Below are 112,402 nucleotides of genomic sequence, written 5' to 3' on the forward strand. Positions count from 1 at the left end.
ACCCATTTGGTCTTGCGGAGCGGGGCGAGGCAGGCGGCGAAGGCCGCGGGATCGGCCAGTCTTTTCAGATCACCGAAGAACTGAAGCTGCCCTGCCTTGTGCAGCGCCGACGGCCCTTCCAGGGGTTTTGTCAGAAGAACTTGGCTTGAGGCGGGCAGGGCGGTTGCGCAGCTTTTGCCCATGACCAATCCTGCCTCTTTCAAGTGTTTCAAATCCAGTCCCGAGATTATCCGCCTCGCAGTGATGCTGTACATCCGTTTCCCGCTCTCGCTTCGGAATGTCGAAGACATGTTGCACGAGCGAGGCATCGACGTGAGCCACGAAACTGTCCGGTATTGGTGGAACAGGTTTGGCCCAGTGTTTGCTGCTGAAATTCGAAGAATGCGTGTTCAGCAATTGAGAGCATACTGCAAATGGAAGTGGCGCGTAGACGAAGTTTTCGTGAAGGTGAATGGCAAGCGGCATTACCTTTGGCGGGCTGTGGATCATGACGGCGAGGTGCAGGAGGCCGTTGTTGCCAAACGCAGAAACAAAGCTGCGGCGCTGAAATTCCTCAAGAAATTGATGAAGCGACATGGTAAGGCGGAAACCGTCGCCACGGGTCGCTTCGCATCGTACCGGGCCGCTCTCAGAAAGCTTGGCTCTACCGAAAAACAAAGGACGGGTAGGTGGCTCAACAACCGCGTCGAGAACTCGCACCTGCCTTTCCGACGAAGAGAACGCGCGATGCAGCGTTTCAGGCGCATGCAAAGTTTGCAGAAGTTCGCCGCCGTCCACGCGTCCGTCTACAACCACTTCAACCAGGAAAGATCGCTAGCCAGCCGAGACAACTTCAAGTTGACACGCACCGCCGCTCTCGCCGAGTGGCGTCAGCTTTGTTCTGGATAGGTTCGTGGTTTCTGCGGCAAACTGAGACTGGTTCGAATTCGTCTGACAGCACCGCCACTCATACCGTCTTTGCTCTGAGTTTTTTGCAGTGAATTGTGCTGCCGTTCCGGTCGGATGCCGACAGCATCCCGACCAGAGATGACGCGATGTACGCTGCGTCCCAGTCATCCACCCAGTCCATGTGAAGTTCAGTTAGGCTGGCCTGATTTCACATTCAGCGAAACACCCGGTCAGTGAAAAAACACTGAAATTGAAAGTAAGTTATATTGTGCCTAGAGCTTTTGCCGGAGGTACGCATGAAACTGACATCCTATTCCAACTATGCGCTGCGGTCTTTGCAGTTGGCAGCGCTCAAAGCTCCGGATCGCATTCGCGTTGATGATGTCGTGAGGGTGCACGGCCTTGCCCGGCCGCATATCGTAAAAATCGTGCATGAGTTGGGTCGGGCCGGTTATCTGGAAACAGCACGCGGCAGAGGCGGCGGTTTCCGGTTGGCCAAACCGGCGGAACAGATCAAAATCGGCGATGTAATTCGCCTGACCGAAGGCCCCCTGGATGTGGTCGAATGCTTTAACCCTGAAAAAAACACCTGCCCTTTGATCGGGATATGTAAATTGTCCCAAGCGATCCAAAAGGCAACAGGGGCTTTCATGGCTGTGCTTGATGATCTGACGCTGGCTGACATCGCCTCGAACAGAAACGAGTTGTTGAACCGTATCGCGCCGATTGAGGAGGGCATTGTGGCACCCATGCGGAACGCAAGATGACAATTTTGGACTGGACTGAGCGATTTCACGGGACAAGCCGCCTTCCGAAGGCTGTGCGTGAAAGGTTACGTACGGCGGCCCGTATTGTGCGGTGCCCAAAAGGCGCTCAGGTATTCGGCCCTGACAACGTCCCCGACAGCCTGTTGTTCTTGTATGACGGACGGATCCGCGTTTCTCAAAGTTCGGATTCGGGCCGCGAGATCGTGCTCTATCGGGTCGAGGCGGGGGAAAGCTGTGTGCTGACGACGGCCTGCATGCTGGCAGAAGAAGCATATAACGCTGAAGGTATTGCCGAAACCGACGTAACGGCGGTGACCTTGCCGAAACATGCCTTCGATCGTCTGGTCTCGGAGGAAGACGCATTTCGCGAGTTTGTATTCGAGGCCTACTCGCGCCGGCTGATTGATCTGTTGCGGGTGGTCGATGACGTGGCATTCGGGCACCTGGATATTCGCCTGGCTGAACGTCTTCTGGTTCTGGCCGGGGGGCGGGAAGACATTCAGGCAACGCATCAGCAACTTGCCAGCGAACTGGGCACCGCGCGTGAAGTCGTATCGCGGATTTTGCAGGACTTTCAAAAGCGCGAGATGATTACCCAATCGCGGGGGCGCATTACGATAACCGACAGGGCGGCTTTGGAACAGTTGGCTCAAAGCACCTGACCATTTCGGGAAATTTTCCGGTTTCGTGACTTTGTCACTGAAGTCGGGGTTTCAAAGTTATATTTACTCCTCAACTTTTCATGCCGCCATAGCGATTGCAGGTCTCACGCGAAGGCCGGATGAGGGTTGGCAGAAACGGAGGAGACAAAGATGGATGACCGCAATCCCGCCCGGACATTCGGCGGCATCGCCATTGCGTTGCTTGTTGCTGCTTTGGTCGGCGCGGCTGGCAGTTACATCTTTCTGATGTCCGGGCACGGGCATCGCCAGGGAATGACCGGTGAGCGGGCAGAGCATCGTCATGGTGCAGACGGGCAAGGCCACGACGAGGTCAACATGCCGGGGCTGAGGGGCGAGAACGCGACGCCCGAGGAAAGCGCCGAGCTGGCTGTGATGTTCCGCAATTTCGATACGATCACACGCGAGGTTGAAAACCTTCCCAACGGTATTCGCACTGTCACAAGATCTTCCGACCCGGATGTCATGGATGCTCTGGTCTCCCATGTTGCCGGGATGATCGATCGGGTGGGCCGCAAGGATGATCCAATGATCATTATTCAGAGCCCGACCCTCGACATATTTTTCGACCATGGCGACAAGATCACCTCAGACATCGAAGTGACATCCGAAGGGATCGTAGTGATGCAAACATCCGACGATCCGGAAATAGCCAAAGCCATGCATATCCATGCGGCCGAAGTGAGCGCGATGGCGGATCGCGGCATGGACGCCGTCCACGAAATGATGATGACACGCGGCGGAAACGGGTAACGGATCCGCGCCAGTTAGGAGGCAAGATCATGAATGATCAGAAGTCTATCGAGATACACAACCAAAAGATGGCCGACGCGATAGCGACGCCGATTGACAGCTACCCGGTGGATCTGAGCGTGAAGCCCGATGTTCAGGGTTTTTACGACGAGGCGACCGCGACAATCAGTTATATTGTTGCGGACCCGACCTCGAATGCCTGTGCGATTATCGACAGTGTCATGGATATCGATTATGCCGCTGGCCGCATTACGTTTGGCCATGCCGACATGCTGATTGCCGAGGTTGAGAAGAGGGGCCTCAAGCTGGAATGGATCATTGAGACCCACGCCCATGCCGACCACCTGTCAGCCGCGCCTTACATCCAGAAAAAGCTGGGCGGCAAGATCGGCATCGGTGAAAACATCAAGATCGTGCAAGACGTGTTTGGCAAGATCTTCAATGAAGGCACCGAGTTTCAGCGGGATGGCAGCCAGTTTGACGCCCTGTTCGTCGATGGCATGACCTACAAGATCGGCAACATGACCGCCTTTACCATGCATACGCCGGGCCACACTCCCGCCTGCATGGTGCATGTTGTCGGGGATGCAGCCTTTGTGGGCGACACGTTGTTCATGCCTGACGGTGGCTCGGCGCGGGCCGATTTCCCCGGGGGCGACGCGGGGACGTTATATGACTCGATTCACAAGGTGCTCAGCCTGCCGGACGAAACCCGGCTATTCATGTGTCACGATTATGGTCCCAACGGGCGTGACATCCAGTGGGAAACCACGGTGGCCGAGGAGAAGGCCCACAACATTCACGTGGGCGGCGGCAAGACAAGGGACGAGTTCATCAAAATGCGGTCCGAGCGCGACGCGACGCTGGCAATGCCGACACTGATCGTCCCCTCGATTCAGGTCAACATCCGGGCGGGCGGCATTCCAACGGACCAGGACGGGAACCAGATGCTCAAAGTCCCAGTCAACAAGCTCTGAACGCAAGAGGCACCCATGGACATCAGAAAGATATCAGGCGCAGTTTCGGTGTCGCCGCAGATTACGCCAAGTGACATCGAGGCCATAAAAGGCGCGGGCTTTCGTGCCATCATTTGCAACCGTCCCGATGGCGAAGGTGCCGATCAGCCGACTTTCGAGGAGATCGAGGTAGCTGCGGAAAAACTGGGTCTCGAGGTGCGCTATGTTCCAGTGCAAACCGGGATCGTCAGGGACGAGGACGCCGAGGCCTTTGGCAGCGCGCTGACCGAGTTGCCGGGTCCGGTTCTGGCCTATTGCCGGACCGGCACGCGCTCGGCCACTTTGTGGTCGTTGAACGAGGCGGCGCACAAGCGTCCGGTATCCGAGATCCTGTCAGCCACCAAGGTCGCCGGTTATGACATGAGCGGCGTCGCCCGCCGCATTGCCAATGGTGGGAAAACGCCGACCGACACGGGCGACGCATCCTTCGACGTGGTTATCGTGGGCGGTGGGGCTGGCGGTATTGCCACTGCGGCCAGCCTGCACGCGCGCAAATCCGACCTGTCGATTGCCATCATTGATCCGTCTGACGTGCATTATTATCAGCCCGGCTGGACGTTGGTGGGCGGGGGCGTCTTCTCCGCAGAACAGACCGCCAAGACGATGGGATCCCTGATCCCGCGCGGGGTGAAGTGGATCAAGGCGGCAGTTGCTGCCTTCGAGCCGCTGAACAATGCCGTTATTCTGGATGGCTGTCGCGTGGTGAAATACGACCGTCTTGTCGTGTCTCCGGGGCTCAAGCTGGACTGGAGCGCGGTCGAAGGGCTGGAAGAAACCTTGGGCCGCAACGGGGTGACCTCGAACTACCGCTATGACCTGGCGCCCTACACCTGGCAGCTTGTCGAAGGGCTTAAGGAGGGCCGGGCGCTGTTCACGCAGCCGCCGATGCCGATCAAATGCGCGGGTGCGCCACAAAAAGCCCTATATCTGTCGGGCGATGCGTGGTTCCGGCGCGGCGTTCTGAAGGATATCGACATCCAGTTCATGAACGCTGGCGGTGTGCTGTTCGGGGTCAAGGACTATGTCCCGGCGCTGATGGAATACGTCAGAAAATACGACGCCTCGCTGAATTTCTTTCACAATCTGGTGTCGGTAGATGGGGCGGCGAAAAAAGCGACCTTTAAGGTTGCAGTGCCCGACGCCGAGCCGGATTTGGTCACAGTCGAGTTTGACATGATGCATGTCTGCCCGCCACAGGTCGCGCCGGACTTTATTCGCGTGTCGCCGCTGGCGGACGCGGCGGGCTGGGTCGATGTTGATCAGGCGACACTGCGCCACAAGAACTTTGACAATATCTGGTCGCTGGGCGACGTGATGAACGCGCCCAACGCCAAAACCGCAGCGGCGGCGCGTAAACAGGCACCGACCGTGGCCGATAATATCGTGGCAGACATTCAGGGCCGCGGCCCGGTTGCCGCCTATGACGGCTACGGCTCGTGCCCGTTGACGGTCGAGCGTGGCAAGATCGTTCTGGCCGAGTTCGCTTATGGTGGAGTGATGACACCCAGCTTCCCGAAATTTCTGATCGACGGAACCAAACCCAGCCGGTTGGCGTGGCTGCTGAAAGAGAAACTGCTGCCGCCGATCTACTGGTCCGCGATGCTGAAGGGCAAAGAGTGGTTGGCCAAGCCCGAACCACTGAAGGTGGCGACCGATTGACACCTCTCGAAACTGACACCGGAAGAACCGATTTAAGTTCTGGTCTGTTCCGCCTTCACCAAATGTGCGACGGGCCACGGTATGGCGGTCAGAGCCTCCCGCGCTCTGGCCGCCGCTTTCTCAGGACGTGAACCCATGCAGAGCCTTTTACGTTTCCTTCCTATTCTTGACTGGGGTCGCCAGTATAGCCGGGCGTCGCTGTCGAATGATCTGATCGCGGCTGTGATCGTCACGATCATGCTGATCCCACAGTCCTTGGCCTATGCCTTGCTGGCAGGGCTGCCGCCTGAGGCCGGGATCTATGCTTCGATTCTACCGATCATCCTTTATGCAGTTTTTGGCACCAGCCGGGCGTTGGCGGTGGGGCCGGTGGCGGTTGTGTCGCTGCTGACAGCCAGCGCCGTGGGGCAGGTGGCCGAGCAGGGCACGGCCGGATACATGGTGGCGGCACTGACACTGGCTTTCCTGTCGGGTGGGATTCTGGTGCTGCTGGGCGTTTTTCGACTGGGCTTTCTGGCCAATTTCCTCAGCCATCCTGTCATCGCAGGCTTCATTACCGCGTCGGGTGTCCTGATTGCGACCAGCCAATTAAAGCACATTCTGGGTGTCAGCGCCCATGGGCATACCCTGCCAGGGATGCTGGGCTCAATCTTCGAAAACCTTGGGCAGACCAATTGGCTAACGGTAATCATCGGCGTGCTGGCCACTGCGTTCCTGTTTTGGGTGCGCAAGAACCTCAAACCCGCGTTGCGGCGCATGGGGGTGACACCCCTGCTGGCTGACGTGCTGACCAAGGCCGGACCAGTTGCTGCCGTGGTGGTGACCACAGTTGTCGTCTGGGGGTTCGGGCTGGATGCGCAGGGCGTCAAGATCGTCGGCGACGTGCCTCAGAACCTTCCGCCGCTGACTTTTCCGGGGCTGTCCTCGGACCTCATCGGTGCATTGCTGGTACCAGCGATCCTGATCTCGATCATCGGTTTTGTCGAAAGCATCTCGGTTGCGCAGACGCTGGCTGCCAAGAAACGCCAGCGCGTGGACCCCGATCAGGAGTTGATCGGTCTGGGCGCAGCCAACCTGGGCGCGGCATTTACCGGCGGCTTTCCGGTCACCGGCGGGTTCTCACGCTCGGTCGTGAACTTCGATGCGGGGGCGGAAACCCCGGCGGCAGGCATATATACCGCTGGTGGTCTGGCGATTGCCGCGCTGTTCCTGACACCGCTGGTGTACTTTTTGCCCAAGGCCACCCTGGCCGCGACGATCATTGTTGCGGTGTTGAGCCTTGTGGACATGTCGATCCTGAAAAAGACCTGGGGATATTCGCGCGCCGATTTTATCGCCGTAGCCGCCACCATCGTTCTGACTTTGCTGGCCGGGGTCGAAACCGGTGTGGCCAGCGGCGTGGCGATTTCGATCCTTCTGCATCTCTACAAAACCTCGCGCCCGCATGTGGCCGAGGTCGGGCTTGTGCCGGGCACGCAGCACTTCCGCAATATCAATCGCCACAAAGTCGACACCGAGCCGTCACTGGTGACGCTGCGGGTGGATGAAAGCCTGTATTTCGTGAACGCCCGTTTCCTCGAAGACCTGATCCAGGCGCGAGTGACCGAGGGCTGCGAAATCCGCAACGTGGTTTTGATGTTCTCGGCGGTGAACGAGGTCGACTTTTCAGCCCTCGAAAGCCTTGAGGCCATTAACCACCGCCTGCGTGACATGGGCGTTGGTCTGCACTTGTCCGAAGTCAAAGGCCCCGTCATGGACCGCCTGAAACAGTCGCATTTCCTCGACGACCTCAACGGGCAGATCTTTCTCGCCCAGTACGACGCATGGCAGCGGCTGACCGCACCGGAGAGGGTAACATCAGCGGCAGAGTAACCAGAGCCGAATTAGGGCCAGAATCCCGTGAGAAGTTCCGATGCGGGCTTAATACTCGGGTTCACCTTGAATAGGTGGGCTGCCTTGGGCCGCACTCATTTGCATTCCGGAAGTGGTTTACTTCGACGTCAGATCAATAATGCAACGTAGCGAAATCGAATGGAAGCGCATCAAAGCTTTGCCAGATTTGCTCGCAATACTGGGACTGAGCAACTGCAAAACGAAACATCCTGATTGTCAGTTCCTGTGAAGGAAGTGTGCTGTCAGCGCGTTGAAGCTGACCTGTTGCCAGGGACGCAGCAACCAGAGAATGAGGTAACCAGGCAACGCCAATTCCATTGATGGCATATTGTTGCATCGCAAATGTCAGGGCCGTTTCAGCTCTGGTCACAAGTGTGGTTTCCTCTGGTAATCGCGGCGCGATTTTCCGAGCGAAAACTTGCCCCAGAAACACATCGGACGGATAGCCTATGACCGGAAGTGCCGCGCTGGTGATTTTGTTGCGAACAGAGGGTGCGCAAACGGGAATCAAAATGTCCGCGCCAAGTGTCTTGGCTTCGAATGCGTCACCAACACTGCTTATTTCGTCGCCCGGGATCGAATACATGATCGCGAAATCAACCTGTTTTGAGATCAGGTTCAACAGACATTCGTCCTGGTTCCCTGATCGCACGTGAATTGGGATATCGTCATTCTCGGTCAGCGTTTGCACGATCCTTGGCGATATCGTTGTCGTCAAAGCATGTTGGCACACAAACGACAGTGATTTCCCGGTTTGGTCATTCGCTGTCTTCAGCACATGTCGCAGTTTGTGCAGCCGCGTACTAAGCTCTCGCAGTTCGGGCTCTAATGACTGAATGCCAGGCATAAGAGATACTGGCTTGCGGCGGCGGTCAAACAGGGTGGCTCCGATGCTGTTTTCGATAAGCCGTATCCGCCGGGTGAAGGCAGATTGAGTGAGAAGCCGCTTCTCAGCGGCTCGTGTCAAGGAACCGCTATCCAAAACAGCCAATATGTCATCGATCCATTCCAAGCGCATGGGGTTTAAATAAACTAAGGACGTCTAACATGCAACTTTTGCAAGTTATGAGTTGAATTGTGAATTAGATGCACGGCTTGAGGGATGGTAAATTGCCGAAATTCAATGTTAGGAGCCTCCACATGCATCTCGCCCGCTTTCCCCGTGTGCATCTTGCCCATCTGCCGACGCCGTTGGAACCGATGAAGAGGCTGTCCAAAGAACTGGGGGTGGAAATCTGGATCAAACGCGATGACTGCACTGGTATGTCGACCGGTGGCAACAAGACCCGCAAACTGGAATTCCTGATGGCCGAAGCTGAGGCGCAGGGCGCGGATATGGTCATGACGCAAGGGGCAACTCAAACCAACCACGGCCGACAGACAGCCGCTTTTGCAGCCAAGCTGGGATTTGATTGCCATATTCTGCTGGAAGATCGCACCGGTTATCAGGACGGAAACTACAACACCAACGGCAATGTCCTGCTGGATCACCTCCACGGTGCAACCACCGAGAAATTTCCCGGCGGGCATGACATGCCGGCCGAGATGGAAAAAGCAGCAGAAAAGAAAAGGGCAGAGGGGCGCAACGTCTACCTCATCCCCGGTGGTGGATCAAATCCGACAGGTGTCCTTGGCTATGTGAACGCAGCTTTTGAGCTTTTGGGCCAAGCCAACGACCGCGGTTTAAGAATTGACCGGCTGGTGCACGCGACCGGCTCTTCGGGAACGCAGGCGGGGTTGGTGACCGGTATGTGCGCCATGAACGCGAAGGTGCCGGTTTTGGGGATCGGGACCCGGGCGCCCCAACTTAAACAAGAACAGATGGTTTACGATCTTGCCTGTAAAACAGCCGAGAAGCTGGGATGTGCAGGCGTCGTGAACCGCGAAGACGTGATGGCCAATACAGATTACGTCGGACAGGGTTACGGCATGCCTACCGAAAGTGGTATCGAGGCAATCCGGATGTTCGCCGAGCTGGAGGGGATACTTTTGGATCCCTGCTATTCGGCAAAAGGTGCGGCAGGTCTTATTGATCTCGCACGCAAAGGCGAGTTCCGGGACCAGCGAGTCGTATTCCTGCATACCGGCGGTGCAGCGGCGCTGGGGGGGTATGACTTTGTGTTTGATCATCAGAACCGCTGGGTCAATATCTGACCAATGACGCGGGCCCCGATCGGTATTCTTGGTGGCATGGGCCCTGAGGCGACTATCCTCCTCCAGCGCAAGTTGGTGGAGACTGTGCCAGCAGACGACGATCGCGACCATATCCCGTTGTTGATCGATATGAACCCGCAGGTGCCGTCTCGTATTGCTCACCTGATTGACGGAACGGGCGCGGATCCGGGGCCTGTCCTTGCCGCGATGGCACGTCGTCTTCAAGCCACCGGGGCTGTGGCCTTGGCTATGCCGTGCAACACAGCACATTACTATGCTGCTGCGATTACGGATGCCGCGACTATTCCCTTGTTGAACATGGTGGAACTGGCAGTGGATCGTGCCGACCGGACAATCGGACCGGGTGGGTGTATCGGGATGCTGGCGTCGCCCGCGCTGCGGCGCGTAGGTCTTTTCGACACCGCGTTTTAAGCGCGGGGAATGTCAGTTGTCTGGCCAGCAGATGAGGGCAAGATGCTTGCGGCCATCCGCAGGATCAAGGCCGGTGATCCTTACAATGAGGCACGCGAAACTCTGAATACCGTATCTGCGGAACTGATTGGTGCCGGGGCAGATATGCAACTTATCGCGTGTTCAGAGCTGTCGTTAATCGCCGACAGTGTCGCCGCGGACGTAAGAGCTGTTGATACGATTGACCTGTTGGTTGATGCGATCATCGCGTTTCCCAAGCAAATCGCACCCACTCTTGATCCTGCTGAAAGTGGGGCAAGTGATAAGGCTGGAAGGCAGCGCTGCTGTGCAGTTGTGATCGTTGATCGTCTAGCAGATCACCTCAGCGCATAACAAATGGGTTCGACATCGGTTTGTCCGATGTATTCAGCCAAACGGTCTTGGTTCGCGTGTAATCGTGAATGGCCTCCAATCCCGATTCCCTGCCATAACCGGATTGATTGAAACCGCCAAAGGGCGCGATGGGTGAGACGGCGCGGTAGGTGTTGATCCAGCAGATGCCCGATTTCAGGCGTGATGAAACACGGTGAGCACGGGCGACATTTTCGGTGAAGATGCCCGAGCCAAGCCCGAACGGCGTGTCATTGGCCAGGGCGATTGCCTCTTCTTCAGTGTCGAAGGGCAGCAAGGACATGACGGGGCCGAACATTTCCACCTTTAGGGTCTCCGTCTCGGCATTGGTGCATTCCACCAGCGTTGGGGCCATGAAATAACCTGACCGATCCAGTGGCGCGCCACCGAAACGAATACGTGCACCCTGTTCCTTGGCCTTGGCCAGCGTCGTCTGAATTCTGACAATCTGGGCTTTTGTGCACAGCGGGCCAATGTGTGTTTCAGGTTTCAATGGATCACCGATGACAATGCCCGTCATCTTTTCTTCAATTTTGGCGATTAGGGATTCCATAAGGGGGCGATGGATCAGCCCGCGCGATCCTGCGACGCAGCTTTGACCCGAAGCGCCGAAATTACCCGCGATCAGTCCGTTGGCCGCACCATCCAGATTGGCATCATCGAAAACTATGATCGGGGATTTTCCACCCAATTCCAAAGTGGTTACAGCAAAGTTTTCCGCCGAGTTGCGCACCACATGGCGCGCCGTTTCCGGCCCGCCAGTAAACGCGATGCGGTCCACGTCAGGGTGTCGGGTGAGAGGGATCGCACAGTTCTCGGCGTCCCCGGTAATGACGGAAACGACGCCGGGTGGGAATCCCGCTTTGTCAATCAAGCGGGCGAATTCCAGCATTGGGGCGGGCGCAATCTCTGATGCCTTCAGCACAACCGAGCAACCCGCGGCAAGAGCCGGCCCAAGCTTGGTAGCCGTCAGAAACATCTGCGCGTTCCAAGGGACAATTGCGACTACCACGCCAATGGGCTCGCGCCGCGTAAAGACATGCATGTCCGGTTTGTCGATCGGCAGGACCGCGCCTTCGATTTTGTCCGCCAGCCCCGCATAGTAGCGATAATAATCGCCGACATAAGCCGTTTGGGTCGCGGTTTCCGCCAGCAGCTTGCCGCTGTCCTTCGTCTCGACCTCGCCAAGGCGTCCTGCGTTCTGTTCGATCAGTTCCGCAAGCCGGAACAACAGTTTGCCACGCGCGGTTTGCGTCATGTCCCGCCACGCCGGATCGTCAAGTGACTGGCGCGCTGCAGAAACGGCGCGCTCTACGTCTTCGGGTGCGGCGCAGGCGAAACTGGCCCATTCCTCGCCCGTCGCGGGGTTCAAAGAGGTCATCACTTGCCCACGTGCCCCTTCGGTCCAAGTGCCGTCGATAAAAAGCTGGAAATGTGGCTTATGGTGCATTGCGGCCCCTTACTGAAACTTTGGCATTACATCGTCGATGAAACGGGCAAGCGATGCGCGTTTGCGTTCGAAGCTCATGCCGCTGTCGATCCAAAACGAGTATTCATCATATCCAAGGTCTTCATAGCGTTTCAGACGCTCTGTTACCCCGTCCGCCGTGCCGATTGTCAGATCGCGCACAAGGTTTTCGGGTGCCATCATTGCGTTGGCTGCCATTTCTTCTTCGGTCAGAGCCTGAATCAATCCCTGTCGGACTGGTCGCTTGTTTTGGAACCACGCGCCGAAATAGTTGTAGAACCGGGACAAATCCCGCGCAGCCTGATCCAGTTCAGCGTCATCGCGCCCGACATAGGTGTGGTGAAGCAGCATGATCTTGGGGCGCGCTCCGCCGTGATTGGCGCAGGCGGTCTCAAAACGGGTCATCAGTGTCTCGATTTCTTCGATGCCTTGCCAGAGCGGGGTGACCTGAATGTTGAACCCGTTCTGAACGCCGAACTCGTGGCTGTTCGGATCCCGCGCGGCAATCCAGATGGGTGGCCCGCCGAGCTGCACCGGCTTTGGCGCCGAACTGGTGGCGGGAAACTGAAAGAACGCTCCGTCATGCGCGCAGTCGCCTTCCCACAATTTGGGCAGCAGAGGAGCGATCTCTCGCATTCGCTGACCGGCGGTCCATGCGTCCAGACCGGGCATAAGCCGCTCATATTCATAAGAGTAGGCACCGCGCGCTATGCCCAGTTCGATCCGGCCACCGGTCATGATATCCGCCGCGGCTGCCTCTCCCGCCAGTTTGATCGGATGCCAGAACGGTGCGATCACAGTGCCGGTGCCAAGGCGCACGTTTTTGGTATGATGCGCGATGTCCACCAGCGACATCAGCGGGTTGGGTGCGATGGTGAAATCCATCCCGTGGTGTTCACCGGTCCAGACCGCACGCATCCCTGCCTGATCAGCCATCTTGCACAGCTCGATGAACTCTTCATACAACTTCTCATGCGACTCTTCGGGGCCCAGCCGTTCCATATGGGCAAAAAGGGAAAACTCCATTCCTCAGGTCCTTTCCGACAGGCTGTGCACATCGCCCCGCTGGGCGTCACCCAGATAAAGCGAGAAATTGCGGGTTCGGCTTTCCAGCGCAAAACGAGCCATCATGGTGGCGATGGGTGCTGACGCGTAAGGCAGGGTCGCCAGGTCTTTGGTTGCGACTGCGTGAAACGGGCCATGCCGGGGCAGGGCGGGCGCAGACGCAAGAATGTAAACATGGTGCGTGGTGGCATCGTCATAGACGGAATACGCGACGCCAAGGTGTGCATTGATACCCCTTGCCGTCAGGTTCTGCATAAGGCTGCTTCGCAGATCTTGCCGATCTGACAGCGTAACTTGCGGCGGGCGGAAACCGGCATCTGTTTTCTCCAGAAAGACGTGCTCGTCCTGCTCGATGATCGCGCCACAGACCACATTTCGCCCGGATGGTTCCAGCGCGCCACGCTCCAGCCCGAGGCTGAAATACTGCCCGTTCGCATAGCCAAGTCCGGTGGCATCGTTCTGAGAATACGTTTCGACCTGACCGATTAAAACGCAATGGTCGCCGGCTTCGACAACCTGATGAGTGCGGCAGGAAAACGTTGCGACTGCCCCCCTGATCAAAGGGACGTCATTCTTATCAAAGTAGTGATCGACTTTGGCAAATCGATCACCTTTGAACCCGGCAAACGTATTGGATACGTTTTCCTGCCCCTCGGCCAGAATGTTCACCGCGAAACGGGCGCAGGTTGAAAAAACGTCGAAAGAAGACAGGTTTTTTCCCGGACAGACCAAAAGCAGCGGCGGGTCGAGAGAAACCGAAGTGAAGGAATTGGCCGTAAAGCCAAGTGTATTGCCTACGTCATCACACGTCGTCACAACCGTCACACCGGTCATGAACCGACCGAATGCACGACGAAGGTCACGAGGATCAAGCGCGGTCATGGGCGCAGCTCACTCAGAAAGCTGGAAATCGCAGCGTTGACCTGATCTGCATGCGTCATCGGCATCATATGTGCAGCGCCTTCAATGATTTGCGCGCGCCCGTTCATCGCGGCGTCCGCCATGGCGCGTGACATCTCCGGGGTTGAATTGGGCTCAAGACTGCCGGTTAGAAAAAGCGCCGGGCAGCTTAGTTTCTCCAACGCATCGCGTCGGGGGCACTGGCTGTGGGCGAAGACGGAATAGGCCGTTTTATACGCAGCCGGGTCCATGGCCGTCAGCCATCTACGGCAGGCATCGCGCTCAGCCGAGGCGACATCTCCGAACCATCGATGCAATGTGCTGGTGGGATCAGCGATCGTCTTGCCATCCAGCTGCGCCGCACGGTCGCGCACGGCCTGTGCCGCATTCGCGGCTCTCTCAAAAACCGCGTTCAATGCGACGACCCCACAAACCCGGTGTGACGCTTTGGTGGCAAGATCAAGCGCGATCATGGCCCCCATCGAGTGGCCAACCAAAACGACCGCTCCACTCATGCAGTCCAGAACACCCCGAGCCGCTTCGGTGTACGCCGAAAGCCCGATGCTGAGGTCAGTTAATGGGCTGTTTCCGTGACCGGGCATGTCCGGAGCGGTCATGCAACCCTCGGACTCAAGCCCGTCCAATTGTGCGCCCCAAGCTTCAGCCCGCAAGCCAACACCATGCAACAGAAGGATATTCTGACCCGAACCAGTCTGGATAGCCGCCAGCCCGCCGATCTCAGACCGCGGCCGGGTTGTCCAGGTCATGGCCCAAATCCTTGAGATCCTGATAACGGTCACCGATACGGTGGTGCGGTCTGCCCGAGGTTGCTGCGCCTAATACGACCACAACTTCGTCATCGCGCGGTGCGTCAGAAATTGAGAACTGAATTGTCAGGTAGTGCGACCTCCGCCCGGCATTGTTTTTATCCATCAACGGCACCATGATCGGCGCATTTGCCGGACCACGTGTGTTGGTGAACGCCAGATAGGATTTCGCACCGACGGCCTCACGGTAGTGATTGCCAAAGCGCAACGTGTGAATAAGGCCCGAAGCGTGCTCGACCTCACCATTCAGCACGACCACGGCGGCTTTGCCATAGGCTTCGATTGCCTCACCACTCCCGGCCAGTTTGATCATACGTTTCGTCATCATCTCACCCAGAACAGGGCCATAGGCCTGTATCTCGGGTTTAAGGTCTTCCACAAACCGTCCTGCCCAGGGGTTGTGAACCACTGCGGCCACGGCAAACATGCGCCATGGGGTTTTGGCGGCTCGGAAGCCCTCGACAAGGACCTCCTCATCGTAGGTAACGATCTTACGTATTTCCGGTTGCATCAAAGCTCTCCTGTCGCGCTCGCAAACGTTAAAAACGGACAGGGTTTTTGACAAATGATTGAATTATGTGCTTTGCCATTAAAAAGATTAATGGACAGCTTGACCAAATGGGTAAATCTCTTCCACCACTGACCTGGTTCCGATCCTTCGAGGCGGCTGCACGAACGCTTAGCTTTACGGCGGCTGCCGAAGAGATTGGCTTGACGCAATCGGCGGTCAGTCAGCAGGTAAAATCGCTCGAGATGCGTTTGGGGACAGCTCTTTTTGTGAGGCACCCCAGAAGCTTGGCGCTGACGGATGCGGGGCGTAAACTATTGCCCGAGGTTGGCAGCGCGCTTGAAGCGCTTGCCGCGGCTGCCGGGCGCGTGGACGCCAGCGCGTCCGGAGACATCTTGACTGTCGCCACGTCTGTTAGCATCGCCCAGTGGGTTATTGCCCCATATCTGTCAGATTTTACCAGACGCCATCCTGAAGTTCGCGTCCGGCTTCTCAGTGCGATCTGGCCCGACGATTTCCACGCATCCCACGCTGATGTTCAGGTTCGGTTCGGATCAAAGAAACAGGTGGGACAGGGCGCTGTCCGCCTGATGCCTGACCGGCTGGTTGCCGTGAAATCCCCGACGGTCGCGGGCGGCGTGTTTGACCTGCCTCTGATCGAGGCCGTCGGGACATCAAGTGGGTGGGGTACATGGTTTGAAAAACAGGACTTGCGCCGCCAACCTGGTGTTTTTGTCGATACATTTGGGATGGCACTGCAACTGGCCGTTCACAGCAGCGGTGTCGCGTTGGTCAGCGAATTACTGACGACTCATGCGATTGCCGCCGGTCTGGTCATACGCGCGCATGAATGTTCGGTTGACAGCAACGAAGGCTATTACCTCTCGTCAAACGCCGCCAATCCGGCTGCCCGGTTGTTTCACGACTGGGTGTTGGCCTTGGTAACAGAACAGACCCCGAAGGTCGTCGACGTCTCTGGCTGACGGCAGAGGTTGATTGACAGTGTTCCATCGATAGGGTCACGTCACCAGATGAACAATTGGGGGAGGGCGTATGCAAATCATCAACAATCCACATCGGGGGGGCCAAAAGCTTGCACCGTCTGCGCCGTATCCTTCTACAAACGCTGCCCGTGTTGCAGACTTGCTTTCTCAGTGCCCTGTCGCGAAAGAAACGCCATTGGTTGATGCCGGGAAACTGGCCCCTGTAGCCAGGCTTTGGGTAAAGGATGAGCGGGCGCGGATGAACCTTGGTTCGTTCAAAGCTTTAGGGGCAGCCTATGTAATTGCGCGTCATGCGGCCGAGAAGACAGGTGAGCCGAGTGAACAAACTCTGGCAGGCGCGACCTATGTGACTGCCAGCGCCGGGAACCACGGCATGAGTGTTGCGGCTGGTGCCAGAATCTTCGGTGCGAAGGCTGTTGTTTACATTGCTGAAACTGTGCCCGAAACCTTCGCGGAACGTCTGAAAGGCCAAAAAGCCGAAGTTGTTCGAAGTGGCGCTGACTATGCCGCCAGCATGGAGGCCGCGAAAACGGCTGCCGAAGACAACGGATGGATATTGCTGTCGGACAGTTCGTGGGATGGATATTATGACCTGCCATGGACGCTCATGGAAGGATATCTGCAAATGGCGGCAGAGGCTGTCAGGCAGTGCCCTGAGATTCCGACGCATATTCTGTTGCAAGCAGGCGTGGGCGGGCTGGCCGGTGCTGTCGCAGCTTACGCACGACACATCTGGGGCGACACACCGAATATCGTTGTGGTTGAACCCGAAGCGGCGCCCGCGTTGCAGGCCAGCATAGTTGCCGGAAAATGTGTTTTCGCGGATGGCCCGGACAGCATCATGGGGCGTCTGGACTGCAAGGAACCGTCGTTGATCGCGTTAAACGGATTGGCCCGCGACACAGACCTGTTCCTGACCCTTTCAGATGACGATGTGGGGGCAAAGCTTGACGCGATGGCAAAGGTCGGGCTGACCACCACGGCGTCAGGCGGGGCAGGCCTTGCGGCGGTGATGAACGATACAGCACGGAAAGCCTTGGGGATCGACGAAAACTCACGCGTGTTGTGCTTTCTGTCGGAGATCGCGGAATGAGGGGGTTCGATCAGACAGAGTTCGAGGCGCGCACCAAACGCGCGCAGGAGCTGATGCGAGCCGCGGATTTGTCGGCGCTGCTGCTGACCACAGAAACTGATGTGCGTTACTTTACCGGCTATCTGACCCGATTTTGGGAAAGCCCAACCCGGCCATGGTTTCTGGTCGTACCGGCCACGGGCAAACCGGTGGCCGTGATCCCTTCGATCGGGGCCGCGCTCATGGGGCAGACCTGGATCGATGACATCCGAACCTGGAGCGCGCCCGATTTGCAGGACGACGGTATCTCGCTTCTGGCCGATGTCCTGGCCGAACTGACGCCCGTTTCAGGCAATGTCGGAATGCCGGACGGCCATGAGACTCATGTGCGTATGCCCATGGCGGACATTGAACGCTTGCGCGGCGCTCTCGGCACGCGACGCATCACCGGAGATCAGGGTATCCTGCGCCGGCTGCGCATGATCAAATCCCAGGCTGAAATTGCCAAGATCCAAACAGCCTGTGGTATTGCGGGACGCGCCTTCACCCGCGTGCCCGAGATTGCCCGCGCAGGGGTGCCTCTGGACACGGTTTTTCGCCGCTTCCAGATGCTCTGCCTTGAGGAAGGGGCCGATTGGGTGCCGTATCTAGCAGGCGGGGCAGAGCAGGGCGGCTACAGTGATGTAATATCACCTGCAACTTCGGCGCCGTTGGAACCTGGCGACGTACTTATGCTGGATACAGGTCTGGTTTGGGATGGCTATTTCTGTGATTTTGATCGCAATTGGTCTGTAGGCCCAGCCCGGCCTGAGGTGAGATCAGCGCACGCCCGACTGGTGGAAGCCTCAGATGCCGCGTTCGAAATCGCCCGACCCGGTGCAACAGCCTCAGATTTGTTCCATGCTATGAACAAGGTGCTTACCAAAGATGCTGAAGGCACAGATGCAGGGCGGCTGGGTCATGGGTTGGGGATGTCACTGACAGAATGGCCATCCATTATTCCGGCAGACCAGACCGTGCTGGAACCCGGCATGGTTTTGACACTGGAGCCGGGCATCGCCGTTGGTACAAAAATACTTGTCCATGAAGAAAACATTGTCATCACCGAAGGCGCTCCATGTTTTCTTAGCCCGCGTATCGGGCCAGAGGTGATCGAGATATGACCCGAATACATTACGCCCTTGATGAGGACGATCCCAAGGCCACCCCACTTGGTCTGATCGTGTTGCAGACCGATGAAACGTTGGAGCCTGAGTTCAGCTCGTATTTTTCGGACCGCAAGTATCCAATCTACGTGACGCGTATTCCCAGCGGGATTGAGGTGACGACGGAAAGCCTTGCGGAAATGGAGAAGGCGCTGCCAGCCGCCGCCGGATTGCTGCCCAGCGCGCGACCTTATCGCGTTGTCGGGTACGGGTGCACGTCTGCAAGCTCGGTTATCGGGTCCGACCGTGTAGCGGAACTTGTTAAACAGACATGCCAGACCGCCGAAGTTACAAACCCTTTGCGTGCGGCTACGGCCTGTGCGCGACACCTGGGAGTTTCGAAATTCGCGCTGCTGTCGCCCTATATTGAAGAGGTAAACCTTCCCCTGCGCCGGGCCTTTGCACAAGGCGGAGTGGAGATGGATGTTTTTGGGACATTCGGGGAATCAGAAGAGGCCAAAGTTGTTCGGATTTCGGTGCAATCCGTCATCGACGCTGCCACGAAACTGGGCTCGGACCCGTCGGTTGATGCGGTTTTTCTGAGTTGTACAAACCTTCGCACGCAACAGGCTATTCCCGAGATACGCGCTCGTATCGGCAAGCCGGTTCTGTCCAGTAATCAAAGTCTTGCGTGGCATATGCGGGTTCTGAACGAAGCCGGGTGAGCTGTTAAATCCCGATATTGTGTAACAAAACCGGGATTCACTGTTGCAATGTGAACATCGCTTGGTCTTAACTAACGGCTACAGATCAATGAAATCCGCAGAAGACGGATAATCATTTGACGTAACAGGGGGTCTTGTGGCCGATACAATGAACGACGCCGCGTTTGTCGAATTCCAACGCGTACAGAAGTCTTATGACGGCGAGAACCTCGTCGTAAAAGACCTAAACCTTGCAATGCCCAAAGGTGAGTTTCTGACAATGCTTGGGCCGTCAGGCTCGGGCAAGACGACTTGCCTAATGATGCTCGCCGGATTTGAAACCGCCACGCACGGTGAAATCCTCCTGGGCGGCAAGCCCATCAACAATATCCCGCCGCACAAGCGCGGTATTGGCATGGTTTTCCAGAACTACGCTTTGTTCCCGCATATGACGGTGGCCGAGAACCTGTCGTTTCCACTTGAAGTCCGTAAGCTGGGCAAGTCGGAGCGGGATGAAAAGGTCAAGCGCGCGCTGGATATGGTTCAGATGGGCGCCTTTGGTGGCCGACGTCCTGCTCAGCTGTCGGGCGGGCAACAACAGCGGATTGCTCTGGCCCGTGCCCTGGTATTCGAGCCCGAACTGGTCTTGATGGACGAGCCTTTGGGGGCATTGGACAAGCAGCTTCGTGAACATATGCAGTTCGAAATCACACGTCTGGCCCATGAGCTTGGGATCACAACTGTCTACGTGACCCACGACCAGACCGAAGCGCTGACCATGTCAGATCGGGTGGCCGTCTTCGACGATGGCCGCATTCAACAGCTTGCGCCACCTGATCAGCTTTACGAAGAGCCGGAAAACAGTTTCGTCGCGCAATTCATCGGTGAAAACAACACTTTGGAAGGTGTTATTAAATCGATTGATGGCGACACTTGCGTCGTACGCCTGGATGATGGCTCGGAAATCGACGCGGTTCCGATCAACGTCCACAACGCAGGCGACCGGACCAAAGTTTCGATCCGCCCTGAACGTGTGGAATTCAACAAAGACCGCCTGCACGCCGACGCGCATACTTTGAAAGCAAGGGTCGAAGAATTCATTTACATGGGCGACGTATTTCGGTTCCGCATGTCCGTTGCCGGAAACAACGAATTCATCGCCAAAACTCGAAATGCGCCTGATGCCGTACGCCTGACCCCGGGTCAGGAGATCGAGATCGGCTGGCTGGCACAGGATTGTCGTGCGCTCGACGCATAGACCAAACCGCGCGGGACAAGCGCGGTTAAGCTGAGGGACCGGCCGGTGAAAACCCGTGCATCGGCTGACCACCACATAAAACGGGATGAACTGGGAGTAACACATGAAACCAACCAAGATCATGCTCACTGCGGCTGCAATTGCGACGGCTGCGGGCACTGTTTCAGCCGAGGAGATGACTATCGTTTCCTGGGGCGGTGCCTATTCAAAGTCGCAGTTGAAGGCGTATCACGAGCCCTATTCGGAAAAGACCGGCATCACGATTCTGAACGATGACAGCTCGAACGAGGCCGTCGCCAAACTGCGCGCGATGAATGAAGCGGGCAACATCACATGGGATGTAGTGGATGTTGTGGCCGCTGACGCAATCCGGCTTTGCGACGAAGGTCTGGCGCTTGAAATCGATTTTGACAGCCAATTGGCTCCGGCTCCGGATGGCACGCCGGCTTCTGAAGATTTCGGGGAACTGTTAGTCAGCGATTGCTTTATTCCGCAGATCGTCTATTCGACCACATTCGGCTACCGCACCGATCTGGTAGGTGACACCCCACCAACCGACATCTGTGCAGTGTTCGACCTGGAGGCATATCCGGGCAAGCGTTCGCTGGAAAAGCGCCCCATTAATAATATGGAATGGGCGCTGCTGTGTGACGGCGTCGCGAAGGATGATGTCTATGACGTTCTGGCGACTTCGGAAGGTCAGGATCAGGCTTTGGCCAAGCTGGACACCATCAAAGACAGCGTTGTCTGGTGGTCCGCCGGTGCGGACACGCCTCAGTTGCTGGCTGACGGCGAAGTTGTCATGGGTTCGACCTATAACGGTCGTCTGTTCAGTGTGATCGAAGAGCAGAAACAGCCGGTTGCAATGCTGTGGGACGCGCAGGTGTTCGATCTGGACGGTTGGATCATCCCTGCCGGACTGAGCGATGAGCGCAAGCAGCGCGCTTTGGACTATATCATGTTCGCAACCGACACTCAGCGTCTGGCGGATCAGGCCAAGTACATCTCGTACGGTCCGGCCCGCGCTTCGTCAGCTCCACTTGTGGGTCAGCACGCCGATCTGGGTATCGATATGGCACCGCATATGCCGACCGATCCGGAAAACGCCAAGAACACGTTCCTGTATAACTACGAATTCTGGGCGGATTACCGCGACGATATCGACGCCAAGTTCCAGGCATGGCTGGCGCAGTAAGCGATTGATTTCATGACACAGTCGGGGGCGGTGCGCCGCCCCTGAACCAAGACATACCCGAGGGGCTCGAATGACTGACGCAAGCCAAAACGCCGGACCCATGCTGGCAGCGGACGGAACGCCGCTCAAATTATCGCTGGCACGCTCGCTGCGGCGGCAAAAGCTGCGCGCCCTTCTTCTGATCGCCCCTTTGCTTTTGTTCGTGCTGTTTTCCTTTATTGTGCCGATCGCGGCGATGCTTTTCCGATCGGTCGAGAACAGCATCGTTTCGGAAACACTGCCTCTAACTGTCGAGGCGCTTCAAAATTGGGACGAGCAGTCTGGCGAATTGCCGGGCGAAGATGTGTATAACGCATTTGTCCGGGATATGATTGTTGCGATTGACAACAAAGAGCACACACGGCTTGGTTCGCGTTTGAACTACGAAGAAACCGGTATGTCTTCGATGTTCCGCAAGTCAGGTCGTCAGATCAAGAAACTGGATCCTGAAACGGATGGTCCGTTCAAGGAGCAACTAATTGATATTCACGACGGATGGGGCGATCCACAAACGTGGCGCGTGATCAAAACCCATTCGCCGAAGATCACCAACGGGTATTTTCTGAATGCAGTGGATATGCGCAGAACCCCTGACGGCGCGCAATCTCAGCCTGAAGACAAGCAGATCCTGATCAAGTTGTTTGGCCGGACCCTGTTCATGTCACTGGTTATTACCGGCGCCTGTATTCTTCTGGCATATCCGGTCAGCTACCTGCTGGCCACCCTGCCGATGCGGGTGTCGAACCTGTTGATGATCCTTGTGCTCTTGCCGTTCTGGACGTCGCTGCTGGTCCGAACATCAGCCTGGAAAGTCATGCTGCAACAGCAAGGCGTAATCAACGAAACGCTGGTCTGGCTGGGGTTAGTAGCCGACGATGCACGGCTGGTGATCATCAACAACCAGATCGGTACGATCACAGCGATGACGCATATCCTGCTGCCATTCATGATCCTACCCATGTATTCAGTGATGCAGACCATTCCGGAAACTTATACACGCGCTGCGAAATCCATGGGGGCGACGAACTGGACGACCTTCTGGCGCATTTATTTCCCGCAATCCATTCCGGGCATCGGCGCTGGTTCCATCCTCGTGTTCATTCTGGCGATTGGCTACTACATCACGCCTGAAATTGTGGGTGGTACCAAAGGTGTCTTTATCTCAAACCGGATCGCCTATCACATCTCGTCTTCACTGAACTGGGGACTGGCGGCGGCGCTGGGAACGATACTGCTGGCGGTCGTTCTGCTGCTCTACTGGGTCTACGACAAGATCGTGGGCATTGATAACGTGAAGTTGGGATAATCAAGATGGCCGCACTTACCCCGATATCCCGCAAACCTCTGTCCATGGTTCTGCCCAGCGTCGCACTGGCCGGGGCATTCGCTGGTATCTTTGTCGGCGCCGGAAACGGCTCGGTCCTGCTGGGGATCGTGGGCGGCGCCATCGTGATTGCCGGTCTGGCATGGATTTACATCAACATTCTAAAGAATGAGCAGTTGGCCCGCTGGATCAATATCCTCGGCTTTGGCATCGCAGGCTTCCTGTTGTCAGGTCTTATGGGAGGCGTTCTTGGCCTGCTGGGCGGCTGGTTCTTTATTTGGTTTACCTACTGGCTGTACGAAGGGCGATACCGGCGCAAGCTGCTGCCATACCTGACCGCGCAGCAAGTTTTTTACCACTACCTGTTTCGGGTGATCTGCGGTGCGATCTTCGTCTTCCTGATTACACCGATCCTTGTGGTCTTGCCGCTGTCGTTCAACGCACAAGACTTTTTCACCTTCACGCCCGAGATGTTGCGGCTTGACCCTGAAGGGTATTCGCTGAAGCACTACCGTGATTTCTTCACCAACAATGAATGGCAACGCAGCTTCAAAAACTCGCTGATCATTGCCCCGATTGCCACAGTCATCTCGGTCTCGCTTGGTACTCTGGCGGCCATTGGCCTCAGCCAGAGCCACGTCCCCGGTCGCCGTGCTATCATGGGAATCCTCATTTCGCCGATGATCGTTCCGCTGATCATCTCGGCAACAGGCATGTTCTTCTTCTACAGCGATATCGGTCGGTTCCTTGAAGGGACGTTGGGCATGAACAAGAACTTTGTGGGCTATCTGAAAGTCATCCTGGCGCACGCCGTTCTGGGTATCCCATTCGTGATCATCACTGTGACCGCCACGCTTGTGAGCTTTGATCGCTCACTAACGCGTGCTGCTGCGAATATGGGGGCAGGGCCGGTACGTACCTTCTTCAAGATCCAGATGCCACTGATTCTGCCGGGTGTGATCTCGGGTGGTCTGTTCGCCTTCATCACCTCGTTCGACGAAGTTGTGGTGGTTCTGTTTGTGGGCTCAGCCAGTCAGAAGACTTTGCCGTGGCAGATGTTCACCGGCCTGCGGGAACAGATCAGCCCGACCATTCTGGCGGTTGCGACAATCCTTGTGGTTCTGTCGATTGCGCTGCTGACCACGGTTGAATTGCTGCGGCGTCGTTCGGAACGCCTGCGGGGGCTTTCCCCCGCTTGACGGATCGTATCGTCTGATCTAACGATTTCCCTGTTCACCCTCGCTGCGATGGCGTCGCGGCACGTAAGGGGGTGATCGGCTCTCGGACCCCGAGACCGCCTGTCCTGAACGCCGGGACATGTGGCCGGGATTTGTCGCCCGGCAAAGTTGAGAGACCAAGTGATGACCGACACAACAAAACGCCCCGAATTCTTTACCTGCCACAATGGTGACAAAGCGCCTTTGCCGTTCAGCAAGGGTGAATATGATCGCCGTCTCAGCAAGCTTCGCAGCATCATGGCCGCACGTGATATCCCTGCGGTTCTGCTGACATCAATGCAAAATATCGCCTACTACTCGGGCTTTCTGTATTGTTCCTTTGGCCGTCCGTATGGCTGCGTGGTCACTCAAGAGGCCTGCACCACCGTTTCGGCCAACATCGACGCCGGGCAACCGTGGCGTCGGTCGGTCGAAGACAACGTGATTTATACTGACTGGAAGCGCGACAATTATTGGCGTGCGGTTGCAAGCCTGATCGGCAACGCCAAGCGCATCGGCATTGAAGGCGACCACATGACGCTGGCCGCCCGCGACACTGCCCTGCGGATGCTGGGTACCCCCGAGCTGGTTGATATCGCGCCGGATACAATGACCGCCCGCATGGTCAAATCCGCCGAAGAGATTGAATTGATCAAGGGTGGGGCACGCACCGCGGATGTTGGCGGGGCGGCAATCCATGCGGCCATCCGTGAAGGCGCAACTGAGATCGAGATTGCCATGGCGGGCCGTGACGCAATGGAAGAGGAAATCGCGCGCGCCTATCCAGATGCCGAATATCGCGACACCTGGGTTTGGTTCCAGTCCGGGCTGAACACCGATGGCGCGCATAACCCGGTGACAAAACGCGCCCTGCAAAAAGGCGATATCCTGTCGCTGAACACTTTCCCGATGATCTCAGGCTATTACACTGCGCTGGAACGTACCCTGTTTCTGGGCGAGCCGGACGCCGACAGCCTGCGCCTGTGGAAGGCCAATGTGGCGGCCCATGAACTGGGTCTGAGCCTGATCAAACCCGGTGCGACCTGTTCAGGCATCACTGCCGAGATCAACCGTTTCTTTGCCGATGAGGGGCTGCTGCAATACCGCTCGTTCGGGTATGGCCATTCTTTCGGCATCCTCAGCCATTATTACGGGCGCGAGGCCGGTCTGGAATTGCGAGAGGATATCGACACCGTGTTGGAACCTGGCATGGTCGTTTCAATCGAGCCCATGCTGTGGATCCCCGAAGGGCAACCCGGTGCAGGGGGCTACCGCGAGCATGATATTCTGGTGGTTGGCGAAGATGGGGCCGAAAACATTACCGGCTTCCCATATGGGCCTGGCCACAACATTATCGATGCCTGATACAAAGAAGGGGGAGCAAACGCTCCCCCTTCATCTCTCGCGACCGGCGCGTTCGCGAAAGATAAAACCCAGGAAATTCAACAATAGCTGCGCGGCCAGAATCTGCGTGCTTTCGCTGGGGTCATAGGCTGGTGCCACTTCGACAAGGTCGATGCCGACGACATTGCCGCGCTTGGCGAGGCCCTGAAGGATTTCCAGAACGTCATAATACAAAAACCCCCCATGGCTTGGCGTCCCGGTCCCTGCTGCGATGGAAGGGCAAAAGGCGTCAATATCTATTGTCACATAGTACCGAGCACCTTCGGGAATTCGCTCAAGAACAGCCTCTGTTCCCAGCTTTCTCACCTGACGCACGGACAAGATGTCTGACCCACGTGCGCGCGCGTCCTCGTATCCTTCCTTGGCGGTTGACGAGACGTTTCGAATACCCAACTGGGTCATCCCCGAGACATAGTCTTTTTCGATCGCCCGTCGCATGGGGTTGCCGTGGCCATTGGTGACACCGTGACGCTCGTCCACGAAATCCAGATGCGCATCGATTTGAACCACGTGGATCGGGCCATTTTGCGCACAATCATCTTCAAACGCGGAAATGCAGGGAATGTTGATAGAGTGATCGCCGCCGATCACAAGCGGCAGCGCCCCTGCGGTCAGGATTTTGCGAACACCATAGGCGATGTTTTCGTGGCTGGCCTCGGTCTTTGTGTGGACGATATCCGCATCCCCCAAATCCACAATACGTACTGAACTGTCCAGATAGGTTGCGTCGTCTTCGTGGTCATAGGCACCGGCATGTCCAAAACTGAACAGGGTCGAAGCTTCACGCACGGCCCGAGGGCCGAACCTTGCCCCGGCGCGCCATTGCGTGCCGAAATCAAATGGCGCACCAAGGATGCAAACATCCGCATCAATATTGTCCCAATCCTCGACATACGGAGATTTTCCAAAGGTTGATATTCCGACGAATGGTAGGTTCAGTCGACCTGACGCATATCCATGATCCTGCATATTCAGTCCTTTCAATGGCCCTGTCGCCTTGCGTGCAATTGAACATGAGAAGGCGGTGCAATGAAATTAGTTTTCTTCGTCCAATACATGTCTGACGATCAGACAGGTCTGACCCGGTGCGTTCTTTCCGATTAGCTGTTGGTCGATTCGCCACAAACGAAATTTCGGTGGGACACGCTGGTATGCCGCGAAATCATTCACGGCAGCGCATGATTTTGCGGGCGATACACAGGACCGGCGAAACGCTGTTGTCATGGGCGCAGGTTCTCAATCCACCGATGGCTTTTCCATCACGCCTGCCAAGCCAGCTGCGAGCCGGGCGCAATCGTTGGCTGTGCGCTGTTCAGGGCGTCGCGCGCAAAACCTGCGGCAGCTTTGTATTTGGCCATGAAACTGGCCCTTTCAGCCAAGGAAATGACTGTTTCAATATCGTCGAACACACCGCCACAGCGGTCATTGACCAAATTCAACAGGCCAAAAGGTCCAGCACCCCGATTGCGAAGGACAAGGTCTGACACCGGACCGCACAGCGTGTCATCATAGGCCGCCAGCGCGGTTGAGCCCAAGCCATGCTTGAGCAAGCTGGCCCCCAATATGCGGGCGTCCATAATTGCTTGGCTGGCCCCATTCGAACCGGTAGGGTACATCGGGTGCGCGGCGTCTCCGATCAGGGCAACCGGCCCGTCAACCCACGTTTCAACCGGATCGCGGTCGATCATCGGGTTTTCATATGTCACATCCGCACCGCGGATTAGGGCAGGAACATCCAGCCAGTCATAGGTCCATCCGTCAAAGTGGTGCGCGAAATCCTTGGCCTCGACCTGCCGGAACCACCCGGTTGCCGCATGCGCGTCCGGGTCATCGTAGGTGACTTCGGCAATCCAGTTTATCAGCGCCATGCCGGTTCCGAGATCGGGGTGTGAGATCGGGTAGATCACCATTCGTTTCTTATGCGTACCCAGTCCGACAAAGGAAGAACCCGTGCGCACGGGCTTTGCCAAAGTTGTGCCGCGCCACATGACGGTGCCTCCCCAATGGATCGGAGGTTGGCTTGGATGCATCTGGTTTCGGATGGCTGAATGGATTCCGTCGGCGCCGATTAGAATGGCACCGGTTTCGCGGACGTCCCCCTGGTCAGTTTGCAACCGCACTGTAACCGTCTCATCCGCATTGGTCTGGTATCCCGTGGCCCGAGCACCAAGGCGTACGGCATCCGGGCCTGCGCGTTCGACAAACCGCTGGTAAAGCGCCATGTGAAACGCGCCGCGATGCACCGCGTATTGCGGCCAATTGTAACCAGCGAAAGTTCCGCGCGGTTCCGCGTAAATCTCGTGCCCATTCAAACCAACAAGCGCCCATTCCTGCGCAGGGACGCCGAACTTATTCAGATCCTGAGCCGTGAAACCCAGATCGTACAACTCGCGCACAGCGTTGGGTTGCAGGTTTATTCCGACACCCAGCGGGCGCGGGTGCCGAACGCTTTCAAAGACAGTGCAGTCGATGCCAATCTGATGCAGTGTCAGTGCCAGCGACAACCCAGCAATACCACCACCCGCGATCAGCACTTTTGGATCTGTCATGTTGCGTTCCTTTCAGTCCGATTGGTGGCGGGTATCGGTTGTCGATAATCTGCGCGCTTGGATCCAGCCTCAACCGCAAATGCGTTTGATCCGTTCCGGGGATGGATGAAGGCTTGCGGCGTTGCGCAGCCGCACCCGCAGACAAGTCAGAGCGGTATCAATCGTCGTTTGCATGAACCCATGCGCCATCGCCGCGCTGTCACCCTGTTTCAGCTTTCTTCGAGCGGATTGCCAATTGTCCAGTGCGTCCGAGATCGCATCGCATGTCCAATGCTCGGCTTCATGCGTAACAAATTCGGCAAAGGCGTCGCCCGCAGGCTCTGCGGCAAGACGTGTTGCCAGCATACGCGCATGTATGCCGTTGGCCCCTTCATAGATCGAGGTAATTCGGGCATCGCGATAGGTCTGCTCCAGCCGGTATTCGCGCAAATAGCCATAGCCGCCCAGTACCTGCATACCCAATTCGGCGGCCTTGATACCGGCTTCGGTGCAATAGACCTTAGCAACCGGGGTCAGAAAATCGACTAGGTCAGGCGATGTACCCCGTTCCATGGTGACAAATGCAAGATGTGCAAGACTGCGGCTGCTGATTGCCAGCCAGTCGATTTGATCCAGCATACGGCGGATATCGGCATGTTGATCCAGTGTTGCCGGTCGACCGTCGGCATTGCGTCCCTGCACCCTTTCACTGGCATAAGTACTGGCAATGTCATAGGCCCGCGCGGTGTGCGCGACGCCCTGTAGGGCGACATCAAGCCGGGCGTGGTTCATCATGGTGAACATGGCCATCAGACCTTCACCTTCGGCCCCGATCAGTTCAGCTTTGGCCCCATCAAATGCCAGCTGGCACGTGGGTGAGGCATGCAGGCCCATCTTTTCCTCGATGCGCGTTACGGTAACGTGGTTACGGCTGCCGTCAGTGCAGGTGCTGGGGCATAGAAACAGCGATAAACCTCTGACGCCTTCATCGGACGTGCGCGCAAGCACAAGATGCAGGATATGATCGCTCATGTCCTGGTCACCGCCAGAGATAAAGATTTTTTCTCCCGTGATCTTCCAGCCATCTTCAGCAGGTTCCGCCCGGCAGCGCACGCGAGAAAGGTCAGACCCGGCCCCGGGTTCGGTCAGGCACATGGTGGCCAGAGTTTCACCCGAGGCCAGAGAGGGAATGTACCGGGACTGCTGATCTTTCGTGCCAAAGCGCAACAAGGTACGCACCGCGCCCGGAACCAACCCAGTAACCATCTGAAGGCTGTGGTTTGCGCCCGAAAACACCTCGGACGTTATGGCCAGTATCAGGGCACCAAGCCCTTGACCGCCATATTCTCCAGGCACGGTGAGCGAGGGCCAGCCCTGTTCCGAATACGTTGCATAAACTTGGGCAAAGCCGGCAGGCATGGATACGCGACCGTTTTCCAGCGAGCATCCCTGCCTGTCTCCCGGCTCGTCCAGCGGGGCAATTTCACCTTGTGCGAAGGCGGCAAAATGTTCGCCGATCTCACCAGCAAGGTCAGCGTTCCAATCTGGAAGATCGGTGGCCCGGACTACGTGGTTCAACGTGAATAAGATGTCCGCAAGTGGGGCTTCGAATGGCTTCATGATCATGTCACCCGATAGCTGGTGACTTCGACGACCACGACGCGGCCCGGTTCTGGCGGTTCGGCACCGTCGAAGTTCAAAGTGACTGGGTAGGGCAGTGATGGGGCAGGGGGCAGCATCACGGGGTCAGTCCCAGCAGGCGCGCGGCATTGCCTTTGATGATGTCCGGGCGCAGTTCGTCCTTGATATTGATCTTCTCGAAATCCGACAGCCAGCGTTCTGGAGTGATCATGGGCCAGTCGGACCCAAACAGGACCTTTTTCTTGAGGATCGAGTTGCAGTATTTCACCAGAATCTCGGGGAAGTACTTTGGTGACCAACCGGACAGGTCGATATAGACGTTGGGCTTGTGCTGCGCCACGGACAGCGCCTCTTCCTGCCAGGGAAATGACGGATGCGCGAGGATGATCTTCATATCCGGAAAATCGACGGCGACGTCATCCATGAACATCGGGTTCGAGTATTTAAGCCGCATTCCGTTACCACCCCGCATGCCCGAACCGACACCGGTCTGACCAGTGTGAAACAGGGCGATGCAGCCTTCCTCGGCGATTGCTTCGTAAAGGTCATAAGCCATGCGGTCATTGGGGTAGAACCCCTGCATCGTCGGATGAAACTTGAACCCTTTGATACCAAATTCGCGGATCAGGCGGCGCGCCTCGCGTGCGCCCATCTTGCCCTTGTGCGGATCAATTGACGCAAACGGGATCAGCACGTCGTCATTTTCCGCCGCCAATGCGGCAACTTCTTCGTTCTTGTAGCGCCGATAGCCGGTTTCCCGCTCGGCATCGACCGGGAAGATCACCGCGGCTATGTTTTGCTCGCGATAGTGCTGTGCAGTTTCGGGAACCGTAGGCGGATGGCTCCACGGCGCGCCAAAGTAGTTGGCCATGGTTGCCTGCAGGTCGTCATAGCCGTCATCCGAGTGGCACCCGCAGGGTTCTTCAGCGTGGGTGTGAATGTCGATTGCGCGAACCTTGGAGATATCGACCATCTGTTCGTTCCTTTCTCAGATCTTTATGATTGCCGGATCGGCGTCGTCATAAAGACGCTCAAGTAAATTTTGCCGGCGTGTCAGTATCTTGCGGAAATTGAGGTTCCCCTTGGCGGTCATTTCGCCCTCGGGCATCGAGGCGGGCTCGCTAAGGACAATGGCGCGCCCGACCCGTGTGGAGCTGCCCGATAACTCGCGGGCGCGCTCTGCCAGGCGGCGGTGAATTTCGCCTTGCAGCAATTTGCAGCAGTAGGCGCCACTGTCGTCGTTCAGGTCAAATCCTTCCCGCTTCAGCTCGGCGACATCGGGAAAGACCATGACGCCGATCTCATTTCTGTCGGCACCTGTAATGACCAGATCTGAGGCAAGAGGCGCAAGACAGGTCAACAAGTCCATCCTCAATTGTGCGGCCCGCACCCATGTTCCGGTCAGCAATTTGAAATCCTCGGATATCCGGCCGTCGAATTTCATACCTTTGTTTACGTCCTGCGGGTCGATGAACCGCATGGCGTCGCCGGTAATGAAAAACCCTTCTTCATCGAAAACGCTGGCTGTCTTGCCCGGCTCGTTGAAGTACCCGGGCATCACGTTTGGCCCTTTGATGCGCATTTCGCATCGCATGTCTTCATCCGGTATCAGCTTGAGTGTCACGCCGTTCATCGGAACGCCAACAACCCCGGAACGGTCAATGGGCTCGGACTGCATCATTGTGGCGGGCGCTGTCTCGGTCAGCCCCCAGGACGAGGTCATCAGCGGTATCTCACCTTTGACATCCAGCGCCATCTGTTCAAATCCAGACCAGATGTCCTGTGGCAGTGAAGCGCCCGCATAAAAGATCAGATCAAGTTCTTCGAAAAACTGCCGACGCAAATCGCCATCCCGCTGCAATGCGCCCAGCAGCATGCTGTAACCTACGGGGACATTGAAGCTGAGCGTGCCGGTGACCATGGACAGGTTTTCCAGCGTCCTCTCAAACAGACCGGCTACCGGTTTGCCGTCGTCGATGTAGAAGCTTCCGCCGTTGGCGAGCATCATGTTGAAGTTATGAGATCCGCCAAAGACGTGGTTCCATGGCAGCCAATCGACCACACGGGGCGGACGCGTGCGCAGAAATGGCAACCCGTCGGCCAGCATGGTCTGGTTCACGCACATCATGCGTTGGGTCGTGATGACCCCCTTCGGGGCCGAGGTTGAACCGCTGGTCATTAGGATCTTGGCGACGGAATCGGGGCCAACCAGTTCATAGGCTGCCTCCAGATCGACACTGACATCCCCTTTGAGAAGTTCGTCGAACGCTGTGACCTGACTGTTCCTGCCTTGTCGGCTGGCTACGATTTCGACCCCTTGAAGCGCATCCAGTTCCAGCGCCTCTCGGTATTGATCCGCATCGACGACATAGGCCATCTTCGGGCGCACCAGTTCGATGGCATGGCGCAGGCGGCCATGTGCACCGTGGATCAAGGCGTATTGTTCGGCTACGGGCGCAGTCGGTACGCCAATGTACTGAGCAGCCAGGCTCAGCAGACCATGATCCAAGCCGTTGCCGCTCATGATCAGGATCGGTGTGTCAGGCCCCATCCCACGCGCCAATAGCGAGCTTGCGATTGCCCGCACCTTTTCAAGCGTGGTCGCATAGCTTTCCTTGCGCCATCCTGCGCCGCCGCGTTCAGCAATGAACGTGCGGTCAGGCGCGTCCGAGGCCCAGGCGTGCAGCCAGACACCGGTTTTGTCGACGACAGGACCAAGAGTGTGGTTCGATTTCAGCAGGATGGAACCGTCGGCCCGATCTTCGCGCGAAACAGAATGCACCAGGTATTCCGATGTGCGTTGCATGATCAGCCCCTTTTCCTCGCTTTTTCGATCGTCCTGAGGGCATCGAAAACGGTGGTGATGGTTGCGTCATCCAAACCGGCCAGCAGCTTGCCTTCGTGGGCGGTAACCGCGGCGACGGCCTTTTCATATAATTGCCTGCCCGCCAGTGTCGTCCTGAGGGCATAGGCGCGCCGGTCGGTCGGTACCCGGTCGCGGACGATCAGTTCCCTGCGCTCCAGTTCATCAATGATGACGACAAGGTTCGGGCGCTCGATATCCATTGCGTCAGCCAGTTGGGACTGCCGCAAACCGGGGTTATCGACGATGAGAACCAGTGCCGTATAAGTCAGCATTCGCAGACCAAAGGGACGCAGAGTTGTTGTCAGGTCTTCCTGCACCACATTGAAGGCCCGTTTCATGCGATACCCGACAAACCCCCGCAGCGTGGCATCGCTGATCGTGTTAGGCGCGCCGTCTTCTGGCGTGTGTTCATGTTTCTTTTTCATGTGTTCACCTGAAGTTCGGGGCGCGCTTTTCAAGAAAGGCCCGCAGTCCTTCCTGCGCATCTGGTGTTGTTTGCGACAGGGCCGCGGCCAGCGATTCAGTAAACAGTCCGTCGTTCTGCGACATTTCATTGATCCGCGCGACCGCCTGAATCATCAGATAGTTTGACAGTGGCGCGTTTCGGGAAATCTTACCTGCCAGCTTTTGGGCCAGCGCCAAAGCCTCGCCTTCACCCACGCTATAATGTGCAAGCCCCAGCGATACCCCTTCATCGGCACCATATTTGCGGCCGGTCAACATCATCTCGGTCATCCGATCGGCCCCCAGCAGGCGACCGACCCGCGCGGTCGCACCGCCACCGACAAATATTCCGCGCCGGCCTTCGGGAAGCTGAAAGATCGTCGAAGGTTCAGCGATGCGAACATGTGTTGCCGCTGCAAGCTCCAGCCCGCCGCCGATCACGGCGCCAAACATGGCCGAGACAACCGCAAGCCCACCCAACTGGATCTTGTCCATGACACTGTGCCAGTGGCGGGAATGGTGCAGGTTTTCCTCGGCCGTACGATGAACATGCTCGGACAGGTCCAATCCGGAACAATAATGCCCTTCAGTTCCGGTCAGGATCACCACGCGCACGTTCTTGGGTGGAGCTGAAAAGAAATCATCCAGCGCGCCTAACAGTTCCTCGCACATCGCGTTTCGCTTGTCAGGGCGGTTCATGGTCAGGGTCGCGATGGATCCGTTGACCTCAATGTTCAGGATTTGGCTGTCCATGGGGAACTCCTTACCGGGGCGGCAGACGAACGGCGCCATCAAGTCGAATAGTGGTGCCATTCAAAAACGGGTTTTCAACGATCTGTTCGGCGAGCATTGCGAACTCACGCGCTTCGCCAAGGCGGGCCGGGAAGGGAATGTTCGCAGTGATCTTGGCACTGACCTCTTCCGGCAAGCCTTCCATCATTGGCGTGTGGAACAGGCCAGGTGCGATGGCCATCACCCGAATCCCCGACTGCGCGAGCTCCCGTGCGGCAGGCAGGCACATCGAGGCGATTGCCCCTTTGGATGCGGCATAAGCGGCTTGACCCAATTGACCGTCCTGCCACGCAACCGACGCCGTGTTGATGATCACACCGCGTTCACCGTCAGCCAACGGGTCGAGACCGGCCATGTGTCTCGCCGCGTGGCTCATGACGTTGTAGGTGCCAAAAAGGTTCACGCGCAGAGTTTTCTCGAACACGTCGAATGACAGCTTGCCTTCGCGCCCGACGATCCTGGCCGCCATGCCGACGCCCGCACAACTGACAGCGATTCTGGGTGCCGACCCGAAATGGGCTATTGCCGTCTCAAACGCGGCACTGACGGCGGCCTCGTCACTGACATCGGCTTGCAGGGCAAGACCACCAATTTCGTCAGCAACTGCCTTCGCACCTTCAGCATTGAAATCCAAAACGGCAACCTTTGCTCCGCTGGCGGCGAAATGCCTAGCCGTTGCAGCACCCAGCCCGCTTCCGCCGCCGGTGACCAGGGCGACACATCCACTTAACTGCATCGTGCTCTCTCCATTTTAGTATGTTCAATCATTGTTGTGTCTCATATCTATTTTCGGATGGGCCCGCCCCGGACCGCTGATGGTGATTTCGCTAGGGGATCAGGAACAGGGTAATGGCCGGAAACAGCACCAGGATCATGACCCGAATGATGTCAGAGGTAACAAACCACATCACTGCCTTGTAAGTTTGGGTCATCGGGGTTGAACGATCCATAGCGTTGATAATGAACAGGTTCATCCCGACCGGAGGGGTGATCAGCCCGACCTCGACAACGATCAGAACCAGAATACCGAACCAGATGGCCACATGCTCGGGGCTCATGCCGAAATCCAGTGCGCTGATGACCGGAAAGAAGATCGGGATAGTCAGCAGGATCATTGACAGGCTGTCCATCAGACATCCAAAGATCAGGTAGAACACCAGGATCAGGCACAACACCATCCACGGGCTGAGCCCAAGTCCAACGACCCAGCCAGACAGTTCCTGCGGTACCTGAGTGAGCGCTAGGAAACTGTTATACAGCCCTGCGCCCAACACGATGAAGAAGATCATCGCCGTGCTTGAGGCCGTTGCAATGATGCTTTCGACGAAGACCTGCCAGTTCAGATTGCCCGAGATCAGAGCAATCAGCCCGGTTCCCGCCGCCCCCACGGCTGCGCCTTCGGTTGGGGTGAACCAGCCAAGATAGATGCCACCGACAACAAGGCCAAAAACCAGCAGGACAGGCCAGACATCCAGCAGTGCCCGAACGCGTTCAGGATACGGGATCGCTTCGCGGGTGCCCGCGGCGTCAGGATACATGCGCACATAGATCGAAATCGTGATGATATAGCCGAGCGCTGCCAGAATGCCGGGGACAAAGGCCGCGAGAAACAGCTTGGCGATATTCTGTTCCGTCAGGATCGCATAGATCACAAGGATCACCGAAGGCGGGATCAGAATGCCCAATGTGCCGCCAGCAGCAAGCGTTGCGGTTGAAAACCCGCCGGAATAGCCGTAGCGGCGCAGTTCGGGCAGCGCGACACGGCTCATCGTTGCGGCAGTGGCAAGGGAGGACCCGCAGATTGCGCCAAATCCGGCACAAGCGCCGACTGCCGCCATGGCGACGCCCCCTTTGCGGTGGCCCAGCCAGCTTTCAGCAGCTTTGAACAAGGCTGAAGACATGCCCGACAATGTCGCGAACTGCCCCATCAGCAGGAACATCGGAATGATCGTCAGCGAATAGCTGGAAAAGGTTGAGTAGGTTTCGGTTTTGAGCTTGGCCATGAACATGCTGGTGCCACCCATGGCAAAATACAGCCCGCCAATCCCGCACAGCAACATGGCAAGGCCAATCGGTGCGCGCAGAAAGATCATGATCAGAAGTACGGGAAAGGACACGTAGCCCAGTTCGAGCATGGTCAATGTGCGGCCTCCCCGCGGTAGGGCAGGATATGACGCCCGGTGACAAGCTCGATGACCTGCGCGACGGCGCAATAGACAGCAACAAGTGATGCGACAAGGGCGGCAACAAAGCTTAGCCCATAGGCCCACCAAACCGGAAATTGCAGCAGAAAGGTCGTTTCACCATAGTCCAGCTTGTTTTGCATGCCGACAAACAAGCGCCACGTAATCAAAAGAATGACAAGCGACAGGACGAATTCCCAGAATGTGATGATCACTTTGTTCGCCTTTGTCGGAAGCGTGTTGGTGAATACGTCGACTGTGGCGTGAGAGCCATAGAGCTGGCAGATCGGCAGGAACGAGAATATGGCGAATGCAATGCCGGCTTCGACCAGTTCAAAATCGCCATTCACCGGCCCGACGCCCGATGCAATCAGCGCATTTGCCGCTGCTTCCGACAGTGACGTCATAACGTCCGAGTGGCCCAGCGTATTCAGGCCGCGCCCCAGCACGCTGACACAGGTCAGCAGGACCAGCGCAGTCAGAACCACACCGCCGAGAACGGCCATGAAGCGCGCGATGCGCTCTACCAGTTTCTGCATGATCAACTCCAAAGGGATTGCTCTCCCGGCGGGAAATAGCGCCGGAAGAGCGACCGGATCAGTTGCCGGAGTATTGCGAAATCAGTTCGAGCGCGCGGGCGCGCAAGCCGGTTCCATCCAGACCTTTTTCATCCATCTCGGCGATCCAGGCGTCAGTGGTCGGCTGTGATGCTGCCTTCCATTCCGCGACCTGTTCCGGGCTCAGCGTGATGATGTTGTTGCCGCGTTCCATCGCCTGCTTGTGAGGCCCGTCGTCATCGGCCTGCATCTGCTTGCCTGCGAAGGCCGAGAATTCAGCACCCGAGTTGGCGTCGATGACGGCCTTCAGATCATCCGGCAGTGCATCCCAGCGGTCCTTGTTCATCGCGAAGATGAAAGTGGTGGTGTATAGCGTGTCGTCGCCAAAGGTCGTGTGGTTTCCGACCAGCTCGTTGACCTTCAGGGCGCCGGTCACTTCCCAGGGAATCACGGTGGCGTCGATCACGCCTTTGGACAGCGCTTCAGGCACCGCAGGAACAGGCATGCCAACCGGGGTTGCTCCAAGCGAGCTGAAAAGGCCGTTGGTTACGCGTGTCGGTGCGCGCAGCTTTACGCCGTTCAGATCCTCGATGCTTTCGATCGGTTCCTTTGAATGGATCAAACCGGGGCCGTGCACCCAGAGCCCGAGTACTTTGAACTGCTTGAAGTCATCGTCCATCATGGTTTCTTCGGCCAGATCCCAATAGGCGCGTGAGACGGCTTCGGCATTAGTCATGGTGAACGGCAGTTCGAACACCTCGGTTCGGGGAAAGCGGCCTGGTGTATATCCGGACACAGTCCAGACAATGTCTGCCACACCATCAATGGCTTGGTCGATCAGTTCGGGGGGTTTGCCCCCAAGCTGCATGGACGGAAACCTTTGAATTTCGATCCGGCCATCCGAATCCGCTTCGACCTTGTCGGCCCAGACATCCAGAACGTTCTTGGGTACGTTGGCTTGTGCCGGCAGGAATTGGTGCATCCGCAGTGTCACTTCGGCCGCGATGGCAGTGGTTGACATGGCACCGAAAGCAATCGCCGTCACTGCAGATTTGAGTATGGTTCTGCGCAAGTTGGTCATGGTCTCCTCCCTAGATGACCTATGAGTATCATCCCCTGTTCATGATTGCTCATATTAGTTATGTTTTATAACGAGTTATATCCACTTTTTTTAGTGTTTGGTTTCAGGTCCTTTTCGGAAAACAGAATGTTCACACATGTGAACCTTTTCGTCGAAACGCTACGCATCAGACAGGTCATGCGCGGACGCAATTTATCCTCTCAGGATTACATTGCCCTCGGTTGGCTCAAAGGTAAATTGAGATTTCTTAGATTTTAGTTTCTAGTTTCGGAAACTAAAGCTCAAAAATGGTGGATTTGCTTTCCTTGTTTTAATTGAACCAGCGTCCGCTTTGTAATTCAAGGCCGTGTGTTATCGTCGGTGACAGCATCAACTGCCTTGCCTGCGAGCTTCAGGAACGTTTCGCGTTCATTCGGAGTTAGCCCTCCGAGGATCTCGTTTTGCAGGTCAATTACGACTGGCATAGCCGCCGCAAGGATGTCTTTTCCTTTTCCGGATAAGGTGACCTCTCGCGCGCGTCTGTCACGTTGACTGACCGAGCGTTTGACGTAGTTTTTCTGCTCCAGCCGGTCGATGACCCCGCCGATTGTTGCGCGGTCATAGGCGATTTTCGCCGCGACTGTGGCCTGATCAATGCCGGGTTCGGCGCGAATTGTTTCAAGTGCTGCGAACTGAACGGATGTAAGGTCAATCCCGGCCTCCTGCATCCGGACCGAGAACACGTGGGTTGAAATCTGATTGAGCCTGCGGATGAGGTGGCCCGCCATTCCGTAAATACTCACGCAAAACCTCCGAAATCACTTTACGCCGTCACTTATTCCAGAATTACCGCGGCAATTAGATAGTGTACATATCTTTGTTGACAGGAAATAGTAAGTACAGTTATTAAATTTATGTGAACCTGCGGAGGAGGGGACAATGCAATATTACGTTGATGGATTTCGTCCGGGTGACCCGGATATCAAACCGGCTGCGCTCAGCCGCTCCGATCACCACAACCACCCCGCAACCATCCCCGAAAAGGTTGACGTTCTGATCGCGGGTTGTGGACCGGCGGGGCTTTGCCTTGCAGCGCAACTGGCCGGGTTCGCCGAAATTTCGACAATGATCGTGGATCAAAAGCCTGGTCCGATGGAGAAAGGCCAGGCGGATGGCGTCAACGTCCGCTCGATGGAGATGTTTCAGGCGTTTGGTTTTGCTGAGAAAGTGAAGCGCGAAGCGTATTGGGTCAACCAAACGGCATTCTGGACGCCCGATCCCGCAAGCCCGGGCCACATCCGCCGGGCGGGCACGGTGCAGGACGTTGCCGAAGATCAATCCGAGATGCCACATACCTTGATGAATCAGGCCCGGATTCATGAGCTGTTTCTGGATGTGATGAGAAACGCTCCAACGCGGCTGCAACCCCATTACGGGCTTCGTGTCAGCGATTTCACAATTGATACCGGTTCCACGGATCACCCCGTCACGGCAGAGCTTGAACGCTTGGGCGATGATGGTGGCGTGGTTGAACGGCTTACAGTGCGTGCCAACTATGTCGTAGGCTGTGACGGTGCACGCAGCAATGTGCGCAAGGCCATCGGGGGTAAGCTGCAAGGCGATGCCGCACATCAGGCGTGGGGCGTTATGGACATTCTGGCGAATTCCGATTTTCCCGATTTGCGGCGGAAATGCCTTGTTCAATCGGCATCGGAAGGAAACGTTCTGATCCTTCCGCGCGAAGGCGGATACCTGTTCCGAATGTATGTTGAGCTTGACAAACTGAACCCGGATGAGCGGATCGCCAACCGCAATCTGACGGCTGACCATATCATCGCTGCCGCGAACCGGATCATGCGTCCTTATTCCATCGACGTAAATGAAGTCGTTTGGTGGTCGGTCTACGAGATTGGCCACAGGCTGACCGACAAGTTCGACGATGTTCCTAAGCATGAAGTTGCTACACGCACCCCGCGCGTTTTCACGGCGGGCGACGCCTGCCACACGCATAGCCCCAAGGCGGGTCAGGGGATGAACGTGTCGATGGGCGATACTTTCAACCTGGGCTGGAAACTGGTGCATGTGCTGACAGGAAGGTCAAAGCCTGATCTTCTTCACAGCTACTCGGCCGAGCGTTTGCAAGAGGCCAAAAGACTGGTCGAAACCGACCATAAATGGGCCCGGATCATGAGTGCGCCTCCGGGCGAGTCAGAGCTTGACGGCACCGATATGCCCCGATTTCAAAAACAGTTTATCGAAAATCTGGAGTTCACCGGCGGGCTTTCGGTTCACTATGGGCCTTCGGACTTGGTCGCCGAACCGGTTCACCAGCATCTGGCGCGTGGGCTGGTTATAGGCAAGCGATTTCATTCAGCACCAGTTGTCCGGCTTGCAGATGCCATGCCCATGCAATTGGGGCATGTGGCCGAAGCGGATGCGCGCTGGAGGCTCTATGCCTTCGCAGGACAGAGAGACGCAGGTACCCAAGGCGGATCGATCCATCAGCTTTGCGAGGTTTTGCAAAGCGATCCGAACTCTCCTCTGCGACGGTTTGTGCGCCCTGACGAAGACATCGACGGTTTGATAGACCTACGGGCCATCTTCCCGCAGGATTTCATATCGCTGAATTATGAGGATATGCCGTCTCTTTTGAAACCCGAGAAGGGCAGGTATGGCCTGCGCGACTTCGAGAAGGTTTTTTGCGTTGATCACAAGAGGCGTGAAGACATCTACGAAATGCGCGGAATTGACCGGACAAAGGGCTGTATGGTCGTCGTCAGGCCGGACCAATATGTGGCGCATATCCTGCCATTAGAGTGTCACGCTGACCTGTTTGACTTCTTTTCCAGGCTATTTGTTGCGGGCGGCGGTCGATAAGTGCGACGACTCAGACCCCAACGGACCGCCGTTACGAGGGGAGAATGGACTGTCGCATCCGTGCTTGGTTCGGCAAGATTACCGCCTGTTCAAAGCTGGATTGGCGCTTGAATCCGCCCGTGTCGTAGGAAGGCCCTCTAGCCAGAAAGCTGAGCGCAGGTTTTTCAGGACGCGTTTAACGTGGCCAGAACCTCGGCGCTGACCTCAACACCGTCAGCCTCGGCTGCCGCCCGTTTGGCCAGACGCCCATCACCCGGAACACGGGCGTCCCCATTACCGACAATTTCTGAGCAAATGCGCGCGATATATTGATTGAAGGCCTGGTTGCCGAACCGCGTCGGATCAATCGCAATCAGTGTTGCACCGCCTTTGATGTTAAGGGCTCCGAACGCCTCACGTTCTTGATTGTTCACGGAAAGGGTTCCACCAGCCAGGGCGGCACCCAACACTTCAACCATGAAAGCGATTGCGGCGCCCTTGTGCTCGCCAAAAGGTAACAGGCTGCGGGTTTCCAGGATAGCGTTCGGGTCCGTACTGGGTGCGCCGTCAGGGTCCAGACCGGCAGGGTGGGGCAGGTCGTGCCCCTCGGCTGCGGCCATGCGGATATCCATCAAAGCAACCATTGAAGACGCCTGATCCCAGACTATCGGCGCACCGCCCTCGCGCGGACAGGCAAAAGACATCGGGTTGGTGCCAAATACCGGGCGCACCCCGCCTTGCGGCACCACCATGGACAATGAGTTGATCACGGCGAAAGCCACCAGACCAGCTTCGGCAAGCGGTTCGGTGTCAAACCTTAACGCGCCCAGATGGTGGCAATTTGCGCAGGTGAAAGCGGCAATGCCGTTTTCCCGCGTCATTTCGATCAACATGTCGCGGGCTTCGGCTGCCGCGACCTGATAATACCCGTTATCGGCGTCACAGCGCAGAACGCCCGGGGCAGCCTTTTCTATCTTTGGCTTCGCATTGCCGTTTGCATAGCCCGAGGTGAAGCTTTGGACATAGACCGGCAGCATACGCAATCCGTGGCTGCGCGGGCCGTCCCGCTCGGACCGGGTAACAATGTCGGCCAGAATATCGCTGCCCTGTGCATTAACTCCGGCAGAAACAAGTACGGCTTTCGCCAGCGCCCGAACCTCGGCAAGAGAAAGCGTTTTGATCGAGTGTTCGGTCATCTTTTCAAATCCAGTCTTTTTACTTCAGGGGTCAGGCACGCGCACGTGCGTTGGTGGGATCAACGGCGCAAGTATCGATCACCTCGGCATCGCGCATTTCGTTATGGACCAACACCTGCATCCTTGCACCCGGCGCGGTCATATCGTTTGGTACAAGTGCCATCGCTATGTCGTGGTTGCAATAATAAGAAAACCCACCCGATGTAACGCGACCAATCAGTTCACCGTTTGCATAAACACCTTCATCGAACATCACCGAAGTTTCGCCAAAGGGAAGTTTCAACGTGACCAGCCGTTTGTGATTGCCCTCGTATCTCTGCTTCTCCAGCGCCGCTTTTCCGATGAACTCGCGTCCCTCGGTGACGACAAACCGATCAAGGCTGGCCTCATATGGTGTCATGTCCTTGCAAATCTCACGGTTGATGGCGCGATAGGATTTTTCAAGGCGCATGGACTCCAACGCCTCAAGCCCGAAGGGTTTTACACCGGCTTTCAAAAGCAGGTCGACAAGATGGCGGTTATACCCGACCGGATGGTGCAGTTCCCAGCCCAGCTCGCCTGTGTAAGATACCCGAAGCAGGTGAACGTCTTTGGCATAACCAACTTCACCTTTTTGTGCAGAGAGCCAGGGAAAAGCTGCGTTCGTCAAATCGTTGTCGGTCAGCGGTTGCAAAATCTCGCGCGCCTTGGGACCCGCCAGAGCGATCACACCCAACTGTTCTGAAACGTCTTCAAGGATAACCGATTGATCTTGTGGTAGCAGACGTTGCAGCTGATCCCAGTTATAGGCGCGCCAATTCGGGGTAGAGACCAGATAGAAATCATTCTCGGCATAGCGGACAACTGTGTATTCCGCATCCATGCCACCTTTTGCGTTCAACAACAGCGACAGGCTCATCCGGCCCACTTTAGGCAGTTTGTTTGCCATCAGACCATCCAGCCACCGCGCGGCGCCGGGACCGCGTACAGTAAACTTGGTCATTGGCGACATCTCGATGAACCCGGCCTCTTCGCGGGTGGTGTGCACTTCCTCCTGAACGCGTTCCATGTGATTGGTGCGGCGGAAAGAATGTTCAGGGATCGCCTCTTGCTGCGATTTGGCGAACCAGCGCGGGAATTCATAGCCGTTGAAGCTGGTCCAGACTGCGCCATGCGCCGTCAGCAGATCGTAAGACCCCACGGTTTTCATTGGGCGCGCGTCCGGGAAATCTTCGCCGGGGATATGCGCGTTCATATGTGTGCCCCAGGTTTCGCGAACCTTGTCCATGGTCCAGCGTTTAGAGGCGTAGTCCGAGAAACGGCGCGGGTCCAGTTCCGACATGTCCATGCCCGGATCACCGTCGACGATCCAACGGGCCAGCCGTTCGCCCACGGTGCCGCCCCACAGAATGCCGCCGGGCATCCCTTCGGCCAGCCACAGGTTATTGTGCCCTGGCGCTGGCCCGGCAAGTGGCAATTCGTCCGGCGTCATTTGGAAGGGTCCGCGCGTGTTGGCCTTGATGCCCACCTCGCCAAGGACCGGAACCCGCTCAATAGCCCGTTCCCATTGGGTTTCCACGGCATCGAAATCCTCGGGCAAGAGGTCTGCGCCAAAGTCAGGTGGCACGCTGTCTTCGGCAAACAGCTTCAGGTCCTTGGTGAACTCATAGGGCCCGAACTGAATGCCGCCGACATCTTCGCGTAGATATGCGCCGTAATCCTCATCCCGCAGGATCGGGAACTCGGGCAAACCCTGCGCACGACGTTCCTTGAGCAGTGGAACTGTTTCCGTGGTCCAGTACTGGTGAACGATGGGAATGCAGGGCAGGTCCAGCCCAACGCGTCGGGCATTTTCACGGGCATAATTGCCGGTGGCAAAAACCAAATGCTTGCACGTGATCTCTCCCTGATTGGTGGTCACTTTCCAATGACCGCTTTCCAACTTTTCATACGCCTGTGCTTCGGTGTTCTGATAGACTGTGGCGCCCGCATCTCGCGCTAGCTTTGCCATTGCCATGGTGATGTCGGCCGGGTTCACATAGCCGTCCTCGGTATGCAGGATACCGCCGCGAATATGCTCAGACTGGTTCAGAAGGGGATGAACATCGGCAATTTCCGCGGGCGTCAGCAGTTTGCAGGGCACACCTGCAGCCTCGGCAATCGAGATATATGACTGGAATTCATCCCAACGTTTCTGGGTGTTGGCAACGCGCAGCTGACCCACTTTGCGCAAGCCTACCGACGTACCCATCTTCTGTTCGACTTCTGAATAGATGCGGATGGTTTCCATCGTCATCTTCGACACGTTATGGGACCGCACGAAGGTGACCAGCAGACCGGCGGCATGCCAGGTCGAGCCTGAGGTCAGTGTGGTCCGTTCCAGCATCACCGCATCGCTACAGCCGTGCTGTGTCAGACCGTACAGAATGGACGCGCCCACACATCCGCCGCCAACGACAACTACTTTGGCATGTGATTTCATTCGCCGATTTCCTTCTTGCGACTGATCATGGTGTCAGAAGCTCTGCCTGCCCGAAATCAGTAAGATGAGAACATTCCGAAGTTTTTACGGAAACATGTTGCCAGACAATCGCAAAAAATTTCTCCCGCGGCTTAGTTCAGGTCACCTCTTATCGGGCACCTTCGTATTGGTCGCTGTCTGGGTCTGGGTCATTCAGTGCTGTCCAGGACGACATCATTTTTATATTCCTTGTCTTGTTTCACCTTGTGATGTTAGCGCAAACTGTGCCAGTGAAACCTGATGCCTTTGCAAAACTGGGTTTCTGTTGCCTCAGTATTGCGGCTTACAAATGGGAGGAGCAGGTGTATCTCGGTCTTGATTTGGGGACGTCAGGTCTTCGGGGAATTGTGGTCAGTGAAGACGGTGACGTCGTTGCCGAGGCCGAAGCGAGCGTGAACACATCGACACCGCATCCGGGCTGGTCAGAGCAGGAACCTGCGGATTGGGTTGAAGCGTGTCAAAAGGTCGTTGCCCAGTTGCAGGGGCAAAACAGCGCTGCGTTTTCGGCAGTGCGGGGCATAGGTCTGAGCGGGCATATGCATGGCGCAACGCTTCTGGACCGAAATGGTAGCGTATTGAGGCCCTGTGTCCTTTGGAACGACACAAGGTCTGCCCGTGAAGCTGCCGAACTGGATGCGCTTTCCGCGATGCGATCGATCACCGGAAACATCGTTTTTCCCGGCTTCACTGCGCCCAAGCTGGAATGGATGCGCAGGCATGAACCTGACGTTTTTGAAAAAACCTCCAAAGTCTTGCTCCCCAAAGACTATTTACGCTTCTGGCTGACCGGAGAATACATAAGTGAAATGTCCGACAGCGCGGGTACAGCGTGGTTGGACGTCGGACGTCGGAAATGGTCGGAAACAGCGCTTGAGCTCAGCCACATGCGCCGGGATCAGATGCCCGAACTGGTCGAAGGCAGCGCCGTCGGGGGCGAGCTGAGGGCGGAGATATTGCAGCACTGGGGCCTGACCGGACCCGTAGTCGTTGCGGGCGGGGCAGGCGACAACGCCGCGGCTGCCTGTGGTATAGGAAGTATCGCCGAAGGCAGCGGTTTTCTATCGCTGGGAACGTCGGGTGTGCTGCTGGTTGCCAAGGACAGTTACGCGCCCGCACCGGAAACGGCGGTTCACTGCTTCTGCCACGCGGTGCCGGACCACTGGATTCAAATGGGTGTCATCCTGTCGGCGACCAACAGTCTGAACTGGCTGTCCCGGAACCTCGGCCAATCCGTTGGTGCACTCGCATCGGCGTTGCCGGATACCGTCACCGGGCCGTCGAAGACCAAGTTCCTGCCATATCTGTCGGGGGAACGTACCCCTCATAATGACAGCGCTATCCGGGGGGCGTTTATGGGGCTGGATATTGCGTCGGATCCAGAGGATCTTGCACAGTCCGTGATGGAAGGTGTCTCGTTCGCGCTGCGAGATTGCCTTGAGGCCCTCAGGAGCACGGGAACCAAGCCTGAAAGCCTGATGGTCGTCGGTGGGGGCGCACGATCCCGTTTCTGGGTCGAGACGCTGGCAACTGTTCTGAACATCCCGCTTGCCTTGCCTAAAGGCAGTGAATTCGGAGCCGCCATAGGCGCGGCACGCCTTGCTGCCTGTGCAGTAAAAGATGCAGACCCGGCGGAACTCATGACATCGCCAGAAATCTCTGAAATTGTTCAGCCGCGCGCGGGGTTATTCGACGCCTATGAGGCTGAATATCAAAGATACCGCCAGTTTTATGCGGCACTATCCCCCTTGTCTGCGCCATGATGAAGGGCGTCACTTCCCTACCCATCGAACAGGTTGTTCTGGAAGATGGTGCGATGTCGGTTTCCCTGCTGAGCTATGGGGCGATCACACAAGGTTGGTGGATCGGTGAAACGCCCTTGATCCTGGGCTATCCAAACCCGCAGGAATATCTGACGGACCCATATTATCTGGGTGCAATCGTGGGTCGCGTCGCCAATCGGATCGGTGGCGCAAAGTTTAAAATGCAGGATGCCGCTTATCGCCTGACAGCGAATGAGGGGGAAAACACGCTGCATGGCGGTGCGCTCGGGCTGTCGCGCAGCCACTGGATTATCAGGAAGACTAAGCCGAACCGTGCGGTTCTTTCCTTGACGTCACCTGACGGCGATGATGGTTTTCCCGGAGAAATCAGGTTCGAGATTCATGTCAAGCTGGCTTTTCCACGGCTGACTTACACGATCACCGCATGGCCGGACCGGCCTACGCCGATCAGCATTGCGCAGCACAATTACTATACTCTTGGGCGCCAAAGCGGTATTCTTGACAGCCGGTTGGCCCTGAATTCAAAGCGGGTACTGGAACTGGACGACAGCTCCATTCCGACAGGCGCCGTGAATGAGATCGAAAACCAAGGGCTGGATTTCTCATCCGTGCGCGTTATCGGTGATGAGGGGCGTGGCCTTGACCACTACTTCGTGTTTGAAGAGGCGGGCAAATCAAATCGACCGGTTGCAACGGTTGAAACACCGTCAGGTTTGCGCATGAATGTTTACTCTGATCAGCCCGGCGCGCAGGTCTATTCCGCCGCGCACCTGTCTGATCCTTTCACGCCATGCGCAGGGCTTTGCATTGAGCCTTCCGGTTACACGGACGCTGTGAACCACCCCTTGTTTCCGTCCGTCATCTATTCTCCGGACAAACCCTATAAACAAGTTCTGACGTTGGAAATCTCAGGGGATCAGGTATGAGAGTTGGGATATCGGTGTATGCTCTGGCCTTTTGCGTGACACTGTCGGCGGCGCAGGCGCAGGACCTCGGGCCGCTTCCTCAATTTGTAGAACCGGACCTTGCCAAGGTCGAACTGGGACAGTTGCTGTTTTACGACCCGATCCTGTCGGGGAACAAAAACATCAGCTGCGCCACTTGTCATCATCCGAAACTGGGAACGTCAGACGCGCTGTCTCTGGGTATCGGTGAAGGCGGTGTGGGGCTGGGGGCAGCGCGCAGGCTTGATCAGGAAAACATGCCCGAGCAGCGCATTCCCCGAAATGCACCGGGGCTGTGGAACCTTGGGGCGCTGGAATTCACCACCTTCTTTCATGACGGGCGTCTTGAGGCAGACCCGTCACAGCCTGACGGGTTCAGAACGCCCTTGGGCACAGATATGAGGCCGGGCTTCCAATCTGCACTGGCCGCGCAAGCGATGTTCCCGGTCTTGTCGGCTGACGAAATGGCGGGCCACTATTCGGAAAACGAAGTGAGCAAAGCCGTACGTCTTGGTTTGCTGACCCAAAAGGATGGCGCATGGGATCTTATCGCGGCGCGTGTTGCCGCAATCCCGGAATACAGGACACGCTTTGACCAGCTCGCGCCCGGAGAAGAGATCACTTTTACCGCAATCGCCAATATCATTGCTGATTTCATCGCTTTTGAATGGCGCGCTGACAACAGCCTGTTTGATCGTGCGCTGCAAGGAAAAGAGGTGCTGCCCGAGCAGGCGCAAATGGGGCTCGACCTTTTTTACGGCAAAGTCGGGTGCAGCACCTGCCATTCCGGCTGGTTCCAGACGGATCATGGGTTTCATTCTATCGCCATGCCGCAAATCGGGCCGGGAAAAGCCGCCCGGTTCGAGAACCATGTTCGCGATGACGGGCGATTGCGTGTGACGGGCAATGCGGATGACGCCTTCACATTTCGCACGCCATCCTTGCGTAATGTAACCCTGACGGCACCCTATGGTCACAACGGAGCCTACGCGCGGCTTGAAGATGTTGTCCGTCATCATCTGGATCCGGTCGCAGCTTTGCGCAGCTACTCGATCGAAAAAGCAGCGTTGCCAGAGTTTCCGGGCGCGGAAGATCAAAAAGCCTTGCTCGACCCCACGTTGATCGAGGCGATTGCAGCGTCGAATGAACTGGCCCCAATCAGCCTGAGTGATGACGAGGTGAACGCCATTCTAAGTTTCCTCAGCACACTGGAAGACCCGGCAGTCCGGCTGGGTGTGCCTGCGCATGTGCCCAGCGGTTTGCCTGTTGATCAATGATCAGCGGTCGATGCGAAGCACCTGATTGCTTCTGAAGGGCTGCCAATCACCAACTGTGCCGTCTGGCCAGATAACCCGCAGCGCCAGTTCGTCCGCGTTGCCCAGGCCAAAGTGATGAAGCCCTGAGATGCCGCTTGCGTGACCGCCGCCAATGGTCACTTCCCTTGTTTGAATTCCGTCGGTGGTTTTGACCTCGATGAAGCTGCCGACAGCTGCGCGGTTGGAACGATCCTGGCCAAGATCAACCTGAACCCAGTTTCCAAGTTGTTGTTCGTTCTGAAATACTTCAAGCGCTGACCCGCGATTGACCACGACCAGATCAAGCGATCCATCCCCGTTCAGGTCCGCCAGGGCTCCACCGCGGGACTTGCCCATAGAGGCGACACCCGCCGCTGAGGCAGCCTCGAAAAACTGATCATCTGCGGATTGCAGCAACAGGTTGTTGGGGTCAGTTTGCGCTGCATCGGGCATCTGTTCGACATTGCCCTTGGCGACAAATATGTCGTCGCGCCCGTCGTTGTTGACGTCGCCGAACTGCGCATGCCAGCCGGTTGAGGGGCGGCCATCGCCACCAACATGCGGCCTGTGCGCCGTTGTTCCCCGGTCATAAGTCGCGTCGCGCCATGTCGGCCCCTCGGCAGTGGGATCAAAGATCTGAAACTTCTGGTCCCCCATCGAGGTCAGGTAAACATCCGGGAAGCCGTCCCCTGATATATCCCTTGATGCAATCCCCATGCCCCAGATCGAATAGGGCAGCCACCCATCTTCCGGCGCGTAAAGGCGTGGCGTGTCTTCCATAGCCCAAAGCTGCTCTTGCCCGCCGCGCACATAGTAATGGCGGTCGTTACTGACACGCAGGTCCGCGCGCCCGCTGCGCGCCCAGTCGGAAAACAGAATGGACAAGGAACAATGTCCCGGTGCCAAGTGGAGAGGTGGGCCATAGGCCGCCCCTTCGGGGCGATACAAAAGCGTCGGCCCGCAGGCTTCAAACGGGCCATCGGGGTTGGTTCGGTCGACATATGTTCCAAAAGCCAGTGTCGGCAGGGTTTGATCGCTTTCCCAAGTGGCGGAGAATCCGGTGGTCCAGTGATCCTGAGACTGGAAATTCAACGAGGTGAACGGTTCGAATGCGCAATTTGGTTTGCCACGCAACAAAACGTCTTCACCAACGCGCAATACTGCCAGGTCCACAAACCCGTCTCCATCGATATCCAGTGGGTAAGCGCCGGTCACGCCGGTCAGAGACAGTGCGCTTGGCGTTTCTGACCGAAAACTGACATTGGGTCCTGATGTGTTGACAAACAATTGAGCCGGATTAATTCCTCCTGCGGCAAACAGCTCGGGCCGATCATCGCCGTTGCAGTCAAAAACGGCAACGCCTCCGCCGACGAAGTGCTCCCACCCGCCGTCGTAAACATGGCTGGGGACGTCGATGCTGTGAAACTGTGGCAGGCTGATGTCAGCCAAGGCGGCAGACGCTGTCGCTAGCAGGATCGTCAGTTCAACTCGCATTTTCCGCCAGTTCCCTGACTTTCAAAATCGAGACTTGTTCGATCCCATAGGCCGCCGCCCCTTTTGCCCACATTGAATCCCCCCAATGGTTTACGTTGATTTCAGGCAGCGGCGCGTCAACGCTGACAACACCGTTATTGATGCGGGTCATCACTGCGTCGGAATGCAGGTATTCAAAGCTGCCTCGGGTGCCGGACAGGATGATACATTCCGGATCGAACAGATTGATCAGGTTGGAAAGCCCCATTCCAAACATCTGACCAGCGCGCGACAAAACGGAAATGGACCGGGCATCACCGGATTGGGCAGCTGCGTGAATATCAGCAAGAGTGTGCGGGTCAGTAGCCTGGCTGGCAATGGTTGCCTCGCGGATCAGGGCATATTCCCCAACATAAGCTTCAAGGCATCCGCGCTGCCCGCACTGACATAACGCGCCATCCAGCTGAACTTTGACATGCCCGAATTCCGCACCGCAGCCGCGCTCGCCGCGATATAGCTTGCCATCCAACACAATGCCCAGACCAATGCCGTGTTCTATCGTGACAACCAGAAAGTTCTTCAACCCTTTGCCAAGCCCGAAAAGCTGTTCGGCCTTTGCAACCAGATTAGCGTCATTCTCGATGAACGCGGGGCAGGGGAGCACTTGAGACAGAAGCGGGCTCAGATCCACGTTGCGCACTGTCAGCGAAGATGACCAATGTACAAAGTTCCGCTCTGCGTCGACCAATCCGGCAATGCCTATGCAGACGCCGGAGACGTTTGTCAGGGACTCGCTTGCAGAGACGCAGGCCTGTTCCAGCGCCGCGCATATCTTTTTTGCAAACGCCTCCGGGGCCATCCGGGCCTCCTCCAGCGGATGAGTGTAAGAGGTGATCTCGGTGCCTTCAAAATCGACCAAGATGACTGAAATCTGGTGCCGAGCCACTTTTACACCGGCAATCAGGTGACATCCGCCATGCAGCTTCAGCAGCACACGTGGTCTGCCGCGGCGCGCGGATTTTGACGGTGTTTCGCTTTCGATTTCCTGAATCAGACCAGCTGAAAGCAGATCTGACGTTGCCGCCGTCACTGTCGCTGGGCTGGTCTCAAGCGCGCTTGCAATGTCGATCCGCGATATCGCGCCGGTCGACCGGATTTGTTCCAGTACACGCAAACGGGTGATGTTTCGTTGATCCGTAGCGTTTGAAGAAACCTTGCTTTTCAGCATCCTGCCCTCACGAATCTGGTGATTTCCCAAGCGTAAGCGGTTTTTCTTCTTTCCGGTAGCATAAATATTTTACTGACTGAAATAAATATGATACTCAGAATTGTGAGAGCCACGAATCATGAAGCGATGGCTCGATAAACCGGGAGGAAATCATGAAACGAATTCTCAGCGCTTCTGCTGTGGCCGTCCTGATGGGGACGGTTGCGTTTGCAGAAACCACGGTCGGTGTCAGCTGGTCGAACTTCCAGGAAGAGCGCTGGAAAACCGACGAAGCGGCGATCAAAGCCGCGCTTGAGGCAGGCGGTGCCGAGTATATTTCGGCAGATGCGCAATCGTCGTCGGCCAAGCAATTGTCGGATATTGAAAGCCTGATCGCCCAGGGTGTTGATGCGCTGATCATTCTGGCGCAGGATTCCCAGGCCATCGGTCCAGCTGTTCAGGCAGCGGCCGACGAAGGTATCCCAGTCATCGCTTATGACCGTTTGATCGAAGATGATCGGGCCTTCTACCTGACCTTTGACAATGTCGAAGTCGGTCGTATGCAGGCGCGCGCGGTGTTCGACGCGATGCCCAAGGGCAACTATGTGATGATCAAGGGCTCGCCAACCGACCCGAACGCGGATTTCCTGCGCGGTGGCCAACAGGAGATCATCCAGGGCGCTGTTGACAGTGGTGACATTGTGATCGTCGGCGAAGCCTATACCGATGGCTGGCTGCCTGCGAACGCGCAGCGCAACATGGAACAGATCCTGACGGCCAACGAAAACAAAGTCGATGCTGTGGTCGCGTCAAATGACGGAACTGCAGGCGGTGTTGTTGCTGCACTGACCGCACAAGGTATGGACGGCATTCCGGTGTCAGGTCAGGATGGCGACCATGCGGCGCTGAACCGGGTGGCCAAAGGCACACAAACCGTTTCGGTCTGGAAAGACGCACGTGAGCTGGGCAAGGCCGCAGGTGAAATCGCAGTCGCGCTAAGCGGCGGAACGGCTGCAGCAGACGTTGAAGGCGCGGTCAGCTGGACTTCGCCAGGTGGAACCGAGATGACGTCAGTCTTCCTGGCACCTGTGCCGATCACCAAAGACAACCTGTCCGTTGTGGTCGATGCTGGCTGGATTCCGCTGGAAGACCTGTGCCAGGGCGTCGAAAACGGCCCTGCACCCTGCAACTAAGTCAAGTCTCCAAACCATAACGTCTCTGGCCCGCAAGGCCGGGCCAGAGACCATAGCTGAACATGAAAGATCGGATATGACCGAAACTTCGTCTCAGCCGGTACCCCAAAAAGCAAAGGCCAACCTGTTCCAGCAACTGGAACTGGACATGCGGCTATTGGGCATGATCGGCGCCTTCATCATCCTGTGCATCGGCTTCAACATCGTAACGGATGGCCGTTTTCTGACGCCCAGAAACCTGTTCAACCTGTCGATCCAGACCGTCTCGGTCGCGATAATGGCCTGCGGCATGGTGTTCATTATCGTGATGCGCCACATTGATCTTTCGGTCGGCGCGCTGCTGGCGACCACATCCGCCGTCATGGCGATGACACAAACCGAGCTTCTGCCGAACGTGCTGGGGTTAGGTTTAAATCACCCGGCGACTTGGGCAATCACACTTGTTGTCGGCCTCGCAGTCGGAACCTTGATCGGCGCATTCCACGGTTGGATGGTCGGCTATCTGACCATACCGGCCTTTATCGTGACGCTTGGCGGTTTTCTGGTCTGGCGCAACGTCGCCTGGTACATGACAGACGGCCAGACAATCGGCCCGCTGGACAGCACGTTCTTGATATTTGGCGGAACCAACGGGACGTTGGGAACAACGGTCAGCCTTCTGTTCGGCCTTGCCGCCACCGCTATTGCGGTCTGGGCGTTGTGGAGCGGACGCCGCTCCAAGGCTGCCCATGGGTTCCCTGTGAAACCGGTTTGGGCCGAAACAACTTTGGCGGGGATCATTGGCATCGCCATTATGGGCTATGTCTTGATCGTCAACAGTTACTCGATCCCCACACGCAGGCTGGAACGTATGTTCGAAGCGCGGGGCGAGACCATGCCTGAAGGGCTTGTTGTGGGTTATGGTATCCCGATCTCGGTTCTGATCCTGATCCTTGTTGCAGTAACCTTGACTGTTGTGGCCCGCAAAACCCGATTTGGCCGCTATATCTTTGCCACGGGGGGCAACCCGGATGCGGCGGAACTGTCGGGCATCAACACTCGCATGATGACCGTCAAGATCTTTGCCCTGATGGGGTTCCTGTGTGCGCTGTCGGCGGTCGTGGCTTCGGCCCGCTTGGCCAACCACTCGAACGATATCGGCACATTGGATGAGCTGCGCGTGATTGCTGCGGCCGTAATCGGCGGCACGGCGCTGTCCGGTGGTATCGGTACGATCTACGGCGCGATCCTTGGCGCGCTGATCATGCAGGCGCTTCAATCGGGCATGGCCATGGTTGGCGTGGACGCACCGTTTCAGAACATCGTCGTGGGCACCGTTCTGGTTTTGGCCGTCTATATCGACATCGTCTATCGCAAACGTCTGGGAGCGAAATGATGCAAGCACAAGAAACACAGAACCAAACTTCGGGCCGAGGGTCCGGCCAGCCTCCGCTTGTCGAAATGCGCGATATCTCGATTTCGTTCGGCGGCATCAAGGCGGTGGACCGTGTCTCGGTCGACTTGTACCCGGGCGAGGTTGTTGGCCTTCTGGGCCACAACGGGGCCGGTAAATCTACGCTGATCAAGGTGCTTTCGGGTGCCTATCAGAAGGACCACGGAGAGATCCTGATCGACGGCAAGAAGGTTGAGATCAACAACCCCCGCGATGCGCGTGCCAACAATATCGAGACGATCTATCAGACGCTGGCCTTGGCGGACAATCTGGATGCAAGTTCGAACCTTTTCCTGGGGCGGGAAATGGTAACGCCTTTCGGGCTGGTCAACGATGCTGCGATGGAGGCCGAATGCCGCAAGATCATGGCACAGTTGAACCCGAACTTTCAGAAGTTCAACGACCCGGTTTCGGCGCTATCCGGTGGTCAGCGGCAGTCGGTGGCCATCGCGCGTGCGGTATATTTCAATGCGCGCATCCTGATCATGGACGAGCCCACAGCCGCGCTTGGCCCGCACGAAACACAGATGGTGGCGGACCTGATCCAGCAGCTCAAGGCGCAAGGGATCGGAATTTTCCTGATCGACCACGATGTGCATGCAGTAATGGAGTTGTGCGACCGGGCTTCGGTCATGAAAAACGGGCAACTGGTTGGCACAGTCGACATCGCTGATGTCACGGATGACGATTTGCTGTCGATGATCATTCTGGGCAAGAAGCCCGGTGAAAAGACGGAATGAGGCAAAAGAGATGACGAGCGGTTTCTTTCAGGGGATCGAGCAGGTCCAATTCGAGGGCGAGAACAGTAAGAACCCGCTCGCATTCCGTCACTACAACCCGGACGAGATCGTGATGGGTAAGCGCATGGAGGATCACCTGCGTTTTGCCGTGGCGTGGTGGCACTCGTTTGCCTGGGAAGGCGGGGATCCGTTTGGTGGCTCGACTTTTGAACGCCCATGGCATCCGCAAGACGACATGGGCCGCGCCAAGATGAAGGCCGATATCGCCTTTGAGATGTTTCAGATCCTGGGACAGCCCTATTTCTGCTGGCATGACGCGGATATCCGCCCTGAGCATGGGAACTTCGCCGACAATCTGCGCACGCTGAATGAGATCACCGATTATATCGGTGAAAAGATGCAGGCATCCGGCACCAAGCTGTTGTGGGGAACGGCCAACATGTTCAGCCACCGTCGCTGGCTGGGGGGTGCCAGCACCAACCCCGACCCCGACGTCTTTGCTTTCGCTGCCGCCACGGTGAAATCCTGTTTGGACGCGACCCACAAACTGGGCGGCGAGAACTATGTGCTTTGGGGTGGACGCGAGGGCTACGAGACGCTGCTCAATACCGACATGAAGGCCGAACTGGATCATATGGGCCGGTTCCTGAACATGGTGGTCGAGTACAAGCACAAGATCGGCTTCAAAGGCACGATCCTCGTCGAACCCAAACCGCAGGAGCCGTCCAAGCATCAATATGATTTCGATGCGGCAACCTGTATCGGTTTCCTGCGCAAGTACGGCCTCGAGGATGAGGTCAAGCTGAACCTGGAACAAGGGCACGCAATCCTGGCAGGACACAGTTTCGAACATGAGATCGCTGTTGCTGCGGCTGAGGGTATGCTTGGGTCCATCGACATGAACCGGAACGATTACCAGTCCGGGTGGGATACGGATCAGTTCCCCAACAACACGCCCGAAGTCGCGCTGGCTTATTACCACATCCTGAAAGCGGGCGGGTTTACCACGGGTGGCACCAACTTCGACGCTAAACTTCGCAGGCAATCCATCGACGCCGAAGACCTGATCGCTGCGCATGTGGGCGGGATGGATATCTGTGCCCGGGGCCTGAAAGCGGCAGCTGCGATGCTTGAAGATGGTGGTCTGGAACAGGCGCTGGCCGACCGGTATGCAGGCTGGAAAACGCCTAAAGCTCAGGCGATGCTAACCTCTGGCCTCGACGAGATTGCAGCGCGGGTGATTGCCGAAGACCTCAATCCTCAGCCACGCTCGGGGCGTCAGGAAGTGCTTGAGAATTACGTGAACCGCTTTGTGTGATTCCTGTCGGCTCAGCCTGAACTGAAATAATCGGTGTACAAAGCCCCGGAAACGCGTGAGTTTACATAGGCGTTGCCCGGGGCTTTCCCTTGTCGAACGCAGTGGCATCATGGGCCCGTCTGGGTCGCGCAGATGGGACGACCAGAGTATTGGTGGAAAAATCATCAGGTAAGGCAATCTTTCTAAGTGGCAACCTGATGCTGCATGTGACGCGCATGTCGCTGACCACGAGCATTGGATTGATGGCGATCTTTGCTGTCGATTTTGTCGATATGGTCTTTATCTCGATGCTGGGCAACGACGCGCTGGCCGCAGCGGTAGGTTATGCCGGGACGCTGCTGTTTTTTACGAACGCCATCAATATCGGTCTGTCGATTTCTGCCGGGGCGCTGGTCGCGCGTGAGTTGGGCGGCGGGCGGGTCGAACAGGCAAGGCAATACGCGTCCAGTGTCGCCGTGCTGGGGCTGATCGTCGGGTTGGTAACCTCCGTTTTGGTGCTGCTGAACGTCAGCTTTCTGCTGTCGCTGCTTGGCGCAAAGGGCGAGGTTTTGCGGCTGGCGACGCGCTATGTGTCGATCATTCTGCCGACTATGTGGGTGATGTCGATTGCGATGGCGGCGATGGCTGTGCTGCGCGCCCACGGCGATGCGCGCCGATCAATGATGGCAACGATTTACGGCGGCGTTGTGAATGCAGTTCTTGACCCGATTTTGATATTTGCCGTTGGACTGGGGTTGGATGGGGCCGCGATAGCCTCAGTTCTGGCGCGGCTATGTATGTTGGGCGCAGCCTTATGGCCCGCGCTGCGGGTGCATCAGGGGTTTGCACGCCCATCGATGAAACAGGTGGCACAGGATTTTCGGCCCGTGCGGGCCATCGCAATCCCTGCTGTTCTGACGAACGTCGCCACGCCGATCGGGAATGCCATCGTTGTTCGGGAAATCGCGCAGTTCGGAACGGATGCAGTTGCGGGTATGGCGGTGATCGGGCGGCTGTTGCCGGTGGCGTTTTCGGTCATCTTTGCGCTGTCCGGCGCGATAGGGCCAATCATCGGGCAGAATTTCGGGGCAGAAAAATTTGATCGCGTGCGCACTGCGTTTCTGGCCGGGATCAAGTTCACCGCAATCTATGTTCTTTGCATGTCGGCTATTTTGTTTTTGCTGCGGTCCCCAATTGCAAATTTGTTCGCAGCCCAGGGGGAAACGCGCGTACTAATTTACTTGTTCTGTGGCCCGCTGGCATTGGCTTCTTTCTTCAACGGTGTGATTTTTGTGACAAATGCCAGTTTCAACAATCTAGGCCATCCGGTCTATTCCACGTGGATAAACTGGGGTCGTCACACCATTGGCACATGGGTGTTTGCCACAATTGGCTCACAAATCGCCGGGGCGTCGGGCGTTCTGTTGGGGCAGGCTTTTGGGGGCGTCATCTTTGCTGTCATAGGATGGGTTCTTGTCGCGCGCGTTGTTGCGCGGCTGGAACGCGTGCAATCGCCCGAGCCTTTTACCGATCAGGGGCGACTTCACTCGCTGTTCGGGCGTCGCGGCTGGTAAGCGATCAGGTCAGTTCCCCTGATTGCGCGCCTCCAGTCGTTCCAAGTTGACCACCGTTGACAGCATCAGGCGGTCATGGCTCCAATCCCGTGTCTGCTGGATTGAGGCCGACCCCAGAGCCAAAAGGGCGCCAAAGATCAGCGTCATGCCGAGGAACAATGCCGGCAAGGCGGGTACCGAAGGCTGAACATCGGTCAGTGCGATTACACGTTGCCGCAGTACGCGCTTTGCCTTGCCGCCTGTCACAAAAGCAACATTCAGAACGCGTGGGCTGTTGGTTGAGATTGTCCGGGCGCAATAGTCCAGCAGGCACGCCGTGTATTCCCGCGCATCAATCCGTTTGCGCGCAACAACCGACTGGTCACAGGCCAACTCGCGCAGCCGGCCGAATTGATACTTGAGCATCAGGTAGGCAGGGTTCCAGAACAAAAGCGGACGCAGCAGCTCAAACCCCAGTTCCCATTCCACATCACCAGTACGGATATGCTGAAACTCGTGAGCGAGCGCAAAACGCAACTCTCGCGGGGTGTCCAGCAAATGGCTAGGCAGAACGACGTGGCGGCGGCGAAGTCCGCGCACGGCGAACGGCACGGTGATGCGATCGGACAGGCGAATATCCACCTTGGCAGACCGCCGCCAAAGAAAACTTGAATTGACAGTCTGACGGATCGCCATTGCGTCCCGCAAGGCACGCGCGGCGTACACGGCAGCGACACAGGCAAGTATGGCGGCAACGAGGGTGATCACAGGTTGCTGTCCCGACAATGCAAGATCTACCCACCTTTCGCGAGTGTTCAGCAGTGCTTCAAACTGCGTCGCAGGCATTGCGATGTCACCGCGCAGATAGGCCGCAACAGCGATATCACCAAGGGCCACGGCACTGCCCGGCCAAGCGTAGGTCGTCAGCGACGACACGCAAACCGCCAGAAACGGGCTGGCAAGGACGCAGATGCACAGGGTCTTGAGGGCCCGCAACTGTACAACATAGCCATTGCGCAGTGCGGTGCGGCTTAGGGCCGTGCGGGTCATCAGCCAGATGACCGCCGAAAAGGCCAGCACGATGTTGAGTTCGATGAATGCGTCGAGAACCGGTCTAACCGCTGTCATTTTGCAGTCTCCTCTCTACCAGTGCTCGAATTTCCTCCAGGTCGGCTTCGCTCAGCCCCGCGTCGTCGACCAGCCGCGCCACCAGTGTGGCGGGGGTGTCGTCAAAAAGCGTGCGCGACAGATTTTGCAGCGAACGGGCCTGATATCTGTCCTTTTCCAGAAGCGGCGTATAGATCAGGGTTTTTCCCGACTTTTGGCTTTCCACAAAACCCTTCTCGTCCAGAATGCGCAGGATCGTGGCCCCGGATGTATAGGCCAGGTTGCGTTCTGACGGCAGGCGGTCCAGGACATCACGCACCGAGCCTTGCCCGAGGGCCCAGAGCTCGTTCATGAACTCCAGTTCGACCTCGGTCAGCAGATTTGTCGTCTTTTTCTTTCGCATCGGTCTCGGTGTCGTCATGGTTATTATGCCTGACAGACAAGCATCCTTTCGCGATTTCTCAAAGTCTAAACTTTCCAGAACACAAAAACGCCCCAGCCAATCGACAGGAATAGCGGTGTCCAGACCGGTTGCCCGACCAATCCAAGCCACGCCAGGAAAATGTACGCGGACCCCAGAAGGGTAATGAACAGGCGATCCCCTAGCGTGGTTGTCAGCCCCAGAACCCCGCGTCGTTCAATCCCGTCGCGGAATTTGAAGCCTTCCAGCAAGCCAATGCATGCTATGGCCGAGAAGATGCCGACAAACACGGCCAGCGTGGCAGGTGTCCATGCCATCCAGAAATCAGGCCACAAGGGGTCCGTCCACGAGAACCCTTTTTCGGCCTCCTGTCCGACATTGCTCCATCCGGCCTTGGCCTGGGCAAAGGCTGCTGAGGGCAGGAAGGGGAGGGTGAGAAGCAGTTTTCGCATGTCGAACCTCACACACGTCCCATCGCGAAGCCACGCGCGATGTAGTTGCGAACAAACCAGATGACGATGGCACCGGGGATGATGGTCAGGGTGCCCGCGGCGGCCAGCAGACCCAATTCGTACCCGGCACTGGATGCTGTGCGGGTCATCACGGCAGCGATGGGTTTGGCTTCAACCGCTGTCAGGGTCTTAGCCAGCAGCATTTCAACCCATGAGAACATGAAGCAGAAGAACGCCGCGACACCGACACCTGCCTTGATGTTGGGCAGGAAGATTGTCACGAAGAAGCGCGGGAACGAATATCCATCCACATATGCGGTTTCATCGAGCTCCTTTGGGATACCACGCATGAACCCTTCCAGAATCCACACCGCCAGCGGCACGTTGAACAGCGTATGGGCCAAAGCCACGGCCAGATAGGTGTCGAAAAGGTGGATCGACGAATATAGCTGGAAGAATGGCAGGGCGAACACGGCCGCCGGGGCCATGCGGTTGGTCAACAGCCAGAAGAACAGCTGCTTGTCGCCGAGGAACCGATAGCGTGAGAACGCATAAGCCGCAGGCAGGGCAACGCAGACGGAAAGCACTGTGTTCAGAGTCACATAGGTAATCGAGTTGATGTAACCCCAGTACCACGTCGGGTCAGTGAAGATGGTGATATAGTTTTCCAGCGTAAAAGTCTGGGGAAACAAGGAAAAGCCCGACAGGATCTCGTTCGTGGTCTTGAAGGACATCGCCACCAGCCAATAGATCGGCAGCATCAGGAACGCGATATAGAGGATCGGGATGATGGACCGCTTTTTCATTCTGCGTCGTCCTTTGTCATCAGAGTGTAGAAGAGCCACGACACCAGCAGCGTGATGGCGAAATAAATCAGGCTCATCGCTGCCGCCGGGCCAAGGTCGAACTGCCCCAGCGCGATCTTCACAAGGTCAATCGACAGCAGGGTGGTCGAGTTGCCGGGACCGCCCCCAGTTAGAACAAAAGGCTCGGTATAGATATTGAAGCTGTCCATGAACCGCAGCAGAACCGCGATGGTCAGAACCGTCTTCATCTTTGGCAGCTGGATATAGCGGAACACCGACCACGGGCTGGCGCCGTCGATTTTGGCGGCCTGATAATAGGCGTCGGGGATTGATACGAGGCCCGCATAGCACAGCAGCACGACCAGCGACGTCCAGTGCCACACATCCATGACGATGACGGTTATCCAGGCCGAAAGCGGCTGTTGCGTCATGTCATAGTTGATGCCTAGCACGTCATTCAGGAAATATCCCAGCAATCCAATCTTGGGCAGGGTGAAGATGTTCCACATCGACCCTACAACGTTCCAAGGGATCAGCATCGGCAAGGCCATCAGCACCAGACAGACAGGCACCCAAAAGCCTTTGCGCGGCATCGACAGGGCGACGATGATGCCCAGCGGTACCTCGATGATTAGGATCAGGAAGGTGAACAGAAACTGCCGTCCAAGTGCTGCCTGAAAACGGTCGGATCGCAGGATCTGTTCGAACCAGCCCAGTCCTTCCCAGAAGAACTGGTTGTTGCCGAAGGTTTCCTGCACCGAGTAGTTGACCACCGTCATCATAGGCACCAGCGCGTTGAACGCTACCAGCGCAAGTACGGGCAGGACAAAGAACCACGCCTTTTGGTTTTCCGTTCTCATTGCACCCGCTCCTGAGTTGCGATCCAGCCGTCGCGGTAGACGCGGGATTGTTCGGGTTTGAATTGCAAAAAGACCTGTGATCCCGGTTCCGGTACACTGTGTTCGGTCACGACCTTGAGGGCGGTGTTGCCGACCACGGCGCTGACCACATAGTGGCGGCCGATATCGGCGACCTTGGTCACATGTGCCGGAATGCCAGTGTCGCCGAAACCTACATATTCCGGGCGGATACCTAAATCGGTGCGGCCGCCGTCACCGTGTGTGGAACCTTCCAGCATGACCTCGTGCCCTTCAAATACGGCGCGGTCGCCTTTGGCTTCACACGGAAGGACATTCATACCCGGCGAGCCGATGAAATGGCCGACAAATGTGTGCTGCGGCCGTTCAAACAATTCGACAGGCGTTCCGATCTGAACCACTTCACCGTCTTGCATTACCACCACTTCGTCGGCGAAGGTCAGCGCCTCGGTCTGGTCGTGTGTCACGTAGATCATTGTGGCCTGCACGCGCTGGTGCAGCTCTTTCAACTTGGATCGCAGTTTCCATTTCAGGTGCGGGTCGATCACGGTCAGCGGTTCATCGAACATCACCGCATTCACGTCGTCGCGAACAAGACCGCGACCCATCGAGATCTTCTGTTTGTTGTCCGGGCTCAGGCCCGATGCGCGGGTGTTCAGCATATCCGTAACATCCAGCATCGCGGCGATTTCCAGAACACGGCGCTTGATTGTCGCGGGATCAACACCCCGGTTCTTCAACGGGAAGGCCAGGTTCTCGCCCACGGTCATCGTGTCGTAGATCACCGGAAATTGGAAAACCTGCGCGATGTTGCGTTGGTCCGGGGGCAGGGCTGTGACGTCTTGATCATCGAACAGTATCCGGCCTTCCGAGGGGGTAAGAAGACCGGATATGATGTTCAGCAGCGTGGACTTGCCACAACCTGATGGCCCCAACAGCGCATAGGCCCCGCCATCGCGCCACGTGACGTCGATTTCCTTCAGCGCATAGTCCTCGGGGCCTTTTGGCGATGGCAAATAGCTGTGTCGGAGGTTTGAAAGCTTGATCTGTGCCATGTCAGGCCACCCTTTTGCCGTCTTGGCTGAAGTACCGGCAATGCGCCGGGTTCATATAGAAACTGTGATCTTCGCCGACCTGATAGGGATGCACACCGGCGGCGAGTGAAACCCAGGCTTCATCACCATGTTGGAAATGCGCGCTGGAATCCGAACCTGACAGTTCGGTCACGATCACACGTCCGGTCAGTTCGACGTCGGCGTCAGACGTACGAAATGGCGTCACGCGATGAGGGCGCACGGCGACCATATATTCCCCATCGGCCATGTCCGAGACAGCCCAGCCGACATTGCCTGCCAATTGCGCTCGGGCGCTGGCAACGGTGATACGAGCCACATTGATAGGCGGGTCCGAGAATACACGCGCCGCGGCAATGTTTTCCGGATTACGGTAGATGTCGGTGGTTGGGCCGAATTGGGTCACGCGGCCGTCTTCCATCAGCGCGGTGTAGCCCCCCAGCAGCAATGCCTCTTCAGGCTCCGAGGTGGCGTAGACAACGACGGCCCCGCGACCAGCGAACAGGTCGGGCAGTTGTTCGCGCAACTCTTCGCGCAGTTTATAATCAAGATTCGCCAGCGGCTCATCAAGGAAGACGGCGCGGCTTTCTTTTGCAATGGCACGCGCCAGCGCGGTTCGCTGTTGTTGCCCGCCCGACAGCTCGTGTGGGCGGCGGTGGAGCATGGGGCGCAATTGCAGCAGATCGGCGGCCTCTTCCACGCGGCCATCGATTTCGGACTTGGCCATGCCAGCCACGCGCAGAGGCGAGGCGATATTGTCGAATACGGTCATATGTGGGTAGTTCACGAAGAACTGGTGCACCAGGCTGATCTGCCGCTTTTGCGTGTTCAACCGTGTCACGTCCTGCCCGTCCATCAGAACCTTGCCCGAGGCGATCGGGTCCAACCCGGCCATCATCTTGATCAGTGACGTTTTTCCGGAACCTGTCGCGCCCAATAGCACGTTGAAATGGCCGGTTTGCAGCGTCAGGTTTGTTGGCTTGATATGGATGACGTTGCCGACCCGTTTGGTCGCGTCTTGAAGTTCGATCATCTGGGAAACTCGCGGGGCATTCAGGGGTAGGCCGGGCTTAAGCCCGGCCTACGATGTTGCTTTTACTGGGACTGCCAGCGCTTAACCAGTTCGTCATAGTTGACGGTCTGGCCCTGCGGCTTTTCGTTTTCCAGCTTGGCCTTGGGCGAACCCGCTTTTTCCAGCCAGAATGCGTCATCCTGCGGTTCATTCAAACGCGGGCCACAGCCACCGTAGACACCGGCGCTTTCATCCGCGGCCTGCATACGGGCCATGGTGATGTCCATCTCTTCGGCCAGACGGTCCATCGCCTCTTGCGGGGTGAAGGCGCCCGAGTTCACGTCACCGATCTGCTGCCACCAGATCTGGGCCAGCTTTGGATAGTCCGGTACGTTGATGCCGGTCGGCGACCATGCCACGCGGTCAGGCGAGCGATAGAATTCGACCAGACCACCCAGCTTGGATGCACGTTCCGTGAACGACTCGTGGTTGACCGAGCTGTCGCGGATGAAGGTCAGACCCACATGGGACTTCTTCACATCAACAGTCTTGGACGTAACGAACTGGGCATAAAGCCAGGCTGCCTGCGCACGATCCGAGGGGGTTGATTTCAGGAACGTCCAGGAACCCACGTCCTGGTAGCCAACCTTCTGGCCTTCTTCCCAGTAGGGGCCGTGGGGGCTGGGCGCCATCCGCCACAGCGGCGTGCCTTCGTCATCCACGGTGTTGTTGCCTTCGGACTTCGGCTTCACCATGTCGGCGGTAAAGGCGGTGTACCAGAAAATCTGCTGGGCCACGTTGCCCTGGCTCAGTGCCGGCAGCGACTGATAGAAGTCGTAAGACGCCGCACCTGGAGGCGCGTAGGCCCGCAGCCATTCGTCCCATTTGCGGATCGCATAGACCGCAGCGGGGCCATTTGCAGCACCACCGCGCGACACCGAGGCGCCGACCGGGTTACAGGTGCCCGCTTCCATGCGGATGCCCCATTCGTCAACCGGAATACCGTTCGGCTCGCCCTTGTCACCGGCACCGGCCATCGAAAGCCAGGCGTCGGTCATGCGCCAGCCAAGGTCAGGCGCGCGCTTGCCGTAATCCATGTGGCCGTAGATCGCCACGCCGTCGACTTCTTTCACGTCATTGGTGAAGAACTCGGCGATGTCTTCATAGGCCGACCAGTTGACCGGAACGCCCAGATCATAGCCGTATTTCTCTTTGAACGCGGCCTTGTTGGCCTCGTCATCGAACCAGTCCTTGCGGAACCAGTAAAGGTTCGCAAACTGCTGGTCGGGAAGCTGATACAGCTTGCCGTCCGGCCCGGTGGTGAACTGAATGCCCATGAAGTCATCCAGATCGATTGTCGGCGAGGTTGTCGCCGCCCAGTCGCCGCCCATCATGTCGGTCAGCGGATAGGCCAGTTGCAGGCGCGAGTGGGTACCAATCAGGTCACTGTCGTTGACATAGCCGTCATACAGGTTCCGACCTGTCTGCATCTGGGTCTGAACAGCCTGGACCACTTCGCCTTCGCCAAGGATCTGGTGATTGACCTTGATGCCGGTGATTTCTTCAAAAGCCTTGGTCAGAACCTCCGACTCGTAGGAATGCGTCGGAATACCTTCGGACAGGACGTTGATTTCCATGCCAGCGTAGGGCTGTGCAGCTTGGATAAACCATTGCATCTCGGCCATCTGTTCGTCTTTCGACAAGGTCGATGGCTGGAATTCGTCGTCGATCCAACGTTGTGCTGCGGCTTCGTCGGCCCAAGCGGACCCGTGCCCCGCAATGACGGCAGCCGCCGCCACTGCGGAAAGTAGATGTCTCCGCATCTGTCTCCTCCCAAAAATTATGGTTCTCCGGCGGGAACCGGATGCAGAACAGCATCAGCGATTTTTTGCGTATGTGTCAAACTAAATTTTTAGTAATTGACGTTCAGGCATTCAGAAGACAGGTGATTCGAGCGTCCTTCCAGTGCAGAGATTGATTGTAAACAACTAATTTTGCTTGTGAAAATCTATTGAGTTCAAGCGGGGTAAATAGGGAAATCCACCGTGACTCAATGCGGGCTTGCAATGACGGCTGGCGCGCAGAATTGCACTCGTGTTTCGTGAGGCACCGACACTGATCCGGCACTGAGTGGGAAGTCAGGCAAACCAGCTTCCCAGATCATTATTGCTAAAACTCAGTGCTCACATAGCACCAATCCGGTCCGAAAAAAGGCCGGATGTGGCAATGCGGATGTGGCACTGCCTTGCCGTTCACGGTATTCCGTGTCCATATAAAGAAAATTTCCGGAGCCGGTTCGTGAAGAAGAATACCCTCAACACCCATCGTGAGCTGGAATTGCTTGATGCCCTAAGACGTTTGGGTGGAACGGCCCGGAATTCAGATTTGGCGAATATGCTCGGCGTCTCCGAAGAGACGGTGCGCCGAACGATCAAAGCCTTGTCAAAGGCGGGTACGGTCGAGCGCGTTCATGGCGGTGCCTATCTTGCCGGAGTGCAGGGCGCCCCCAACTTCTTTCACCGGATTTCGCAAGACGCGGATGAAAAGCGTTTGATCGCCGGGCATACCGCGAAACTGGTTCGCGATCAGATGACCGTTTTCCTGGATGTGGGATCGACGACTGCCTTTGTCGCCGAAGAACTGCGCCAGGTCAGTAACCTCACGGTTGTCAGCAACTCCATCGGCGTCGTGCAGACCTTGGCCGGGGTCAACGGAAACCGGGTGCACCTTTTGGGGGGTGAGTTGCAGATCGATGAAAGGGGTACCTTTGGTCACGTCACCCATAAGCAGCTGCAACGCTATGCCTTTGACATCGTGATCCTGAGCACGGATGCGATTTCAGACAGCAAAGGGTTTCTGTATCAAAGCGCGGCCGAAGCGGATCTTGCATCGGTGGTGGTCAGGTGTGCGGACCAGGTTGTTATGGCTGCAGCGCATTCCAAGTTTGGTGAAAGGGCACCTTATGTGGGGCCGGATCCTCGGCTGGTGCATTCGCTGGTCACGGATGCTGTGCCAAAAGGTGGGGTGGCCAGATTCCTTGACCGTTGGGGCATCGAAATTCAGATCGCTGATGACAGCTAGGTTGCTGTTTTAAGGCGCAGCCCGGATGGTCTTGCTGCATTGGGATGGAAGAATCTAAGGAAGAGTGGCAGCCCGTAGGGGAATCGAACCCCTCTTTCCAGGTTGAAAACCTGGCGTCCTAACCGATAGACGAACGGGCCACTTGGTATCAGGTCACAAGCGCAAATGGCAGCCCGTAGGGGAATCGAACCCCTCTTTCCAGGTTGAAAACCTGGCGTCCTAACCGATAGACGAACGGGCCACGCTGGCTTGTGGAGGGCCTTTTACGGTTTCGCCGTGACCCCCGCAAGCGTAAAAACGCAGGGATTGGAAAGTTTTTTAGCGCACCAAAGCTGCGTGTTAACGGGCTTCTGCCGCGTCCTCCAGCCTGAGCTGCACAGATTGGCGTCCGCCCCAGGTGTTGACCTCTAGCCGACCCGCAAAATGAAAGCGCGCACCGCCGTGGTTTGACAGTTTTTCGCCCATCGGCCCGTCAAAAGCACCAAATGCAATCGCATCCAGTCCGCCGCCCATTCCATCGGTCAGCGACAGTTTCAGATGCGATTCACCGACCCGTTTGGCAAAGCGAACCTGCAGGTCAGGCAACGCATAGCGCGGGGCCGGAGCACCGGCGCCAAACGGTCCGGCCTGTTCGATCTGCTCGATCAGATCCACGGTTGCCGCGCCGGGCATCAACGCGCCATCCAGTTTAAAATCCGCAGGACCGCCCTGGCCGGCCCCCTGTCTGGCCAGCAACTCGCTCAGGCGCTCCATTGCGGGTTCCAACTGATCGCGCATGACGGTCAAACCTGCGGCCATCTTGTGGCCGCCTCCTTTGACCAGCAACCCTTCGGCCGCCAGACGCTGGATCGAAGCCCCAAGATCGACGCCAGAAACCGAGCGGCCCGAACCCTTACCCTCATCCCCATCAAAACCGATCACGATTGCCGGTCGATTGGTTGTCTCCTTCAGCCGAGAGGCCACGATACCAACGACACCGGGGTGCCAGCCCTCGCCTGCCGCCCAGACCAAAGGGGCGTCCAAGCCACGCGCCTCGGCCTGCGCCAGCGCGGCGGAACGCACCGCGTTTTCAATGTCGCGGCGCTCAGTGTTCAATGCATCCAGACGTTCGGACAACGCCTGCGCCTCATGCAGAGAATCGGTACTCAGCAAGCGCGCGCCCAGATCGGCCTGACCGATCCTTCCCCCGGCATTCACACGGGGCCCAAGCAGAAACCCCAGGTGATAACTGTTGGGTGCTGTATCCATGCGCGAGATATCGGACAGCGCGACAAGGCCGGGGCGCTGCCGCTGTGCCATCACTTTCAGCCCCTGTCGCACCAGGGCGCGGTTAGCTTCTATCAGCGGCGCCACATCGGCAACGGTCGCCAGGGCCACCAGATCCAGAAGGGCCACCAGGTCCGGTCCCCTTGCGCCTGCGTCACGCAGCTGGCGACCGGCTTCGACCAGCATCAGAAACACCACGCCTGCCGCGCAAAGATAACCAAGATCGCCGCTTTCATCCTGTCGGTTTGGATTTACCACAGCGACGCAATCGGGCAGCGTCTCGCCCCCCAGATGGTGGTCCAGAACGATCACATCCGCACCCGTAGCCGCCGCAATCGGATCATGGCTGAGCGTGCCGCAATCAACGCAGATGATCAGGTCATGCCTGGCCGAAAGCTCCTGCATTGCGGGAACGTTGGGGCCATACCCTTCGTCGATCCGGTCCGGCACATAAAGCGTCGCCTGCACGCCCATCTGCCGCAGCCAGACCAGCAGCAACGCAGCAGAGCTGCCGCCATCGACATCGTAATCTGCAAACACCGCGATTTTCTGACGATTGCGGACGGCTTCCAGAAAGCGCGTGGCGGCAACTTCCATATCCTTTAAGGCCCGCGGATCAGGCAGCAACTCCTTCAGCTTTGGGTCAAGAAAGCCGGGCGCCTCCGATACCGGCACGCCGCGCCGGGCCAGAACTTGGCAAACGGCACGGGGCAGGTCGGTTTGTTGCGCCATCATCTCGGCCGCCCGCTCAATCTCGGGGCTAGGTCCAACCCAAAGCCGTCCCGTCAGTGACTGCTCGACTCCAAGAAAACTCATTGCTCGCCTCTTATGCACCAAGGCCGGACCCTTGCGGACCCGGCCTCTTCACCTTTTCAGAAATACTCTGGCCGAAGGCAACGGCGCAAGCCGTTATGAATTGTCATGCGGCCAAGTCGGCGTGCGGTAGGACATGCGGCGTACCGACCCGGTCTTGGACCGCATCAACAGCGTCGTGGTTTCCACCCAGCCGGGCTCGCGCTTGATCCGGGGCAGCAAAGAGCCGCCAGTCACGCCGGTGGCGGCAAAGATCACATCCGCCGTCACCATCTCATCACGTGCATAAACTCGGTCCAGATCGGTGATGCCAGCCTTGGCGGCCCGGCTACGTTCGTCATCGTTCCGGAACAACAGGCGGCCAAAAATCTGCCCGCCCATACATTTCAGCGCAGCGGCGGCCAACACACCTTCGGGCGCGCCGCCCTGGCCCATATACATGTCGATGCCGGTCACTTCGCTTTCGGCGCAGTGCATGACACCCGCCACGTCACCATCAGTGATCAGACGGATCGCGGCACCGGTTTCGCGCACTTCGGCAATCATCGCTTCGTGGCGCGGGCGTTCCAGAATGCAGACGGTGATGTCGGCCGGTTTGCACCCCTTGGCCTTGGCCAGCGCTTCGACACGCTCGCGCGGCGTCATGTCCAGATTGACAACGCCTTCCGGCAGACCCGGGCCAACCGCCAGTTTGTCCATATAGACATCCGGCGCGTGCAGCATCGAGCCGCGCGGGCCCATTGCGATGACGGTCAGTGCGTTCGGCATATCCTTGGCGGTCAGCGTGGTGCCTTCCAGCGGATCCAGTGCGATATCCACGCCGGGGCCATTTCCGGTGCCAACCTCTTCGCCGATATACAGCATCGGTGCCTCGTCACGCTCGCCTTCACCGATGACCACGACACCTGCTATATCCAGCAGGTTCAGCTGTTCCCGCATCGCGTTCACTGCGGCCTGATCCGCGGCCTTCTCATCGCCCCGGCCCACAAGCGAAGCCGAAGCCAGTGCAGCCTGTTCCGCCACCCTCGCCAGCCCCAGAGACAGCAGGCGGTCATTGAAATCGGTCTTGGCAGCACTCATGTTTCTGTATCCTCTGGTCAGTATAGCCGTGTCTTCCGGCATAGCTTGCGTTTCATGCAGGCCGCAAGGTCAAACCGCTTCAATCCGCAATGCAACTGGGTCGCCTGCCACCACATCGGTTTCGCGGAAACCCTCCAACGCGACGTCTAGCGCCGTTCGGGTGGTCTTATGGGTGACGATCAGTACAGGCGCTGTGCTTTCGGCATGTGCATATTGGCGCATCCGGTCGATTGACACCCCGGCATTACCCAGAATTGCTGCAACCTTGGCCAATGCACCAGGTTTATCCAGCAAGCCCAGTCGCAGATAATACGGCGCAGGTCGGCCGGTGACGGCGGGAACTGCGGTTTCAAGCGTGGTGGCCGGGCGGCCAAAGGTCGGGATTTGCAATCCGCGCGCCAGATCGCAGACATCGCCCATCACAGCGCTGGCTGTCGGGCCTTCGCCCGCGCCGGGGCCGCGCAGAACAACCTGCTCAACCGCGTCGCCTTCGATCACGACCATATTGGTGCCGCCTTCCAGCTGGCCCAGTGGTGAGTCACTGGGTACCAGGCAGGGCTGCATACGTTGCTCCAGCCCGCGCGCGGTGCGCTGCGCCACGCCCAGCAGCTTGATGCGAAAGCCCATGTCTTCGGCCTGGTCGATGTCGTCCAGGCTGATCTGCTGGATACCCTCAATCTCGATCGCGTCGAAATTCGGCTTGGTCCCAAACGCAATCGAGGATAGCAGAGCCAGCTTGTGCGCAGCGTCGATACCCCCAACGTCCAGATTGGGGTCTGCCTCCAGATATCCCAATTCGGCGCATTCATTGAAAAGGGCATTATAGCCCTGACGCTGCGACTGCATCCGAGTCAGGATGTAGTTGCACGTCCCGTTCATCACTCCCATCACGCGGGTGATCTCGTTACCCGCCAGACCTTCGGTCAGGGACTTGATCACCGGGATACCACCAGCGACAGCGGCCTCAAACCGGATCACACGACCGGCGGCCTCGGCTTTTTCAGCCAGTTCCTGCCCGTGGATGGCCAGCAACGCCTTGTTGGCCGTGACCACATCCTTGCCACTGGCCAATGCTGCTTCGACCGAGGCTTTGGCTGGACCATTCTCGCCACCCATCAATTCGACGTAAACGTCTATGTCATCGCGTTTTGCCAATGCAACCGGATCAGTTTCCCAGGCATAGTCCGACAGGTTCACGCCACGGTCCTTGTTCGGGTCGCGCGCGGAAACAGCCACGATTTCAATCGAACGGCCTGTACGGGCCTGCAACAACTCTGCATGGCGGCGGACGATCTTGACGACACCCACGCCGACCGTTCCCAAGCCCGCAATTCCCAGCCGCAGTGCCTGTGTCATGTCGTGGTCCTTTTCCGCTCGTATTTTCTGGTGTCGGATGCTTGTCCAATCAGCGCTGCCTTAGCGGGTTCAGGCCAAGGGTGCAATCCGTCACCGGGGGATAGTGGGGGTGATTTATGGCGCGTCAGTTGGTTTGCGCGTTTTGTAGCGCCTGCGCCTTTTGAGCCAAGGCATTGCTGCGTTGTGTCAGTTCGTCTTCGACGGCTGCTGCCTGATGGATCGGATCCACCGGTGGCCCCAAGGTTTCCTGCAGCGGAATAAGGCGCGGGTAGGCGGCGGATCTGACCGCAGCCTGTTCGCTGCCTTCCAGCTCGGGAATGTCCGCACAGGCGGTACAAAACAGAAAAAGTGGCAAAACAGGCAGCAGTTTCATGTCGCAGGCTTTTCGGTCTTTGTTGCCTTATCGTGATGCACGTTTTGACGACATCGTTCAAGCGGGGTTCTATATGAACATCTGTTCATATACTGTAGACCCATGGCACGCACTCAAGGCTCACATTCCGACATAACCGGCCCGCGTATCCGCAAGGCCGCGCTGCACCTGTTTGCCCGCTATGGGTATGCCGCTGTCTCGATGCGGCAGATCGCGAAAGAGGTCGGGGTCCAGGCAGGCGCGCTTTATAACTATACGCCCGACAAACAGAGCCTTTTACACCGGTTGATGCGCGAACACATGCAGGACCTGCTTGAGGCGCTAGATGCAATGGGCCGTTGCGACGATGCAAAAGACGCCTTGCGCCAGTTTATCGGCTTTCACATCCGCTTCCATTTGCAACGCCCCGACGAAGTTTTCATCGCCTATATGGAGTTGCGCAATCTTTCGCCCGAAAACTTTGCTGAAATCGAAGACCTGCGGCGCCAATACGAAAACGTGCTGGAAAGCATCCTTGACTCAGGGCAGCAGGCCGGAAAATTCGCAATTTCGGACACGAAGATTGCAACGCTGGCCGTGATTGCCATGCTGAACGGCGTGATGACTTGGTACCGTTCGGGTGGTCGCCTGTCACTGGACGAGGTCGAGGAGATCTATTGGAACATGGTGCACAAGGCAGTGACGGCCTGACAGGGTCAAACCGTCACGCTGTTAGTGCGCGGGGCGAATGAACGTGCCATTGCGCAGCTCGCGAAATGCCTGTTCCAGTTCGGCCCGCGTGTTCATCACGATGGGGCCATGCCACGCGACGGGTTCATTGATCGGAGCCCCTGAGATCAGTAGGAACCGCACGCCTTGGGGGCCAGCCTGAACGGTGATTTCATCGCCAGTGCCAAAACGGACAAGCGTGCGATCCCCAGACATGTCGCGGATATTGACCTCTTGCCCGGCGATTTCCTTTTCCAGCAGCACACCTGTCGGCTGCGAGGCATCGGCAAAGGCGGCCTGACCCTGAAACACATAGGCGAAAGCACGGCGATACGTATCGATTCGGAAAGTTTTCTTCACACCCGCCGGGACAGAGATATCCAGATATTGCGGGTCAGCAGCTATCCCGTCTACGGGTCCAGTCTTACCCCAGAAATCACCTACGATCACCCGCACTGTCGTGCCATCGTCATCGGTGATTTCGGGGATATCCTTGCTTTGGACGTCCTGATAGCGCGGGGCGGTCATCTTCTGGTCCGAAGGCAGGTTGCCCCACAACTGGAAGCCGTGCATCTGGCCTGAGATGTTGCCGCTTGGCATTTCCTGATGCAGGATACCGGATCCGGCGGTCATCCATTGCACATCACCGGCGCCAAGCGTGCCGGTGTTGCCCAGCGAATCCGAATGTTCGACCGTGCCGGTCAGGACGTAAGTGATCGTTTCGATCCCCCGGTGCGGGTGCCAGGGAAAACCGGCCTGATAATCCTGCGGGCGTTCATTTCTGAAATCATCAAACAGCAGAAAGGGATCCAGTTCGGACGGGTCCTGAAACCCGAATGCGCGGTGAAGTTTCACACCAGCCCCTTCCATTGTGGGGATGGCTTTGCGTGTTTCCAACGTCGGTCTAAGGGACATGTTTGCCTCCGTTTCATCCGGGCAGCATGTAATCTCTGCGCCACAGCAGTCAATTTGCACAAAATAACCGGACCTGTGCGAAATTGTTTTGCAGCCAAACCCCTGTTGTTTCCGGCGCAAAATGGCTAGATCGAAGTGGATCAGACAGGAGACATCCATGCAGGACGACGTGTTGGCAACGATTCAGGCCTCATCCCCCAGACGATGGACCGGGGTAGGGATGCTGACAACGGTTGGAATGCTGGTTACCTATGTCGCGCTGGCATCGCCGCCCGAACCGGTTTGGCAGGTGTTTCTGTTTGTCGTTGGCGGTGCATCGCTTTGGCTGGCGCTTCGGGTATGGCGCGCCACAGAAGACTGTATCGAACTGACCCGGACCGAGTTGCGAACGGGATCGGGTCAGGTCATCGCGGAAGTGGCCGATATTGAAACGGTGGATCGGGGTGTATTCGCGTTCAAACCGTCAAACGGCTTTCTGGTCCGTACGCGAAACAAAGCGGCGAACCGCTGGGCTCCGGGATTGTGGTGGCGGGTGGGTCACCGGGTTGGCGTGGGCGGCATGACATCTGCCGCCGAAGCCAAGTTCATGTCCGAAATTCTATCCGCTATTTGTGCAGACGAACGGGGTCCTGGATAAGTTACACGCAACTTCGTTAGTAAAGCGGGGACGGGTGAAGATGAAGTTCTCAAAGGTGATACCTGTCGCAAAGTCCCAACCCGGTCTAAACGTGGGGATGTACTCATTCGACGTTTCGACCAGAATGACCGTATCCTGATTGGGCATCGGCGGCAGGCGATCTTCGATTTCATCGATGCTGTTGTCGTCCCACTCATTGTCAAAGCCGCGAACGGTCGACCAGCGCACATAGTGGCGTTTATCGTCCTCATCGTAAACGATCAGCGAGACACGCATTTTCACGTCTGACCGGTTATTGATCATCTTGCCCGCCAAATCGTGCAGCGAGTCGATATACACATCTGTTACGGCCTGCGTTTCACGCGAAATCAGGTCGCTGATTGTATAAGCTGCCTTCAGATTGGACGCGCTTTGACGAAACCCCTCGAATGCTGTGAACGTGAACGTAATCGTCCATAACATCAGTGGAAAAATCATGAGGGCTTCTACGGTCAGAATGCCACTTTCGTCTTTCTTGAAGACTTTGACGCGATTTCTCAGATTTTGGAGTACAGACATGATCTTACAGTGGCTCCTGTACGAATGCCGTTGTTGCGGTCACCGCGTAGTGGCCGGTAGCGTCCGGGACAAGCTTGGCAATGGCAGAGGTCTCAAGAACCGGATCTATGCGCAGGCAGGCACGTAGGATCATCAACTCATTGGACTGGCCGCTCTTGAAATCCAGAACCGGCTTGGGATCTTCAGAACTGTCCGTGCAGGGGATGTCGTCCGAAAGCAAGATACCAGCGAACGCGTCCTGCTTGACCATTTGCAGTCGCAAATTCCCTGTACAATCCTTGATTCCGGACACTTCGCAAATCCGATCCCTGATCACGTCGTGACTCCAGTCCGTACCTGTGCCCAGCCGAATATCCCTTACGATCAGGTCAACCCCACGCTCCAAAGCAGCATGCCGCATTGTGATGATGGACAGTTCGGCTCCTGCCACGAGAAGCGCCAGGAAGAAGGGTACGAGCATGATGAACTCGATTGTCGCATTCCCTGCCTCGGATTGTCGAAACAGGCGTAGCATCGACAGCTTTCTGCTGATCATTGGGTTAGCCTCAGCTTGCGGATCGACGATGCGATGGATTCAAAGGCTTTCTCAAGGTTCAGGCCACTTACGTCATAGACGTGGCTGTCAGAGCTGGCACAGTCTTTGAGGGTCCTGTATCCGCTTCTGGGCGCTTCGAATGCGATACCGTAAACGATGATACCCTGATCTTTGGCCGCATCACAAATGTGCTTGGTGCGCTGGTTCTTGGCCGACGTTTCGACTTTCGCGTAGGCCTTGGAATACCATTCTGCCCAACCGCTGGACTGCCAGTAATAGTTGTACCGTGCGTTCCATGCCAAAGATACTCGGTTAAACAGTTCAGGATATGTCAACCGAACGGCTGTTCCGGGTTCTTCGTTCAGCTCTGTCTCAGGTTCCGGGTTTCCGTAGGGATGATCCGCCCAAACGTCTTGCTGAGGCCAGAAAAAATTCGGACGACCCTGAGAATGGTACACGGTGTATTCATCAGCTTCCGGGTTGTACCAGACGTCTGACATACCTTCGCGCAGCGATGGGTTAAGCATGTATTGATCGGTGTTCTGACCATCGGTCATAACAATGGCGATTTTCAGAACGTCGGTGCCATAGTCCGAGGGACGGACCGAGAATTTTGATGGCACAATTGTTGTACCTGCATAGGATGGATCCTGTTCCAGTGACAGGTCGCGAACAATTCCGCGCATGCTCGGGTCCAGCAAGGCAGTACCCCACTTCATCCCAATATCGATTGATGTGTTCCCACCGGGGGTGAGGGACGCAATCTGGGCAAGCAGTTTGTTCATATTGTCGGTGACAGGGGTGATTGCACTCCCTGCGCGGACCGGACAAACGGGCAGGTCGATTGACCCTTCAGAATAGGTGAAAGGATCGAAATGGGCGGTGCGCTCCAACGTGTCATCCCGTTCCAGATCAGAATCGCTGTACTGTTCCGGAATGAAGTTTACGCAGTGCGAATAGCTGTGCTCCTGCGTGACATTCGTGAACTTGTCCAGGATTGATGCACCAGCGTTGACCTGCGTTGCATAAGGAACAATCGAGATTGAAATCTGTGTTTCGTCAGGTTTGTCTAGCATGAGCCTCACAAATTCCGACGCAGCTTCTCTCAATACCGCGATTTTTGTCTTTGATGGCGTGGCGGACGATTGAGACATGGAGCCGGAGATGTCGAGAACCAACGAGATTTCGACAGCGCCAATGGATTCTTCAGCCGCGCTGGTCGCAACAAGGCCCAGTTCGGTGACTTTGCCGAACCTCAGATAGCGGGTCGGCACAACCGCTTCAGCTGTAGCAGTTACTTTTTTGGAGCCGAAACCTTCGACGACCGTCGTAATGGCATTCAGATTGCCCAGCCCGGCCTTGTCCATGTAAGAATCGACGACCGCCTTGGCGGGAAGGTCCTGGTCGAGGTCTGCGGCGGCAAGCACAGCGCGGTCCAGTGTGGATTGCAGGCTAGCGCGGTCACGCTCATACTTCATGACATCCATGGCCATGCCGGTAATCGCCAGCATCAGGACCACCATAAACAATACGAAAATGGTGAAGACGCCATCTTCGTTCCGAGCGAACTGCACTAACTTGAACGTTTTGCGCTTCGGTTTCGAGCCGTCGTTACAAAGCAAGGAATTAAGCATTCTGGTTACTCCGCTTCACACGTCGAATTCGTGCGTCAAAGAAAAGAGATTTGGGACAAAGTTAATTTTCAAACGTGGCGTGAATTGGGCGAAAAAGGCTTGGTTTTGGCCTTTTTACGCGCCCGAGGGGTATAATTCGGACCGTTTCAGGTGATCTGTCGATGAAATGAAAACAATTCGTTAAGGAGTTGGCCGATCTGAGCGACTCACCCTAGGGCAACTAAGCATGCGTTCATAAAATGATTAAAAAAAGTGCATTGTTTGATTGCAGCATGCCGTCAGTGGTGCGACAAAACGTCGTGACGTATCGTCATGTACCGCTACGGAGGATTTTATGACCGGCATCAAAGAACCCAGCTTTCGTGAAAGTGTTGACCTGATGTTCAACAGGGCAGCCGCCCTTATGGAGCTGCCGCCGGGGTTGGAGCAAAAGATCCGAGTCTGCAACGCAACCTACACAGTTCGATTTGGTGTTCGGTTGCGTGGTGAAATTCATACCTTCACCGGCTACAGATCTGTCCACTCGGAACATATGGAGCCGGTCAAGGGCGGTATTCGATATGCCACCGCAGTGAATCAGGACGAAGTCGAAGCCCTGGCTGCGCTGATGACGTATAAGTGCGCGCTTGTTGAAACGCCGTTTGGTGGCTCCAAGGGGGGGCTTTGCATTGATCCACGAGAATATGAAGAGCATGAGCTGGAACAGATCACGCGGCGATTTGCGTATGAGCTTGCAAAGCGAGACCTGATAAACCCATCGCAAAACGTGCCTGCGCCCGATATGGGCACCGGCGAACGTGAGATGGCCTGGATCGCCGACCAATACGCGCGGATGAACACAACGGATATCAACGCGCGCGCCTGCGTCACCGGCAAGCCCTTGAATGCGGGCGGCATTGCCGGGCGGGTCGAGGCGACCGGACGTGGCATCCAATATGCGCTGCGCGAGTTTTTCCGCCACCCTGAAGACATTCAAAAAGCAGGTTTGTCGGGCAAACTGGATGGTAAGCGCATTATCGTGCAGGGGCTTGGCAATGTAGGTTATCACGCAGCCAAGTTCCTGAGCGAGGAAGATGGCGCGCGCATCACCGGAATCATCGAATGGGACGGTGCACTATTTAATCCCGACGGCATTGACGTCGAAGCCGTGCGGCAGTGGATTGTCAAACACGGCGGCGTAAAAGACTATCCCGATGCGACCCATTCCGCTGAAAGTGCAGCAGTGATGGAGGCCGAATGCGACATTCTGATCCCGGCGGCTTTGGAGGGTGTTATTAACCTGTCGAACGCCGATCGGATCAAGGCGCCGCTGATTATCGAAGCTGCCAATGGTCCGGTTACCGCTGGCGCGGATGAAGTCCTGCGCAAGAAAGGCACAGTGATCATCCCCGACATGTATGCAAATGCGGGCGGTGTGACGGTGTCTTATTTTGAATGGGTCAAGAACCTTAGCCATATCCGCTTTGGCCGGATGCAGCGTCGACAGGAAGAATCGCGTCATGAACTGATCGTCAGCGAGCTGGAAAGGCTGGACCGGTACCTGGGCGATGCATGGTCGATGTCGCCGGACTTTAAGGCCAAGTACCTCAAAGGCGCGGATGAGCTTGAGCTGGTGCGCTCGGGTCTCGATGACACAATGCGCATTGCTTATCAGTCGATGCGTGAGGTTTGGCACAGCCGTGATGATGTCGAGGACCTGCGCACGGCGGCTTATATCGTGGCGATTGACCGTGTTGCGAAAAGCTACCGCGCCAAAGGTCTCTGAATCAGACAGGCGGGGTGATCAATTCGCCCCGCCTGCATCGGCTGCGGCTTGAATGTCCATGACAGCCCGTTAGGTTGACGGGCAATCTACGTCAAAGAAACGAATCTCCGGAGAATTCCATGTTGCGTATCGCTTTTGTTGCGGCTCTGTTGGCCACCCCTTTGGCCGCTCAGGAAACCAAGGAGCAAAGCTGCAAGTATCAAGCAGATGTGGTGGCTGCGATTCAAAAGGCGCGACTGGACCGTGTAAACGAACGTGACGTTGTACAAGCGGTGGCGGATAGCGGCCCGACATGGCCCGAAAACTACAATGCTGCAATCCCGCTGATCACACCTTGGGTTTATGAGCAAAAGATGCGGGATGTGCGCAAGAAAGACCTGGGCGCGGCGTGGCTTGAACTGTGCCTGCAACAATAATCCACAACCCGGCAATTTCCCTGTGGACAACCGCGCGCCATCCCCTTGGCGCGCGTTCCTGTTTCTGTCAGGTTTGACTCATGTCATTGCCCCCCGGATTTCTGGACGAATTGCGCACGCGGCTCAGCCTGTCTCAGGTTGTCGGGCGCAAAGTCATGTGGGACCAACGCAAGTCCAATCCGGGCAAAGGGGATATGTGGGCGCCTTGCCCGTTCCATCATGAAAAGACGGCCTCGTTCCACGTGGATGACCAAAAGGGGTTTTACTACTGCTTTGGCTGTCACGCCAAAGGCGACGCGATTAGTTTTGTGAAAGAGACCGAGAATGTCTCGTTCATCGAAGCTGTCGAGATTCTGGCCCGCGAAGCCGGGATGCCGATGCCTGCGCGCGATCCGAAGGCGCAGGAAAAACAGGACCACCGAACACAGCTGGCTGATGTGATGGAGCAGGCAGCGCAGTTCTTCCGCCTGCAACTCAAGACCGGGGCAGGAGCCGCCGCACGAGACTACCTCGCGCGCCGCGGGTTGAACGCGCAAGCACTGGACCGGTGGGAGATTGGATTTGCCCCGGACGATTGGCAGGCGCTTTGGGACCATCTGCGCGGCAAGAACGTGGCCGAGGACCTGATCCTTGGGGCCGGGCTGGCCAAGCCCTCGAACAAGGGCAAAAAGCCTTATGACACCTTCCGCAACCGCATCATGTACCCGATCCGCGACCCGCGCGGGCGTTGTATCGCGTTTGGCGGGCGGGCGATGGACCCCAATGACAACGCGAAATACCTGAACTCGCCCGAGACCGAGCTGTTCGACAAAGGACGCAGTCTTTACAATCAAGGCCCGGCACGTCAGGCGGCGGGGAAGGGTCAGCCGCTGATCGTGGCCGAAGGCTATATGGACGTGATCGCGCTGGTCGAAGCCGGCTTTGGCGCGTCGGTTGCCCCTTTGGGAACGGCCATCACCGAACATCAATTGCAACTGCTGTGGCGGATATCGGACGAGCCGATCATTGCGCTGGACGGCGACACAGCAGGTCTGCGCGCGGCGATGCGGGCGGTTGATCTGGCTTTGCCGCTGCTCGAAGCTGGAAAGTCGCTGCGGTTTGCCCTGATGCCCGAGGGCAAAGACCCCGACGACCTGCTGCGCGTCGATGGGGCAGGCGCCGTGAAGGCCGTGCTGGATGGAGCCATTCCGATGGTCAAGCTGCTGTGGCAGCGCGAGACCGACGGCAAGGTGTTCGACAGCCCCGAACGCAAGGCGGCTTTGGACAAGTCCCTGCGCGAGAAAATCAAGCTTATCCGCGACCCATCGATCCGGGCGCATTATGGGCAAGAGATCAAGGATCTGCGCTGGCAATTGTTCCGTCCGCAACGGCAGCCGCAATCCCGGCAATGGCAACCGCGCGGCAAATGGGTGCCGCCAAAACAGCCCGCCACGCCCGGCGCACGGTCCTCGTTTTTGGCCTCGTCCGAGAATGCCGAGATTCAACTGCGCGAAGCGGCCATTCTGGCTATTGCCGCGCTTAACCCCCAAGTCGTCGTGCAGTTCGAACACCAAATGGAAGAAATGGAATGCCGTGATCCCGATCATGCTGCATTGCGAACTGCAATCCTGCGCCACGCGATCGATGACCCGGACAATCTGAAGGACCACATTACCGAAACTTTAGGGCCCTCGGCCCTTGAAAACCTGCTGGCCCTTCGCCATGTCGCCGTAATACCCTGTGTGTTCAAACCAGGCGACGTCGAAAAGGCCGAGATGACACTGGCCGAAGAACTCGCGAAAATCAAAGCGCTCCGGGGGTTGGATGCTGAGATTGCCGAAGCCGCAGAGGAGTTGTCCGATCTGGCCGATGAGGCGCTGACATATCGGCTGGCGCAAGCGGCAGAAGAACGCAATCGGACAAGCCGAAGCCAGAATGAGGACAAGGCCATATTCGACATCGCCGACAACGGGGCGCGAATCAACCGCGACGAGAAAGACGCGTTCGAGGCGATTATGTCCGGCATCAAATTCGAGCGGAAACGCCGGTAAAATGGTGTTTTCGTAAGGCACTGGAAAAGAAAAACAGGTAAACGGGTGGTCGAATCACTTCTACGCGCTAATGATTCGGTTCAAACGAATCACCCATCCCTGCAGGAGCATTGAATGGCCGCCAAAGATACGACCGAAGATAGCAAATCCGACGAGCAGGAACAGGAAATCTCGCTGGACATGAGCCAGGCCAACGTCAAGAAGATGATCGCCGAGGCCCGCGAGAAAGGTTACATCACCTACGATCAGCTCAATCAGGTATTGCCGCCTGATCAGGTCAGTTCGGAACAGATCGAAGACGTTATGTCGATGCTGTCCGAGATGGGCATCAACATCATCGAAGATGAAGAGGCCGAAGAGGAAGAGAACAAAGGCTCGACCGATCTGACAACCACAGAAAGCAACCGTGAGGTTGCGTTGGCAGGGGCCGCCACCGAAAAGCTGGACCGCACCGACGACCCTGTTCGCATGTATCTGCGCGAGATGGGTTCGGTTGAACTGCTCAGCCGTGAGGGCGAGATTGCCATCGCCAAGCGGATTGAAGCAGGGCGCAACACCATGATCGCAGGCCTGTGCGAAAGCCCGTTGACCTTCCAAGCGATCACCATCTGGCACGATGAATTGTTGTCCGAAGACATTCTGCTGCGGGATGTCATCGATCTGGAAACCACGTTTGGCAACCAGCTGGACGAAGACGGCGACGCGCCAGTCGTTGATGCGTCTGCCGTGCAGGCTGCAAAACCTGCAAGAGAGGCCGGGCCGGAACTGGATGCGGATGGCAACCCGATCACCAGCGACGACGATGATGACGAAGACGATCAGGTTAATATGTCGCTAGCCGCGATGGAAGCGGCATTGAAGGATCAGGTTCTGACCACTCTGGAACGGATCTCTACCGATTTCGCGATGCTGTCTGAAATGCAGGACAGCCGTATTTCGGCCACCCTGAACGAGGATGGCACGTTCAGCGAAGAGGACGAGGCGACTTATCAGAAGTTGCGGGCCGAGATTGTGCAACTGGTGAATGGTCTTCACCTGCACAACAACCGGATCGAAGCTTTGATCGATCAGCTTTACGGTATCAACCGTCGCGTTATGGCGCTGGACAGCTCGATGGTGAAGCTGGCCGATCAGGCGCGGATCAACCGTCGCGAGTTCATCGACGAATACCGCGGCCGCGAACTTGACCCGAACTGGCTGGCCGAGATGGCGGAAAAGCCGGGTCGGGGTTGGCAGATGTTCATCGAACGCTCGACCGCGAAGGTCGAAGAGCTGCGCAACGACATGGCTCAGGTCGGCCAGTATGTGGGTCTGGACATCAGCGAATTCCGCCGCATCGTTCAGCAGGTACAGAAGGGCGAAAAAGAGGCGCGGCAGGCCAAGAAGGAAATGGTCGAAGCCAACCTGCGTCTGGTGATCTCGATCGCCAAGAAGTACACGAACCGCGGCCTGCAATTCCTTGATCTTATTCAGGAAGGTAATATCGGCCTGATGAAGGCGGTAGACAAGTTCGAATACCGCCGCGGCTATAAATTCTCGACCTATGCAACGTGGTGGATTCGTCAGGCTATCACGCGTTCGATCGCGGATCAGGCGCGCACGATCCGTATTCCGGTTCACATGATCGAAACGATCAACAAGCTGGTCCGGACCGGCCGCCAGATGCTGCACGAGATCGGCCGCGAACCGACACCCGAGGAACTGGCCGAAAAGCTGCAAATGCCGCTTGAGAAGGTTCGCAAGGTGATGAAAATCGCCAAAGAGCCGATTTCGCTGGAAACGCCGATTGGTGACGAAGAAGACAGCCAGCTGGGTGATTTCATCGAGGACAAGAATGCCGTGCTGCCTCTGGACAGCGCCATTCAGGAAAACCTCAAGGAAACCACCACACGGGTTTTGGCATCGCTCACCCCGCGCGAAGAACGTGTGCTGCGGATGCGTTTCGGCATCGGTATGAACACCGACCACACGCTTGAAGAGGTGGGTCAGCAGTTCAGCGTGACCCGCGAACGTATTCGCCAGATCGAAGCGAAGGCGCTGCGGAAGCTGAAGCATCCCAGCCGATCCCGAAAACTTCGGTCCTTCCTGGATCAATAATTTCCAAGGCGCCTCACCCGAGGCGCCTTTTTTCAATCAAGGCGCTCTTCACGATGGCCTGTTCTCCCATCACATTGGCGGGAACGCACAAGGCCCGGACCTTCTGTCCTTCTATATCCGTTCTGTCCACTCATGGGACGGGCCGGGGCGAGGTTTTTCAAGCTGATGACCCCCGGTCTCACGTCCGTATCGGGTGTGCCAATCGTGTCTTGAACGCGCTGGGCGGCTGGCCTGTCCAACGTTTGAAAGCGGTCGAAAATGCGGCCTGATCCGCATAGCCCAGCGAATAGGCGATTTCGGACAAGGGCATTTCATTCTTGATAAAGGTCTGCGCCAGGTCGCACCGCAGTTCGTCGACAACATCGCGATAGCTGGTGCCTTCATCCCTGAGGCGCCTGCTGAAGGTTCTAAGGCTCATCCCCAGATCAGCCGCGACGCTTTCGGCCTGCGGGATTGCGCCGGGCAGGGAACGGGTAACCAGCCCTTCGACCTTGGAGCGGGTCAGATGTTTGGGGGCGCCTCTCTCAGAAAGCAGGCGATCTGCATATCCCAGCAAGTGCTCTCTGAGTTGGGGGTCATATGTCGGCACAGGCAGGTCCAGCGCGGAAAGTGGCAGGATAATCTCGAGGTTCTCAGCCCCAAAGGTCACGGGAAAACCGGCAAGCTTCTCAAATCTTCGGGCGTGGTCGCCGACCCTGTGCTGAAACCGAATTTCTATCGGATAGAGATTGACTTGCGTCAGGTTCCGCATTCTGGCCAGGGTCGCAAATATCAGGAATTCGGTGCGTCTATGATACCGCGCAAATCCGGGGTCTTTCCACTCGGCTTCCAAGGTCGCAAAGTTACCCGCGACGCGCAGGTTAAGCGCGATGGCAGGGTCGATGATGCCGTGAAAGCGCGAGAGGTTCTCCATCACCTGTTTCAGATCGCGGGAATACTTGCTGATATAGGCGGTCACGGTCGAGGCTGACGTAACCTCAAGACCCGTGCGAGCCGCAAACGTGACGTCGTGGGTGGCGTCACATGCATAACGGATAAACAAAGCCTCGCTTTGTACGCTGTAGGTTGAGACCGGCGGCGCGATATCCTGAGGGCGCAGCCCTGCCATCTTCAGGACATTACAGGACATATCGCCATTTCCGGAATAGCGGTCCAGTGCCTGAACAAACAGATGAAGTCGGCCGATATCGACATCCATCGCGAAGCAGTACCTCAAATTTTCAAATACATAAGCGGACTATTACAGAATTCTCTTTCATGATCGACGGTGCTGACAAGTCGATTTCACACAGAAACAAGCCATCGGTGGCAAATTCTCGAAATTTATTGACCGGTATGGACAAGCGTCGCCATGTGCAACGAACCAATTCAGCAATGTTGCCGGGTCCAGACCTTTATGGGGATGAGGTCAGAGCCTCGGGGAAATCACCAGCCTCTGGTCAAGGCTCCCCGGCACGCCCCCATACCTTTCGTACATGTCGCATTGCTTCGCTCAGGTGGTTTTGTCAGGCTGGCTTTAAGTCAAAAATACTGGTGAAAAACCTTGCAAGATGTTTTTGAGAATACAGGGGTTTATGACCAAAACCTGATTGTGTTTGACGGCGAATGCGTGCTGTGTTCGGGGTTTTTCCAGTTTATGCTGAAACGTGACCGGCGCCATGTTTTCCAATTTGCCACGGCGCAGTCCCCGCTTGGGCAAAAACTGTACCGAGATCTCGGCCTTCCCACACAGGATTTTCAAACCAATCTGGTGGTCGTGGATGGCGCTGTTTTTCAGCATCTGGATGCATTTTCTGAGGCGATGCGACAGTTGCGCGCTCCGTGGTCGCTGTTATCAATATGCCGGTTTCTGCCTCGGCCCATCAAGGATCCGGCCTATCGCTTGATCGCACGAAACAGATACGCGTTCTTTGGGCGTTCCAAGACATGTCTGGTTCCCTGTCCCGATATCAGGGCTCGTTTTGCCGAAAACGGGTACTAGCGATGGGAGATCCCTTTCTTAAGGCGATAGGATCGACCGAAAGGTTGCCAAGGGCGGTTCGAGTTCTGCACACGAGCGAGGGCTACTTTACGGGGCGCTGCGACATCGAACGTGGCAAAGGGCTATGGGTTGCCCTTGCAACACGTCTGGCCGGATTTCCGCGAAGCGGCAAAGACGTCCCCGTTTCTTTGCACATTGGTGCAAATGGCGAATTCTGGTCATGGGACCGGAATTTCGCGGGCCACAAAACCCGATCAACTCTGAAATATGATACGAAAAGAGAGTGTGTTCGGGAATCTTTCGGCTCGATCTCAATCTGGTTAAAGCCCATTTGGCGGGAAAACGGAATGGATATCAAAATCCTCCGCCTGACCGTGTTTGGTATTCCGATGCCAGCTTTTACCTTGCCGCGATCAAGAACGCGCGAATGGCAGGACAAAACGGGGCGCTTTCGGTTTGATGTGTCTGCTGGCGCGCCGAGACTGGGAATGTTGATCAGGTATCAGGGATGGCTCACGCCGGTTCACGTATCGCACGAGACAGATTAAACAGAACGTGAGCGACCCTGTGCCGACGAAGCTAATGGCCTAACCTTTTTGACACACACAATCAGGGAAGTAATGACAATGAAACATACACGGACATTTGCCGCGATTGCCGCCCTGGCGTTCAGCATTCCCATGGCTGCTGACGCAGCGCCGCACGGGTACCGGACCGAGCCGATAAACGCTACTGACTTCGAGGTTATTCCGCGCGGCGACCAGCGTACCGAAGGATACTGGTGCGCGGCAGCGGATTATGCACGGCGTACTTTGGGCGCGGGCTGGCGCGATCCGATCTACGTGTTGCGCGGGTATGGGCCAAGCGTCACCACAGGGCGTAAAACAGCGGTTCAGTTTTCGATCAAGCCGCCACAGAATGTCGGTGCGCAGCCAAGCAGCTTTGTTTCGGTTGGTTTTCAGCCGGGGTACAGCATATCTGTACAAGGCGCGAATGCCAGGTGTAACTATCGACCGTTCTTTAACGACTGACAAAACGGCGAGACACCGTGAATGCAGACTGAATTTGTAATTCAGACCCAAGGTTCAGGTCTTTACGAGTTCACGGCCGAGTTGACGCATTGGCTGGGGCAGGTGGCGACGGATGGCTTACTGACGCTTTTCGTTCGCCACACCTCCTGTTCGTTGCTTATTCAGGAAAACGCGGATCCCGAAGTTCAAACCGACCTTCGGGCGTTCTTCGAAAGGCTGGTGCCGTCATCCAATCACCCGTCAATGTCGTATCTAAGGCATACTTATGAAGGCCCCGATGACATGCCCGCGCATATAAAAGCTGCGCTGTTGCCTGTATCCTTGTCGATACCTGTGTCGCAGGGTCGCCCATGCCTTGGAACATGGCAGGGGATATATCTGTTTGAACACCGCACGGCACCACACCAGAGACGGATTGCAGCGCACCTGGCCTGACCCTTTATCTAGCGGTTGAAATTTCCGACTACCCAAATCCTAGTTGCTGCCCTATAGTTGTGGATAAGTAAGTCGCAGCGCTTACAAAAAGAGGCGGAACAAGGGACGAGGAGACGGCGGATGCGCTGCCCGTTTTGCGGAAATATCGATACTCAGGTAAAAGATTCACGTCCGGCAGAGGATCACGTGGCAATCCGCCGACGCCGGTTCTGCCCGGCCTGTGGCGGACGGTTCACGACCTATGAACGTGTGCAACTGCGTGATTTGGTTGTCATAAAGACCAATGGGAAGCGCGAGGATTTCGACCGCGACAAACTGGAACGTTCGATCCGTATCTCAATGCAGAAACGGCCAGTTGATCCTGAACGGATCGATCAGATGATATCGGGTATCGTACGTCGGCTGGAAAGCATGGGCGATACGGATATCCCGTCCCACAAGATCGGCGAGATCGTCATGGAAGCTCTGGCGCGGATCGATACCGTCGCTTATGTTCGCTTTGCGAGTGTGTACAAGAATTTCCAGGCGGCCGATGATTTTGAGGAGTTTGTCCACGAACTGCGCCCGCCGCAGCCACCGACGGACGAGTGAGCGAAACAGATAAGCGATTCATGGCGCTGGCCCTGTCACTGGGGCGGCGCGGCCAGGGGATGTGCTGGCCAAACCCTGCAGTGGGTTGTGTTATCGTGCGCAAAGGCCGGATTGTCGGGCGCGGTTGGACCCAGCCGGGCGGTCGCCCCCATGCCGAGACCGAGGCTTTGGCGCAAGCCGGGCAGGCCGCGCACGGTGCGACCGCCTATGTAACTTTGGAACCCTGCGCCCATCACGGCAAGACACCCCCCTGTGCCGAGGCTTTGATTGCTGCGGGTGTCGCCCGTGTCGTGGCCGCCGTGGAAGACAGTGATCCGCGCGTCGCAGGGCAGGGCTTTGCCAAGTTGCGCGAGGCCGGAATTAAGGTCGTAACAGGTGTCCTCGCAGAGCAGGCGGAACGTGATCTGGAAGGCTTCTTCCTGAAGACGGAACAAGGCCGACCTTTCGTGACCCTCAAGCTGGCCAGCAGTTTTGATGGGCGGATCGCAACCTCGACCGGACACAGCCAATGGATTACCGGGCCACAGGCGCGTCGTGTTGTCCATGCCATGCGTGCGCGTCACGATGCGGTGATGGTCGGAGCGGGTACTGCGCGGGCCGACGATCCGTCACTGACGGTTCGGGATCTTGGCGTTGAACATCAACCGGTGCGCGTTGTCGTTTCGCGCCATATGGACATATCCCTGATGGGACATTTGGCCCGCACAGCATCAAAGACACCTGTCTGGCTCTGCCATGCGCATCACCCGGACGCCGAGCGCGCGAAAGCCTGGGAAGGACTGGGCGCAAGGCTGATCCCATGCGCGTTGAAAGATCATCAGATTGACGCGGTCGATCTGCTCCATCAATTGGGGCAAGCCGGTCTGACCAGCGTCTTCTGCGAAGGGGGGGCGGCGCTGGCGGCGTCACTGCTGGCCGAGGATCTGGTGGATGAACTGGTCGGATTTACTGCCGGATTGACCATCGGAGCCGAGGGGCTGGCGGCAGTTGGAACATTGGGGTTAACGACGCTGGACGCGGCGCCAAGATTCGAGCTGATGGAAACCAATAGGGTGGGTGAGGATATCCTGCACCGTTGGCGCAGGGCGTCTGACTAGGTTTAGCGCCACAAGTGCGCATGTGTCGCAAACACGCCCTGAAGTTTTGACAGAACACGATTGAAGGGACCGGTCGGGGCACAAGTGCCCTGCGCCAGACGTTCAACGGCAACCTCGACGGGGCAGGGTTGCCCCGTGACCGGGTCGAAATAGCGAGGATAATCAATAAGGGTGGCATGGACGAGGCCCATCAACGTCGGTCGCGCACCACGCCGGGCAGGAACAGCCCCCAGATCCGTGGTCAGCCCCCAACCCGCATAAAAAGGCGCGCCCAGAGTTGTAACCTTCACGCCGCGCAGCAAAGCTTCGAACCCCAGAAGCGACGTCATGGTCCATACTTCCTGCACGTGCAGCAACAATGATGCGGGGTCTGTTTGGGTTGCAACGATGTCGGCAATTGCCTCGGCATCGATCCTGCCTTCGCGCAAACCCGCTTCGACATCGGGGTGGGGTTTGTAAATCAGGATCGCGTCGGGATTGGCGTCGCGCGCAGCTTTCAGCAGGTCCAGATTGTTGCGAACCGCGCTGGTACCCAACAGGATTGAGGCATCGTCCTCGACCTGTCCGGGCACAAGAATACGATGGCCTTCGGGCAGGGGGCTGGCGGGATTGCCGGTATTGTATTTGCTCAAGCCTGCGGCCAAGAGGTTCTCGATAAGACGCTCTGCGCGCAGGTCCTGATCCGGCCTCAACGTTTCACGCAAAGTGATCAACTCTTCCAACTGGCTGGGTTTTGTCGGGTCGTAATAGATACCGAATTCGTCCGTCACCAGCGACAGTGGCGGGACCAGTGCCGCCCCAAGTCCGCGTGAACGTAAGAACCCGTCTTCGACCCGAACCGCCCCTTCGGTGTTTCTTGCCTGGCTGGCCCAGACCATGTGGGGGTGGTCCGGTGTGCCGGGTTGAGATGCCGTAAAGCGCAGCTTTCCATGTTGTCCGAAGAACTGTTGCAGATGCCTGCGTTTCCACAAGCGCATCCCGGATGCCGTCCAGCCGTTCTTGTCCTGTCGCCAAACGCGGGTCTGTGCCTCTAACGTGTCCAGCACCGTTTCCAGCTCGCACAGCTGATCGCGATAGGGATCGTACCAAGTCGGGTAAAGCAGCATGGCGGCCGCGAACAATTGTGCCCGTGTCAGGCTGCGCTGACGACGCGGAACGGGGCGGTCATCCTGCGTCAGGCCCCATCCTGCATAGAAAGGTTGGCCGAAAACACGCGGTTTGTGGCCAGCCAGAATTGCCTCAAACCCCAGTTGCGAGGACACGGTATAGACAGCGACAGCCCCTTCAAGCAACGGCCATGGGCTGATCGGGTCGCTGAACTGCGATATCCGGTCTGACAGGTCCTGATTGGTAAAATGCCCCTGACGGTGACCAGCCAGTGTTTCAGGATGCGTCTTGATCAGGATACGCGCGCCGGGGTTTTCCTCCTGCGCCAAGACAAGCATTTCAAGAAACCGGGCGCGGTCCGCTCCGCTTGCTGTTACCGACGCATCGCCAACCGTCTGATCAATCACCAGAACATAACCCGGATCGGGTGGGTCAAGATCGAGATCGAAGGCGGAATACTTGCTGAGGTTAAGCTCCCTGATCCGCGTGATCGCGGCGCGGGCACGGTTCAGCAGGGCCGTGTCATCCAGGGGGTGCGTGGCCAGCACTGTTTCAAGCTCAGACGGCGTGGCGGCATCGAAATGCAGGCCGGAACGATCCAGTAACAGCCCCAAAGGGGGCTCGCCATTCCGGCCCGGGTGCAGAGATCTGAGAAAGGCGTCCTCGACCCGCAGAACCGGGGCAGCGTGTTTTTCGGCGATCTTAAGGCCGCGATGTGCTGTCGGGCTGTTACCCCAGACGCCTACGCAATCGCCGTCTTTGGGATATCCCAGACGAATGTCGTAACCCGAAAGCGACAGGATTCGTCTCAGACGATTCTGGGTCAGAAAGCCGCCGTTATAGACGAACAGCCGATTTTGCCCGCTCCCGGCTGACGTGTCGGGATCGGGCCTCATGCATCAATTGCCGGTTAGGGTGGCAACGTTTGCAACGGGTGTCAGACCGCCTGCGATAAGTGAGATCGATTTGCTCCATTGTGCATAGGGCGCTTCGGTCACGTAGATCGTATCATCGTCCCGGATCACGAAATCGCGTGCAATGAACAGGCCGTTGGGGGCTGTCAGGTTCAGCAGGTAGATCATGCGCTGATCCCCTTTGAGGTCGGCGCGTCCGGTGATACTGCGGGCGACATCCTGACGTTCCTTGCGCAGGATAAAGATACCCGTTGGATCTGAGGACAGCGTCAGCAGACCACCGACCTGTGCCAAGGCTTCCAGTGCCGACAGGTCCTGGCTTTCAAATGCCACGCGCGACTGGCCCCCGGTTGCGCCAAGGGCGATATACGATCTGCTGTCCTCTTCCACCAGAATGCGGTCGCCACCGCGCAGGGCGACGTCCAGCTTGGGGTTGCGAAACAGGTCCTCGTACCAGACGGTACCCTTCTGATCGCCCCGGATCAGGGTCACCAGCGCGATGTCAGACGCGACCGAGACTCCGCCTGCCTGGGACAACATACCAAGCAGCGACCGGGTTGGCCGTTCAATCGGATAAATGCCCGGCGCGGCAACCGTGCCCGTCAGCGAGACGGTGGACCCGTCACCAGCGACGCGCCGCACTTCGACCTGCGGGTCCGGCGTTTGCTCCTGAAGCTTGTCTGTGATCAGAACGCGCAGCTGTTCCGGCGTGTTTCCCGCAGCCCGAATCCGGCCTGCATAGGGAACAAAGATAAATCCGTCGCTGTCGACCTGAACCTCATTCAACGTGGTTGCAAGACCGGTTTCGCCGGACAGAAGGCCATCGTCGACGTTTTCCCAGATGGTCAGCCCCAGCACGTCGCCAGGGCGGACGGTATCCGCGGTCAATGTCTGGGCACTGCTAAAGGAGGAAGAAAAACCATACTGAGGAATAGCGGATGTCGCGCGTGTGACGTTGTCATCAACTTCAACGACAAATGCGTTGCCCCCTTTTTGAACTGAACCGGCCAGAATTTCGGATTTGTTCGGTCCGGATTTTGGCAGCTGGCACGCGGCCAGCAGGCCAATTGCAGCCACAAAGGACACGCCCCGAATCCATCGCCTAGGAGAGACTTTCACCGCCCGATATCCTCAGTCTTTTGTAGTTGCGTGCAGATTAGCTGGTAAGTTGCTTAACTTCCAGTCACACACCACCCGTTTCATTCGACGACTTTCAACTGTGTCGTTCGCGCCTCGTTCGTATTCAGAACCGATTGGTAGGGATCGTTGGTGTCCAAAAGCATATCCACGGCGCGGCGCAGCAGCTGACGGCGCCCTCGTCTTGAATAGAACCCGCCGGGTACCTGACTGGTTTCCAGAAGAAATTGCCGATAACAGCGATAGGCTTCGGAATCGGGGCGGCAAGGATCGGCAAAAAACGCCGCGATCGGCTGCTGCGAGACGAAATCGGGTTTGTCATAAACCGAACGCCCGAAAATGCGCAATGGAATGCCCCGCCACAGGACCTGCTGTCCGGCGGTGGAATTCACGGTGACGGCCGAATTCGCCTCATCCAGCAATCTGGCCAGCTTGCCGCCCGGCACATAATGAACCCGGTCGTCGATGCCGTGTTTTCTGGCAATCTCACGGGCCCGGCGTCGCAACGGTTCGCGATGGTTTTCCAGGGGGTGTTCCTTTACCACCAGCCTGTGATGGGTCGGCGCGCCTTGCGCAAATCCTTCGATCACCAGCTCAAGAAATTCACACATGCCCGAAAAGCTGGAATGAGCTTTCACCGAGCTGTCATGCCCAAGCTGCAACAGAACGAGGTGGTAGGGGTATCCGCCCCATCTGACCCGCGCCGTCGCCACACTTCGCTGAAGACGATGAAAAGGCATCAAAAACAGGCGCTTGAGGTACAATCTGAATTCTTGCGAGACAGGTAATTCCCTGTGCGGTTGAAAGTTTCGGTAGCGGCTGTTCAGAGTCATCACGAACCAATGATAAAGGGCGCCATAGAAGATATGATGCCGCATGTCTCCCCAATGCGACGGGGGCGGCGGCGCCTTTCGGTCGGACAGGGCCATGGCCTGACGCATCTGCTGAACGTCCAGCGTCATCAGCCGGGAATTTCCATTTGACCCGTCCCGCTCATAGGTCACCCACCAGGGGCGCAGATACCCCTCCTCGAATACATGTACGGTAACTCCGCAAGACCGTGCGATTTCGACCGCACGCGCATGTATGGGTCTGGTGTCGCCATATAGCACAATGTCCGTAACAGCTTTTTCAGCGATTAAAGAGGACAGTGTTGCGGGCCAGTTTTCCGGTTTGTCCTGAAACGGGATGTAACTTGCTTTGTCAAACCAGAACGCCTGATCGCCTGCATTGAATCCAACTCGCCAGACCCGAGCCCCCGTCGCGCGCAACATACGCCCCAAGGCCGGGAAAAAAGGTCCGTGCGGGCCCTGAAGGAACAGGAAGACCCGATCATGAGACCTTAAAGGCGGGTGCTGCATCCGAACTGCTCGTATTGTTGTTGTTGCCAAAACTATGCCCGTTTGGTCGGTGTACGGCAAGGCAGGGCTTGCCCGCGCGGCCCGTTGGCCTTACCTCGACGGTGATAGTCAGGCACAGGTTAGAAACTGAGGGTTAACGGAATGTTTACAGGGATCGTCACCGACATGGGCACCGTCGCCGAGCTGGAGCAGCAGGGTGACCTGCGCGCGCGGATCAAGACCGCCTATGACACTGCGGGCATCGATATCGGGGCCTCGATTGCCAGTGACGGTGTGTGTCTGACCGTGATCGCGCTGGGCGACGATTGGTATGATGTCCAGATCAGCGCGGAAACCGTCTCGAAAACCAATCTCGACACATGGACTGTCGGCAAGCGTGTCAATCTGGAACGTGCCCTGAAGGTTGGTGACGAACTGGGCGGTCATATCGTCTCGGGCCATGTGGATGGCGTAGCCGAGGTGATCGCGATCAAGGAAGACGGCGACAGCACCCGCGTCACCCTGCGCGCACCAAAGGATCTTGCACGGTTCATTGCGCCCAAAGGGTCGGTGGCACTGAATGGCACATCCCTGACGGTCAATGACGTGACAGATTGCGATTTCGGCATCAACTTCATCCCACACACCAAAGAGGTCACCACCTGGGGTGACGTGCAGGTCGGTGACCGGGTCAATCTTGAGATCGATACGCTGGCCCGTTATGTGTCGCGTCTGGCCGAGATGTCCTGATACGATACGTCGCGTCGGAGCAGACCTGCGCCGTTTGTGGACTGGTCTTTGTGCCCTCAGTGGTCTATTCCGCCGTTCAAACATGCCATGCGAAAGGCTGCCCAATGAGCTTTGAGACACCCGGCCCGGTCGAGGCCCGGCTGCGCGACGCGATCAGCCCGATCGAAGACATTATTGAAGAGGCGCGTGCGGGCCGGATGTATATTCTGGTCGACCACGAGGATCGCGAAAACGAGGGCGATCTGGTGATTGCTGCCGAGTTCGCCGATGCCGAGGCCATTAACTTTATGGCCACCCATGGCCGTGGCCTTATCTGTCTGCCGATGACAGCAGAACGTGTCGAAGCGCTTGGGTTGCCGATGATGGCGGTGAACAACTCGTCCCGGCACGAAACCGCATTCACCGTGTCCATCGAAGCGCGCGAAGGGGTCAGTACCGGGATCTCGGCCGCCGACCGTGCGCTGACCGTGGCAACTGCGATCAACGAGCAGAACACGATGGCCCATATCGCAACGCCGGGCCACGTCTTCCCCTTGCGCGCCAAGCGGGGTGGGGTGCTGGTGCGTGCCGGTCATACCGAGGCTGCCGTTGATATCTCGCGTCTGGCCGGTCTGAACCCCTCGGGCGTGATCTGCGAGATCATGAAACCCGACGGCACCATGGCGCGTCTGCCCGATCTGGTTGAGTTTGCGCAAGAGCACAACATGAAGATCGGCACGATCAGTGACCTGATCGCCTACCGGTCGCGCAATGACAATCTGGTGGTCGAAACCTCGCGTCAGATGGTGACGTCAGAATATGGCGGCGAGTGGGAGATGCGGCTGTTCACCGATCAGACCCACGGCATCGAACATGTGGTCATGATCAAGGGCGACATCACCACACCCGAACCGGTGTTGACCCGCACCCATGCCCTGCACGAGGCCCCCGATATTCTGGGTCTTGGTCCGAAATCCTCGCGCGAACTGCCGCGCGCCATGGAAAAGATTGCTGAAGAAGGACGGGGCGTGGTCTGCCTGTTCCGTCAACCGCGCAACTCGCTATACGCCACGGGTGACGAGGGGCCGCGCACCATCAAACAAACCGGTCTGGGGGCGCAGATCCTGTCCAAGATGGGAATTCAGGAACTGGTCCTGCTAACCGACTCGCCGCAAACCGTATATCTGGGGCTTGACGCGTTTGGCCTGTCCATCGTCGGCACCCGTTCGATTCTGAAGGAAGACTGATCATGGCTGCTCAAGACGAACATGGCGTTCTGCCGACACCGACATTTGACAAGCCGGTCAAGCTGCTGATCGTGGCGGCGCCGTTTTATCGTGCGATTGCCGATAACCTGATCACGGGCGCGAAGGCCGAAATCGAAGCCGCGGGTGGCACCTGCGAAGTGGTCGAGGTACCCGGCGCGCTGGAAATCCCAACCGCCATCGCTATGGCCGACCGTCAATGCAACTTTGACGGCTATGTCGCGCTGGGCTGCGTCATTCGCGGTGAGACCACGCATTACGAAACCGTTTGCAACGACTCCAGCCGGGCCATCCAGTTGATGGGCCTGCAGGGCCTGTGCATCGGTAACGGCATTCTGACCGTAGAAAATGACGCGCAGGCCGAAGTCCGCGCGAACCCCAAAAAGATGAATAAAGGGGGTGGGGCTGCTGCTGCGGCCTTGCATCTGATCGCGCTCAGCCGTAAGTGGGGCTCTTCCAAAAAGGGCGTTGGTTTCAAGCCGCCGTCCGAGTCCATCCTTGTGGCGGGCGACAGCAACGGACCCTCGACAGCATGACCAAGACAGACGCGCCGAAACCGGCCAACCAGAAACGCCTGATGAAATCCGCCGCCCGGCTTTATGCCGTGCAGGCGCTGTTCCAGATGGAACAGTCCGGGCAAACGACCGAAGCTGTCGTGAACGAGTTTCTGGATCACCGGTTTGGCGCAGTCTATGAGGGCGAGGAGATGCTGGACGGCGATATCTCGGTTTTCAGGTCCCTGGTTGACAACGCGGTGAACTATCAGGCGGCCATCGACCAGATGACTGACCGTGCGTTGGTGGCCAAATGGCCGATTGCGCGCATCGATCCGACCCTTCGTGCAGTGTTCCGTGCCGCAGGTGCCGAGCTGACCCAATGCGACACACCGCCAAAGGTTGTCATCACCGAATTCGTCGATGTGGCGCGTGCGTTTTTCCCGGAAGGCAAAGAGCCGAAATTCGTCAACGCTGTGCTGGATCACATGGCGCGCGAGGCACAGCCCGAGGCATTCTGACGCCTTTACGAGAACCAGATATGCGCTAACTTGAATGTCATAGCGCAAAGAGGTTCGCCATGCCCAAACTGATCCGCCTTTATATCACGCAAGTTGCCTGGGGCTTTGTCATTTCGGCTGTGTTTGTCGGCGTTCTGTTGGCGCTGAATGTCGCAAACCTGCGCCATCTGATAACCAGTTCGGAAATCGGCTTTATCGCTTTGGTGATGATCTGGTTCATGAACGGCATTGTCTTTGCCGGTGTTCAGTTCGCCTACAAGATCATGAGCATGGCAGAAAAGCCGCAAGGCCCGCGCCGGGGGACACCTGTTGTACACAGCTTTGAACCGGCGGTTGCAAAGCAGGAAGCCCGCGCAGGGCGCTGAACTTCCGTGGAAAATGTGGCGGGACCACCAAACAACCGTGTGGTTTGATTCCCGAGGACCTGTATATACAGGTGGGCGCCAGGTAATCAGGCCAGGACCTGAACAGAGCCAGCCCCCTCGGAATTGCTTAAGGCCACCAGAATGCTACCTTTCACAAGAAGGGCAGAACCCGCCACGCGCTTAAGTAGGGCGTATGACGGGTTCGCACAAGGGGTCAGGCATCAACAGTTTCGTGCAATGCCGTGCGCATCTTGCCAAAGTGTTCGTCCCAACCCTTGTCCAGCGCCAGGATCAGGCCAAAGGCATCGGCCCCCTGCGGCAGGCCTTCATGCCGAAGGTCAAGGCGCGTCCCGCCTGCGACGGGTTCCAGGGTCCACTTGACTACGCTCACCGCGTCGCCCATCGGTTTTACGGTGAACGTGTATTCCAGATATTTGGGAGGGTTGGCAACGCGAACCTCACCCCAGATCAACAGGTCGCCGCTTGTCGTGCCAAACATCTCCAGCTTTTGACCCGCGGACAGAGTATGTCGAGGTTTGTGGAACCATTCCGCCAGACGATCCGGGTCTGTAAGATAAGCCCAAACCGTTTCCGGCTCGGCCCTCAGAAAGATCGATTTATTCAGAACTGCATCGGTCATTTCGATTTCCTTTCAACAGCTTCCTTGAGAGAGTTGAGGCGATCGTCCCAGAACTGGTCAAAATATCTGAGCCAGTCCAAAACGGGGGCCATCCCCTGTGGTTCAAGACGGTTAATGCGTTCGCGGCCGCGGGTTTCAACGGTGATCAAGCCGCCGTCGGATAGCACGGTCAGATGTTTTTTGACCGCGGCCCGGGTCATGTCGAACCGGTCTGTCAACTGCCCGATGGTCATGTCCTGAGACGAGAGCAATTGCACAATGTCCCTACGTGTGGGATCGGCCAGCGCACGAAACGCGTTTTGAGTTCGGTTATCCATAAGCAACCCCGGAAGAGATACCATTTGGTATCATATTAATGCGACACCCAAAGGTATCATGTCAAGTGCGACGCAGCACTTTACTTTTGTTCCCTAATTGTTCACATTTCTGACATGACTTTAGATCTGCAGCCCGGACAGAAACTGGCGCGTGGCGTCGCACGCCACCTTGCCGCACATGGTTTTGTTTCTGTTGAAGAATTCGTTCCGGCACGTGGTCTACGTGTCGATGTAATGGGCCTAGGTCCCAAAGGTGAACTTTGGGTGATCGAATGCAAATCCAGCCGTGCCGATTATCAATCGGATGCCAAATGGCAGGGCTATCTGGAATGGTGCGACCGATTCTTCTGGGCCGTGGATACCGAGTTTCCGACCGATCTGTTACCTGACGAAACGGGCTTGATCATTGCTGATGCCTATGATGCCGAGATCGTGCGCATGGCGCCCGAGGACAAGCTTGCTCCAGCGCGGCGCAAAAAGATGATCCAGAAATTTGCAACAGATGCAGCACGCCGACTGCATGCACTGCGCGATCCGCGCTTGTAAAAAGCTCAGCCTTTGACGGCGAGGGCGGCCTGTATCGCGGCGCGGATCTCGTCTGCGATTTCTTCGGCTTCTTCGGGATCGAAATCCATCGGAATCTCGATGCCGTCGGCTTCGATGAACAAGCGCACCATCCCCTGATCGGTCGGGCCGATTTGCAGGTTGGCCTGTATATCGCGTTCGGTATTGATGCCCATCTGTGCCTCCGAGCCTGAGCGTTCGTGCTAACGCGCACGGGGTTGAGAATCAAGTCACCTTTGCGGTCAGATAAGACATGGATAAAGTGGTTCTCAGAACGTTTCGCCCCGATGATGCCGCGTGGCTGGTTGAACAGCACGGGTTGCTCTATGCGCGCGACGAAGGATTTGATGACAGCTTTGCCCCATTGGTTGCGCGCATCCTTGAGGAGTTCATTGCAGACAACGACCCGTCCTTTGAAAAAGGCTGGATTGCTGAACGGACTGGACAAAGATTGGGTAGCATCTTCTGCGTGCGCGTGGACCAAACAACCGCCAAACTGCGCCTCTTCCTGCTTGTCCCCGAGGCGCGCGGACTTGGGTTGGGGAAACGGCTGTTACAGACCTGTACAGATTTTGCACGCGAGGCTGGATATCGGGAAATGGTTCTGTGGACCCATGAAAGCCATACGGCCGCCTGCGCGCTTTACAGGGCGTTTGGCTGGGAACTGATAGACAGCAAACCGGTGCATTCCTTTGGGGTCGATCTTGTCGAACAAAGCTGGAGAATTCGGCTTTAATCCTCTTGCATTCCCCGGACGCGTTCGGTACATCGCCCCTCACGAAGTGCCGCCTTAGCTCAGTTGGTTAGAGCGCTGGATTGTGGATCCAGAGGTCCCCTGTTCAAGCCAGGGAGGCGGTACCATTCCCCCAAAATCGACTGTCCGTGTTCGCACCGCCAAGCGCATTACAAACATAGTGTAGGCTCGAACGCCGGAAAGTCCGGCGCGCTGATCTTTAGCGCGCCAGGTTCAGTTTGAACCGCATTTTCACCCGTTTCGCAGTGGGCAGGTGGCGGTTCAGGCGTTTGTTTATGAGGCCAAAACCCCCGACAATCACCAATGTCAGCAAGATGAAATAGAACGCCAGAATTGGATAGGGGATAAACGGGTTGAACGTCTTGTCCGCGAAATAGCTGGCGTAATAGAGCGCGTCGCCGCGCTGCTGCCAGGCCGGAAAGGCCGAGAAGAAGACCAGCGTGGTGGCGTGGAACAGAAAGATGGCTTCGTTCGTGTAGGCAGGCCAGGCCAGCCGCAACATGGTTGGCCAGACGATCCGCCGAAACCGCGACCAGCCGGACATACCATAGGCATCTGCCGCTTCGATATCTCCCTTGGGGATCGAGCGCAGAGCACCATAAAAAATCTCACCTGAATAGGCTGCGGTGTTCAGGAACAGCACGATCAGTGCGCCGAGCCAAGCCGAGGTGAAGGCGTCAAACAGTGGATAGGTTTTCTTCAGCGACAGGAAGAAGAAATAGGCAAAGAAGAACTGGATAAAGAGCGGCGAGCCCCGGAACAGAAAGATGAACCATTCGGCAGGTTTGCGCAGCCATTTGTTGGTCGAGGCTTTGCCGACGGCCAGTGCAGTGGCCAGAAAGAACCCGGTCGTCAGCGCCATGACGCCGAAATAGATGTTCCAGATCATGCCCGAGCCGATCAGGGTGAACTGTTCGCACAGGGTGAAATCGGTCTTGGGCAGCAGGCGCTCCCCAATGCCAAGCGAACGCAGGCCGTAATCCTGAATGGTCTGGATGCAGCTCATGCTCGGGCTCCCTGAAAAGGAGATTGCGTGCGCGAATCAGATTGCTGTGCAATCGCGTGCGGCACCCGGATGCGGTCTTGAACGCGGATCATCATGCCGTGGTCTCCTTGCGCAGAAGCTCTCCGCCCGAAGTGGCCTGTCCGTGGGACAATCGCCGCATCAGTTTTTCCAACCCAAGTTCCGAGAAACGGGTCATGCCAAGGTAGAAGATCAGCAGGAACAGGAAATACCACATGCGCCAGTCGCCATGCGGGTATTGCGTGAATTTCGAGGTTTTGGTGCCGCCCAGTTCGCGCGCCCAATACACGATATCTTCAACACCCAGCAGGAAGAGCAGGGGCGTCGCCTTGATCAGCACCATCCACAGATTGGACAGGCCGGGCAGCGCGTAGACCCACATCTGAGGCACCAGGATGCGCCAGAAGGTCTGGCGGCGGTTCATACCATAAGCTTCGGCCGTTTCCAGCTGCGCATGTGGTACGGCGCGCATCCCCCCGAACAGGACATTGGCCGCAAAGGCGCCAAAAACGATAGAGAACGTGATGACCGCCAGGAAAAACCCATAGGTTTCATGCATCCATTCAGGCGCGGTCCCGAGTGGCAGCTTGGCAGCCTGACAAACAAGGAAATCATTGCCCTGGCGGATTGGGTCGGTCCAGTCCGGGCACAATATCTTATGCCGCGTCCACTCGAACGCCTGATCCAGTGCGATGACGAAAAACAGGAAAAACGCAATGTCGGGCACGCCGCGCACAATCGCGATATACCCTTTGCCCAGCCAGCTGAGCGGGGGGAAATGCGAGCGCGCCGCCATGGCACCTGCAAACCCGAAGCCAAGTGCGACGGGCGCGGTCACAGCCAGCAGGGCCAAAACCTTGATGAAAGACAGGTAGAACGACCAGTGTACGCCATTGGTCAGGTAGCATGAAAACCAGCGGAACGTGCCCAGCGTGTCAGGATCAGCGCAGTACGAGAACATATGGCGTCTTTCCAACGTCTGTTCCGGCTAGGCCGGAATCGGCCCGGTGCCGAGGCACCGGACCGGGATTGGTCAGGTCTTAGTTGGTGACGACCGAACCGTCAGTACCGTATGTGGCGGTGCCTTCACCGAACCACTTGATCAGCATCTCGTTCAGCGTGCCGTCGGCTTTCATCGAAGTGATGGCTTCGTCGAACTTGCCGCGCAGTTCACCGTCGCTTTCACGCAGGCCCATGCCGACGCCGCCGCCCAGCGGAACCGGATCGCCGACAAAGACCAGCTCACCGCCCGATTCCTCGACCAGCGGCACCAGATAGTCGCGGTCGGCCAGAACTGCATCGGCTTCGCCGTTACGGACAGCTGCAATGGTTTCTTCCGGGGTCGCGAATTCGACCAGGGTTGCACCGGATTCGGCAACGTGGCCTGCCTGGATCGTGGCGGTTTGCGCCGCAACGACACCACCAGTTACGTCTGCCGAGTCAGAGGTCGCAACATAGGCCGAAGCGGTCGGCGGGTAATAGTCTTGGGTAAAGTCGATGACCTCATCACGTTCGGCTGTGATCGACATACCGGCGATGATGGTGTCGTAGTTGCCCGAGACCAGGTTCGGAATGATCGAATCCCAGTCGTTCTTGACCCATTCACACTCCAGGTTGGCGCGTTTGCACAGCTCGTCGCCGACTTCACGCTCGAACCCGTCGATTTCACCTGCATCGTTGATGAAGTTGTACGGAGGGTAGGCGCCCTCGGTGCCCATGCGGATCGTGTCGGCCATGGCGATACCAGCAGTCAGCGCCAGGGCCGCAGTGGACAGAATCAGGTTTTTCATTGGTTACTCCCCAGTTTTGGTTCTGTTCTTGAAGTTAAGCCGCCTGAGTGGCGGAGAGAAAGCCCCGAAGCCGCTCGGATTCGGGTGACGTAAAGATATCTTCGGGCAAACCTTCTTCCTCGATCAGGCCCTGATGAAGAAATACCACGTGGCTCGAGATATCTGCCGCCATTTTCATGTCATGAGTCACGATGATCATGGTGCGCCCTTCGGCTGCCAGATCCTTGATCACCTTGATCACTTCCTGTTCCAGTTCGGGATCCAGCGCCGAGGTCGGTTCGTCGAACAACAGCGCCTGTGGTTCCATGCACAGCCCCCGCGCGATAGCGGCGCGCTGTTGCTGACCGCCGGACAATTGCGCCGGATAGGCGTCGCATTTGTCGCCAATGCCAACTTTCTCAAGGTATTTGCGCGCGCTGTCTTCCACTTCGGCCTTGTCGCGGCCCAGAACGGTCACGGGGGCTTCCATGACATTTTGCAGGATGGTCATATGCGCCCACAGATTGAACTGCTGAAACACCATCGACAGGTTAGTGCGGATGCGCAGGACCTGCTTGGGGTCCGCGGGGCGGCGCCCATGGCTATCGCCCGACCATTTGACAGGTTCGCCTTTGAACAGGATTTCGCCCTGCTGGCTGTCTTCCAACAGATTGCAGCAGCGCAGCAAAGTTGATTTTCCTGACCCCGATGACCCGATCAACGAGACCACGTCGCCGCCATGCGCTGTGATATCCACCCCCTTCAACACTTCCAGATTGCCGAAGCTTTTGTGAAGGTTTTTGATTTCGATGACGGGAGCGGTTTCTGTCACGGGCAGTCCAGTAGTTTGTGGTGTTGGTGCGGTACTAGGGCCGAAAAATTTGCTCAATGCAATGCGCAATTCGCAAATTCAGGGTCGGAAACTGTCAAATTGACCAAATGCACCCGACAATTTGGCCATCAGATTATCTGCTGGGCGCATGGCGGTGGCGGGGTCGGTACGGACAGGTACTCCTCCGCCGGGATGTCGATCAGCCCCTGAATGTGCAGCGTTTTGCGGTCGTGTTCGGCAAGGTTTTCTATTGCTGCCCGAACTGCGTCTGCGACCAGATCCGCGTTTTGGTCGGGTCCGGTAATATAGGGCAGGGTCGGTGTAGAAGCGGTTTTTGCCAGTTCGCGCAGGCTTTCGCCCAGATCGGTATGTTCTTGCAACATCATCCAGGTCAACGCATCCAGCGCCGCGAAATCTGCCTTCCCCTCCGAGACCGCCTGCGCTGACAGCGCGTGACCGCCTGTCTCCAACAACGACGCAGGATACAGGTTCTCCCGGGATAAATACGTGATGGGTGCCGCCCAGCCGGATTGGGACAATGCTTCGTTATATGCGAAGATACCGTCAGTCATTCCCGCCAGCGTGCGGTCGTCGTCGCGCCGCGCCACAAAGACCGAGCAATAATGCCCGGCAGGGCAACCGGGCAGGCCGTAATCCGGGGTGCCCACCAGTTGAACACGACCATGCAAGCGTGTGCGATAGGGCATTCCACAGGTCTGCGCCAGCACCAGATCGGGATCAAGCCAAACCTGCCAAACATCGGCGTCTCGGGTCAGCTGTTCTGGCCCGTAACCCAGATTCGCGCGAATCAACCCCCAGAAGCGACCATTGGCGGCCTGAACCTCGGGCATGTCGTACATGCCAAGCATGGCTATCAAGATTTGGCGGCCTTTTGCCGGGCCAAAGCCGAATCCACGTCGCTGACCCCCAGCAGGCTGACAACCAGACGCAGCAGCGAGTCCTCCTCACCCGTGCGGTGGCCATCAGCCAGGGCCACTGACCACAGCGCCTGAACCACCGCCAGCCGGTTTTCATAAGCGACTGCTTCCTTGATGGCGCGGGTAAAACGGACCGTGTCGGGGGCTTCGGTCTCCAGATCTTCGGCACGGGCGCGCAAAGCCGCGCTTTCGAATGGGGACAAACCGTATCGTTCTGCCGATATGCGATCGATGCGCGACATTTCGGAGGCAGAATAATCGTTGTCAGATCGTGCCAGACGCACCAGCAGGGCCGTCAGGGCTAGGCGGGCATCATCTTCGACAAGCGGGTCGGGCTTGGGCTGTGTGAGCCTGGAAAGAAAGTCACTGAACATGGGTAAGATATAGCGGGCGCTTAACTCACATCCAAGCGGCTTTGGACGCGCTCGCGCGCTGCCTGACTGTCATTGTAGCTCAGGCCCATGGCAATGCGGGCTTCTTCGACGATCTTTATCTCGCCCTCGTCCGAACTGCCATCCGCCAGAACGATTTCCCACAACGCGTCAAGGGCTGCCAGCCGCTCTTTCAGATCCGTGGTTTCCCGGATCAGTTTGCCGAACGTATCAGTTTCCGGTGCCGCAGCATGGAGCTTTTCACAGGTGGCACGCACCTTAGCTGCCTCAATCGCGTTATGCTGGTACAGACGGGCCAGTATCTTGTCGATCAGACTGATCTCTTCCAGCTTGTAATCGCGATCTGCCTGCGCGACGCGCACCATCAGAGCACCCAGAGCAAGTTCTGCATCCGGGTCCGGCAACTGTTCATGATGAGGCGGTCTGAGCGCCTTAAAGAACCTTTTCAACATAACAAACACCTAGACGACAGGTCGTGATCGGCCAAGCACGAAATGCTGGTCTTGATACAGTATTGCATGTATCCAGCGCCGAGTCGGACCTGTGCACGATAAAGTTGTATTTGAAAGGAAGTTTCAGATGATACCGCGTTTACCTGGTGCAATGGGGATCAGTAAATCAGACAAGGGGCTGGAAATCGCACCTTGGTTCAATCCGCTCGTTTCGAAAGCTGAAGGCTACAATGTCAAAATAGCAGACGTACTGACCGCGCAAGAACTTTTGGCGTCGGCGGAGGGAAATGACACAATTAACCCTGATAGTTACGGCCTAATAGAGGAGATAGACTTCGTCGGCAGTGCCACCGAGTTGGGTTCAGTTGTGCCAAAAGACGAACATGGCAGTTTCGATTATATATATAGTTCCCATAATTTTGAACATTTACCGAATCCGATCAAATTTCTTCAAGCTTGTGAGGCGCTACTGAAGTCAGGGGGGCGCTTGATCATGATCGTACCGGATGGGCGGTTATGTTTCGACCATTTCCGCCCCCCGACAACTACGTCAGAATGGCTTGAAGCCTACCGGGAAGATCGAAAGAAACCGACAGAAAAGCAGGTTTTTGACTCGCGTTACGTTCTCTCCCGTGAGGCCTGCGGCGCAGAGTTCAAGCCTGTTAACCATCAAACACCACCTGAACTTCACAGACTGCAATTTGATCCCGCTGTTTTGTGGGAACAGTGGCAGCAAACAACGCCAGAATCTCCTTATCAGGATGCTCATTGCACTGTTATGACACCCAGTTCGCTGCGCTTGATGCTGCAAGACTGCCAATACTTGGGCTTGACATCTTTGCAAATCGAAGACGTGCAGGAACCCAAGGGTATCGAATTCATGGTCGTGATGCGTAAGCCAGCGCAAGACGTTCAGGTTTTGAATGCCGAAGATTACGCAGATGTTCGATTGGAGCTTCTGCACCGGGTCTGGAAGGATCAGGGCTGGCGTGTAACACAGTTCGGTGCTGTTCATGGAAAGTTGGCGTTGTTTCCCGGCGGCAAAAGGTATCAATTACGAGGATCCAAAATTGGTCAGATACTTCGGAATATGAACTATCGGCGCCTTAAAAAAAGGCGTTCAAAAACTTAACGTTATCTTTCGACCAGTCAGGGTTTACGGGGATTCAGGTGTCTTGATCGGTTTAGTTGGTCGGGGATTTTCAATGAAAACCCTAGCCAACTTTGAAGATAAATTACCACCCAGGTCACTCAGGATCCGGTGAAATGGCTTCGGTCAGGCTTTTGACGTGATTACCAGGTCAGGGCCTCTTTGGCTGCGGTTTGCAACCAGGCCAGCATTTGGCGATAGGGAACCGGACCGTAGCTGATCCGCGCAACCCCCAGTTTTGCCAGGGTGGGCGTATCCGGCGTGCCGGGCAGGGCGATGATATTGACCGGTAAGGCCGTGGATTCGCAAAGCCGGGCGATCAGGGCTTCGTTCTTTAGCCCAGGTGCAAAGAATCCGCTGGCACCTGCATCAGCATAGGCATTGGCACGGGCAATGGCCTCATCCAGCATCGTGTCGTCATGGGTGTCCGCTGCTGCCTTCAGGAAGATATCTGTGCGCGCATTGACATAGGCGGGAATGCCTGCGCGCGCGCAGGCGTCGCACATCGCTTCAACACGTTTGGCCTGAGTGGCGATGTCAAAGAGGCCGTCTCCACCTATGATCTGGTCTTCAAAGTTGAAACCAACAACACCGCAGTCCAGCGCGCGCTGAACGTTTTGCGCGATCCCTTGCGGGTCTTCGGCATAAGCGCCCTCGAAATCCAGTGTTACGGGCAAGTCAACCGCTGCAACGATGCGGCGTGCATTGTCCAACGCGGCCTCAAGTGGAATGTTCTGCCCGTCGCCATAGCCCTGCGCCATGGCAACAGGGGCACTGCCGGTCGCGATGGCCTGGGCACCAGCGTCCCGAACAGCGCCAGCGCTGCCAGCGTCCCAGATATTGAACAGAATGACAGGATCGCCTTTCTTGTGAAGGCTGGTAAAGGTCACGGCTTTCTGGGACTGGCTGGTCATCGGAACTCTCCTGTTGTCGCGTATCCTACAGCTAACGCTGCGAAAATGACCCGGCCAGATTTTTTGCACCCAGACAGGTCACTTTGAGGTGACGGCACAGGCACAGATTGCGTCAGCTGCGCAAAGTACCTGTGACATCCACCGGTTTGAAACCAAGGCCTCAGGCTTCGCCCGCGGCGCCAGAGACGAATTTCGCGCTAAACGCAGATTCGCCCAGACGTTGCAGCAGGCTCAGCTGTGTCTCCAGCCAGGCTTTGTGACCTTCTTCTTCCATCAGGATGCGTTCGAACAGTGAACGCGAACCAACATCACCGACTTCGGCCGCCTGTTGCGCTGCATTGGTGTAAAAAACAACGGCCTCACTCTCGTCTTGGAGATCAGAGGCAAACATTTCTTCCAGTGTACCCGCTGCGGCAGGGCTTTTCTGAAACGCAAGCTCGGGGGTTCCACCCAGAAACAGGATACGTTCAATAAAGGCGTCAGAATGCACCAGTTCTTCCTGCATCTCGCCCCGCATTTTCTCAGCCAGAATATCAAGGCCCCAATCGTCCAGAACGTGCGCGTGCAACTGGTATTGGTGCGCGGCAGTAAGCTCCATATGAAGCGCTTGCTGAAGGTTGCTGATCGTTGTTGCGTTGCTCATCGGAAATCTCCTGAAATCGTGAAATGCAAAAGCAGAAAGCCTGCCTCTGCACACAGTTAAGAGATCAATCCCCACGAAACAACGTGGGGTGACAGTCCGACACAGTCAGGGATCAGACCAGGCGCGAGGTGTCTTTCGCGGCCCGCACAAAATCGCGAAACAGCGGATGCGGGTCAAACGGCTTGGACTTCAGCTCCGGGTGGTACTGAACGCCAATGAACCACGGGTGATCCGCCCATTCCACGATTTCGGGCAGACGACCGTCCGGCGACATGCCCGAAAACTTCAGGCCCGCTTTTTCAAGCTTGTCGCGATACTTGATGTCCACCTCATAGCGGTGGCGGTGCCGTTCCTCGATCTGGGTGCCGCCATAGACCTCGGCGACTTTGGATCCGTCCGCCAATACTGCGTTGTAGGCCCCAAGGCGCATTGTGCCGCCCTTGTCGTCGCCGACCTTGCGCTCGACCTTGTGGTTGCCCTGTACCCACTCTTTGAGGTGATAGACCACCGGTTCAAACCGTTTCTTCCCGGCCTCATGGTCGAATTCCTCGGACCCGGCTTCGGTAATACCCGCAACGTTCCGCGCTGCCTCGATCACCGCCATCTGCATGCCAAGACAAATGCCCAGATAGGGGACTTTGTGCTCGCGCGCATATTGCGCCGCCTTGATCTTGCCTTCGGTGCCACGCTCGCCAAAACCACCGGGGACTAGGATGGCGTGGAACCCTTCCAGATACGGAGCTGCGTCTTCGGTGTCGAAAACTTCGGCATCCACCCACTCGATCTTGACCTTCACACGGTTGGCCATACCGCCATGGGTCAGCGCCTCGGCAATCGACTTATAGGCGTCTTCAAGCTGCGTGTATTTGCCGACAATGGCCACTTTCACTTCGCCTTCGGCGTTGTGGATGCGGTCGCTGACATCTTCCCATTTGGCCAGATCAGGTTTGGGGGCGGGGCTGATCTGGAAGGCATCCAGAACGGCCTGGTCCAGCCCCTCGCGGTGATAGGCCAGCGGCGCGTCGTAAATGGTGGACAGGTCCTGCGCCGCGATCACGCTGTCCGGACGCACGTTACAGAACAGGGCTAGCTTTTCCCGTTCCTTGGTCGGGATAGGCCCTTCGGACCGACAGACCAGAATATCGGGGGCCAGACCGATCGAGCGCAGTTCTTTCACCGAGTGCTGGGTCGGCTTGGTTTTCAACTCACCCGACGCTTTGATGTAGGGCAGCAACGTCAGATGCATAAAGATACACTGGCCGCGCGGTTTGTCCTGACTGAACTGTCGGATGGCTTCAAAGAAGGGCAGGCCTTCGATGTCACCCACGGTACCGCCAATCTCACACAGCATGAAATCAACCTCATCCTCGCCGATGGCGATGAAATCCTTGATCTCGTTGGTGACGTGCGGGATCACCTGAATGGTCTTGCCGAGGTAATCTCCGCGGCGCTCTTTCTCCAGAACATTGGAATAAATCCGGCCCGAGCTGACCGAGTCGGTCTTGCGCGCTGCGACACCGGTGAACCGTTCGTAATGGCCAAGGTCCAGATCGGTCTCGGCGCCATCATCGGTGACAAACACTTCGCCATGCTCAAAGGGCGACATCGTGCCGGGATCGACGTTCAGATAGGGGTCCAGCTTGCGCAGACGCACCGAATAACCGCGGGCCTGCAACAAAGCGCCCAAAGCTGCCGAAGCCAGCCCTTTGCCCAAGGACGAAACCACACCACCGGTGATGAAAATAAAACGTGCCATAGTTTTTCGGCTGCTCCCGTGAGACGTCAAAATCAGCTGCCCGGCGGTTCCGAAAAACCGCTGCATCACGGGACTTCACGTATAAAGGATTCGCGCCAAAAGCGCAAGAGAACCGCAAGATGCTGTTGCAGTCCTCTTTCATGTTTCTAGGTTTTGTGGATCAATCCGCCTGCGGGATCAGAGGCGCGTTGTCGTCCTGTGCCGGCGGCAAAAGATCATCAACCGACGGAATCGCCGGTGCGCTTTCCTCGGTCGAAGCCGGTGCCGGAACGCCCAGACGGTCGATTACCGAGCTGCCCGAAGATTTCTGAGCCGCAAGAATGGTCAGCGTGATCGAGGTGACGATGAAACAGGCCGCCAGAATCCACGTCAGCTTGCCCAATGCCGTCGCTGCTGCGCGACCGGCCATGGCACCGCCACCACCCATACCCAGGCCACCGCCTTCAGACCGCTGCATCAGGACAACGGCGATCAGGCCCAGAGCCAGAAGAAGATGGATAATGAGAACGACGTTTTCCATGGTGGTCCTGTACAGCGTGGCGTGTATCGCGTGGTACTTATGCAAGTTTGCCAGCGGGGGCAAGTCAGGAGTTGGCATCAACTTCTTTGATGTATCCCATCACGTCAAAGGGACTGGACAGTGTGTTGATTTGTGACGCAGGCTGCGGCCATGCCACATGACGATCACGACCACCCGCATGCCCTGTTGCCACCTGAACCCGCATTGCGCGTCAAAGCGCTCGAGACGATTCTGACCCGCAAAGGGCTGATCGATCCGGCGGCTCTGGATGAGATCATCGACACTTATCAGAACAGGATCGGGCCGCAAAACGGCGCGCGCGTCGTTGCCAAAGCCTGGAGCGACCCTGCCTTCAAAGCTGCCCTGCTTGAAGACGCCACTCCGGTCGTAGCGGACCTTGGCTACTATGGCCGCCAGGGCGAACATATGGTGGTGGTCGAGAATACACCGGACCGGCACAATATGGTCGTCTGCACCCTGTGCAGCTGTTACCCTTGGCCGCTGCTGGGTATCCCGCCCGGATGGTACAAATCCGACGCCTACCGAGCCCGCGCAGTGCGAGAACCGCGCAAGGTGTTGGCCGAATTCGGCGTCACCTTGCCCCAAGACACCTCTGTACGGGTTTGGGATTCGACGGCCGAGATTCGCTATCTCGTCTTGCCCATGCGCCCTGAAGGCACAGACGGAATGAGCGAAGATGAGCTTGCTGCGCTTGTGACGCGCGACAGCATGATCGGCACGGGCCTTCCCAAGGTGCCATCATGACCCGCGTTCACGATATGGGAGGCCGTTTCGGTGATGGTCCGATACACCCCGAGGCAGAGGACGCGCCTGTTTTTGCCGAAGACTGGCACGCCCGCGCTCTTGCGGTGACACTTGCATCCGGGTTTCTGGGGCAGTGGAACATCGACGTTTCGCGCCACGCGCGCGAACGCTTGTCTCCGAAGGATTACACCCGGTTTTCGTATTATGAGAAATGGATATCCGGTCTGGCCGATCTGCTGGTCGAAATGGGTGTTCTGACATTGGATGATCTGCGTGGCGTGAGCGGCGACAATCCGCACCCCTTTGCAGACAGAGCGCTCAAGGCCGAAGCGGTGTCCGCTGCGCTGGCCAAAGGCGGGCCTGCGGACAGGCCTTCCAATGTCGCGGCGCTGTATTCTGTGGGGCAAGAGGTTGTCACGGTCCGGCCGACAGCAAATCGCCTCGTGGATGGAGGTCACACGCGCCTGCCTGTCTATGCATCCGGTGCCAGGGGCCGAATCCTGCGCCTGCACGGAACCCATGTTCTGCCCGATTCCAATGCGCATGGGTTGGGTGAGGCGCCAGAGCCGATTTATGCAGTGGCTTTTGCGGCATCAGAACTCTGGGCCGCCACCGAACATCCCGCCGACCAGGTGGTGCTGGACCTCTGGCAAAGCTACCTGGAACCGGCATGAACGACTGTATCTCACACGGAGCCCCCGAGCCGGTTTTTGCTGAACCCTGGCACGCTCAGGTCTTTGCCGTCACCGTCGCGCTGAACGAGGCTGGGCGGTTCGAGTGGGCGGATTGGGCGGCGCGCTTTTCAGCGACATTGAAACACAATGGGCTTGCCCGGGAATTGGATGGCGGTGACGATTACTTCCACGCATGGCTGGAAACGCTTGAGGCATTGCTGGCCGAACAGGGCGCTGCAAGGCCGAAAGATGTGCTTGATCTGCATAAGGCCTGGGAAGAGGCTTACCTGACCACTCCGCATGGGCAACCTGTCCACTTACGGCGACAGGGTTAGGGGGCTCTGCCCCCGCCGCCCGTTCCGGGCGCCTCCCCCGGGATATTTACAGCCAGGTGAAGCAGGGAATCCACTCTTCATCTGGCTACAAATATCCCCGCCGGAGGCATCGCGCGCGAGCCCGATTTTCCTCTGCGGCGAAATATCGGTTTCCCTGCCGTTTTTGCCCCGCTATATGAGCCGGGTTTGATCACTCAGCACGAAAAGGACCGGATATGGCCAACGTGGTTGTTGTCGGCGCCCAATGGGGCGACGAAGGAAAAGGCAAGATTGTCGACTGGCTCAGCGAAAGGGCGGACGTAATCGCGCGTTTTCAGGGCGGTCACAATGCCGGTCATACGCTGGTGATCGACGGTGAGGTTTATAAGCTGCACGCGCTTCCTTCGGGCGTGGTACGCGGCGGCAAGTTGAGCGTTATTGGCAACGGCGTGGTTCTGGACCCCTGGCATCTGGTCAATGAGATCGCAACCATCCGGGCGCAGGGTGTTGAGATCACTCCTGAGACGCTGATGATCGCTGAAAACACGCCATTGATTCTGCCCATTCATGGCGAGCTGGACCGTGCGCGCGAGGAAGCTGCGAGCAAAGGCACCAAGATCGGAACAACCGGTCGCGGAATTGGCCCGGCCTATGAAGACAAGGTTGGGCGGCGTTCTGTTCGCGTTGCCGATCTGGCGGACGAAGCCACGCTGGAGGCCCGCGTGGACCGCGCATTGCAACACCACGATCCGTTGCGCAAGGGTCTGGGTATCGAGTCGGTTGACCGCGACGCGCTGATCGCTCAACTCAAAGAGATCGCGCAACAAATTCTGCCGTTTGCAGCTCCCGTCTGGAAAGTGCTGAACGAAAAGCGCAAGGCCGGGAAACGCATCCTGTTTGAAGGGGCGCAGGGCGCGCTGCTGGATATCGATTTCGGCACCTATCCCTTTGTGACGTCGTCGAACGTGATTGCGGGGCAGGCGGCAACCGGTGTTGGAATCGGTCCGGGCTCGATCAATTTCGTGCTTGGCATTGTTAAGGCCTATACCACCCGTGTTGGAGAAGGGCCGTTCCCGACCGAGTTGGAAGACGCAGACGGTCAGCGTCTGGGTGAACGCGGGCACGAATTCGGCACGACAACAGGCCGCAAGCGCCGCTGCGGATGGTTCGACGCCTGTCTGGTGCGCCAGACCTGCGCAACCAGCGGCGTGAACGGTATTTCGCTGACCAAGCTGGATGTTCTGGACGGGTTTGAGACACTTAAGATCTGCACCGGGTATGAGCTGGATGGCGAACGTTTGGATTACCTTCCGACCGCTGCTGATCAGCAAGCCCGCTGTACTCCGATTTATGAAGAAATGCCGGGGTGGAGCGAATCGACCGAAGGCGCGCGCAGCTGGGCGGATTTACCTGCAAATGCGATCAAATATGTGCGTCGGGTCGAAGAACTGATCGAATGCCCGGTTGCGCTTTTGTCCACAAGCCCGGAGCGGGACGACACCATTCTGGTGACGGACCCCTTTGCTGACTGATGCGCGAGAAACAGAAGACAGGGTTGAGTTACAAGGCACGCCGGCGCTGGTCGCTGGTGATCCTTGTGCTTGGCCTTCCGCTGTACATCATCGCCGTGGTGACGATCGTGAACTTGCTGGGGCGTCCTCCGATCTGGATTGAGTTGCTGGTTTATATCGTGCTGGGCATCCTTTGGGCCCTGCCGTTCAAGTTCGTGTTTCGCGGCGTCGGTAAAGAAGACCCCGATCAGTCCTAGCGCTCGTGAGGTACGTGTAAATGACCGGGCCTGCTGAGTGCCGTGCGGGAAAACGCGTGGTCCTCGGCGCTTTGGTGACGACCGTCTGGTAACAGTCGAAACGCGCGGGCTTTGCCATTCAAGGCAGGCGTATGGTCCAATTGCAAAAGCAAAAAGGCCGGGGGCAAACCCCGGCCTTGCTTGTGAACCTTCCGGTGTGATCAGCCTACGGCACGCTCGTCGTCGGGGCGAAAACCGATCAGGTTGGACGCCGCGAAACGCCCGCCTCCGGCTTTCTCGATTTTACCATCGCGCAGCAACTGCCCAAAAGAACGCAGGCTTTCTTCGCGATTGAACTCGTCCTGTTTCAGCGAACGCACCTTGTTCATCAGCTGCGGGCGCGAAAACTGCTCCTGACCTTCGATGAAGGACAGATAGGCGGCAGCCGCTTCCAGAAGATCAGGCAGCGATTGCGCACCCTGTTCCTGTGCAAACTGTGCGAAACCGCCTTCCTCTGATCCGGTTGCTTCCTGGTCTGCGGTGACGCGACGTGGCAAGACCGGACTTGCGGATGTTCCGTGTTCATCCACGCGCTGCTCGGCCACCAGCTTGAGTGGCGCCGGAGCTTCCGGTGCCGGACGCATGCTGGTTACCTTGATTTCGGGTCGCCGTGGGCTGACCACGGATGCCAGATCGCCGCGGTATTCCCGGTCGGCCGCCTCTTTCGAGCGCGCCTGACCGTCGCGGTCGGCTTCGGTGGCTGCGACGGCGGTGCGCAGGTGCGAATAGGTTTCGCGCGCATCGCTGCTGCTGGGGTCATCCATATGCTCGCCGGTCTTTGCCATCAGGCGCGACATATCCTGATCGGGATCCGCATCGTCAGCCAGTTTTTGGCTCGAACGACCGGACAGGTGCTG

The 112,402-nt window shown here is 57.2% G+C and carries 111 protein-coding genes, 3 tRNA genes and 1 pseudogene (1 of these 115 cut by a window edge); 55 read left to right on the forward strand and 60 right to left on the reverse strand.

Annotated elements, in window-relative coordinates; genetic code table 11:
- A pseudogene (locus tag ACR0BK_RS10385) lies at window positions 1–122 on the reverse strand (IS91 family transposase); the annotation flags it as partial.
- Window positions 123–180: 58 nt separating this feature from the next.
- On the opposite strand from ACR0BK_RS10385, the gene ACR0BK_RS10390 reads away from it, so the two are divergent.
- The 7 genes from ACR0BK_RS10390 (at window position 181) to ACR0BK_RS10420 (ending at window position 7,635) form a co-directional block, all read left to right on the forward strand.
- Entirely contained in the window at window positions 181–888 is a 708-nt protein-coding gene (locus tag ACR0BK_RS10390) for an IS6 family transposase (RefSeq protein ID WP_209504914.1), read from the forward strand.
- A gap of 296 nt (window positions 889–1,184) precedes the next feature.
- The gene (locus ACR0BK_RS10395; RefSeq protein ID WP_480476276.1) at window positions 1,185–1,655 is read left to right on the forward strand and encodes an Rrf2 family transcriptional regulator; all 471 of its coding nucleotides are present in this window, start codon (window positions 1,185–1,187) and stop codon (window positions 1,653–1,655) included.
- Complete coding sequence (locus ACR0BK_RS10400; RefSeq protein ID WP_480554582.1) at window positions 1,652–2,317, forward strand: Crp/Fnr family transcriptional regulator; 666 nt, start codon at window positions 1,652–1,654, stop codon at window positions 2,315–2,317. Before ACR0BK_RS10395 ends, ACR0BK_RS10400 begins: the two co-directional genes overlap by 4 nt.
- Window positions 2,318–2,467: 150 nt before the next feature.
- Window positions 2,468–3,088 (forward strand): hypothetical protein, encoded by a 621-nt coding sequence (locus tag ACR0BK_RS10405; RefSeq protein ID WP_480554583.1) that lies wholly within the window; start codon window positions 2,468–2,470, stop codon window positions 3,086–3,088.
- A gap of 92 nt (window positions 3,089–3,180) precedes the next feature.
- Window positions 3,181–4,065, forward strand: a complete 885-nt coding sequence (locus tag ACR0BK_RS10410; RefSeq protein WP_480554722.1) for an MBL fold metallo-hydrolase — start codon at window positions 3,181–3,183, stop codon at window positions 4,063–4,065.
- A gap of 15 nt (window positions 4,066–4,080) precedes the next feature.
- The gene (locus ACR0BK_RS10415) at window positions 4,081–5,763 is read left to right on the forward strand and encodes a bifunctional protein tyrosine phosphatase family protein/NAD(P)/FAD-dependent oxidoreductase (protein WP_480554584.1); all 1,683 of its coding nucleotides are present in this window, start codon (window positions 4,081–4,083) and stop codon (window positions 5,761–5,763) included.
- A gap of 135 nt (window positions 5,764–5,898) precedes the next feature.
- Window positions 5,899–7,635 carry a SulP family inorganic anion transporter gene (locus tag ACR0BK_RS10420; protein WP_480554585.1) on the forward strand — a complete coding sequence of 579 codons (1,737 nt, stop codon included), beginning with the start codon at window positions 5,899–5,901 and terminating at the stop codon, window positions 7,633–7,635.
- A gap of 133 nt (window positions 7,636–7,768) precedes the next feature.
- Here ACR0BK_RS10420 and ACR0BK_RS10425 read toward each other — a convergent pair whose 3' ends face one another.
- Complete coding sequence (locus ACR0BK_RS10425) at window positions 7,769–8,674, reverse strand: LysR family transcriptional regulator (RefSeq protein WP_480554586.1); 906 nt, start codon at window positions 8,672–8,674, stop codon at window positions 7,769–7,771.
- Between the two features lie 122 nt (window positions 8,675–8,796).
- On the opposite strand from ACR0BK_RS10425, the gene cuyA reads away from it, so the two are divergent.
- Genes cuyA through ACR0BK_RS10440 form a run of 3 tightly spaced genes read left to right on the forward strand, consistent with a single transcriptional unit; the run spans window position 8,797 to window position 10,614 of the window.
- Window positions 8,797–9,810, forward strand: a complete 1,014-nt coding sequence (gene cuyA, locus ACR0BK_RS10430) for a D-cysteate sulfo-lyase (protein WP_480554588.1) — start codon at window positions 8,797–8,799, stop codon at window positions 9,808–9,810.
- Between the two features lie 3 nt (window positions 9,811–9,813).
- On the forward strand, window positions 9,814–10,242 hold the full coding sequence (gene cuyB, locus ACR0BK_RS10435) for a cysteate racemase (RefSeq protein WP_480554590.1): 429 nt from the start codon (window positions 9,814–9,816) through the stop codon (window positions 10,240–10,242).
- Between the two features lie 42 nt (window positions 10,243–10,284).
- A complete protein-coding gene (locus ACR0BK_RS10440; RefSeq protein WP_480554591.1) occupies window positions 10,285–10,614 on the forward strand; it encodes a hypothetical protein in 330 nt (109 codons plus the stop codon).
- Here ACR0BK_RS10440 and ACR0BK_RS10445 read toward each other — a convergent pair.
- From ACR0BK_RS10445 to ACR0BK_RS10465, 5 genes are read right to left on the reverse strand one after another with little or no spacing between them, the layout of a single operon-like run.
- Window positions 10,604–12,082 (reverse strand): aldehyde dehydrogenase, encoded by a 1,479-nt coding sequence (locus ACR0BK_RS10445; RefSeq protein ID WP_480554592.1) that lies wholly within the window; start codon window positions 12,080–12,082, stop codon window positions 10,604–10,606. The genes ACR0BK_RS10440 and ACR0BK_RS10445 overlap by 11 nt on opposite strands.
- Window positions 12,083–12,091: 9 nt before the next feature.
- Window positions 12,092–13,126: an LLM class flavin-dependent oxidoreductase gene (locus ACR0BK_RS10450; protein WP_480516447.1), complete on the reverse strand. Its 1,035-nt coding sequence runs from the start codon at window positions 13,124–13,126 to the stop codon at window positions 12,092–12,094.
- A 3-nt stretch (window positions 13,127–13,129) separates the two neighbouring features.
- A complete protein-coding gene (locus ACR0BK_RS10455) occupies window positions 13,130–14,047 on the reverse strand; it encodes a flavin reductase family protein (protein ID WP_480554593.1) in 918 nt (305 codons plus the stop codon).
- Window positions 14,044–14,832, reverse strand: a complete 789-nt coding sequence (locus ACR0BK_RS10460; RefSeq protein WP_480516451.1) for an alpha/beta fold hydrolase — start codon at window positions 14,830–14,832, stop codon at window positions 14,044–14,046. The genes ACR0BK_RS10455 and ACR0BK_RS10460 overlap by 4 nt, the downstream gene beginning before the upstream one ends.
- Window positions 14,804–15,403, reverse strand: a complete 600-nt coding sequence (locus ACR0BK_RS10465) for an amino acid synthesis family protein (RefSeq protein ID WP_480554595.1) — start codon at window positions 15,401–15,403, stop codon at window positions 14,804–14,806. Before ACR0BK_RS10465 ends, ACR0BK_RS10460 begins: the two co-directional genes overlap by 29 nt.
- A 107-nt stretch (window positions 15,404–15,510) precedes the next feature.
- Here ACR0BK_RS10465 and ACR0BK_RS10470 point away from each other — a divergent pair, with 107 nt between their 5' ends.
- The 9 genes from ACR0BK_RS10470 to ACR0BK_RS10510 all read left to right on the forward strand — a co-directional run bounded on the left by ACR0BK_RS10470 (window position 15,511) and on the right by ACR0BK_RS10510 (window position 25,723).
- Complete coding sequence (locus tag ACR0BK_RS10470) at window positions 15,511–16,383, forward strand: LysR family transcriptional regulator (RefSeq protein WP_480516455.1); 873 nt, start codon at window positions 15,511–15,513, stop codon at window positions 16,381–16,383.
- Window positions 16,384–16,453: 70 nt separating this feature from the next.
- On the forward strand, window positions 16,454–17,497 hold the full coding sequence (locus ACR0BK_RS10475) for a pyridoxal-phosphate dependent enzyme (protein ID WP_480554596.1): 1,044 nt from the start codon (window positions 16,454–16,456) through the stop codon (window positions 17,495–17,497).
- Window positions 17,494–18,639, forward strand: coding sequence for a M24 family metallopeptidase (locus ACR0BK_RS10480; protein ID WP_480476304.1), 1,146 nt, complete (start codon window positions 17,494–17,496; stop codon window positions 18,637–18,639). Before ACR0BK_RS10475 ends, ACR0BK_RS10480 begins: the two co-directional genes overlap by 4 nt.
- Window positions 18,636–19,346, forward strand: a complete 711-nt coding sequence (locus tag ACR0BK_RS10485) for a maleate cis-trans isomerase family protein (protein ID WP_480476306.1) — start codon at window positions 18,636–18,638, stop codon at window positions 19,344–19,346. Before ACR0BK_RS10480 ends, ACR0BK_RS10485 begins: the two co-directional genes overlap by 4 nt.
- A 136-nt stretch (window positions 19,347–19,482) precedes the next feature.
- Window positions 19,483–20,583, forward strand: a complete 1,101-nt coding sequence (locus tag ACR0BK_RS10490) for an ABC transporter ATP-binding protein (protein WP_480476308.1) — start codon at window positions 19,483–19,485, stop codon at window positions 20,581–20,583.
- Window positions 20,584–20,686: 103 nt separating this feature from the next.
- Window positions 20,687–21,778: an extracellular solute-binding protein gene (locus tag ACR0BK_RS10495; RefSeq protein ID WP_480476310.1), complete on the forward strand. Its 1,092-nt coding sequence runs from the start codon at window positions 20,687–20,689 to the stop codon at window positions 21,776–21,778.
- 70 nt (window positions 21,779–21,848) lie between these two features.
- Complete coding sequence (locus ACR0BK_RS10500; RefSeq protein WP_480476312.1) at window positions 21,849–23,123, forward strand: ABC transporter permease; 1,275 nt, start codon at window positions 21,849–21,851, stop codon at window positions 23,121–23,123.
- A 5-nt stretch (window positions 23,124–23,128) separates the two neighbouring features.
- Window positions 23,129–24,340, forward strand: coding sequence for an ABC transporter permease (locus tag ACR0BK_RS10505; RefSeq protein WP_480554597.1), 1,212 nt, complete (start codon window positions 23,129–23,131; stop codon window positions 24,338–24,340).
- A 162-nt stretch (window positions 24,341–24,502) separates the two neighbouring features.
- A complete protein-coding gene (locus ACR0BK_RS10510) occupies window positions 24,503–25,723 on the forward strand; it encodes an aminopeptidase P family protein (protein ID WP_480476316.1) in 1,221 nt (406 codons plus the stop codon).
- A 30-nt stretch (window positions 25,724–25,753) separates the two neighbouring features.
- Here the strand turns inward: ACR0BK_RS10510 and speB are convergent, their stop codons facing one another.
- The 12 genes from speB to ACR0BK_RS10570 all read right to left on the reverse strand — a co-directional run bounded on the left by speB (window position 25,754) and on the right by ACR0BK_RS10570 (window position 38,636).
- Window positions 25,754–26,731 carry an agmatinase gene (speB, locus tag ACR0BK_RS10515; protein ID WP_480554598.1) on the reverse strand — a complete coding sequence of 326 codons (978 nt, stop codon included), beginning with the start codon at window positions 26,729–26,731 and terminating at the stop codon, window positions 25,754–25,756.
- 290 nt (window positions 26,732–27,021) lie between these two features.
- Window positions 27,022–28,311: a flavin-dependent oxidoreductase gene (locus ACR0BK_RS10520; RefSeq protein ID WP_480554600.1), complete on the reverse strand. Its 1,290-nt coding sequence runs from the start codon at window positions 28,309–28,311 to the stop codon at window positions 27,022–27,024.
- Window positions 28,312–28,380: 69 nt separating this feature from the next.
- A complete protein-coding gene (locus ACR0BK_RS10525; RefSeq protein WP_480554602.1) occupies window positions 28,381–29,910 on the reverse strand; it encodes an acyl-CoA dehydrogenase family protein in 1,530 nt (509 codons plus the stop codon).
- A 118-nt stretch (window positions 29,911–30,028) separates the two neighbouring features.
- Window positions 30,029–30,904 (reverse strand): amidohydrolase family protein, encoded by an 876-nt coding sequence (locus ACR0BK_RS10530; RefSeq protein ID WP_480554603.1) that lies wholly within the window; start codon window positions 30,902–30,904, stop codon window positions 30,029–30,031.
- A gap of 15 nt (window positions 30,905–30,919) precedes the next feature.
- Entirely contained in the window at window positions 30,920–32,737 is a 1,818-nt protein-coding gene (locus tag ACR0BK_RS10535; RefSeq protein ID WP_480554604.1) for a feruloyl-CoA synthase, read from the reverse strand.
- Between the two features lie 2 nt (window positions 32,738–32,739).
- Window positions 32,740–33,222, reverse strand: a complete 483-nt coding sequence (locus tag ACR0BK_RS10540) for a MarR family winged helix-turn-helix transcriptional regulator (protein ID WP_480516475.1) — start codon at window positions 33,220–33,222, stop codon at window positions 32,740–32,742.
- 4 nt (window positions 33,223–33,226) lie between these two features.
- Entirely contained in the window at window positions 33,227–33,994 is a 768-nt protein-coding gene (locus ACR0BK_RS10545; RefSeq protein WP_480476330.1) for a crotonase/enoyl-CoA hydratase family protein, read from the reverse strand.
- A 10-nt stretch (window positions 33,995–34,004) separates the two neighbouring features.
- Window positions 34,005–34,769, reverse strand: coding sequence for an SDR family NAD(P)-dependent oxidoreductase (locus ACR0BK_RS10550; protein ID WP_480476332.1), 765 nt, complete (start codon window positions 34,767–34,769; stop codon window positions 34,005–34,007).
- A 91-nt stretch (window positions 34,770–34,860) separates the two neighbouring features.
- Entirely contained in the window at window positions 34,861–36,174 is a 1,314-nt protein-coding gene (locus tag ACR0BK_RS10555) for a TRAP transporter large permease (protein ID WP_209504353.1), read from the reverse strand.
- Window positions 36,171–36,755 (reverse strand): TRAP transporter small permease, encoded by a 585-nt coding sequence (locus ACR0BK_RS10560; protein WP_480554606.1) that lies wholly within the window; start codon window positions 36,753–36,755, stop codon window positions 36,171–36,173. The genes ACR0BK_RS10555 and ACR0BK_RS10560 overlap by 4 nt, the downstream gene beginning before the upstream one ends.
- A gap of 58 nt (window positions 36,756–36,813) precedes the next feature.
- Window positions 36,814–37,854: a TRAP transporter substrate-binding protein gene (locus ACR0BK_RS10565; RefSeq protein WP_480516481.1), complete on the reverse strand. Its 1,041-nt coding sequence runs from the start codon at window positions 37,852–37,854 to the stop codon at window positions 36,814–36,816.
- Window positions 37,855–38,192: 338 nt separating this feature from the next.
- Window positions 38,193–38,636: a MarR family winged helix-turn-helix transcriptional regulator gene (locus tag ACR0BK_RS10570; protein WP_480516483.1), complete on the reverse strand. Its 444-nt coding sequence runs from the start codon at window positions 38,634–38,636 to the stop codon at window positions 38,193–38,195.
- A 136-nt stretch (window positions 38,637–38,772) separates the two neighbouring features.
- Between ACR0BK_RS10570 and ACR0BK_RS10575 the strand changes: the two genes are divergently transcribed.
- Window positions 38,773–40,710: an FAD-dependent monooxygenase gene (locus ACR0BK_RS10575; RefSeq protein ID WP_480554608.1), complete on the forward strand. Its 1,938-nt coding sequence runs from the start codon at window positions 38,773–38,775 to the stop codon at window positions 40,708–40,710.
- A gap of 164 nt (window positions 40,711–40,874) precedes the next feature.
- On the opposite strand, the gene ACR0BK_RS10580 is transcribed toward ACR0BK_RS10575, so the two are convergent.
- Both ACR0BK_RS10580 and ACR0BK_RS10585 read right to left on the reverse strand, forming a co-directional pair.
- A complete protein-coding gene (locus ACR0BK_RS10580; RefSeq protein WP_480554610.1) occupies window positions 40,875–41,885 on the reverse strand; it encodes an Ldh family oxidoreductase in 1,011 nt (336 codons plus the stop codon).
- A 31-nt stretch (window positions 41,886–41,916) separates the two neighbouring features.
- Window positions 41,917–44,346, reverse strand: a complete 2,430-nt coding sequence (locus tag ACR0BK_RS10585; protein WP_480554611.1) for a GcvT family protein — start codon at window positions 44,344–44,346, stop codon at window positions 41,917–41,919.
- 341 nt (window positions 44,347–44,687) lie between these two features.
- On the opposite strand from ACR0BK_RS10585, the gene xylB reads away from it, so the two are divergent.
- From xylB to ACR0BK_RS10600, 3 genes are read left to right on the forward strand one after another with little or no spacing between them, the layout of a single operon-like run.
- Entirely contained in the window at window positions 44,688–46,145 is a 1,458-nt protein-coding gene (gene xylB / locus ACR0BK_RS10590; RefSeq protein WP_480554612.1) for a xylulokinase, read from the forward strand.
- Complete coding sequence (locus tag ACR0BK_RS10595; protein WP_480476350.1) at window positions 46,145–47,092, forward strand: aldose epimerase family protein; 948 nt, start codon at window positions 46,145–46,147, stop codon at window positions 47,090–47,092. Before xylB ends, ACR0BK_RS10595 begins: the two co-directional genes overlap by 1 nt.
- Window positions 47,089–48,387, forward strand: coding sequence for a cytochrome-c peroxidase (locus ACR0BK_RS10600; RefSeq protein ID WP_480554613.1), 1,299 nt, complete (start codon window positions 47,089–47,091; stop codon window positions 48,385–48,387). Before ACR0BK_RS10595 ends, ACR0BK_RS10600 begins: the two co-directional genes overlap by 4 nt.
- On the opposite strand, the gene ACR0BK_RS10605 is transcribed toward ACR0BK_RS10600, so the two are convergent.
- The gene (locus ACR0BK_RS10605) at window positions 48,388–49,899 is read right to left on the reverse strand and encodes a CRTAC1 family protein (RefSeq protein WP_480554614.1); all 1,512 of its coding nucleotides are present in this window, start codon (window positions 49,897–49,899) and stop codon (window positions 48,388–48,390) included.
- The gene (locus ACR0BK_RS10610; protein ID WP_480554616.1) at window positions 49,889–51,106 is read right to left on the reverse strand and encodes an ROK family transcriptional regulator; all 1,218 of its coding nucleotides are present in this window, start codon (window positions 51,104–51,106) and stop codon (window positions 49,889–49,891) included. Before ACR0BK_RS10610 ends, ACR0BK_RS10605 begins: the two co-directional genes overlap by 11 nt.
- Before the next feature lie 152 nt (window positions 51,107–51,258).
- On the opposite strand from ACR0BK_RS10610, the gene xylF reads away from it, so the two are divergent.
- From xylF to ACR0BK_RS10635, 5 genes are all read left to right on the forward strand, one after another.
- Entirely contained in the window at window positions 51,259–52,278 is a 1,020-nt protein-coding gene (gene xylF / locus ACR0BK_RS10615) for a D-xylose ABC transporter substrate-binding protein (RefSeq protein ID WP_267364640.1), read from the forward strand.
- A gap of 76 nt (window positions 52,279–52,354) precedes the next feature.
- Window positions 52,355–53,653, forward strand: coding sequence for a sugar ABC transporter permease (locus ACR0BK_RS10620; RefSeq protein ID WP_267364641.1), 1,299 nt, complete (start codon window positions 52,355–52,357; stop codon window positions 53,651–53,653).
- The gene (locus ACR0BK_RS10625; protein WP_209504341.1) at window positions 53,653–54,450 is read left to right on the forward strand and encodes an ATP-binding cassette domain-containing protein; all 798 of its coding nucleotides are present in this window, start codon (window positions 53,653–53,655) and stop codon (window positions 54,448–54,450) included. The genes ACR0BK_RS10620 and ACR0BK_RS10625 overlap by 1 nt, the downstream gene beginning before the upstream one ends.
- A gap of 10 nt (window positions 54,451–54,460) precedes the next feature.
- A complete protein-coding gene (gene xylA / locus ACR0BK_RS10630; RefSeq protein WP_480554618.1) occupies window positions 54,461–55,768 on the forward strand; it encodes a xylose isomerase in 1,308 nt (435 codons plus the stop codon).
- Window positions 55,769–55,869: 101 nt separating this feature from the next.
- Window positions 55,870–57,321 carry an MATE family efflux transporter gene (locus ACR0BK_RS10635; protein ID WP_480554619.1) on the forward strand — a complete coding sequence of 484 codons (1,452 nt, stop codon included), beginning with the start codon at window positions 55,870–55,872 and terminating at the stop codon, window positions 57,319–57,321.
- Window positions 57,322–57,330: 9 nt separating this feature from the next.
- Here the strand turns inward: ACR0BK_RS10635 and ACR0BK_RS10640 are convergent, their stop codons facing one another.
- The 8 genes from ACR0BK_RS10640 to ACR0BK_RS10675 all read right to left on the reverse strand — a co-directional run bounded on the left by ACR0BK_RS10640 (window position 57,331) and on the right by ACR0BK_RS10675 (window position 64,872).
- A complete protein-coding gene (locus ACR0BK_RS10640) occupies window positions 57,331–58,428 on the reverse strand; it encodes a M56 family metallopeptidase (protein ID WP_480554620.1) in 1,098 nt (365 codons plus the stop codon).
- Window positions 58,415–58,810 carry a BlaI/MecI/CopY family transcriptional regulator gene (locus ACR0BK_RS10645; RefSeq protein WP_480476368.1) on the reverse strand — a complete coding sequence of 132 codons (396 nt, stop codon included), beginning with the start codon at window positions 58,808–58,810 and terminating at the stop codon, window positions 58,415–58,417. Before ACR0BK_RS10645 ends, ACR0BK_RS10640 begins: the two co-directional genes overlap by 14 nt.
- Before the next feature lie 65 nt (window positions 58,811–58,875).
- Window positions 58,876–59,280 (reverse strand): DUF2160 domain-containing protein, encoded by a 405-nt coding sequence (locus tag ACR0BK_RS10650; RefSeq protein WP_480554622.1) that lies wholly within the window; start codon window positions 59,278–59,280, stop codon window positions 58,876–58,878.
- A gap of 8 nt (window positions 59,281–59,288) precedes the next feature.
- Window positions 59,289–60,086, reverse strand: coding sequence for a carbohydrate ABC transporter permease (locus ACR0BK_RS10655; protein WP_155139158.1), 798 nt, complete (start codon window positions 60,084–60,086; stop codon window positions 59,289–59,291).
- A complete protein-coding gene (locus tag ACR0BK_RS10660; protein ID WP_480493503.1) occupies window positions 60,083–60,946 on the reverse strand; it encodes a carbohydrate ABC transporter permease in 864 nt (287 codons plus the stop codon). Before ACR0BK_RS10660 ends, ACR0BK_RS10655 begins: the two co-directional genes overlap by 4 nt.
- Window positions 60,943–62,019, reverse strand: coding sequence for an ABC transporter ATP-binding protein (locus ACR0BK_RS10665; RefSeq protein WP_480554623.1), 1,077 nt, complete (start codon window positions 62,017–62,019; stop codon window positions 60,943–60,945). Before ACR0BK_RS10665 ends, ACR0BK_RS10660 begins: the two co-directional genes overlap by 4 nt.
- Window position 62,020: 1 nt before the next feature.
- Window positions 62,021–63,070 carry an ABC transporter ATP-binding protein gene (locus ACR0BK_RS10670; RefSeq protein ID WP_480476376.1) on the reverse strand — a complete coding sequence of 350 codons (1,050 nt, stop codon included), beginning with the start codon at window positions 63,068–63,070 and terminating at the stop codon, window positions 62,021–62,023.
- Between the two features lie 62 nt (window positions 63,071–63,132).
- Window positions 63,133–64,872 carry an ABC transporter substrate-binding protein gene (locus tag ACR0BK_RS10675; protein ID WP_480476378.1) on the reverse strand — a complete coding sequence of 580 codons (1,740 nt, stop codon included), beginning with the start codon at window positions 64,870–64,872 and terminating at the stop codon, window positions 63,133–63,135.
- A 475-nt stretch (window positions 64,873–65,347) separates the two neighbouring features.
- Between ACR0BK_RS10675 and ACR0BK_RS10680 the strand changes: the two genes are divergently transcribed.
- Window positions 65,348–66,130, forward strand: coding sequence for a DeoR/GlpR family DNA-binding transcription regulator (locus ACR0BK_RS10680; RefSeq protein ID WP_480554625.1), 783 nt, complete (start codon window positions 65,348–65,350; stop codon window positions 66,128–66,130).
- A 65-nt stretch (window positions 66,131–66,195) separates the two neighbouring features.
- On the opposite strand, the gene ACR0BK_RS10685 is transcribed toward ACR0BK_RS10680, so the two are convergent.
- The 6 genes from ACR0BK_RS10685 to ACR0BK_RS10710 all read right to left on the reverse strand — a co-directional run bounded on the left by ACR0BK_RS10685 (window position 66,196) and on the right by ACR0BK_RS10710 (window position 71,018).
- Window positions 66,196–66,270: transfer RNA gene (locus ACR0BK_RS10685), tRNA-Glu, on the reverse strand.
- 26 nt (window positions 66,271–66,296) lie between these two features.
- Window positions 66,297–66,371, reverse strand: a tRNA-Glu gene (locus ACR0BK_RS10690).
- Between the two features lie 98 nt (window positions 66,372–66,469).
- Window positions 66,470–68,212: a single-stranded-DNA-specific exonuclease RecJ gene (gene recJ, locus ACR0BK_RS10695; protein ID WP_480516515.1), complete on the reverse strand. Its 1,743-nt coding sequence runs from the start codon at window positions 68,210–68,212 to the stop codon at window positions 66,470–66,472.
- 93 nt (window positions 68,213–68,305) lie between these two features.
- Window positions 68,306–69,289: a class II fructose-bisphosphatase gene (glpX, locus tag ACR0BK_RS10700; RefSeq protein ID WP_480516517.1), complete on the reverse strand. Its 984-nt coding sequence runs from the start codon at window positions 69,287–69,289 to the stop codon at window positions 68,306–68,308.
- Window positions 69,290–69,358: 69 nt separating this feature from the next.
- Complete coding sequence (locus ACR0BK_RS10705) at window positions 69,359–70,645, reverse strand: homoserine dehydrogenase (protein WP_480554626.1); 1,287 nt, start codon at window positions 70,643–70,645, stop codon at window positions 69,359–69,361.
- Window positions 70,646–70,769: 124 nt separating this feature from the next.
- On the reverse strand, window positions 70,770–71,018 hold the full coding sequence (locus ACR0BK_RS10710; RefSeq protein WP_480554627.1) for a hypothetical protein: 249 nt from the start codon (window positions 71,016–71,018) through the stop codon (window positions 70,770–70,772).
- 102 nt (window positions 71,019–71,120) lie between these two features.
- Between ACR0BK_RS10710 and ACR0BK_RS10715 the strand changes: the two genes are divergently transcribed.
- A complete protein-coding gene (locus ACR0BK_RS10715) occupies window positions 71,121–71,708 on the forward strand; it encodes a TetR/AcrR family transcriptional regulator (RefSeq protein ID WP_480516524.1) in 588 nt (195 codons plus the stop codon).
- A gap of 21 nt (window positions 71,709–71,729) precedes the next feature.
- Here ACR0BK_RS10715 and ACR0BK_RS10720 read toward each other — a convergent pair whose 3' ends face one another.
- Window positions 71,730–72,641, reverse strand: coding sequence for a pirin family protein (locus ACR0BK_RS10720; protein WP_480516526.1), 912 nt, complete (start codon window positions 72,639–72,641; stop codon window positions 71,730–71,732).
- A 157-nt stretch (window positions 72,642–72,798) separates the two neighbouring features.
- On the opposite strand from ACR0BK_RS10720, the gene ACR0BK_RS10725 reads away from it, so the two are divergent.
- Window positions 72,799–73,278 carry a hypothetical protein gene (locus ACR0BK_RS10725; RefSeq protein ID WP_480476394.1) on the forward strand — a complete coding sequence of 160 codons (480 nt, stop codon included), beginning with the start codon at window positions 72,799–72,801 and terminating at the stop codon, window positions 73,276–73,278.
- On the opposite strand, the gene ACR0BK_RS10730 is transcribed toward ACR0BK_RS10725, so the two are convergent.
- From ACR0BK_RS10730 to ACR0BK_RS10740, 3 genes are read right to left on the reverse strand one after another with little or no spacing between them, the layout of a single operon-like run.
- Window positions 73,240–73,836 (reverse strand): TadE/TadG family type IV pilus assembly protein, encoded by a 597-nt coding sequence (locus ACR0BK_RS10730; RefSeq protein WP_480516528.1) that lies wholly within the window; start codon window positions 73,834–73,836, stop codon window positions 73,240–73,242. The two genes, ACR0BK_RS10725 and ACR0BK_RS10730, sit on opposite strands and share 39 nt — an antisense overlap.
- A 4-nt stretch (window positions 73,837–73,840) precedes the next feature.
- Window positions 73,841–74,371: a TadE/TadG family type IV pilus assembly protein gene (locus ACR0BK_RS10735; RefSeq protein WP_480554629.1), complete on the reverse strand. Its 531-nt coding sequence runs from the start codon at window positions 74,369–74,371 to the stop codon at window positions 73,841–73,843.
- Complete coding sequence (locus ACR0BK_RS10740; protein ID WP_480516532.1) at window positions 74,368–76,005, reverse strand: Tad domain-containing protein; 1,638 nt, start codon at window positions 76,003–76,005, stop codon at window positions 74,368–74,370. The genes ACR0BK_RS10735 and ACR0BK_RS10740 overlap by 4 nt, the downstream gene beginning before the upstream one ends.
- Before the next feature lie 334 nt (window positions 76,006–76,339).
- Between ACR0BK_RS10740 and ACR0BK_RS10745 the strand changes: the two genes are divergently transcribed.
- The 4 genes from ACR0BK_RS10745 to rpoD all read left to right on the forward strand — a co-directional run bounded on the left by ACR0BK_RS10745 (window position 76,340) and on the right by rpoD (window position 82,313).
- Window positions 76,340–77,770 (forward strand): Glu/Leu/Phe/Val family dehydrogenase, encoded by a 1,431-nt coding sequence (locus tag ACR0BK_RS10745; RefSeq protein ID WP_480476402.1) that lies wholly within the window; start codon window positions 76,340–76,342, stop codon window positions 77,768–77,770.
- A 119-nt stretch (window positions 77,771–77,889) separates the two neighbouring features.
- The gene (locus ACR0BK_RS10750) at window positions 77,890–78,186 is read left to right on the forward strand and encodes a hypothetical protein (protein WP_480554631.1); all 297 of its coding nucleotides are present in this window, start codon (window positions 77,890–77,892) and stop codon (window positions 78,184–78,186) included.
- An 80-nt stretch (window positions 78,187–78,266) separates the two neighbouring features.
- A complete protein-coding gene (dnaG, locus tag ACR0BK_RS10755) occupies window positions 78,267–80,216 on the forward strand; it encodes a DNA primase (protein ID WP_480554632.1) in 1,950 nt (649 codons plus the stop codon).
- A 114-nt stretch (window positions 80,217–80,330) separates the two neighbouring features.
- Window positions 80,331–82,313 (forward strand): RNA polymerase sigma factor RpoD, encoded by a 1,983-nt coding sequence (gene rpoD, locus ACR0BK_RS10760; protein ID WP_480476408.1) that lies wholly within the window; start codon window positions 80,331–80,333, stop codon window positions 82,311–82,313.
- 178 nt (window positions 82,314–82,491) lie between these two features.
- On the opposite strand, the gene ACR0BK_RS10765 is transcribed toward rpoD, so the two are convergent.
- Window positions 82,492–83,511: a helix-turn-helix domain-containing protein gene (locus ACR0BK_RS10765; RefSeq protein ID WP_480516538.1), complete on the reverse strand. Its 1,020-nt coding sequence runs from the start codon at window positions 83,509–83,511 to the stop codon at window positions 82,492–82,494.
- Between the two features lie 438 nt (window positions 83,512–83,949).
- Here ACR0BK_RS10765 and ACR0BK_RS10770 point away from each other — a divergent pair, with 438 nt between their 5' ends.
- From ACR0BK_RS10770 to ribD, 6 genes are all read left to right on the forward strand, one after another.
- Window positions 83,950–84,294 carry a thiol-disulfide oxidoreductase DCC family protein gene (locus ACR0BK_RS10770; protein WP_480554723.1) on the forward strand — a complete coding sequence of 115 codons (345 nt, stop codon included), beginning with the start codon at window positions 83,950–83,952 and terminating at the stop codon, window positions 84,292–84,294.
- Between the two features lie 2 nt (window positions 84,295–84,296).
- Window positions 84,297–84,842, forward strand: coding sequence for a DUF4166 domain-containing protein (locus ACR0BK_RS10775; RefSeq protein WP_480554633.1), 546 nt, complete (start codon window positions 84,297–84,299; stop codon window positions 84,840–84,842).
- Window positions 84,843–84,920: 78 nt separating this feature from the next.
- Complete coding sequence (locus ACR0BK_RS10780; RefSeq protein ID WP_480493482.1) at window positions 84,921–85,325, forward strand: hypothetical protein; 405 nt, start codon at window positions 84,921–84,923, stop codon at window positions 85,323–85,325.
- Window positions 85,326–85,346: 21 nt separating this feature from the next.
- On the forward strand, window positions 85,347–85,760 hold the full coding sequence (locus tag ACR0BK_RS10785) for a secondary thiamine-phosphate synthase enzyme YjbQ (RefSeq protein ID WP_480554634.1): 414 nt from the start codon (window positions 85,347–85,349) through the stop codon (window positions 85,758–85,760).
- A 120-nt stretch (window positions 85,761–85,880) separates the two neighbouring features.
- On the forward strand, window positions 85,881–86,351 hold the full coding sequence (nrdR, locus tag ACR0BK_RS10790) for a transcriptional regulator NrdR (protein ID WP_267367325.1): 471 nt from the start codon (window positions 85,881–85,883) through the stop codon (window positions 86,349–86,351).
- A complete protein-coding gene (ribD, locus tag ACR0BK_RS10795; protein ID WP_480554635.1) occupies window positions 86,348–87,448 on the forward strand; it encodes a bifunctional diaminohydroxyphosphoribosylaminopyrimidine deaminase/5-amino-6-(5-phosphoribosylamino)uracil reductase RibD in 1,101 nt (366 codons plus the stop codon). The genes nrdR and ribD overlap by 4 nt, the downstream gene beginning before the upstream one ends.
- Window positions 87,449–87,450: 2 nt before the next feature.
- On the opposite strand, the gene ACR0BK_RS10800 is transcribed toward ribD, so the two are convergent.
- The 3 genes from ACR0BK_RS10800 to ACR0BK_RS10810 form a co-directional block, all read right to left on the reverse strand.
- Window positions 87,451–89,451: a capsular polysaccharide biosynthesis protein gene (locus ACR0BK_RS10800; protein ID WP_480554636.1), complete on the reverse strand. Its 2,001-nt coding sequence runs from the start codon at window positions 89,449–89,451 to the stop codon at window positions 87,451–87,453.
- Between the two features lie 3 nt (window positions 89,452–89,454).
- The gene (locus ACR0BK_RS10805) at window positions 89,455–90,588 is read right to left on the reverse strand and encodes a polysaccharide biosynthesis/export family protein (RefSeq protein ID WP_480516551.1); all 1,134 of its coding nucleotides are present in this window, start codon (window positions 90,586–90,588) and stop codon (window positions 89,455–89,457) included.
- An 80-nt stretch (window positions 90,589–90,668) separates the two neighbouring features.
- Window positions 90,669–91,967 (reverse strand): capsule biosynthesis protein, encoded by a 1,299-nt coding sequence (locus tag ACR0BK_RS10810; protein ID WP_480554637.1) that lies wholly within the window; start codon window positions 91,965–91,967, stop codon window positions 90,669–90,671.
- A gap of 141 nt (window positions 91,968–92,108) precedes the next feature.
- Between ACR0BK_RS10810 and ACR0BK_RS10815 the strand changes: the two genes are divergently transcribed.
- From ACR0BK_RS10815 to ACR0BK_RS10835, 5 genes are all read left to right on the forward strand, one after another.
- The gene (locus ACR0BK_RS10815) at window positions 92,109–92,696 is read left to right on the forward strand and encodes a riboflavin synthase (RefSeq protein ID WP_480476428.1); all 588 of its coding nucleotides are present in this window, start codon (window positions 92,109–92,111) and stop codon (window positions 92,694–92,696) included.
- A gap of 104 nt (window positions 92,697–92,800) precedes the next feature.
- The gene (ribB, locus tag ACR0BK_RS10820) at window positions 92,801–93,922 is read left to right on the forward strand and encodes a 3,4-dihydroxy-2-butanone-4-phosphate synthase (RefSeq protein WP_209504308.1); all 1,122 of its coding nucleotides are present in this window, start codon (window positions 92,801–92,803) and stop codon (window positions 93,920–93,922) included.
- 2 nt (window positions 93,923–93,924) lie between these two features.
- Window positions 93,925–94,476: a 6,7-dimethyl-8-ribityllumazine synthase gene (locus ACR0BK_RS10825; protein WP_209504307.1), complete on the forward strand. Its 552-nt coding sequence runs from the start codon at window positions 93,925–93,927 to the stop codon at window positions 94,474–94,476.
- A complete protein-coding gene (gene nusB, locus ACR0BK_RS10830; protein WP_480554638.1) occupies window positions 94,473–94,955 on the forward strand; it encodes a transcription antitermination factor NusB in 483 nt (160 codons plus the stop codon). The genes ACR0BK_RS10825 and nusB overlap by 4 nt, the downstream gene beginning before the upstream one ends.
- 59 nt (window positions 94,956–95,014) lie before the next feature.
- A complete protein-coding gene (locus tag ACR0BK_RS10835) occupies window positions 95,015–95,320 on the forward strand; it encodes a hypothetical protein (protein WP_480476434.1) in 306 nt (101 codons plus the stop codon).
- A gap of 214 nt (window positions 95,321–95,534) precedes the next feature.
- Here the strand turns inward: ACR0BK_RS10835 and ACR0BK_RS10840 are convergent, their stop codons facing one another.
- Both ACR0BK_RS10840 and ACR0BK_RS10845 read right to left on the reverse strand, forming a co-directional pair.
- Window positions 95,535–95,960, reverse strand: a complete 426-nt coding sequence (locus ACR0BK_RS10840) for an SRPBCC family protein (protein ID WP_480476436.1) — start codon at window positions 95,958–95,960, stop codon at window positions 95,535–95,537.
- Entirely contained in the window at window positions 95,957–96,301 is a 345-nt protein-coding gene (locus ACR0BK_RS10845; RefSeq protein ID WP_480554640.1) for an ArsR/SmtB family transcription factor, read from the reverse strand. Before ACR0BK_RS10845 ends, ACR0BK_RS10840 begins: the two co-directional genes overlap by 4 nt.
- A 90-nt stretch (window positions 96,302–96,391) precedes the next feature.
- Here ACR0BK_RS10845 and ACR0BK_RS10850 point away from each other — a divergent pair, with 90 nt between their 5' ends.
- On the forward strand, window positions 96,392–96,823 hold the full coding sequence (locus ACR0BK_RS10850) for an MmcB family DNA repair protein (RefSeq protein WP_480554641.1): 432 nt from the start codon (window positions 96,392–96,394) through the stop codon (window positions 96,821–96,823).
- 5 nt (window positions 96,824–96,828) lie between these two features.
- Here ACR0BK_RS10850 and ACR0BK_RS10855 read toward each other — a convergent pair whose 3' ends face one another.
- The gene (locus ACR0BK_RS10855) at window positions 96,829–97,017 is read right to left on the reverse strand and encodes a DUF6324 family protein (protein WP_117869403.1); all 189 of its coding nucleotides are present in this window, start codon (window positions 97,015–97,017) and stop codon (window positions 96,829–96,831) included.
- A 77-nt stretch (window positions 97,018–97,094) separates the two neighbouring features.
- On the opposite strand from ACR0BK_RS10855, the gene ACR0BK_RS10860 reads away from it, so the two are divergent.
- Both ACR0BK_RS10860 and ACR0BK_RS10865 read left to right on the forward strand, forming a co-directional pair.
- Window positions 97,095–97,577, forward strand: a complete 483-nt coding sequence (locus ACR0BK_RS10860) for a GNAT family N-acetyltransferase (RefSeq protein WP_480554642.1) — start codon at window positions 97,095–97,097, stop codon at window positions 97,575–97,577.
- Window positions 97,578–97,625: 48 nt separating this feature from the next.
- Window positions 97,626–97,702 (forward strand) — tRNA-His (locus tag ACR0BK_RS10865).
- Window positions 97,703–97,794: 92 nt separating this feature from the next.
- Here the strand turns inward: ACR0BK_RS10865 and ACR0BK_RS10870 are convergent.
- The 7 genes from ACR0BK_RS10870 to ACR0BK_RS10900 all read right to left on the reverse strand — a co-directional run bounded on the left by ACR0BK_RS10870 (window position 97,795) and on the right by ACR0BK_RS10900 (window position 103,002).
- Window positions 97,795–98,601: an ABC transporter permease gene (locus ACR0BK_RS10870; protein WP_480554643.1), complete on the reverse strand. Its 807-nt coding sequence runs from the start codon at window positions 98,599–98,601 to the stop codon at window positions 97,795–97,797.
- A 91-nt stretch (window positions 98,602–98,692) separates the two neighbouring features.
- Window positions 98,693–99,580, reverse strand: coding sequence for an ABC transporter permease (locus ACR0BK_RS10875; RefSeq protein ID WP_480517728.1), 888 nt, complete (start codon window positions 99,578–99,580; stop codon window positions 98,693–98,695).
- Window positions 99,581–99,659: 79 nt separating this feature from the next.
- Window positions 99,660–100,409: a transporter substrate-binding domain-containing protein gene (locus ACR0BK_RS10880; protein WP_480476444.1), complete on the reverse strand. Its 750-nt coding sequence runs from the start codon at window positions 100,407–100,409 to the stop codon at window positions 99,660–99,662.
- Window positions 100,410–100,443: 34 nt separating this feature from the next.
- The gene (locus ACR0BK_RS10885; protein ID WP_209504298.1) at window positions 100,444–101,220 is read right to left on the reverse strand and encodes an ABC transporter ATP-binding protein; all 777 of its coding nucleotides are present in this window, start codon (window positions 101,218–101,220) and stop codon (window positions 100,444–100,446) included.
- A 128-nt stretch (window positions 101,221–101,348) separates the two neighbouring features.
- Window positions 101,349–102,098: a phosphate/phosphite/phosphonate ABC transporter substrate-binding protein gene (locus tag ACR0BK_RS10890; protein ID WP_480554644.1), complete on the reverse strand. Its 750-nt coding sequence runs from the start codon at window positions 102,096–102,098 to the stop codon at window positions 101,349–101,351.
- Window positions 102,095–102,532: a tellurite resistance TerB family protein gene (locus ACR0BK_RS10895; RefSeq protein ID WP_480554645.1), complete on the reverse strand. Its 438-nt coding sequence runs from the start codon at window positions 102,530–102,532 to the stop codon at window positions 102,095–102,097. Before ACR0BK_RS10895 ends, ACR0BK_RS10890 begins: the two co-directional genes overlap by 4 nt.
- A gap of 20 nt (window positions 102,533–102,552) precedes the next feature.
- Entirely contained in the window at window positions 102,553–103,002 is a 450-nt protein-coding gene (locus tag ACR0BK_RS10900) for a tellurite resistance TerB family protein (protein WP_209504295.1), read from the reverse strand.
- A 91-nt stretch (window positions 103,003–103,093) separates the two neighbouring features.
- On the opposite strand from ACR0BK_RS10900, the gene ACR0BK_RS10905 reads away from it, so the two are divergent.
- On the forward strand, window positions 103,094–104,134 hold the full coding sequence (locus ACR0BK_RS10905) for a methyltransferase domain-containing protein (protein ID WP_480554646.1): 1,041 nt from the start codon (window positions 103,094–103,096) through the stop codon (window positions 104,132–104,134).
- Between the two features lie 161 nt (window positions 104,135–104,295).
- Here the strand turns inward: ACR0BK_RS10905 and ACR0BK_RS10910 are convergent, their stop codons facing one another.
- From ACR0BK_RS10910 to secG, 4 genes are all read right to left on the reverse strand, one after another.
- On the reverse strand, window positions 104,296–105,066 hold the full coding sequence (locus ACR0BK_RS10910) for an isocitrate lyase/PEP mutase family protein (RefSeq protein ID WP_480554648.1): 771 nt from the start codon (window positions 105,064–105,066) through the stop codon (window positions 104,296–104,298).
- 160 nt (window positions 105,067–105,226) lie between these two features.
- On the reverse strand, window positions 105,227–105,709 hold the full coding sequence (locus ACR0BK_RS10915; protein ID WP_480554650.1) for a bacterioferritin: 483 nt from the start codon (window positions 105,707–105,709) through the stop codon (window positions 105,227–105,229).
- A 112-nt stretch (window positions 105,710–105,821) separates the two neighbouring features.
- A complete protein-coding gene (locus ACR0BK_RS10920) occupies window positions 105,822–107,465 on the reverse strand; it encodes a CTP synthase (protein WP_480476454.1) in 1,644 nt (547 codons plus the stop codon).
- Window positions 107,466–107,625: 160 nt separating this feature from the next.
- Window positions 107,626–107,985: a preprotein translocase subunit SecG gene (gene secG, locus ACR0BK_RS10925; RefSeq protein WP_480476944.1), complete on the reverse strand. Its 360-nt coding sequence runs from the start codon at window positions 107,983–107,985 to the stop codon at window positions 107,626–107,628.
- Window positions 107,986–108,135: 150 nt separating this feature from the next.
- Here secG and nthA point away from each other — a divergent pair, with 150 nt between their 5' ends.
- The 5 genes from nthA (at window position 108,136) to ACR0BK_RS10950 (ending at window position 111,506) form a co-directional block, all read left to right on the forward strand.
- A complete protein-coding gene (gene nthA, locus ACR0BK_RS10930; protein ID WP_480476456.1) occupies window positions 108,136–108,750 on the forward strand; it encodes a nitrile hydratase subunit alpha in 615 nt (204 codons plus the stop codon).
- Window positions 108,747–109,424 (forward strand): nitrile hydratase subunit beta, encoded by a 678-nt coding sequence (gene nthB / locus ACR0BK_RS10935; protein ID WP_480554652.1) that lies wholly within the window; start codon window positions 108,747–108,749, stop codon window positions 109,422–109,424. Before nthA ends, nthB begins: the two co-directional genes overlap by 4 nt.
- The gene (locus ACR0BK_RS10940) at window positions 109,421–109,759 is read left to right on the forward strand and encodes a nitrile hydratase accessory protein (RefSeq protein ID WP_480554654.1); all 339 of its coding nucleotides are present in this window, start codon (window positions 109,421–109,423) and stop codon (window positions 109,757–109,759) included. The genes nthB and ACR0BK_RS10940 overlap by 4 nt, the downstream gene beginning before the upstream one ends.
- A gap of 215 nt (window positions 109,760–109,974) precedes the next feature.
- On the forward strand, window positions 109,975–111,270 hold the full coding sequence (locus ACR0BK_RS10945; RefSeq protein WP_480554655.1) for an adenylosuccinate synthase: 1,296 nt from the start codon (window positions 109,975–109,977) through the stop codon (window positions 111,268–111,270).
- A complete protein-coding gene (locus ACR0BK_RS10950; RefSeq protein ID WP_480476464.1) occupies window positions 111,270–111,506 on the forward strand; it encodes a DUF2842 domain-containing protein in 237 nt (78 codons plus the stop codon). The genes ACR0BK_RS10945 and ACR0BK_RS10950 overlap by 1 nt, the downstream gene beginning before the upstream one ends.
- 200 nt (window positions 111,507–111,706) lie before the next feature.
- On the opposite strand, the gene ACR0BK_RS10955 is transcribed toward ACR0BK_RS10950, so the two are convergent.
- Window positions 111,707–112,402: the 3' end of a hypothetical protein gene (locus tag ACR0BK_RS10955; protein ID WP_480554656.1), read on the reverse strand. The gene runs 924 nt beyond the window's last position; the window shows 696 of its 1,620 coding nt (coding positions 925–1,620); the start codon falls outside the window, past its right edge — the gene reads right to left on this strand; its stop codon occupies window positions 111,707–111,709.

The organism is Ruegeria sp. AF1 (assembly GCF_056542125.1).

Excerpts from the sequence above, each read along its gene's own strand:
- ACR0BK_RS10725 (WP_480476394.1), top strand. The coding sequence starts at position 72,799 with ATGCAGGACGACGTGTTGGCAACGATTCAGGCCTCATCCCCCAGACGA.
- ACR0BK_RS10565 (WP_480516481.1), bottom strand. The coding sequence starts at position 37,854 with ATGACCAACTTGCGCAGAACCATACTCAAATCTGCAGTGACGGCGATT.
- ACR0BK_RS10405 (WP_480554583.1), top strand. The coding sequence starts at position 2,468 with ATGGATGACCGCAATCCCGCCCGGACATTCGGCGGCATCGCCATTGCG.
- ACR0BK_RS10560 (WP_480554606.1), bottom strand. The coding sequence starts at position 36,755 with ATGCAGAAACTGGTAGAGCGCATCGCGCGCTTCATGGCCGTTCTCGGC.
- ACR0BK_RS10910 (WP_480554648.1), bottom strand. The coding sequence starts at position 105,066 with ATGACCAGCCAGTCCCAGAAAGCCGTGACCTTTACCAGCCTTCACAAG.
- ACR0BK_RS10550 (WP_480476332.1), bottom strand. The coding sequence starts at position 34,769 with ATGCAGTTAAGTGGATGTGTCGCCCTGGTCACCGGCGGCGGAAGCGGG.
- xylF (WP_267364640.1), top strand. The coding sequence starts at position 51,259 with ATGAAACGAATTCTCAGCGCTTCTGCTGTGGCCGTCCTGATGGGGACG.
- ACR0BK_RS10500 (WP_480476312.1), top strand. The coding sequence starts at position 21,849 with ATGACTGACGCAAGCCAAAACGCCGGACCCATGCTGGCAGCGGACGGA.
- speB (WP_480554598.1), bottom strand. The coding sequence starts at position 26,731 with ATGCAGGATCATGGATATGCGTCAGGTCGACTGAACCTACCATTCGTC.
- ACR0BK_RS10540 (WP_480516475.1), bottom strand. The coding sequence starts at position 33,222 with ATGAAAAAGAAACATGAACACACGCCAGAAGACGGCGCGCCTAACACG.
- ACR0BK_RS10395 (WP_480476276.1), top strand. The coding sequence starts at position 1,185 with ATGAAACTGACATCCTATTCCAACTATGCGCTGCGGTCTTTGCAGTTG.
- ACR0BK_RS10750 (WP_480554631.1), top strand. The coding sequence starts at position 77,890 with ATGTTGCGTATCGCTTTTGTTGCGGCTCTGTTGGCCACCCCTTTGGCC.
- nthA (WP_480476456.1), top strand. The coding sequence starts at position 108,136 with ATGCCACATGACGATCACGACCACCCGCATGCCCTGTTGCCACCTGAA.
- ACR0BK_RS10450 (WP_480516447.1), bottom strand. The coding sequence starts at position 13,126 with ATGGAGTTTTCCCTTTTTGCCCATATGGAACGGCTGGGCCCCGAAGAG.
- ACR0BK_RS10620 (WP_267364641.1), top strand. The coding sequence starts at position 52,355 with ATGACCGAAACTTCGTCTCAGCCGGTACCCCAAAAAGCAAAGGCCAAC.
- nrdR (WP_267367325.1), top strand. The coding sequence starts at position 85,881 with ATGCGCTGCCCGTTTTGCGGAAATATCGATACTCAGGTAAAAGATTCA.
- ACR0BK_RS10950 (WP_480476464.1), top strand. The coding sequence starts at position 111,270 with ATGCGCGAGAAACAGAAGACAGGGTTGAGTTACAAGGCACGCCGGCGC.
- secG (WP_480476944.1), bottom strand. The coding sequence starts at position 107,985 with ATGGAAAACGTCGTTCTCATTATCCATCTTCTTCTGGCTCTGGGCCTG.
- ACR0BK_RS10710 (WP_480554627.1), bottom strand. The coding sequence starts at position 71,018 with ATGAAACTGCTGCCTGTTTTGCCACTTTTTCTGTTTTGTACCGCCTGT.
- ACR0BK_RS10730 (WP_480516528.1), bottom strand. The coding sequence starts at position 73,836 with ATGTCTGTACTCCAAAATCTGAGAAATCGCGTCAAAGTCTTCAAGAAA.
- ACR0BK_RS10840 (WP_480476436.1), bottom strand. The coding sequence starts at position 95,960 with ATGACCGATGCAGTTCTGAATAAATCGATCTTTCTGAGGGCCGAGCCG.
- ACR0BK_RS10810 (WP_480554637.1), bottom strand. The coding sequence starts at position 91,967 with ATGCAGCACCCGCCTTTAAGGTCTCATGATCGGGTCTTCCTGTTCCTT.
- ACR0BK_RS10785 (WP_480554634.1), top strand. The coding sequence starts at position 85,347 with ATGCAGACTGAATTTGTAATTCAGACCCAAGGTTCAGGTCTTTACGAG.
- ACR0BK_RS10875 (WP_480517728.1), bottom strand. The coding sequence starts at position 99,580 with ATGTTCTCGTACTGCGCTGATCCTGACACGCTGGGCACGTTCCGCTGG.
- ACR0BK_RS10815 (WP_480476428.1), top strand. The coding sequence starts at position 92,109 with ATGTTTACAGGGATCGTCACCGACATGGGCACCGTCGCCGAGCTGGAG.
- ACR0BK_RS10860 (WP_480554642.1), top strand. The coding sequence starts at position 97,095 with ATGGATAAAGTGGTTCTCAGAACGTTTCGCCCCGATGATGCCGCGTGG.
- ACR0BK_RS10655 (WP_155139158.1), bottom strand. The coding sequence starts at position 60,086 with ATGAAAAAGCGGTCCATCATCCCGATCCTCTATATCGCGTTCCTGATG.
- ACR0BK_RS10390 (WP_209504914.1), top strand. The coding sequence starts at position 181 with ATGACCAATCCTGCCTCTTTCAAGTGTTTCAAATCCAGTCCCGAGATT.
- ACR0BK_RS10920 (WP_480476454.1), bottom strand. The coding sequence starts at position 107,465 with ATGGCACGTTTTATTTTCATCACCGGTGGTGTGGTTTCGTCCTTGGGC.
- ACR0BK_RS10480 (WP_480476304.1), top strand. The coding sequence starts at position 17,494 with ATGAGGGGGTTCGATCAGACAGAGTTCGAGGCGCGCACCAAACGCGCG.
- ACR0BK_RS10650 (WP_480554622.1), bottom strand. The coding sequence starts at position 59,280 with ATGCGAAAACTGCTTCTCACCCTCCCCTTCCTGCCCTCAGCAGCCTTT.
- ACR0BK_RS10545 (WP_480476330.1), bottom strand. The coding sequence starts at position 33,994 with ATGGACAGCCAAATCCTGAACATTGAGGTCAACGGATCCATCGCGACC.
- ACR0BK_RS10780 (WP_480493482.1), top strand. The coding sequence starts at position 84,921 with ATGAAACATACACGGACATTTGCCGCGATTGCCGCCCTGGCGTTCAGC.
- ACR0BK_RS10470 (WP_480516455.1), top strand. The coding sequence starts at position 15,511 with ATGGGTAAATCTCTTCCACCACTGACCTGGTTCCGATCCTTCGAGGCG.
- ACR0BK_RS10850 (WP_480554641.1), top strand. The coding sequence starts at position 96,392 with ATGACTTTAGATCTGCAGCCCGGACAGAAACTGGCGCGTGGCGTCGCA.
- ACR0BK_RS10705 (WP_480554626.1), bottom strand. The coding sequence starts at position 70,645 with ATGACACAGGCACTGCGGCTGGGAATTGCGGGCTTGGGAACGGTCGGC.
- ACR0BK_RS10855 (WP_117869403.1), bottom strand. The coding sequence starts at position 97,017 with ATGGGCATCAATACCGAACGCGATATACAGGCCAACCTGCAAATCGGC.
- ACR0BK_RS10610 (WP_480554616.1), bottom strand. The coding sequence starts at position 51,106 with ATGCTGAAAAGCAAGGTTTCTTCAAACGCTACGGATCAACGAAACATC.
- ACR0BK_RS10675 (WP_480476378.1), bottom strand. The coding sequence starts at position 64,872 with ATGCGGAGACATCTACTTTCCGCAGTGGCGGCGGCTGCCGTCATTGCG.
- ACR0BK_RS10525 (WP_480554602.1), bottom strand. The coding sequence starts at position 29,910 with ATGAAGCCATTCGAAGCCCCACTTGCGGACATCTTATTCACGTTGAAC.
- ACR0BK_RS10425 (WP_480554586.1), bottom strand. The coding sequence starts at position 8,674 with ATGCGCTTGGAATGGATCGATGACATATTGGCTGTTTTGGATAGCGGT.
- ACR0BK_RS10645 (WP_480476368.1), bottom strand. The coding sequence starts at position 58,810 with ATGCGAAAGAAAAAGACGACAAATCTGCTGACCGAGGTCGAACTGGAG.
- ACR0BK_RS10415 (WP_480554584.1), top strand. The coding sequence starts at position 4,081 with ATGGACATCAGAAAGATATCAGGCGCAGTTTCGGTGTCGCCGCAGATT.
- cuyB (WP_480554590.1), top strand. The coding sequence starts at position 9,814 with ATGACGCGGGCCCCGATCGGTATTCTTGGTGGCATGGGCCCTGAGGCG.
- ACR0BK_RS10595 (WP_480476350.1), top strand. The coding sequence starts at position 46,145 with ATGAAGGGCGTCACTTCCCTACCCATCGAACAGGTTGTTCTGGAAGAT.
- ACR0BK_RS10505 (WP_480554597.1), top strand. The coding sequence starts at position 23,129 with ATGGCCGCACTTACCCCGATATCCCGCAAACCTCTGTCCATGGTTCTG.
- ACR0BK_RS10915 (WP_480554650.1), bottom strand. The coding sequence starts at position 105,709 with ATGAGCAACGCAACAACGATCAGCAACCTTCAGCAAGCGCTTCATATG.
- ACR0BK_RS10420 (WP_480554585.1), top strand. The coding sequence starts at position 5,899 with ATGCAGAGCCTTTTACGTTTCCTTCCTATTCTTGACTGGGGTCGCCAG.
- ACR0BK_RS10455 (WP_480554593.1), bottom strand. The coding sequence starts at position 14,047 with ATGACCGCGCTTGATCCTCGTGACCTTCGTCGTGCATTCGGTCGGTTC.
- ACR0BK_RS10715 (WP_480516524.1), top strand. The coding sequence starts at position 71,121 with ATGGCACGCACTCAAGGCTCACATTCCGACATAACCGGCCCGCGTATC.
- ACR0BK_RS10520 (WP_480554600.1), bottom strand. The coding sequence starts at position 28,311 with ATGACAGATCCAAAAGTGCTGATCGCGGGTGGTGGTATTGCTGGGTTG.
- ACR0BK_RS10870 (WP_480554643.1), bottom strand. The coding sequence starts at position 98,601 with ATGAGCTGCATCCAGACCATTCAGGATTACGGCCTGCGTTCGCTTGGC.
- nthB (WP_480554652.1), top strand. The coding sequence starts at position 108,747 with ATGACCCGCGTTCACGATATGGGAGGCCGTTTCGGTGATGGTCCGATA.
- ACR0BK_RS10605 (WP_480554614.1), bottom strand. The coding sequence starts at position 49,899 with ATGCGAGTTGAACTGACGATCCTGCTAGCGACAGCGTCTGCCGCCTTG.
- ACR0BK_RS10535 (WP_480554604.1), bottom strand. The coding sequence starts at position 32,737 with ATGCAACGCACATCGGAATACCTGGTGCATTCTGTTTCGCGCGAAGAT.
- ACR0BK_RS10640 (WP_480554620.1), bottom strand. The coding sequence starts at position 58,428 with ATGACAGCGGTTAGACCGGTTCTCGACGCATTCATCGAACTCAACATC.
- ACR0BK_RS10835 (WP_480476434.1), top strand. The coding sequence starts at position 95,015 with ATGCCCAAACTGATCCGCCTTTATATCACGCAAGTTGCCTGGGGCTTT.
- ACR0BK_RS10895 (WP_480554645.1), bottom strand. The coding sequence starts at position 102,532 with ATGTTCAGTGACTTTCTTTCCAGGCTCACACAGCCCAAGCCCGACCCG.
- ACR0BK_RS10585 (WP_480554611.1), bottom strand. The coding sequence starts at position 44,346 with ATGAAATCACATGCCAAAGTAGTTGTCGTTGGCGGCGGATGTGTGGGC.
- ACR0BK_RS10720 (WP_480516526.1), bottom strand. The coding sequence starts at position 72,641 with ATGTCCCTTAGACCGACGTTGGAAACACGCAAAGCCATCCCCACAATG.
- ACR0BK_RS10575 (WP_480554608.1), top strand. The coding sequence starts at position 38,773 with ATGCAATATTACGTTGATGGATTTCGTCCGGGTGACCCGGATATCAAA.
- dnaG (WP_480554632.1), top strand. The coding sequence starts at position 78,267 with ATGTCATTGCCCCCCGGATTTCTGGACGAATTGCGCACGCGGCTCAGC.
- ACR0BK_RS10775 (WP_480554633.1), top strand. The coding sequence starts at position 84,297 with ATGGGAGATCCCTTTCTTAAGGCGATAGGATCGACCGAAAGGTTGCCA.
- ACR0BK_RS10825 (WP_209504307.1), top strand. The coding sequence starts at position 93,925 with ATGGCTGCTCAAGACGAACATGGCGTTCTGCCGACACCGACATTTGAC.
- ACR0BK_RS10665 (WP_480554623.1), bottom strand. The coding sequence starts at position 62,019 with ATGGCACAGATCAAGCTTTCAAACCTCCGACACAGCTATTTGCCATCG.
- ACR0BK_RS10735 (WP_480554629.1), bottom strand. The coding sequence starts at position 74,371 with ATGATCAGCAGAAAGCTGTCGATGCTACGCCTGTTTCGACAATCCGAG.
- ACR0BK_RS10460 (WP_480516451.1), bottom strand. The coding sequence starts at position 14,832 with ATGACCTGGACAACCCGGCCGCGGTCTGAGATCGGCGGGCTGGCGGCT.
- ACR0BK_RS10530 (WP_480554603.1), bottom strand. The coding sequence starts at position 30,904 with ATGGTCGATATCTCCAAGGTTCGCGCAATCGACATTCACACCCACGCT.
- cuyA (WP_480554588.1), top strand. The coding sequence starts at position 8,797 with ATGCATCTCGCCCGCTTTCCCCGTGTGCATCTTGCCCATCTGCCGACG.
- nusB (WP_480554638.1), top strand. The coding sequence starts at position 94,473 with ATGACCAAGACAGACGCGCCGAAACCGGCCAACCAGAAACGCCTGATG.
- ACR0BK_RS10745 (WP_480476402.1), top strand. The coding sequence starts at position 76,340 with ATGACCGGCATCAAAGAACCCAGCTTTCGTGAAAGTGTTGACCTGATG.
- ACR0BK_RS10800 (WP_480554636.1), bottom strand. The coding sequence starts at position 89,451 with ATGAGGCCCGATCCCGACACGTCAGCCGGGAGCGGGCAAAATCGGCTG.
- ACR0BK_RS10670 (WP_480476376.1), bottom strand. The coding sequence starts at position 63,070 with ATGATCGAACTTCAAGACGCGACCAAACGGGTCGGCAACGTCATCCAT.
- ACR0BK_RS10945 (WP_480554655.1), top strand. The coding sequence starts at position 109,975 with ATGGCCAACGTGGTTGTTGTCGGCGCCCAATGGGGCGACGAAGGAAAA.
- ACR0BK_RS10600 (WP_480554613.1), top strand. The coding sequence starts at position 47,089 with ATGAGAGTTGGGATATCGGTGTATGCTCTGGCCTTTTGCGTGACACTG.
- ACR0BK_RS10580 (WP_480554610.1), bottom strand. The coding sequence starts at position 41,885 with ATGACCGAACACTCGATCAAAACGCTTTCTCTTGCCGAGGTTCGGGCG.
- ACR0BK_RS10510 (WP_480476316.1), top strand. The coding sequence starts at position 24,503 with ATGACCGACACAACAAAACGCCCCGAATTCTTTACCTGCCACAATGGT.
- ribB (WP_209504308.1), top strand. The coding sequence starts at position 92,801 with ATGAGCTTTGAGACACCCGGCCCGGTCGAGGCCCGGCTGCGCGACGCG.
- recJ (WP_480516515.1), bottom strand. The coding sequence starts at position 68,212 with ATGAGTTTTCTTGGAGTCGAGCAGTCACTGACGGGACGGCTTTGGGTT.
- ACR0BK_RS10940 (WP_480554654.1), top strand. The coding sequence starts at position 109,421 with ATGAACGACTGTATCTCACACGGAGCCCCCGAGCCGGTTTTTGCTGAA.
- ACR0BK_RS10625 (WP_209504341.1), top strand. The coding sequence starts at position 53,653 with ATGCAAGCACAAGAAACACAGAACCAAACTTCGGGCCGAGGGTCCGGC.
- ACR0BK_RS10900 (WP_209504295.1), bottom strand. The coding sequence starts at position 103,002 with ATGTTGAAAAGGTTCTTTAAGGCGCTCAGACCGCCTCATCATGAACAG.
- rpoD (WP_480476408.1), top strand. The coding sequence starts at position 80,331 with ATGGCCGCCAAAGATACGACCGAAGATAGCAAATCCGACGAGCAGGAA.
- ACR0BK_RS10770 (WP_480554723.1), top strand. The coding sequence starts at position 83,950 with ATGCTGAAACGTGACCGGCGCCATGTTTTCCAATTTGCCACGGCGCAG.
- ACR0BK_RS10440 (WP_480554591.1), top strand. The coding sequence starts at position 10,285 with ATGCTTGCGGCCATCCGCAGGATCAAGGCCGGTGATCCTTACAATGAG.
- ACR0BK_RS10660 (WP_480493503.1), bottom strand. The coding sequence starts at position 60,946 with ATGAGAACGGAAAACCAAAAGGCGTGGTTCTTTGTCCTGCCCGTACTT.
- ACR0BK_RS10495 (WP_480476310.1), top strand. The coding sequence starts at position 20,687 with ATGAAACCAACCAAGATCATGCTCACTGCGGCTGCAATTGCGACGGCT.
- ACR0BK_RS10445 (WP_480554592.1), bottom strand. The coding sequence starts at position 12,082 with ATGCACCATAAGCCACATTTCCAGCTTTTTATCGACGGCACTTGGACC.
- ACR0BK_RS10880 (WP_480476444.1), bottom strand. The coding sequence starts at position 100,409 with ATGAAAAACCTGATTCTGTCCACTGCGGCCCTGGCGCTGACTGCTGGT.
- xylA (WP_480554618.1), top strand. The coding sequence starts at position 54,461 with ATGACGAGCGGTTTCTTTCAGGGGATCGAGCAGGTCCAATTCGAGGGC.
- ACR0BK_RS10845 (WP_480554640.1), bottom strand. The coding sequence starts at position 96,301 with ATGGTATCTCTTCCGGGGTTGCTTATGGATAACCGAACTCAAAACGCG.
- ACR0BK_RS10465 (WP_480554595.1), bottom strand. The coding sequence starts at position 15,403 with ATGCAACCGGAAATACGTAAGATCGTTACCTACGATGAGGAGGTCCTT.
- ACR0BK_RS10765 (WP_480516538.1), bottom strand. The coding sequence starts at position 83,511 with ATGGATGTCGATATCGGCCGACTTCATCTGTTTGTTCAGGCACTGGAC.
- ACR0BK_RS10400 (WP_480554582.1), top strand. The coding sequence starts at position 1,652 with ATGACAATTTTGGACTGGACTGAGCGATTTCACGGGACAAGCCGCCTT.
- glpX (WP_480516517.1), bottom strand. The coding sequence starts at position 69,289 with ATGAGTGCTGCCAAGACCGATTTCAATGACCGCCTGCTGTCTCTGGGG.
- ACR0BK_RS10475 (WP_480554596.1), top strand. The coding sequence starts at position 16,454 with ATGCAAATCATCAACAATCCACATCGGGGGGGCCAAAAGCTTGCACCG.
- ACR0BK_RS10485 (WP_480476306.1), top strand. The coding sequence starts at position 18,636 with ATGACCCGAATACATTACGCCCTTGATGAGGACGATCCCAAGGCCACC.
- ACR0BK_RS10740 (WP_480516532.1), bottom strand. The coding sequence starts at position 76,005 with ATGCTTAATTCCTTGCTTTGTAACGACGGCTCGAAACCGAAGCGCAAA.